This window comes from Variovorax fucosicus (assembly GCF_030316825.1).
Classification (GTDB): domain Bacteria; phylum Pseudomonadota; class Gammaproteobacteria; order Burkholderiales; family Burkholderiaceae_C; genus Variovorax; species Variovorax fucosicus.
The window spans coordinates 55,945-167,732 of record NZ_JASZYU010000001.1 but is presented as its reverse complement, the minus strand read 5'-3'; the positions used below and the strand labels follow the sequence as shown (position 1 = coordinate 167,732).

Annotated in this window: 108 protein-coding genes, 1 tRNA gene and 1 pseudogene (2 of these 110 only partly in view); 63 read left to right on the top strand and 47 right to left on the bottom strand. The window is 65.6% G+C overall.

Annotated elements, in window-relative coordinates:
• The 5 genes from QTI05_RS00855 to QTI05_RS00835 form a co-directional block, all read left to right on the top strand.
• On the top strand, positions 1–395 hold the 3' portion of the coding sequence (locus QTI05_RS00855) for a CaiB/BaiF CoA transferase family protein (protein WP_286657774.1). It extends 790 nt beyond the left edge of the window; 395 of the gene's 1,185 nt are visible here — the last part of the coding sequence; its start codon lies off the left edge, out of view; it ends in the stop codon at positions 393–395.
• A gap of 85 nt (positions 396–480) precedes the next feature.
• Positions 481–1,455 (top strand): Bug family tripartite tricarboxylate transporter substrate binding protein, encoded by a 975-nt coding sequence (locus tag QTI05_RS00850; protein WP_286542666.1) that lies wholly within the window; start codon positions 481–483, stop codon positions 1,453–1,455.
• Between the two features lie 12 nt (positions 1,456–1,467).
• A complete protein-coding gene (gene leuC, locus QTI05_RS00845) occupies positions 1,468–2,877 on the top strand; it encodes a 3-isopropylmalate dehydratase large subunit (protein ID WP_286542668.1) in 1,410 nt (469 codons plus the stop codon).
• Positions 2,877–3,518, top strand: a complete 642-nt coding sequence (leuD, locus tag QTI05_RS00840) for a 3-isopropylmalate dehydratase small subunit (RefSeq protein ID WP_286542670.1) — start codon at positions 2,877–2,879, stop codon at positions 3,516–3,518. The genes leuC and leuD overlap by 1 nt, the downstream gene beginning before the upstream one ends.
• The gene (locus QTI05_RS00835) at positions 3,515–4,441 is read left to right on the top strand and encodes a hydroxymethylglutaryl-CoA lyase (RefSeq protein WP_286622561.1); all 927 of its coding nucleotides are present in this window, start codon (positions 3,515–3,517) and stop codon (positions 4,439–4,441) included. Before leuD ends, QTI05_RS00835 begins: the two co-directional genes overlap by 4 nt.
• Here the strand turns inward: QTI05_RS00835 and QTI05_RS00830 are convergent.
• Positions 4,441–4,666, bottom strand: a pseudogene (locus QTI05_RS00830) (hypothetical protein); the annotation flags it as partial. The gene QTI05_RS00835 and the pseudogene QTI05_RS00830 sit on opposite strands and share 1 nt — an antisense overlap.
• 105 nt (positions 4,667–4,771) lie before the next feature.
• Entirely contained in the window at positions 4,772–5,452 is a 681-nt protein-coding gene (locus tag QTI05_RS00825; RefSeq protein WP_286622560.1) for a peroxiredoxin-like family protein, read from the bottom strand.
• Positions 5,453–5,733: 281 nt separating this feature from the next.
• Between QTI05_RS00825 and QTI05_RS00820 the strand changes: the two genes are divergently transcribed.
• Positions 5,734–7,020 carry an NAD(P)H-dependent flavin oxidoreductase gene (locus tag QTI05_RS00820; protein ID WP_286622559.1) on the top strand — a complete coding sequence of 429 codons (1,287 nt, stop codon included), beginning with the start codon at positions 5,734–5,736 and terminating at the stop codon, positions 7,018–7,020.
• A gap of 26 nt (positions 7,021–7,046) precedes the next feature.
• On the opposite strand, the gene QTI05_RS00815 is transcribed toward QTI05_RS00820, so the two are convergent.
• Entirely contained in the window at positions 7,047–7,448 is a 402-nt protein-coding gene (locus QTI05_RS00815; protein WP_286622558.1) for a ribonucleotide reductase subunit alpha, read from the bottom strand.
• Positions 7,449–7,587: 139 nt separating this feature from the next.
• Between QTI05_RS00815 and QTI05_RS00810 the strand changes: the two genes are divergently transcribed.
• Positions 7,588–7,953, top strand: a complete 366-nt coding sequence (locus QTI05_RS00810; protein ID WP_286622557.1) for a YbaN family protein — start codon at positions 7,588–7,590, stop codon at positions 7,951–7,953.
• A gap of 18 nt (positions 7,954–7,971) precedes the next feature.
• Here QTI05_RS00810 and QTI05_RS00805 read toward each other — a convergent pair whose 3' ends face one another.
• Positions 7,972–8,679, bottom strand: coding sequence for a Rossmann-fold NAD(P)-binding domain-containing protein (locus tag QTI05_RS00805; protein WP_286657773.1), 708 nt, complete (start codon positions 8,677–8,679; stop codon positions 7,972–7,974).
• A gap of 188 nt (positions 8,680–8,867) precedes the next feature.
• On the opposite strand from QTI05_RS00805, the gene QTI05_RS00800 reads away from it, so the two are divergent.
• Entirely contained in the window at positions 8,868–9,599 is a 732-nt protein-coding gene (locus tag QTI05_RS00800) for a Crp/Fnr family transcriptional regulator (protein ID WP_286542680.1), read from the top strand.
• Between the two features lie 3 nt (positions 9,600–9,602).
• Here the strand turns inward: QTI05_RS00800 and QTI05_RS00795 are convergent, their stop codons facing one another.
• Positions 9,603–11,651 carry a GAF domain-containing protein gene (locus QTI05_RS00795; protein ID WP_286622555.1) on the bottom strand — a complete coding sequence of 683 codons (2,049 nt, stop codon included), beginning with the start codon at positions 11,649–11,651 and terminating at the stop codon, positions 9,603–9,605.
• Positions 11,651–12,379 carry a winged helix-turn-helix domain-containing protein gene (locus tag QTI05_RS00790; RefSeq protein WP_286622554.1) on the bottom strand — a complete coding sequence of 243 codons (729 nt, stop codon included), beginning with the start codon at positions 12,377–12,379 and terminating at the stop codon, positions 11,651–11,653. The genes QTI05_RS00795 and QTI05_RS00790 overlap by 1 nt, the downstream gene beginning before the upstream one ends.
• Before the next feature lie 92 nt (positions 12,380–12,471).
• Between QTI05_RS00790 and QTI05_RS00785 the strand changes: the two genes are divergently transcribed.
• The 6 genes from QTI05_RS00785 (at position 12,472) to QTI05_RS00760 (ending at position 21,413) form a co-directional block, all read left to right on the top strand.
• Positions 12,472–13,920 (top strand): efflux transporter outer membrane subunit, encoded by a 1,449-nt coding sequence (locus QTI05_RS00785; RefSeq protein ID WP_286622553.1) that lies wholly within the window; start codon positions 12,472–12,474, stop codon positions 13,918–13,920.
• Between the two features lie 38 nt (positions 13,921–13,958).
• A complete protein-coding gene (locus tag QTI05_RS00780) occupies positions 13,959–15,116 on the top strand; it encodes an efflux RND transporter periplasmic adaptor subunit (protein ID WP_286622552.1) in 1,158 nt (385 codons plus the stop codon).
• The gene (locus QTI05_RS00775) at positions 15,113–18,277 is read left to right on the top strand and encodes an efflux RND transporter permease subunit (protein ID WP_286622551.1); all 3,165 of its coding nucleotides are present in this window, start codon (positions 15,113–15,115) and stop codon (positions 18,275–18,277) included. The genes QTI05_RS00780 and QTI05_RS00775 overlap by 4 nt, the downstream gene beginning before the upstream one ends.
• The gene (locus QTI05_RS00770) at positions 18,274–18,960 is read left to right on the top strand and encodes a heavy metal response regulator transcription factor (RefSeq protein ID WP_286622550.1); all 687 of its coding nucleotides are present in this window, start codon (positions 18,274–18,276) and stop codon (positions 18,958–18,960) included. Before QTI05_RS00775 ends, QTI05_RS00770 begins: the two co-directional genes overlap by 4 nt.
• Positions 18,957–20,342, top strand: coding sequence for a heavy metal sensor histidine kinase (locus QTI05_RS00765; protein WP_286622549.1), 1,386 nt, complete (start codon positions 18,957–18,959; stop codon positions 20,340–20,342). The genes QTI05_RS00770 and QTI05_RS00765 overlap by 4 nt, the downstream gene beginning before the upstream one ends.
• Before the next feature lie 171 nt (positions 20,343–20,513).
• Positions 20,514–21,413: a LysR family transcriptional regulator gene (locus tag QTI05_RS00760; RefSeq protein WP_286622548.1), complete on the top strand. Its 900-nt coding sequence runs from the start codon at positions 20,514–20,516 to the stop codon at positions 21,411–21,413.
• Positions 21,414–21,490: 77 nt separating this feature from the next.
• On the opposite strand, the gene rraA is transcribed toward QTI05_RS00760, so the two are convergent.
• Positions 21,491–22,051, bottom strand: a complete 561-nt coding sequence (rraA, locus tag QTI05_RS00755) for a ribonuclease E activity regulator RraA (protein ID WP_286542694.1) — start codon at positions 22,049–22,051, stop codon at positions 21,491–21,493.
• Between the two features lie 201 nt (positions 22,052–22,252).
• On the opposite strand from rraA, the gene QTI05_RS00750 reads away from it, so the two are divergent.
• From QTI05_RS00750 to QTI05_RS00690, 13 genes are all read left to right on the top strand, one after another.
• The gene (locus QTI05_RS00750; protein ID WP_286622547.1) at positions 22,253–24,220 is read left to right on the top strand and encodes an aconitase family protein; all 1,968 of its coding nucleotides are present in this window, start codon (positions 22,253–22,255) and stop codon (positions 24,218–24,220) included.
• A 164-nt stretch (positions 24,221–24,384) separates the two neighbouring features.
• A complete protein-coding gene (locus QTI05_RS00745; RefSeq protein ID WP_286542696.1) occupies positions 24,385–25,272 on the top strand; it encodes a LysR family transcriptional regulator in 888 nt (295 codons plus the stop codon).
• Positions 25,273–25,649: 377 nt separating this feature from the next.
• Positions 25,650–29,156 (top strand): indolepyruvate ferredoxin oxidoreductase family protein, encoded by a 3,507-nt coding sequence (locus tag QTI05_RS00740; protein WP_286622546.1) that lies wholly within the window; start codon positions 25,650–25,652, stop codon positions 29,154–29,156.
• 219 nt (positions 29,157–29,375) lie between these two features.
• Entirely contained in the window at positions 29,376–30,515 is a 1,140-nt protein-coding gene (locus QTI05_RS00735) for an ABC transporter substrate-binding protein (protein ID WP_286542699.1), read from the top strand.
• Positions 30,516–30,752: 237 nt separating this feature from the next.
• On the top strand, positions 30,753–31,739 hold the full coding sequence (locus QTI05_RS00730) for a Bug family tripartite tricarboxylate transporter substrate binding protein (RefSeq protein WP_286542700.1): 987 nt from the start codon (positions 30,753–30,755) through the stop codon (positions 31,737–31,739).
• A 56-nt stretch (positions 31,740–31,795) separates the two neighbouring features.
• Positions 31,796–32,563: a 3-hydroxyacyl-CoA dehydrogenase gene (locus QTI05_RS00725; RefSeq protein ID WP_286542701.1), complete on the top strand. Its 768-nt coding sequence runs from the start codon at positions 31,796–31,798 to the stop codon at positions 32,561–32,563.
• A 135-nt stretch (positions 32,564–32,698) separates the two neighbouring features.
• On the top strand, positions 32,699–34,495 hold the full coding sequence (locus QTI05_RS00720; RefSeq protein ID WP_286622545.1) for an acyl-CoA dehydrogenase: 1,797 nt from the start codon (positions 32,699–32,701) through the stop codon (positions 34,493–34,495).
• Between the two features lie 383 nt (positions 34,496–34,878).
• A complete protein-coding gene (locus tag QTI05_RS00715) occupies positions 34,879–36,066 on the top strand; it encodes an acetyl-CoA C-acyltransferase family protein (RefSeq protein WP_286622544.1) in 1,188 nt (395 codons plus the stop codon).
• 85 nt (positions 36,067–36,151) lie between these two features.
• Positions 36,152–36,553, top strand: coding sequence for an aspartate 1-decarboxylase (gene panD, locus QTI05_RS00710; protein WP_286622543.1), 402 nt, complete (start codon positions 36,152–36,154; stop codon positions 36,551–36,553).
• Positions 36,554–36,588: 35 nt separating this feature from the next.
• Complete coding sequence (gene bioA, locus QTI05_RS00705) at positions 36,589–37,971, top strand: adenosylmethionine--8-amino-7-oxononanoate transaminase (protein ID WP_286622542.1); 1,383 nt, start codon at positions 36,589–36,591, stop codon at positions 37,969–37,971.
• Entirely contained in the window at positions 37,937–39,139 is a 1,203-nt protein-coding gene (gene bioF, locus QTI05_RS00700) for an 8-amino-7-oxononanoate synthase (RefSeq protein ID WP_286622541.1), read from the top strand. Before bioA ends, bioF begins: the two co-directional genes overlap by 35 nt.
• A complete protein-coding gene (gene bioD / locus QTI05_RS00695; RefSeq protein WP_286622540.1) occupies positions 39,136–39,855 on the top strand; it encodes a dethiobiotin synthase in 720 nt (239 codons plus the stop codon). The genes bioF and bioD overlap by 4 nt, the downstream gene beginning before the upstream one ends.
• Complete coding sequence (locus QTI05_RS00690; RefSeq protein WP_286622539.1) at positions 39,852–41,051, top strand: cytochrome P450; 1,200 nt, start codon at positions 39,852–39,854, stop codon at positions 41,049–41,051. Before bioD ends, QTI05_RS00690 begins: the two co-directional genes overlap by 4 nt.
• 10 nt (positions 41,052–41,061) lie before the next feature.
• Here the strand turns inward: QTI05_RS00690 and QTI05_RS00685 are convergent, their stop codons facing one another.
• Together QTI05_RS00685 and QTI05_RS00680 are read right to left on the bottom strand one after the other, a co-directional pair.
• Positions 41,062–41,322 (bottom strand): hypothetical protein, encoded by a 261-nt coding sequence (locus QTI05_RS00685; RefSeq protein WP_286622538.1) that lies wholly within the window; start codon positions 41,320–41,322, stop codon positions 41,062–41,064.
• Between the two features lie 141 nt (positions 41,323–41,463).
• A complete protein-coding gene (locus QTI05_RS00680; RefSeq protein WP_286657772.1) occupies positions 41,464–42,735 on the bottom strand; it encodes an MFS transporter in 1,272 nt (423 codons plus the stop codon).
• Between the two features lie 35 nt (positions 42,736–42,770).
• Here QTI05_RS00680 and QTI05_RS00675 point away from each other — a divergent pair, with 35 nt between their 5' ends.
• The 5 genes from QTI05_RS00675 (at position 42,771) to QTI05_RS00655 (ending at position 45,402) form a co-directional block, all read left to right on the top strand.
• A complete protein-coding gene (locus tag QTI05_RS00675) occupies positions 42,771–43,391 on the top strand; it encodes a TetR/AcrR family transcriptional regulator (RefSeq protein WP_286622536.1) in 621 nt (206 codons plus the stop codon).
• A gap of 2 nt (positions 43,392–43,393) precedes the next feature.
• Positions 43,394–43,876, top strand: a complete 483-nt coding sequence (locus QTI05_RS00670; protein WP_286622535.1) for a DUF1801 domain-containing protein — start codon at positions 43,394–43,396, stop codon at positions 43,874–43,876.
• 63 nt (positions 43,877–43,939) lie between these two features.
• Complete coding sequence (locus QTI05_RS00665) at positions 43,940–44,554, top strand: dihydrofolate reductase family protein (RefSeq protein ID WP_286622534.1); 615 nt, start codon at positions 43,940–43,942, stop codon at positions 44,552–44,554.
• 163 nt (positions 44,555–44,717) lie between these two features.
• Entirely contained in the window at positions 44,718–45,029 is a 312-nt protein-coding gene (locus QTI05_RS00660) for a hypothetical protein (protein WP_286622533.1), read from the top strand.
• 40 nt (positions 45,030–45,069) lie between these two features.
• Positions 45,070–45,402 carry a DUF7677 family protein gene (locus QTI05_RS00655; RefSeq protein WP_286622532.1) on the top strand — a complete coding sequence of 111 codons (333 nt, stop codon included), beginning with the start codon at positions 45,070–45,072 and terminating at the stop codon, positions 45,400–45,402.
• A gap of 78 nt (positions 45,403–45,480) precedes the next feature.
• Here QTI05_RS00655 and QTI05_RS00650 read toward each other — a convergent pair whose 3' ends face one another.
• The 4 genes from QTI05_RS00650 to QTI05_RS00635 form a co-directional block, all read right to left on the bottom strand.
• On the bottom strand, positions 45,481–45,912 hold the full coding sequence (locus QTI05_RS00650; RefSeq protein WP_286622531.1) for a hypothetical protein: 432 nt from the start codon (positions 45,910–45,912) through the stop codon (positions 45,481–45,483).
• A 188-nt stretch (positions 45,913–46,100) separates the two neighbouring features.
• Positions 46,101–46,487, bottom strand: coding sequence for an MAPEG family protein (locus QTI05_RS00645; RefSeq protein WP_286622530.1), 387 nt, complete (start codon positions 46,485–46,487; stop codon positions 46,101–46,103).
• A 265-nt stretch (positions 46,488–46,752) separates the two neighbouring features.
• A complete protein-coding gene (locus QTI05_RS00640) occupies positions 46,753–47,358 on the bottom strand; it encodes a class I SAM-dependent methyltransferase (RefSeq protein WP_286622529.1) in 606 nt (201 codons plus the stop codon).
• A gap of 94 nt (positions 47,359–47,452) precedes the next feature.
• A complete protein-coding gene (locus QTI05_RS00635; RefSeq protein ID WP_286622528.1) occupies positions 47,453–47,905 on the bottom strand; it encodes a hypothetical protein in 453 nt (150 codons plus the stop codon).
• 272 nt (positions 47,906–48,177) lie between these two features.
• Here QTI05_RS00635 and QTI05_RS00630 point away from each other — a divergent pair, with 272 nt between their 5' ends.
• The 3 genes from QTI05_RS00630 (at position 48,178) to QTI05_RS00620 (ending at position 52,190) form a co-directional block, all read left to right on the top strand.
• The gene (locus tag QTI05_RS00630) at positions 48,178–49,107 is read left to right on the top strand and encodes a LysR substrate-binding domain-containing protein (RefSeq protein ID WP_286622527.1); all 930 of its coding nucleotides are present in this window, start codon (positions 48,178–48,180) and stop codon (positions 49,105–49,107) included.
• 129 nt (positions 49,108–49,236) lie between these two features.
• Positions 49,237–51,174: an aconitase family protein gene (locus QTI05_RS00625; protein WP_286622526.1), complete on the top strand. Its 1,938-nt coding sequence runs from the start codon at positions 49,237–49,239 to the stop codon at positions 51,172–51,174.
• 29 nt (positions 51,175–51,203) lie between these two features.
• Complete coding sequence (locus QTI05_RS00620) at positions 51,204–52,190, top strand: Bug family tripartite tricarboxylate transporter substrate binding protein (RefSeq protein ID WP_286622525.1); 987 nt, start codon at positions 51,204–51,206, stop codon at positions 52,188–52,190.
• Here QTI05_RS00620 and QTI05_RS00615 read toward each other — a convergent pair.
• Genes QTI05_RS00615 through QTI05_RS00595 form a run of 5 tightly spaced genes read right to left on the bottom strand, consistent with a single transcriptional unit; the run spans position 52,162 to position 55,878 of the window.
• Positions 52,162–52,713, bottom strand: coding sequence for a DUF4286 family protein (locus QTI05_RS00615; RefSeq protein WP_286622524.1), 552 nt, complete (start codon positions 52,711–52,713; stop codon positions 52,162–52,164). The two genes, QTI05_RS00620 and QTI05_RS00615, sit on opposite strands and share 29 nt — an antisense overlap.
• Before the next feature lie 14 nt (positions 52,714–52,727).
• A complete protein-coding gene (locus QTI05_RS00610) occupies positions 52,728–53,255 on the bottom strand; it encodes a carboxymuconolactone decarboxylase family protein (protein WP_286622523.1) in 528 nt (175 codons plus the stop codon).
• Positions 53,255–54,211, bottom strand: coding sequence for a Bug family tripartite tricarboxylate transporter substrate binding protein (locus QTI05_RS00605; protein ID WP_286622522.1), 957 nt, complete (start codon positions 54,209–54,211; stop codon positions 53,255–53,257). Before QTI05_RS00605 ends, QTI05_RS00610 begins: the two co-directional genes overlap by 1 nt.
• Before the next feature lie 30 nt (positions 54,212–54,241).
• A complete protein-coding gene (locus QTI05_RS00600) occupies positions 54,242–55,042 on the bottom strand; it encodes an SDR family NAD(P)-dependent oxidoreductase (RefSeq protein WP_286622521.1) in 801 nt (266 codons plus the stop codon).
• The gene (locus QTI05_RS00595; protein WP_286622520.1) at positions 55,039–55,878 is read right to left on the bottom strand and encodes an amidohydrolase family protein; all 840 of its coding nucleotides are present in this window, start codon (positions 55,876–55,878) and stop codon (positions 55,039–55,041) included. Before QTI05_RS00595 ends, QTI05_RS00600 begins: the two co-directional genes overlap by 4 nt.
• Before the next feature lie 70 nt (positions 55,879–55,948).
• Here QTI05_RS00595 and QTI05_RS00590 point away from each other — a divergent pair, with 70 nt between their 5' ends.
• A complete protein-coding gene (locus tag QTI05_RS00590; protein WP_286542753.1) occupies positions 55,949–56,830 on the top strand; it encodes a LysR substrate-binding domain-containing protein in 882 nt (293 codons plus the stop codon).
• Here the strand turns inward: QTI05_RS00590 and QTI05_RS00585 are convergent.
• Both QTI05_RS00585 and QTI05_RS00580 read right to left on the bottom strand, forming a co-directional pair.
• Positions 56,820–58,070 carry a hypothetical protein gene (locus QTI05_RS00585; RefSeq protein WP_286622519.1) on the bottom strand — a complete coding sequence of 417 codons (1,251 nt, stop codon included), beginning with the start codon at positions 58,068–58,070 and terminating at the stop codon, positions 56,820–56,822. The genes QTI05_RS00590 and QTI05_RS00585 overlap by 11 nt on opposite strands.
• Before the next feature lie 12 nt (positions 58,071–58,082).
• Complete coding sequence (locus tag QTI05_RS00580; protein WP_286542755.1) at positions 58,083–58,646, bottom strand: hypothetical protein; 564 nt, start codon at positions 58,644–58,646, stop codon at positions 58,083–58,085.
• A gap of 238 nt (positions 58,647–58,884) precedes the next feature.
• On the opposite strand from QTI05_RS00580, the gene QTI05_RS00575 reads away from it, so the two are divergent.
• The 3 genes from QTI05_RS00575 (at position 58,885) to QTI05_RS00565 (ending at position 61,252) form a co-directional block, all read left to right on the top strand.
• Positions 58,885–59,859 carry an alpha/beta hydrolase gene (locus QTI05_RS00575; RefSeq protein WP_286622518.1) on the top strand — a complete coding sequence of 325 codons (975 nt, stop codon included), beginning with the start codon at positions 58,885–58,887 and terminating at the stop codon, positions 59,857–59,859.
• Positions 59,860–59,949: 90 nt separating this feature from the next.
• Entirely contained in the window at positions 59,950–60,759 is an 810-nt protein-coding gene (locus tag QTI05_RS00570; RefSeq protein WP_286622517.1) for an SDR family NAD(P)-dependent oxidoreductase, read from the top strand.
• 121 nt (positions 60,760–60,880) lie between these two features.
• Positions 60,881–61,252 carry a hypothetical protein gene (locus QTI05_RS00565; RefSeq protein WP_286542758.1) on the top strand — a complete coding sequence of 124 codons (372 nt, stop codon included), beginning with the start codon at positions 60,881–60,883 and terminating at the stop codon, positions 61,250–61,252.
• Between the two features lie 11 nt (positions 61,253–61,263).
• Here the strand turns inward: QTI05_RS00565 and QTI05_RS00560 are convergent, their stop codons facing one another.
• Entirely contained in the window at positions 61,264–62,154 is an 891-nt protein-coding gene (locus tag QTI05_RS00560; protein ID WP_286622516.1) for a LysR family transcriptional regulator, read from the bottom strand.
• Positions 62,155–62,281: 127 nt separating this feature from the next.
• Here QTI05_RS00560 and gtdA point away from each other — a divergent pair, with 127 nt between their 5' ends.
• The 6 genes from gtdA to QTI05_RS00530 all read left to right on the top strand — a co-directional run bounded on the left by gtdA (position 62,282) and on the right by QTI05_RS00530 (position 68,718).
• Positions 62,282–63,352 carry a gentisate 1,2-dioxygenase gene (gene gtdA, locus QTI05_RS00555; protein ID WP_286622515.1) on the top strand — a complete coding sequence of 357 codons (1,071 nt, stop codon included), beginning with the start codon at positions 62,282–62,284 and terminating at the stop codon, positions 63,350–63,352.
• A 39-nt stretch (positions 63,353–63,391) separates the two neighbouring features.
• Positions 63,392–64,096 carry a fumarylacetoacetate hydrolase family protein gene (locus QTI05_RS00550; protein WP_286622514.1) on the top strand — a complete coding sequence of 235 codons (705 nt, stop codon included), beginning with the start codon at positions 63,392–63,394 and terminating at the stop codon, positions 64,094–64,096.
• Positions 64,097–64,129: 33 nt separating this feature from the next.
• A complete protein-coding gene (locus QTI05_RS00545) occupies positions 64,130–65,332 on the top strand; it encodes a 3-hydroxybenzoate 6-monooxygenase (RefSeq protein ID WP_286622513.1) in 1,203 nt (400 codons plus the stop codon).
• 151 nt (positions 65,333–65,483) lie between these two features.
• Positions 65,484–66,467 (top strand): Bug family tripartite tricarboxylate transporter substrate binding protein, encoded by a 984-nt coding sequence (locus QTI05_RS00540; protein ID WP_286622512.1) that lies wholly within the window; start codon positions 65,484–65,486, stop codon positions 66,465–66,467.
• A gap of 5 nt (positions 66,468–66,472) precedes the next feature.
• On the top strand, positions 66,473–67,816 hold the full coding sequence (locus QTI05_RS00535) for an FAD-dependent oxidoreductase (protein WP_286622511.1): 1,344 nt from the start codon (positions 66,473–66,475) through the stop codon (positions 67,814–67,816).
• A gap of 14 nt (positions 67,817–67,830) precedes the next feature.
• Entirely contained in the window at positions 67,831–68,718 is an 888-nt protein-coding gene (locus tag QTI05_RS00530) for a LysR family transcriptional regulator (RefSeq protein WP_286622509.1), read from the top strand.
• 37 nt (positions 68,719–68,755) lie between these two features.
• Here the strand turns inward: QTI05_RS00530 and QTI05_RS00525 are convergent, their stop codons facing one another.
• A complete protein-coding gene (locus QTI05_RS00525; RefSeq protein WP_286622508.1) occupies positions 68,756–69,571 on the bottom strand; it encodes an IclR family transcriptional regulator in 816 nt (271 codons plus the stop codon).
• Between the two features lie 203 nt (positions 69,572–69,774).
• Between QTI05_RS00525 and QTI05_RS00520 the strand changes: the two genes are divergently transcribed.
• The 5 genes from QTI05_RS00520 to QTI05_RS00500 all read left to right on the top strand — a co-directional run bounded on the left by QTI05_RS00520 (position 69,775) and on the right by QTI05_RS00500 (position 74,795).
• Positions 69,775–70,737, top strand: a complete 963-nt coding sequence (locus QTI05_RS00520) for an MBL fold metallo-hydrolase (protein WP_286622507.1) — start codon at positions 69,775–69,777, stop codon at positions 70,735–70,737.
• Positions 70,738–70,778: 41 nt separating this feature from the next.
• Positions 70,779–72,449, top strand: a complete 1,671-nt coding sequence (locus QTI05_RS00515) for an FAD-dependent oxidoreductase (protein WP_286622505.1) — start codon at positions 70,779–70,781, stop codon at positions 72,447–72,449.
• The gene (locus QTI05_RS00510; RefSeq protein ID WP_286622503.1) at positions 72,446–72,667 is read left to right on the top strand and encodes a DUF2783 domain-containing protein; all 222 of its coding nucleotides are present in this window, start codon (positions 72,446–72,448) and stop codon (positions 72,665–72,667) included. The genes QTI05_RS00515 and QTI05_RS00510 overlap by 4 nt, the downstream gene beginning before the upstream one ends.
• Positions 72,668–72,712: 45 nt before the next feature.
• Positions 72,713–73,669, top strand: a complete 957-nt coding sequence (locus tag QTI05_RS00505) for a Bug family tripartite tricarboxylate transporter substrate binding protein (protein WP_286622502.1) — start codon at positions 72,713–72,715, stop codon at positions 73,667–73,669.
• Between the two features lie 148 nt (positions 73,670–73,817).
• Complete coding sequence (locus QTI05_RS00500) at positions 73,818–74,795, top strand: AraC-like ligand-binding domain-containing protein (protein ID WP_286622501.1); 978 nt, start codon at positions 73,818–73,820, stop codon at positions 74,793–74,795.
• A gap of 57 nt (positions 74,796–74,852) precedes the next feature.
• On the opposite strand, the gene QTI05_RS00495 is transcribed toward QTI05_RS00500, so the two are convergent.
• The 13 genes from QTI05_RS00495 to QTI05_RS00435 all read right to left on the bottom strand — a co-directional run bounded on the left by QTI05_RS00495 (position 74,853) and on the right by QTI05_RS00435 (position 89,397).
• Positions 74,853–76,139 carry a pectate lyase family protein gene (locus QTI05_RS00495; RefSeq protein ID WP_506555338.1) on the bottom strand — a complete coding sequence of 429 codons (1,287 nt, stop codon included), beginning with the start codon at positions 76,137–76,139 and terminating at the stop codon, positions 74,853–74,855.
• A 337-nt stretch (positions 76,140–76,476) separates the two neighbouring features.
• Positions 76,477–77,457, bottom strand: coding sequence for a Bug family tripartite tricarboxylate transporter substrate binding protein (locus QTI05_RS00490; protein ID WP_286622499.1), 981 nt, complete (start codon positions 77,455–77,457; stop codon positions 76,477–76,479).
• A gap of 69 nt (positions 77,458–77,526) precedes the next feature.
• Complete coding sequence (locus tag QTI05_RS00485; RefSeq protein WP_286622497.1) at positions 77,527–78,228, bottom strand: ABC transporter ATP-binding protein; 702 nt, start codon at positions 78,226–78,228, stop codon at positions 77,527–77,529.
• 7 nt (positions 78,229–78,235) lie between these two features.
• Positions 78,236–78,940 carry an ABC transporter ATP-binding protein gene (locus QTI05_RS00480; RefSeq protein ID WP_286622496.1) on the bottom strand — a complete coding sequence of 235 codons (705 nt, stop codon included), beginning with the start codon at positions 78,938–78,940 and terminating at the stop codon, positions 78,236–78,238.
• A complete protein-coding gene (locus tag QTI05_RS00475; protein ID WP_286542780.1) occupies positions 78,937–79,944 on the bottom strand; it encodes a branched-chain amino acid ABC transporter permease in 1,008 nt (335 codons plus the stop codon). The genes QTI05_RS00480 and QTI05_RS00475 overlap by 4 nt, the downstream gene beginning before the upstream one ends.
• Entirely contained in the window at positions 79,941–80,798 is an 858-nt protein-coding gene (locus tag QTI05_RS00470) for a branched-chain amino acid ABC transporter permease (protein ID WP_286542782.1), read from the bottom strand. The genes QTI05_RS00475 and QTI05_RS00470 overlap by 4 nt, the downstream gene beginning before the upstream one ends.
• 13 nt (positions 80,799–80,811) lie before the next feature.
• The gene (locus QTI05_RS00465) at positions 80,812–82,002 is read right to left on the bottom strand and encodes an ABC transporter substrate-binding protein (protein ID WP_353505950.1); all 1,191 of its coding nucleotides are present in this window, start codon (positions 82,000–82,002) and stop codon (positions 80,812–80,814) included.
• Positions 82,003–82,131: 129 nt separating this feature from the next.
• Positions 82,132–83,634 carry an aldehyde dehydrogenase family protein gene (locus tag QTI05_RS00460; protein WP_286622493.1) on the bottom strand — a complete coding sequence of 501 codons (1,503 nt, stop codon included), beginning with the start codon at positions 83,632–83,634 and terminating at the stop codon, positions 82,132–82,134.
• 38 nt (positions 83,635–83,672) lie between these two features.
• A complete protein-coding gene (locus QTI05_RS00455; protein WP_286622492.1) occupies positions 83,673–85,262 on the bottom strand; it encodes a GMC family oxidoreductase in 1,590 nt (529 codons plus the stop codon).
• A 138-nt stretch (positions 85,263–85,400) separates the two neighbouring features.
• The gene (locus tag QTI05_RS00450; RefSeq protein ID WP_286622490.1) at positions 85,401–87,206 is read right to left on the bottom strand and encodes a carboxylesterase/lipase family protein; all 1,806 of its coding nucleotides are present in this window, start codon (positions 87,204–87,206) and stop codon (positions 85,401–85,403) included.
• 185 nt (positions 87,207–87,391) lie between these two features.
• A complete protein-coding gene (locus tag QTI05_RS00445) occupies positions 87,392–87,781 on the bottom strand; it encodes a nuclear transport factor 2 family protein (protein ID WP_286542790.1) in 390 nt (129 codons plus the stop codon).
• Between the two features lie 4 nt (positions 87,782–87,785).
• Positions 87,786–88,685, bottom strand: a complete 900-nt coding sequence (locus QTI05_RS00440; RefSeq protein WP_286622489.1) for an MBL fold metallo-hydrolase — start codon at positions 88,683–88,685, stop codon at positions 87,786–87,788.
• Between the two features lie 73 nt (positions 88,686–88,758).
• Entirely contained in the window at positions 88,759–89,397 is a 639-nt protein-coding gene (locus QTI05_RS00435; RefSeq protein ID WP_286622488.1) for a DsbA family protein, read from the bottom strand.
• 72 nt (positions 89,398–89,469) lie between these two features.
• Here QTI05_RS00435 and QTI05_RS00430 point away from each other — a divergent pair, with 72 nt between their 5' ends.
• Entirely contained in the window at positions 89,470–90,426 is a 957-nt protein-coding gene (locus tag QTI05_RS00430) for a LysR family transcriptional regulator (protein WP_286542794.1), read from the top strand.
• A 79-nt stretch (positions 90,427–90,505) separates the two neighbouring features.
• Here QTI05_RS00430 and QTI05_RS00425 read toward each other — a convergent pair whose 3' ends face one another.
• The 7 genes from QTI05_RS00425 to QTI05_RS00395 form a co-directional block, all read right to left on the bottom strand.
• Positions 90,506–90,829, bottom strand: a complete 324-nt coding sequence (locus QTI05_RS00425; RefSeq protein WP_286542795.1) for a hypothetical protein — start codon at positions 90,827–90,829, stop codon at positions 90,506–90,508.
• Positions 90,830–91,060: 231 nt separating this feature from the next.
• Positions 91,061–91,136, bottom strand: a tRNA-Thr gene (locus QTI05_RS00420).
• A gap of 23 nt (positions 91,137–91,159) precedes the next feature.
• On the bottom strand, positions 91,160–92,167 hold the full coding sequence (locus QTI05_RS00415; protein WP_286622487.1) for a class 1 fructose-bisphosphatase: 1,008 nt from the start codon (positions 92,165–92,167) through the stop codon (positions 91,160–91,162).
• Positions 92,168–92,204: 37 nt separating this feature from the next.
• The gene (gene pepN / locus QTI05_RS00410; protein WP_286622485.1) at positions 92,205–94,895 is read right to left on the bottom strand and encodes an aminopeptidase N; all 2,691 of its coding nucleotides are present in this window, start codon (positions 94,893–94,895) and stop codon (positions 92,205–92,207) included.
• The gene (locus QTI05_RS00405; RefSeq protein WP_286622484.1) at positions 94,879–95,559 is read right to left on the bottom strand and encodes an HAD family hydrolase; all 681 of its coding nucleotides are present in this window, start codon (positions 95,557–95,559) and stop codon (positions 94,879–94,881) included. Before QTI05_RS00405 ends, pepN begins: the two co-directional genes overlap by 17 nt.
• A protein-coding gene (gene prfB / locus QTI05_RS00400) for a peptide chain release factor 2 (protein ID WP_286542800.1) occupies positions 95,559–96,663 on the bottom strand; the annotation gives its coding sequence in 2 pieces (ribosomal slippage) (positions 95,559–96,581 and positions 96,583–96,663; 1,104 coding nt in all). The genes QTI05_RS00405 and prfB overlap by 1 nt, the downstream gene beginning before the upstream one ends.
• Before the next feature lie 79 nt (positions 96,664–96,742).
• The gene (locus QTI05_RS00395; protein WP_286622483.1) at positions 96,743–97,660 is read right to left on the bottom strand and encodes an alpha/beta fold hydrolase; all 918 of its coding nucleotides are present in this window, start codon (positions 97,658–97,660) and stop codon (positions 96,743–96,745) included.
• A gap of 102 nt (positions 97,661–97,762) precedes the next feature.
• On the opposite strand from QTI05_RS00395, the gene QTI05_RS00390 reads away from it, so the two are divergent.
• The 3 genes from QTI05_RS00390 (at position 97,763) to QTI05_RS00380 (ending at position 99,917) form a co-directional block, all read left to right on the top strand.
• Complete coding sequence (locus QTI05_RS00390; RefSeq protein WP_286542803.1) at positions 97,763–98,824, top strand: aldo/keto reductase; 1,062 nt, start codon at positions 97,763–97,765, stop codon at positions 98,822–98,824.
• A gap of 92 nt (positions 98,825–98,916) precedes the next feature.
• On the top strand, positions 98,917–99,567 hold the full coding sequence (gene plsY, locus QTI05_RS00385) for a glycerol-3-phosphate 1-O-acyltransferase PlsY (protein WP_286622481.1): 651 nt from the start codon (positions 98,917–98,919) through the stop codon (positions 99,565–99,567).
• The gene (locus tag QTI05_RS00380) at positions 99,564–99,917 is read left to right on the top strand and encodes a RidA family protein (RefSeq protein ID WP_286622480.1); all 354 of its coding nucleotides are present in this window, start codon (positions 99,564–99,566) and stop codon (positions 99,915–99,917) included. Before plsY ends, QTI05_RS00380 begins: the two co-directional genes overlap by 4 nt.
• On the opposite strand, the gene QTI05_RS00375 is transcribed toward QTI05_RS00380, so the two are convergent.
• The gene (locus tag QTI05_RS00375; RefSeq protein WP_286623320.1) at positions 99,914–100,489 is read right to left on the bottom strand and encodes a retropepsin-like aspartic protease family protein; all 576 of its coding nucleotides are present in this window, start codon (positions 100,487–100,489) and stop codon (positions 99,914–99,916) included. The two genes, QTI05_RS00380 and QTI05_RS00375, sit on opposite strands and share 4 nt — an antisense overlap.
• Positions 100,490–100,658: 169 nt before the next feature.
• Positions 100,659–101,144, bottom strand: coding sequence for a YajQ family cyclic di-GMP-binding protein (locus QTI05_RS00370; RefSeq protein ID WP_286542807.1), 486 nt, complete (start codon positions 101,142–101,144; stop codon positions 100,659–100,661).
• A 42-nt stretch (positions 101,145–101,186) separates the two neighbouring features.
• Here QTI05_RS00370 and murB point away from each other — a divergent pair, with 42 nt between their 5' ends.
• The 3 genes from murB to QTI05_RS00355 are packed head-to-tail and all read left to right on the top strand — an operon-like array spanning position 101,187 to position 104,495.
• Positions 101,187–102,239 (top strand): UDP-N-acetylmuramate dehydrogenase, encoded by a 1,053-nt coding sequence (gene murB, locus QTI05_RS00365; protein ID WP_286622478.1) that lies wholly within the window; start codon positions 101,187–101,189, stop codon positions 102,237–102,239.
• Positions 102,240–102,270: 31 nt separating this feature from the next.
• The gene (locus QTI05_RS00360) at positions 102,271–103,680 is read left to right on the top strand and encodes a YdgA family protein (RefSeq protein ID WP_286622477.1); all 1,410 of its coding nucleotides are present in this window, start codon (positions 102,271–102,273) and stop codon (positions 103,678–103,680) included.
• A gap of 5 nt (positions 103,681–103,685) precedes the next feature.
• A complete protein-coding gene (locus tag QTI05_RS00355; RefSeq protein WP_286542811.1) occupies positions 103,686–104,495 on the top strand; it encodes a glycine-rich domain-containing protein in 810 nt (269 codons plus the stop codon).
• Positions 104,496–104,500: 5 nt separating this feature from the next.
• Here the strand turns inward: QTI05_RS00355 and ppnP are convergent, their stop codons facing one another.
• The 3 genes from ppnP to QTI05_RS00340 all read right to left on the bottom strand — a co-directional run bounded on the left by ppnP (position 104,501) and on the right by QTI05_RS00340 (position 105,791).
• Positions 104,501–104,818, bottom strand: a complete 318-nt coding sequence (gene ppnP / locus QTI05_RS00350) for a pyrimidine/purine nucleoside phosphorylase (RefSeq protein ID WP_286542813.1) — start codon at positions 104,816–104,818, stop codon at positions 104,501–104,503.
• A 29-nt stretch (positions 104,819–104,847) separates the two neighbouring features.
• Positions 104,848–105,351: a hypothetical protein gene (locus QTI05_RS00345; RefSeq protein WP_286622476.1), complete on the bottom strand. Its 504-nt coding sequence runs from the start codon at positions 105,349–105,351 to the stop codon at positions 104,848–104,850.
• Between the two features lie 68 nt (positions 105,352–105,419).
• Positions 105,420–105,791, bottom strand: coding sequence for an ArsC family reductase (locus QTI05_RS00340; RefSeq protein WP_286622475.1), 372 nt, complete (start codon positions 105,789–105,791; stop codon positions 105,420–105,422).
• 34 nt (positions 105,792–105,825) lie between these two features.
• Here QTI05_RS00340 and folC point away from each other — a divergent pair, with 34 nt between their 5' ends.
• The 6 genes from folC to gltX all read left to right on the top strand — a co-directional run.
• Positions 105,826–107,148: a bifunctional tetrahydrofolate synthase/dihydrofolate synthase gene (folC, locus tag QTI05_RS00335; protein ID WP_286622474.1), complete on the top strand. Its 1,323-nt coding sequence runs from the start codon at positions 105,826–105,828 to the stop codon at positions 107,146–107,148.
• Positions 107,149–107,209: 61 nt separating this feature from the next.
• On the top strand, positions 107,210–108,127 hold the full coding sequence (locus QTI05_RS00330) for an SPOR domain-containing protein (protein WP_286622473.1): 918 nt from the start codon (positions 107,210–107,212) through the stop codon (positions 108,125–108,127).
• 9 nt (positions 108,128–108,136) lie between these two features.
• Positions 108,137–108,622, top strand: coding sequence for a CvpA family protein (locus QTI05_RS00325; protein ID WP_286622472.1), 486 nt, complete (start codon positions 108,137–108,139; stop codon positions 108,620–108,622).
• 12 nt (positions 108,623–108,634) lie between these two features.
• Positions 108,635–110,158, top strand: coding sequence for an amidophosphoribosyltransferase (gene purF / locus QTI05_RS00320; protein WP_286622471.1), 1,524 nt, complete (start codon positions 108,635–108,637; stop codon positions 110,156–110,158).
• Positions 110,159–110,166: 8 nt separating this feature from the next.
• A complete protein-coding gene (locus QTI05_RS00315; protein ID WP_286622470.1) occupies positions 110,167–111,384 on the top strand; it encodes an O-succinylhomoserine sulfhydrylase in 1,218 nt (405 codons plus the stop codon).
• Positions 111,381–111,788, top strand: the 5' portion of a protein-coding gene (gene gltX / locus QTI05_RS00310) for a glutamate--tRNA ligase (protein WP_286542826.1). The gene runs 981 nt beyond the window's last position; the window shows 408 of its 1,389 coding nt (coding positions 1–408); its start codon is at positions 111,381–111,383; its stop codon lies beyond the right edge, outside the window. The genes QTI05_RS00315 and gltX overlap by 4 nt, the downstream gene beginning before the upstream one ends.

Below are 111,788 nucleotides of genomic sequence, written 5' to 3'. Positions count from 1 at the left end.
GCGACGACCCGCGATTGGCGAACAACACGGCTCGCGCGGCCGCCCGGAGCTGGATGCTGCCGCGCTTCAACGAGGCGTTGTCGGTTTTCTCGATGGCGCAGGTAGAGGCGCGCTGCATTCGGGCCCAGGTTCCGTTCGGACCTGTGCGCACTCCCCTCGACCTGCTGGACGACGAGCACCTTGGCGCAAACGGCTCCTTGCTGGATGTCTGCGTCGAAGGCAAGCATGCAGCACTCCCGGCAATGCCGTTCCGCATCAACGACCAAAAGCCAGCGGTTCGCCTGCAGCCACAGAGCGTGGGCGCGCAGACGGCCAAGTACCTCGAGGCCTGGGGATTGTCGGCGGCGGATTCGCGCGATCTCTTTGCAACCGGCACCGTCGCCGGCCCGCATTGAACGCGCAAGAACGCGTCATGCCGCGACGCAGCTAGCCCCTCAAAAAGAAACAATCACGCGCGCAAATCAACCACATGGAGACAACATGCCCCACCTGAACCGAAGAATTATCGTCACCGCGTTTGCAGGCCTCGTTGCCACCTTCGCGCCGGCCTACGCAGCCGAGCCCTATCCCAGCAAGCCCATTCGGATGATCACGCCGAACTCGGCCGGTTCCGGCGCCGACAACATGACGCGTCGTCTGGCCGACCAGATGTCCAGGGCATTGAAGCAGCCGTTCGTCGTGGAGAACATACCGGGCGCCGGCGGCGTCGTGGGCACCGAGGCCTTGCTGCGAGCTCCTGCCGACGGATACGCGATCGCGCTCATCAGCTCGAACTACGTCGTCTTTCCCCACGTCTACAAGAAGCTGACGTTCGATGCCATGAAGGACATCACACCGATTGCAGGCGTCGCGACGGCGCCCATGGTTCTGGTCGCGCGTTCGGATCTGCCCGCGAACAATGTCGGTGAACTGAAAGCGCTCGCGTTGAAGCAACCGAACAAGCTGACGCTGGGTTCCTCCGGCAACGGAACCATTCTTCACCTTGCTGGCATGTTCATGCAGGACAAGGGGCACTTCTCGCTGTTGCACGTTCCGTACAAGGGCGTGGCGCCGGTTCTTCCCGATCTGGTCAGCGGCGTCGTCGACGTGGCTTTCATGTCGTATGCGGCCGTCGAAGGTCTGGTCCAGCAGGGGCGTCTGAAAGTGTTGGCGGTATCGAGTGCCAAACGGGCCCCTGCGCTGCCCAATGTGCCCACCCTGTCTGAAACCATTCCCGACTGCGTCCTCGAAGCCTGGTACGCCGTGATCGGCCCCAAGGGGATGCCGCCAGAGGTGGTCGGCAAGCTCAACGAAGTCATCAACACAACACTGCAAAGCCCCGCCTTCCAGAAACAGATCGCGGCCGAAGGCGCACTGGTAGCGCCCATGACCCCGAATCAATTCAAGGTGTTCATCGCGTCCGAGTACGTCAAGCACGGCGAACTGGTGGGACGCTCCGGTGTCGTCATCCAGTAAAGGCGGGTTGCCATGACGCCGCGCACGCTGTTCCAGAAGCTCTGGGATCAACATCACATTGCCGACCTTCCGGGTGGCGAGTCGCTGATCCACATCGACCGGCACCTGCTGTACGAGATCACGAGCGCCCAGGCATTCGAGGGCTTGCGATCCACCGGACGCACCGTGCGCAATCCGGAGCTGACCTACGGAACCACGGACCACCTCATTTCGACGGAGCGCGGCCGCGGAGACGACACGGTCGAGGGGGGAAAAATACTGATCCAGGCTTTCCGGAAGAACACGCGCGAGCACGCGATCCGGCACTTCGATGTGCACGATCCGCAGCAGGGCATCGTTCACGTCGTCGCGCCCGAACTCGGCATCGCGCTTCCCGGCGTCACGCTGGTCTGTGGGGACAGCCACACCGGAACCGTCGGCGCGCTGGGTGCGTGGGCCTGGGGCATCGGTACATCGTCTGTCGAGCAAGTTCTGGCAACACAAACCCTGGCCGTGCGCAAACCGAAAACGATGCGCATCCGTGTGGATGGCGTGCTCGGCGATGGTGTCACCGCCAAGGACCTCATCTTGTATCTGATCGGGCAAATCGGCACCGCGGGTGCAACAGGGTACGCACTGGAACTGTCAGGCCAGGCCATCTCTGCGATGCCGATGGAAGGAAGATTCACCTTGTGCAACATGGGTGTCGAAGCGGGAGCCAGGACAACGTTGATTGCACCGGACGACACCACGTTCGACTACGTCAGGGGACGCGAATTCGCGCCCGCCGGCGATGCGTTCGAGATGGCTGTTTTGCACTGGCGCGAGCTTGCGAGCGATGAGGGAGCCACTTACGACGCCGAGCTCCACTTCGACGCCAGCGTCGTCGCACCGCAAGTGACGTGGGGTACCAGTCCGGAGCAGGTCGCCGCCATCGATGCACTCGTGCCCGACCCGGCGCACATCGCGGACAAGGAAGAGCGGGACGCCGCGCAACGCGCCATCGAATACATGGACATCCGGCCCGGGGCGCCATTGCTTGGCCTGAAGATCGACAACGTCTTCATCGGTTCTTGCACCAACAGCCGCATTTCAGACCTGCAAGCCGCGGCTGCTGTCGCACGAGGCCGCAAGGTTGCCGCGCATGTGCGGGCCATCGTGGTTCCCGGGTCCATGAGCGTGAAGCGGGAGGCGGAAGCACTCGGCCTGGACCGCATCTTCCTGGATGCAGGTTTCGAGTGGCGCGAGCCGGGGTGCTCGATGTGCGCTGCCGTCAACAATGATCGGGTCGCGCCGGGCAGCCGCTGCGTGTCGACTTCCAACCGCAATTTCGAAGGACGCCAGGGGCCAGGTGCGCGCACGCATCTCGCCAGCCCAGCCGTGGCAGCCGCTGCAGCCATCGCCGGCAAGCTGGCCGATACCCGCAACCTCGGAGCAAACTGATGGAACCGTTCGTTCAATTGCAAGGCACTGCGGCGCCGTTGCCCAGGATCAACGTGGACACCGACGCGATCATCGCCGTCCAGCATGTCTACACGCTGTCGAAAGCCGGGTTGGGAAAGTATCTCTTCCATCGATGGCGATACGCTGGGGACGGCACCGAGACGCAAGAATTCGTGCTGAACCGGGAGCCTTTCCGGCGTGCCTCGATCCTCGTCGCGCGCGCAAACTTCGGATGCGGCAGCTCTCGGGAGCATGCGGTATGGGCACTTGCCGACTTCGGTTTCCGCAGCATCATTGCTCCGTCGTTCGCATCCATCTTCTACGAGAACTGCATCAAGAACGGCATCCTGCCAGTGACGCTGCCAGAAAGCGCCGTGGAAGAGCTGTTGGCAATGCTGGAGCGGAACCCCGGCGAAACAGTGACGGTGGATCTGCGCTCATGCCAAGTGGTGTTTCCGGATCGAACGATTCATGCCTTCGAGATCGACGAAGCACGGCGAGACACCCTGCTGCAGGGGCTGGATCCGATCACCCTTGCCGAAAGCCACGAGGAAGACATCGCCGCCTACCAGCGCAGGGACCGCCAGGCACGCCCGTGGGTGTGGGCGCAGCGCATTGATTTGATGAACAGGCTCTCATGAATACATCCACACCCGTGATCATTCGCGAAGTCGGCTTGCGCGACGGTCTTCAAAGCATCGCCAGGACGATTCCAACCGAGCAGAAACTCGAATGGCTGCATGACGCATACGCAGCCGGACTGCGTGAGATCGAGGTCGGCTCCTTTGTGCCGGCACGCCTGCTCCCCCAGCTGGCGGACACGGCGGACCTGGTGGCGAGCGCCAAGAGGCTTCCAGGACTGGTGACGTCCGTGCTGGTTCCCAACCTCAAGGGTGCGCAAGCCGCGCTGGAAAGCGGCGCAGACGTCATGCTGCTTCCCCTGTCCGCGAGCCATGCCCACAGCCTGGCCAACTTGCGCAAAACGCCCGACGAGGTGGTGGCGGAAATCGCCCGCATCCGCAGCCTGCGCGACAGTAGCGGATCAGCCTGCTTGCTCGAGGTCGGCCTCAGCACGGCGTTCGGTTGCACGATCCAGGGCGCCGTCGCTGAAAGTGAAGTTCTGCGGCTGTTGCACGCCGTGCTCGATGCGGGCGCAGACCGCGTTGGGTTGGCCGACACGGTGGGCTATGCACAGCCGATGCAGGTGAAGCGCTTGTTCGAGAAGGGTTTCGCCGTTGCCGGCGATCGCCTGGCATGCGGACATTTCCACGACACGCGGGGCCTGGGCCTGGCCAACGTGTTTGCGGCGTGGGAGGCCGGTGTCCGCCGGTTCGATGCCTGCACCGCCGGCATTGGCGGATGCCCACATGCACCGGGCGCAAGCGGCAATGTATCCACGGAAGACACGGCCTTCCTTTTTGCAAGCATGGGCGTGCCGACAGGGCTGGATTTTGATGCGCTCATCGCACTGCGCGCCAGGGTTGCGCAGTGGTTGGAAGGCGAGACTCTTCACGGCGCGGTGTGGCGTGCGGGGCTGCCCAAGACGATGCTGCCTGCAGCTTAGGTGCTAAGCGCCGGCTCGATGGTCGATCGACGCAGCGTCATCGCGTTGGGCCTGCGATCCAGCCGCTGCTGCATTCGTTCGATCACCGCTTCATGCTCCCAGCGACGGATGCGCCTCCGCGTTGGAGGTCATTGACTTCGGCACGAAGGCTGTGATTCCGGCCTCCTCGCAAGCCTTGATCTCTAGGTTGTTGAAGTAGCCACGGTCGGCGAACGCCTGCAGCTGCAGCACGCAGGCCTGATACAGGCAGCCTGCCGCAGCTATGCCAAGAATGATGTTGGCGCAGCAGACGCCGACGCACGGTTTGCAACCCGGGTCAGCGTTCCAGATTCACGAAGCCAGTTTGCCGGCGGCGGCGATGATCTGCGCCGGGGTCGGAAAGATGGAGATGCTGTTCGGCCCCGCCGGTGCCTCGATCTGCACCCATGAGACGATGCCCGCCGCATCAACCAGGAAGTGCCCGGTGAGTTGAGTGGGGTGGGTTGCCAAAATTGCATGATCGGCTTCAGACATCTCGAAGCCGTCCTTAGCGTTGAGTGCCGGATTGCACTCCAGCGGATTCAGCGGTTCCGGCAGCTCGCCGGTCGGGTTGACGCGTGCCGCTGCGAATTCCGCCATGCTTGCGCGATACGGCCATTCGGGCTTCTCGTTGCTGCCATCAGGGAGGAACTCGATTCGCGGCACGCCGAAGGCCCGGTGCGTGAGGCAATCCGGGTCGCTCAGAAGGGTCACGGGCGTCGGCCGGTAGCGGGAATACTTGCGGGCGTTCTCGATCGGCGTGTTGATCACAGCCACGGTCTCGACCCCAGCGGCGCGCAAGGCAGGCTGCAGGGCGCCAAGCTGCGCCACCTGACGCCGGCAGAACGGACAATGCAGCCCTCGAAAGAAGCCGATCAAGAACGGGCGACCGCGCAAGCTGGCGAGCGAGACCATGCCTTCGCGGTTGGCCGCGGGAAGCGAGAACTCGGGCGCTGTTTCCCCCGGCTGCAGGGGGCGTTTCTGGTCTCCCACGAAACTTCTTTCCTTTAATTTGTCTTCGGGTGTAAGACGGAAGTTCGACCGTATCACTTGTCGCAGGGAGGCACAACGCCTGATGTTGGATGTCTCGTTCGCTTTTGCTCCAAGGGCAAGCGGGTAGTGGCGATTTCAACACCTCGAGGAGGGCGAGGTGCACGTCTTCGAGCCGCGCAGCGAAGCGCAAGTTTGACCTTCGTCAAACCCACGTTCGCGGCGTGCCACTACCGTGAACGATTGCCACAGATGCGGCGCACATGCGCCTTGCCGCTGCCCACATGACCACTGCCCTCCACATCGACCCAGCCACCCACGCCGCAGACAGCACAGACAGCGCCGCTGCCGCCGACCAACTGAAGGCGTTGCTGCGCGAATGCGGCCTGAAGCCGCTGCGCCTGGGTGAGCGGACCCTGCTGCCGATCGTCCAGGGCGGCATGGGCGTCGGCGTGTCGGCGAACCGGCTGGCCGGCAGCGTCGCGGGGCTCGGCGCGATGGGCACGATCTCGTCGGTCGACCTGCGCCGCCATCATCCGGACCTGATGGCGCGCACGCGCGAGCTGGCACCGGGAGCGGCCGCCACGCGCCGTGCCAAGGAAGACATCAACGCGGCCAACCTGGAAGCGCTTGCGCGCGAGATACATGCCGCGCGCGAGCGTTCGGGCGGGCGCGGCCTGCTCGCAATCAACGTGATGCGCGCGGTGGGCGAATACGCTCCCTCGGTGACGCGCGCGCTCGAATGCGGGATCGATGCGGTGGTGGTCGGCGCCGGCCTGCCGCTCGACCTGCCCGATCTCGCGCAGGATCACCCCGGCGCGCTGCTCGTGCCCATACTTTCGGACGCGCGCGGCGTGCAGCTGCTGGTGCGCAAGTGGGAGCGCAGGAAGCGCCTGCCCGACGCGATAGTGATCGAACACCCGCGGCTGGCCGGCGGCCACCTCGGCGCCGCGAAGATCGCCGACCTGGCCGACCCGCGCTTCGACTTCGAGAACGTCATTCCGCAGTCGCTCGCCTTCCTGCGCGCCGCAGGCATCGAGAAGGAGATCCCGCTGATCGCGGCAGGCGGCATCCGCTGCTTCGAGGACATCGCGCGCGTGCAGGCGCTGGGCGCCGCCGCCGTGCAGCTTGGCACGCCCTTCGCCGTCACGCACGAGTGCGATGCGCACTCCGAATTCAAGCGCGTGCTGGCCGAGGCGAGCGACGAGGACCTGGTCGAGTTCACGAGCGTGGCCGGCCTGCCCGCGCGTGCCGTGGCAACCCAGTGGCTGAAAGGCTACCTGAAGGCCGAGGCAAAACTGCAGAGCGTGGCGCACGTCAAGCCGCGCTGCACGCTGGCCTTCGACTGCCTGGCCCAATGCGGGTTGCGCGACGGGCTGGCCGGTTGGGGCCAGTTCTGCATCGACACCCAGCTGGCAGCAGCCCTGCGCGGCGACGTGAAGAAGGGTTTGTTCTTCCGCGGCGTCGGCACGCTGCCGTTCGGCGAGCAGATCCGCAGCGTGCGCGAGCTGCTGGCCCGGTTGCTGACGCGGCAGGACGCCGCGCTTTCGTTGGGCGTCAACGCGGCCTGAGCAGGCAGCATCGCGCCCTCGTTGGCTCAGCCAATCTGCACGGGCTGGCCCGCGCCGTCGAAGGCGACGAAACCGGCGATGCCGCCGGACTTGATCGATTCGACCATGCGCTGGAGCGGCGCTTCGGCCTGTGCGCTGGTCGGCTCGAGGCCGGCGCTGCCCGAGATCGCGGCAGTGAACACGAGATCCCAGGTCTGGCCGAACTCCCGCGACTCCTCGCACAGCGTGTCGAAAGATTCCAGTTCGTCGGGTGTCTTGTCGACACACATCAGCGGCGTCAGCGTGCCGCCCTGGCCGGCCTGGAAGCTCTCGCGCTGCTCGGGCGTCGCGTCGTCCGGCAGGCCCGCTGTGGCAAAGACGAACAGCAGGCGCTGCGGTTGCGCCTGTTCGCGCGCAGAGCGCAGCAGATCGTTGAAGCTGGAAATCATGGGGGGCTTTCGGTGTCCGGTAGAGGAGGGGGGGGCGCTGGCGCCGGGCGGCCGGTGGCCCGTGTGCAGGAAGGAGCATCGTGACCAGCAGCGACGCGTCTGTCAACGCGTGCACCGCCGATGGGCCTACCATGGGTCGATGCGTCCCATCGCGAAGCTGCTCTGGCGGGTGCTGGCACTGGTCTTCCTGGCGCTCGGCGTGCTCGGCGTTGTCCTGCCCATTCTGCCGACGGTGCCTTTTCTGCTTGCGGCCGCCTGGGCGGGCAGCCGCGGCTGGCCCGCGCTGGAGCAGTGGCTCCTGGAACACCCCCGCTACGGCGTGTACATCCGGCAATGGCGACAGGGCGGCGCCGTGCCGCGCCGCGCGAAGTGGGCCGCGACCGTGATGATGGCTTTCAGTGCGGCCGTGCTGCTCTTCACGCCCGCGCCGACCGCCGTGAAGGTTGGCGTACCGCTCGTCATGGCGATTGTCGCAATCTGGCTGTGGAAACGGCCCGAGCCTTGAGCCCCGGAGCGCGCCTGGTCAGGCCTTGACGATCGTCTCGAGCAGCAGGGTCTGCATCATGCAGCGGTGGTTTTCCGAACGCCGAAACGCGTCCAGCGGGCCGGCCGGCCCGCTCAGCGACCAGTGCGAACCATGGGCCGCATCCACCACCAAGGTCGCGTCCTCCGATTCCGCCAGGCCGACCTCCCGCGCGGCGCGCAGAAAGGCGCGTGCCCGCGCCGTTGTCGGGTCGCCGAGGAACCGGATCGATGTGCCTGGCGCCGGCCGATGCTCGCAGAGGGTCATGAGATCCGCCAGCGCCCTTGCCGGATGGTCGTCCAGGCCCAGTCCGGCGTAGACCGGCACGCCCGCCTCCTGCTCGATCTGGCGCACGGTGGCCGGCGCCAGTGCGGCGCAGTCGATCGCGTCGTACATGCGCCCCAGCATTCGCGCCAGGCCGCGGATGCCGTCCCGCGCGAAGGCCGGCCCGCCCGGGTCGGCGAACCGGACTTCGGCGACCCGGGCGCCGAGTTCCAGCGCGGCGCGATGCAGGGCCGACTGCTCCTCGCCGGGCGGGGTTTCGAGCAGCAGCGCCAGGTTCTTGCCGCGCAGCGGCTGGCCGAGCGTGCCCGCGCTGGCATCCGCACGCAGGCGGCGGGCCACCGCAAAGATCGCCAGGATGTCTTCCGCGGCCGGTGGCTCGTCTGGCAACGAGTGGTGAGAGGGAGGGGTGAGAACGGATTCCACACCGGCGAAGGTAGTGCCTGCTGCGATCCGGGCCTTGATCGCCGTCAACAATCCGGCATCCCGCACCCGCCGATACCGACCGGACACAGAGCATTCACGCACTGTTACGGAGGAGGCGGCCGCATTGGCGCTCCAGTTACCGCGGTTTTCTAAGCTTCAAGCCATCGATCTGCAAGGAACAACAAGCGATGACTACCGAAGCAACAAGCGTTACCCAGGGCCACCGGTCAGCCGTGCGGCGCATCGCCGACATGCTGCAACTGCTGCAGGACAGCGTTCCGATCCAGCGGCGCGTCGTCCGCGCAGGCGATACGGTCTACCAGGTGGGTCAACAGTTCGGTTGCCTCTACGTCGTGAGTTCGGGTTTCTTCAAGATGGTCAACCTGTCGGGAGAAGGGCGCGAGCAGGTGGTCGGCCTTCACTTCAAGGGCGACTGGCTCGGCCTCGACGGCATCGCGACGGCGCAGTACGGCTGCGACGCGGTTGCAATGGACACCGGCGAGGTCTGGGCCATCCGCTACGACGAATTGCTCCAGGCGGCCATTCGCACGCCGGCGCTGCTCACCGCGCTGCATGAAGCCATGAGCCGCGAACTCACGCGCGACCACGACTCGATGCTGTCGCTGTGCACGCTGCCAGCCGATGCGCGCGTGGCCGGCTTCCTGCGCTACTGGGCCGATGCGCTCGCGCAGCGCGGCCTGCGCACCGACCAGTTCACGCTGCGCATGACGCGCGCCGAGATCGGCAACTACCTCGGCATGACGCTGGAGAGCGTGAGCCGTGCGCTGTCGCGGATGGCACGGGGCGACGTGATCCGCTTCACCGAGAAAGGCCGGCGCGACATCCACATCCCGCAGGTGGAGGCGCTGACGAGCTTCATGCGCAGCGCCGCGCCGATGAGCGCGGCGGCGCTTCACTGAGCTTCACGCAGCCGCGTTCAGCACCCGCGCCATGGCGCGCTCGAGCTCGATGCGCGTGTAGGGCTTGCGCAGCAGCTCCCGGCCTTGCGGCTCGTCGAGCAGCTCGCTCGAATAGCCCGACATCAGCAGCACCGGCAGGCCGGGCCGCCGCGTGCGTGCCGCGTCCGCCAGTTCGGTACCGCGCATGCCGGCGCCAAGCAGGATGTCGGTGAGCAGCAGCCCGATGTCCGACTCCGATGCGAGCACGCGCAATGCTTCTTCGGCGTCGGCGCAAGCGACGACTTCGCAGGCCATCGAGGCCAGAAACCGCTGCACCACGCTTCGCACTTCGGCGTCGTCCTCGACCAGCAACACGCGCAGTCCCGCGGGCACGCTGCCCGGTGCCGCGGCGTCGAAGGCTTCGTCGTCGACACCGTCGCCTTCGGCGCGCGGCAGGTAGAGCGTCACCGTGGTGCCTGCGCCGGGCGCACTGTCGAGACTGACGGCGCCGCGCGACTGCCTGGCAAAACCATAGACGGTCGAGAGGCCGAGACCAGTGCCGCGGCCGGTCTCCTTGGTGGTGAAGAAGGGCTCGAAGGCGCGTTCCTTCACGGCTTCGGGCATTCCGTCGCCGGTGTCCGAGATCGAGATCGCCACATAGCCGTGCGCTTCGGCCGGTTCGCGCTCGGCATCGAGGTTCACGGGCAGCGACCGCGCCAGGCGGCAGGTGAAGGCGAGCGTGCCGCCGAGCGGCATCGCGTCGCGGGCGTTGATGGCCACGTTCAGCAGTGCGGATTCGAGCTGCCCCGGATCCGCCAGGCACAGCGCGTCTTCGGCATCGAGCGTGATGACGACGCGCTGGTCCAGCGTGCGGCGCAGCATGTCGGTCAGCGAATGCAGCAGGGCGGCGGTGTCGACGATGGTGGGCTGAAGCACCTGGCGGCGCGAGAACGCGAGCAGCTTGCTGGTCAGTTCTGCGCCGCGCCGGGTGGCGCGCGCGGCGGCACCGACGAGTTGCTGGATCAACGGATCGGCGGCATAGGCGGGCGCGTCCTCCAGCACTTGCAGGTTGCCCGAGATGATGGTCAGCAGGTTGTTGAAGTCGTGCGCGACGCCGCCGGTCAGCTGGCCGACGGTTTCGAGCCGCTGCGCATGGTTGAGTGCCTCTTCGCTGGTCGCGCGCTGCAGCACGGTTCCGAGCAGGCTCGACAGCGAATCGAGAAAGCGCAGCTCGTCGTCGCCGAAGCGCTTGGGGGTGCGCGAGCGCACGGCCAGGGTGCCGATCGTGCGGCCGCGATCCGACAGCGGCACGGCAAGCTCGCTCGCCAGCCCGTGCTCGATGGCACGCGGCGAAAGCTGGAAGCGCTGCTGCTGCGCATAGTCGTTCACCAGCAGTGCCTTGCCATCGGCGATGACACTGCCGGAGGGCGAGCTGGGCGCATTGGGAATTCGATCGCCGACGGCGAGATCCTGGAGCGGGCCGGTGACGGCGGCAACCCGGAACTCGAGGCCGCTGGGTTCCAGCAGCAGGATCTCGGCGGTCTCGACCTGGAGCGCTTCGGCCGCGATCGCAGGGACGAGCTCCAGCAGTTCCTTCGGATCCCGTGCGTCGACTGCGAAGCGGCCGAACTGGGCGAGATGCTCGGCATAGCGGGCTCTCTGCATGGCCTGCTTGACGCGGGGATAGGTTCCCACGCTGCGGATCGCGGCCACGACATAGGGCAGCCCGTGGCTCTGCAGCGGGCTCAGGGCGATCTCGACCATCACCTCGCTGCCGTCGCGCCGCTTGGCGACCAGGTCCATCTGCATGCCCATCGGCCGGGCGCGCGGGTGGTCGGCGTAGGCGTTGCGGTAGGCCGCATGGCGCGGGCGGATCGCGTCGGGCACCAGCGCGTCGACCGAGAGGCCGACCAGTTCGTCGGCCGTGTAGCCCAGCAGATCGACCGCGGCCGGATTGGCCAGGGCGATCTGGCCCTGGAGGTCGACCAGCAATAGCGAGTCGGGGTAGGCGGCGAAGAGCGAGCGGAATACCGCGCCGTCGTCGAAGCCGGGAACGAGGGAGCTGCGCTCCATCAGGCGGTCTCGACCCTGGGAACCAGGATGTAGCCCGCGCCGCGAACCGACTTGATGATCTGCGGATTGTTCGGGTCGGCCTCGAGCTTGCGGCGCAGCCGGCCGATCTGGACATCGATGGTGCGGTCGAAGGGGCCGCCGTCGCGGCCCCGGGTGTGTTCGAGCAGGAAGTCCCGCGACAGCACGCGGCCCGGGTGGGCCGCCAGCGTGTTCAGCAGATCGAATTCGCCCGTGGTCAGGGCCACCTCGTTGCGGCCCGGATCGAGCAGGCGCCGTGCCGCGGTGTCGAGCTCCCACTGCGCGAAGCGCAGCAACGTCGAGGCTTCAGCGTTCGGCTTGGCCGGCCCGGCTTCGGCCGGTTCAAGACGGCGCAACACGGCCTTGATGCGCGCGACCAGTTCGCGCAGGTCGAAGGGCTTGGTCACGTAGTCGTCGGCCCCGATCTCCAGGCCGACCACCTTGTCGACCGCATCGCCCCGGCCGGTGACGATCACCAGCCCGCAGCGCCAGTGCTCGCGCAGCTGGCGCGCGATGACAAAGCCGTCCTCGCCGGGCAGGCCCAGGTCGAGCAGCACGAGCATGGGCGCATCGTGCGCCATCAGCGCCATGAGCGCCTTGCCGGAATGCAGCTGGCTGACCCGAAAGCCGTGGCCTTGCAGATAGGTTGCGAGCAGCGTGGTGATTTCGACCTCGTCGTCGAGGACGGCGAGGTGCGTGGGAGAAGTCATCGGGGCATGTTAGCCCTTGAAGCGCGCAACCTGACAGCAATGTCATCCAGCCGTCAGGCTGGCGTCCGGCCCGCCTGCCTAGAGTGGGCCGCATGCGAATCCTGTGTCTCGCCCTGCTGGTGTCGCTGACGGCTTGTGCCGTCGGCCCGGACTACCGGCGCCCGGCGTTGCCCGAAGGCGCCGCGGCGCCGGCCTTCAAGGAAGGCGACAGCTTGAAAACCAGCGGCGGCTGGAAAACCGCCACGCCGGCCAGCGCGGACACAGCCCTCCCCTGGTGGGCTGCTTTCGGCGACCCGCGGCTCGACGCACTGGTTGCTGAAGCCGTCAGCGCCAACCAGGACATCCGGATTGCCGAAGCACAGTACCGCGAGGCGCAGGCGCTGGTGCAGAACGCGCAATCTGCCTGGTACCCGACCGTGGGCGTCGATGCTTCGGTGAGCCGAGCGCGCAGCAAGACCGCCACCGGCTCGACCACGCTCGGCAACGCGCACGCCTGGTCGCTGCAGGCCGGCTGGGAGCCGGATCTCTGGGGCAGGGTGCGCCGCGCAGTCGAAGGCGCGAGCGACAGCGCAGAGGCCAGCGAAGCGGATCTGGCCGCGGCGCGCCTTGCGGTTCAGGCGGAGCTGGCCAATGACTACATCCAGCTGCGTGTCGCCGATGCGCAGCAGAAGCTCTACGACCGCACGCTCGAGGCTTACCGAAAGTCCCTGCAGATCACGCAAAGCCAGTACCGCGCCGGCGTGGTGACGCGCAGCGACGTGGAACTCGCCAACACTACGCTGCAGGCGGCGCAGGCCCAGGCGATCGACACCGTGCTCACGCGCCGCCAGCTCGAGCATGCAATCGCGGTGCTGCTGGGCAAGACGCCGTCCAGCTTCTCGCTGCCGCCGGACGACCTGGCGCTCAAGTTGCCGCAGGTGCCCGTCGGCCTGCCGTCGGAGCTGCTCGAGCGGCGGCCCGACATCGCGGGCGCCGAGCGCCGCGCCGCCGCCGCCAACGCCGGCATCGGCGTCGCGCAGGCGGCCTACTACCCGACGCTTTCGCTCACGGCCGGCGGCGGCTTCAGCGGCGCCGGCCTGGGCCGCTGGCTGGCCGCGCCTGACAAGGTGTGGGCGCTCGGCGCCGCGCTGGCCGGCACGCTGCTCGACGGCGGGCTGCGCAGCGCGCAGGTGGCGCAGGCGCGTGCCGTCTTCGACGCCTCCGCCGCCCAGTACCGCAAGACGGTGCTGGCGGGCTTCCAGGAGGTCGAGGACAACCTGGCCGCGCTCGAACTGCTGGCGCAGGAGCGCGATGCGCAGGATCAGGCGGTGACCTCGGCACGCGCGGCGGAGCGAGTGTCGCTGAGCCAGTACCGAGCCGGCACCACCACCTACCTGAGCGTCGTGACGGCCCAGGCGCTCGCGTTGACCAATGAGCGCACGGCCTTGCAGCTCGAGAGCCGCCAGTTCGCCGCCAGCGTCGCGCTGGTCAAGGCGGTGGGCGGCGGCTGGAATGCCTCGCAGCTGCAGGCGTCCGCAAACACGGCTTCGGCCGGGAAATGAAAGTCATGGTGTCCCCTGAATCCCCCGTTCGCCGGCGTATGCGCTGGCCTGTCTACCTGCTCGCGCTGCTGGTTGTGCTCCTGCTGGCCTGGGGCGGTTGGCACTGGCTCGGCCCGAAGCCGCCGCGCGCCAATACCGGAGCGGCGCCGGTGCCGGCCAGCACCGTGCGGGTCGCCCGCGAAACCGTGCCGATCGCGCGCAGTGGCGTCGGCACGGCAATGACCGTGGCGACCGTCACCGTGCGCACGCGCATCGACGGCCAGCTCGACCGCGTCGACTTTCGGGAAGGGCAGGACGTCAAGGCCGGCCAGGTGCTGGCGCGCATCGATCCGCGCACCTACCAGGCACAGCTGGAGCAGGTGCTCGCGCAGAAGGCCAAGGACGAGGCGCAACTGGCCAATGCGCGAGCCGACCTGAAGCGCTACGGCGACCTTATCAAGGAAGACGCGACCAGCCAGCAGACGCTCGACACGCAGCGCGCGCTGGTCGGCCAGCTGGAGGCCGCGCTCAAGAGCGACCAGGCACAGATCCACTTCGCGCAGGTGCAGCTGGACTTCACCACCATCAGCGCACCGATCGGCGGGCGCGTCGGCGCGCGCCTGGTCGATCCCGGCAACATCGTGCATGCCGCCGATGCCAACGGGCTGCTGGTGATCAACCAGATCGACCCGATCGCGGTGCAGTTCACCTTGCCCGAGGCCAGCTTCCAGTCGGTGAACAGTGCGCTGCGCGACAGCCGCGAGCCGCTGCAGGTGCAGGCGATCGACCGCGACACGCGCGCCGTGCTCGCCACGGGCAAGCTGGTGCTGCTCAACAACCAGATCGACACCGCCACCGGCACCATCGCGCTCAAGGCGCAGTTTCCGAATGCCGAGCACAAGCTGTGGCCCGGGCAGTCGGTCGATGCGCGCGTGGTGCTGGGCGAGCGCGCCGATGCGCTCACGGTGCCGCAGGCGGTGGTGCAGCGCAGCCAGGCCGGCTTCTTTGCCTACGTGGTCGGGCCGGACGACAAAGTGCGCGTGCAGCCGGTCGAGGTGGCTGACACCGCCGATGGCAAGGCCACCATCGGCAAGGGGCTGGCAGCCGGCGACCGCGTCGTGGTCGATGGCCAGTACCGCCTGACGCCAGGTGCGCGCATCGCCGAATCCCGGGCGAACGGCGATGCGCCGACCACCGTTGCAGGAGCGAAACCTTGAGCATCTCGGCCGGTTTCATCAAGCGGCCGATCGGCACCTCGCTGCTGGCGCTGGCGGTGCTGCTGATCGGCATCGTCGCCTGGCCGCTGCTGCCGGTGGCGCCGCTGCCGCAGGTCGACTTTCCGACGATCCAGGTCACGGGGCGATTGCCGGGTGCGAGCCCGGAGACCATGGCCGCCAACGTGGCGCAGCCGCTGGAGCGCCAGTTCTCGCTGATCGCGGGCCTGAGCCAGATGAGCTCGAGCAGCTCGCTCGGCCAGTCCCAGATCACGCTGCAGTTCGACCTGGATCGCAACATCGACGGCGCCGCGCTTGACGTGCAGACCGCCATCAACGCGGCGGGCGGGCAGTTGCCCAACAACCTGCCGAGCCCGCCGAGCTTCCGCAAGATCAACCCGGCCGATTCGGCGGTGCTGATCCTGGGCGTGCAGTCCAAGGTGCTGCCGCTGATCCAGGTCAACGACTATGCCGACAACGTGCTGGCGCAGCAGATCTCGCGCATCGCCGGGGTCGGGCTGGTCAACATCTTCGGCGTGCAGAAGCCGGCGGTGCGCATCCAGGTCGACCCGGCCAAGATCAAGGCGGTCGGCCTGAGCCTGGAAGACGTGCGCGGCGTGATCGCCCAGACCACCGTCAGCCAACCGACCGGCACGCTCGACGGCGAGCGCCAGGCGCTCAACGTCTACACCAACGACCAGCTGCTCAAGGCCGCGCCGTGGAACGACATGGTGCTGGCCTGGCGCAACGGCGCGCCGATCCGCGTGCGCGACGTCGGCGTGGCCGTCGACGGGCCGGAGAACAGCAAGGTGGCCGCCTGGGGCTACGCGGACAAGGCGGCGCACGGCGACGAGCCCGAAGCCAACCGCGCCATCATGCTGGCCATCACCAAGCAGCCCGGTGCCAACGTGATCGAGACGGTCGACCGCATCCAGGCCGCGCTGCCGCGGCTCAAGGCCGCGATTCCGCCGAGCGTGACCGTCGACACGCTGGTCGACCGCACCCAGACCATCCGTGCCTCGGTCAAGGACGTGGAGTTCACGCTGGTGCTGTCGATCGCGCTGGTGGTGGGCGTGATCTTCGTCTTCCTGCGCAACGTGACCGTCACGCTGATCCCGAGCGTCACGGTGCCGCTCGCGCTGCTGGGCACCGCGGCCGTGATGTACGTGGTGGGCTACAGCCTGGACAACCTCTCGCTGATGGCGCTGACCATCGCGGTCGGCTTCGTGGTCGACGACGCGATCGTGATGCTGGAGAACATCTACCGCCACATCGAGGACGGCATGGCGCCGCTGGAGGCCGCGCTGCAGGGGGCCGGGGAGATCGGCTTCACCATCATCTCGATCTCGGTGTCGCTGGTGGCGGTGTTCATTCCGCTGCTGCTGATGGGCGGCATCGTCGGGCGCCTTTTCCGCGAGTTCGCGGTCACGGTGACGCTGACCATCGCCGTCTCGGTGCTGATCTCGCTGACGCTCACGCCGATGCTGTGCGCGAGGTTCCTCAAGCCGCACGCCGGCGGCGAGCAGCACGGCCGCGCCTACCAGCTCTTCGAGCGCGGCTTCGACGCCATGCTGAACGGCTACAAGCGCGGCCTGCACCTGGTGCTGCGCCATCCGTTCATCACGCTGATGAGCTTCATACTCACGGTGGCGGCCACCGTGGCGTTGTTCGTCGTGATTCCGAAGGGCTTCTTCCCGCAGCAGGACACGGGCTTCATCTTCGGCTCCGCCGACGCGGCGCAGGACTCTTCTTCCGCTGCCATGCACGATCGCATGCTGCAGCTGGCGGACATCATCCGGCGGGACCCGGACGTGGCCTCCTTCGGCATGCAGGCCGGCGCCAGCACCTTCAACTCGGGCAATTTCTTCATCGGCCTCAAGCCCGTGGACGAGGGCCGCACCGCGACTGCCGACGAGGTGATCGCGCGGCTGCGGCCCAAGCTCGCGCCGGTGCAGGGCGTCACGCTCTTCATGCAGGCCGGCCAGGACATCAGCGTCGGCGGGCGGCTGTCGCGCACGCAGTACCAGTACACGCTCACCGATTCCGACCTGGCCGAGCTCAACCTCTGGGCGCCGCGGCTGCTGGACACAATGCGCCGGCTGCCGGAGCTGACCGACGTGACTTCCGACCAGCAGAACGCCGCGCCCACCGCCATGGTCACGGTGGACCGGCAGCGCGCATCGAGCTACGGCATCTCGCCGGCGATGGTCGACGCCACCATCTACGACGCGATCGGCCAGCGCCAGGTGGCGCAGTACTTCACCCAGCTCAACAGCTACAACGTGGTGCTCGAGGTCACGCCCGAACTGCAGCGCGACCCCTCGCTGTTCGACCGCCTCTACCTCACCTCGCCGATCAACGGCCAGCAGATTCCGCTCTCGACCTTCGTCAAGCTCGACACCAGCAAGACCGGCTACCTCGCGATCGCGCACCAGGGGCAGTTCCCGGCCGTGACGCTTTCGTTCAACCTGAAGCCGGGCGCCTCGCTGGGCCAGGCGGTGGATGCGATCAACGCCGCGCAGGCCCGGATGGGCGTGCCGCCGACGCTCTCGGGCACCTTCCAGGGCGCGGCGCAGGCCTTCGGCGATTCGCTGCGCACCCAGCCCTACCTGATCGCGGCGGCGCTGATCTCGGTCTACATCGTGCTGGGGCTGCTCTACGAGAGCTACATCCACCCGCTGACCATCCTGTCGACGCTGCCTTCGGCCGGCGTGGGTGCGCTGCTGATCCTGATGGCCGGCGGGTACGATCTGAGCGTGATCGCATTGATCGGCATCATTCTCCTGATCGGCATCGTGAAAAAGAACGGCATCATGATGGTCGACTTCGCCCTGCACGCGGAACGCGACAAGGGCATGTCGCCGGCCGATGCGATCTTCGAAGCCTGCGTGCTGCGCTTCCGGCCCATCATGATGACCACCATGTGCGCATTGCTGAGCGGCCTGCCGCTGATGCTCGGCCACGGCGCCGGCTCGGAACTTCGGCGCCCGCTCGGCTACGCGATGGTGGGCGGACTGATCCTGTCGCAGATGCTCACGCTCTTCACCACGCCGGTGATCTACCTCTACCTCGACCGGGCGCACCACTGGTACGTGCGCCGCAAGGCGGCACGCCGGCAGAACTGGCCGCCCGAGGCAGCCGCGGCGGGAGCTGCGATCGAATGAAAGTGCTGATCGTCGAAGACGAGCGCAAGACGGCCGACTACCTGTACCAGGGCCTGACGGAGCAGGGTTGTGCGGTCGATCTCGCCTTCGACGGCATCGACGGCCAGCACATGGCGCTGCACTTCGACTTCGACGTGATCGTGCTCGACGTGATGCTGCCGGGGCTCGACGGCTTCTCGATCCTCAAGTCGCTGCGCAGCGTAAAGAACACGCCGGTGATCATGCTGACCGCGCGCGACGGCGTGGAAGACCGCGTGCGCGGCCTGCAGGACGGTGCCGACGACTACCTGGTCAAGCCGTTTTCCTTCCTCGAACTGCTGGCCCGGCTGCAGGCGCTGACGCGCCGCGGGCGCAGCCACGAGTCGACGCTGCTGCGCGTCGGCGACCTGCGCGTCGACCTGATCAGCCGCAAGGCGGTTCGCGGCAGCCAGCGCATCGACCTCACCGCCAAGGAGTTCGCGCTGCTCGCGGTGCTCGCGCGGCGCCAGGGCGAGATCCTTTCCAAGACGGTGATTGCCGAGCTGGTGTGGGACATGAACTTCGACAGCAACACCAACGTGGTCGAGGTCGCCATCAAGCGGCTGCGCACCAAGATCGACGCACCCTTCGGCCGCAACCTCCTGCACACCATCCGCGGCATGGGCTATGTGCTGGAGAACCGCGGCGGCGAGGTGCCCGAATGAGGAACTCGATCGCCGTGCGGCTGGCGCTGATGTTCGCCGTCGCGGCGATGGCGGGCTTCGCGCTGGTCGGCGCTTCGCTGCACCGGGTGCTCTCGCACGAGCTCCTGCGCCACCAGGAGGAGCAGATCGACGCCCGCCTGGAAGACATGGCGTACATCCTGCAGCATGGCCGCGCGGCGAAGCTTGGTGAACGCATGCGCGAAAAGCTCGAGACCCTGAGTTCCGCAGACACCCGCACCCGCTTCTGGATGTGGAGCGAGGACCCGGCGTTCCGCTACGGCGCCGACATGCCGCAGCTCGCCGCCGCTATGCAGCAGAGCGTGGAGCTGTCTGTCGGAACGCCCCCGAAGCCCATGCGCGTGCGCGGCCAGTCACTGCCGGCCAACGACCTGCGCCCGGCGGTGCGCTTCATGGCCGGCGTGGACGCCGAGCCCTTCAGCAGCACCCTGCGCGCCTTCGAGACCGCGCTCGTCGCGCTGACGCTCGCCGGCACGGCGCTGGCGGCCGCGCTGGGCTACTGGATCGCGCGCATCGGCCTCGGCCCGGTCCAGCGCCTGTCGGCCGATGCCCAGCGCATCGGGCCCGACAACCGCGCGCAACGCCTGCAACTGCCGGCCCTGCCGCGCGAGCTGGCCCATCTTGGCGCCTCGTTCAATGCGGCGCTCGACCGGCTCGATGCGGCCTACCGGCAGCTCGAGACCTTCAGCGACGACGTGGCGCACGAGTTGCGCACACCACTGGCCAACCTGATCGGCCAGACGCAGGTTGCGCTGGCGCGTCCGCGCAGCGCGGCCGAACTGCAGGAGGTGCTGCAGTCCGATCTCGAAGAACTGGAGCGGCTGCGCACGATCGTCTCCGACATGCTGTTTCTCGCGCGCGCCGAGCAGGGCGTGCGGGCCCGCAGGCTGGTGGCCTCCTCGATCGCGGCGGAGGTCGACAAGACGGTGGAGTTTCTCGAGCTGCTGCTCGACGAGGCCGGCATGACGGTGCAGGTTGAGGGCGACGCCATGGCGCCGATCGAGACCTCGCTGTTCCGCCGCGCACTGACCAACCTGCTGCAGAACGCGATCCAGCATTCGCAGCCGGGCGCCAGCGTGCTGGTGCGCATCGGCCAACAGGCGCATTCGGCCGAGGTGAGCTTCTCGAACCCGAGTGCGCCGATCGCGTCCGATCAGTTGCCGCGCCTGTTCGACCGCTTCTACCGCGTCGACGTCTCGCGCCGCAACAGCGGCGAGAACCACGGGCTCGGCCTGGCCATCGTCAAGGCCGTGGCCCTGATGCACAACGGCACCGTGTTCGCGCGCTCGACCGGGGGCACAACGACGGTCGGCTTCAGCGTGGCGCTCGACCCGGTGCCGGAAATGCGCCTGAGCGTTCGTTAGAACTCGGTTGTCTTTCGGCCGCTTCCGGCATTTCGTTCAGCCCCTCGTGAGCGCTGCTGCTTGTAGGGCTTCACGCCGCGTCATGCGGCAAGCGGCAAGCGCACAACCCGTTGAATGGCTCGGGGGTTCCTTCTATCGCGGTCGACTTCAGCGTCCGGGAGAATTGGCGACATGAGTTCGACGATCGATCCGACCACCCTACGTGTCTTCATCGCTGTCTGCGAAGAAGGAACAATCCTGCGCGCGGCCGAGCGGGAGTTCATTGCGGCTTCGGCCGTCAGCAAGCGGATCGCTGACGTCGAAGCGGCCGTTGGCACGCCACTGTTGCATCGAAGTCAGCGCGGCGTGCATCCGACGGCAGCCGGTGCGACCTTGCTCGCACAGGGGCGCGTCATCTTGCGCAGTCTTGCCAAGTTGAAGGCTGAGCTGGGAGAGTATGCGCAAGGCGTTCGCGGGCATGTTCATGTGCTCGCGAACGTGTCTTCGATTGTGGAGTTCCTGCCTGAGCAGCTGATCGATTTTCTCGCCGCGCATCCGGACATTCGTCTAGACGTCGAGGAGCGCACCAGCGCGAGCATTCTTAGAGGCATCGCGGAAGGCGTGGCGGACATCGGAGTTTGCCGCAACGTTGGGGAAATGGAAGGGGTCGAGTGCACAATGATCGGAGTCGATCATTTCGCTGCGGTCGTGCCTGAAGCGCACCCGTTGGCGCAAAGCAAGCGCCTGGCGTTCACGGACACGCTGGAATACGACCATGTTGGCCTTTCGCTTAACACGACTGCCTCGTCCATCATGCAGCGCGTCGCCGCCGCGGCCGGAAGCGAGATTCGCTATCGGATTCATGTTTCGTCCATAGATGCAGCGCTTCGGCTGGTTCATAGCGGCTTGGCAATTTGCGTCATGACACAGGAAATAGTCGCTCGCTATCGCAGCATTTACCGCTTGCGCGCAGTGCCGTTGACTGATGTCTGGGCAACGCAGGAATTTTCACTCTGCATTCGCAGCGACCCCGCTCTGTCGCCGGCGGCGCGCTTGCTATTCGATCATTTGCGCGCAAAGAAAAGCGGCTGAGATCCTGAACTGGTCGATTGCGATGGGCTTTATCGCGTGTTGCTGCGTGAACTACGAAGACCTACACGAGTTCTTGGTCATCGACGTATCGGCACCATAGTGTTTGATCCAGCTGCGTACTGTGCAGTCGCGGCAATTGCATCCGCAACTGCGATGTTCGATTCCGTCAGACCCTGCGGAAGCACGACCACACCGTCCTCATCCGCAACCAGCCGCGCGCCGGGGGTGAATGTGACTCCGCCGAAGTGAACCGGGATATCCATCTCGCCCCTGCCACCGATGTCAGCTCGGCGCGGAATCGTCCCGAGCGCTTTCACCCCGATGTCCATCTTGTCGATCTCGATTCGATCGCGGATCTGGCCGTTGACGATTACGCCAGCCCATCCGTTGCGGGCCACCAGACCGGCCATGACATCTCCAAACAGCGCACGCCACTCCAAATCGGCGGCGTCGATGACGAGCACCTGTCCATTTCCGGCTTGATTGACCATGACGCGCAGCGCGCCAATCCCATCCGTATAGCGCGCGGTGCGGATGTCGCCCGCGAAAGCGCGTCTCCGGCCGAATCCCAAAAAGGGAAGTTCGCATACCTGCGCCCCTTCGCAGGCGTCGCAAAGATCGGTGGTTTTGAAGCTCATACGTGCATCGTAGGCGCGCACAGGTGCCAACGGATAGCGCATTCCGCGATAGCCCAGATGCCGTCTGAGCACTCGTGCCAGCCGCGCTGGCACTGCGGCTGGGCTTCCAAATGCTATGCCAAGCGACGATAGCCCCCGTGACGCATCAGCACTTCATGCGCAGGGTTCGATGCCCCTAGAGTGCCGTCAAAGGTTCAATCCATGACGACTATCCACCTCAATTCGCGCGTCCTTTTCCTGAGCGACGACCCCGAAGTCGTCGAGCGGCAGCTCCAGGGCGAAAACCTGGCCTTGGTGGAGGCTGGCACGCTCCGAGACAACGTTTCAACAGACGAGATCACCCCGGCGACGATGGCCACCGTCTGGGACGAGCGCCTGGGCCGCTATCCCTACCTGGGCTTTGTCTCGGGAGGTCGTTGTCCGATCGGAATCGATGCGGTTAAGAACGGCGGTTTTGCGGTCACCGTCGCCGGCAAGCGCTACGGCAAGGGCTCTTCGCGCGAGCACAGCCCGATGTCAGAGCGCACCGCCGGCATTCGTTTGGTGATCGCGGAAAGCTTCGAGCGGATCTATCGCCAGAACGCTGACAATCTTGGCCTGTTCACCTCTACCGACTTCAGTCTCATCGAGCGCGTCCAGAATGGCGAGCCGATCGACATCGAGGAATTGGTGGCTTCGCGTGATACCCAGGCGGCGGCCATCCTGCGCCATGGGGGGTTGCTGCGCTATGGGCGCGAGCGGATGAAGAAAATCAGCCTGCCGCCCGCGGGCGCCGGCAGCAGCGGCCCAAGAACGCTCGTCGAGAAAATCATCGCCAGGCACTTGATGGTGACCGGCGACAGCGGCTCCGATCTGAAGGCCGGCAGCGGGGCCTTCGTTCGACCCGATTGGCGCTTTCTTATCGAGTACTACACGCCGATGTGCGCACACATGCTGCATGCGGAGTTCGGCCGGCCACTCCAGTTGCACGATCCGCAGAGTGTGCGCCTGTTCGAGGACCATACCTCCTATATCCACCGCAGCGTCGCCCACGCACGCGGCGGATTGATGCCTGCCATTCAGATCCTCGTTCGCGAGCACCGCAAATTTGTCGAGGAGTACGGCTTGATTGCCCATGGCTTGCTGGCGGGTGGTGCTGGCAGCGAAGGCATCTCGCATCCGATGATGTCCGAGCGCTATGCATTGCCTGGCCAAATCCTCGTCGGCACCGACTCGCATACCACCCACAGCGGCGCGCTCGGTTGCCTTGCCTTCGGCGTGGGCAGCACCGAGATGGCCAACGCCCTTGTCACCGGCTTGGTTCGAATTACCGTTCCTGCGTCGCTGCGAATTGAACTCACGGGCCGGCTGGCAACAGGGGTAAGCGCCAAGGATGTCGTCCTGCACCTGCTGGCCGACCCTCGCATTCGAGCCGGCTCCGGGGTTGGCAAGGTGTTCGAATTCTGCGGCTCGGTGATCGCCCAGCTTTCCACCGACGAGCGAACCACCCTGACCAACATGAGCGCGGAACTCGGCGGCTTCACCGGCATCGTTGCCCCCGACCAGGAAACAGTGCGCTTCTTGCGTGAACGCCGGGGCATCGACGTTCAGCTGCAGGACTGGATGCGCAGCGATGCGGGAGCTTCCTATGCTGAGACCATCCAGGTCGACTGTTCCACGCTCGCGCCGATGGTGGCTCGTCCCGGCGATCCTGGCAACGGTGTGCCTGTCACTGAGTTGGTGGAGCGCCCCAAGGTCGACATCGCCTACGGCGGCTCGTGCACGGGCGGCAAGCGCGAGGACTTCGACGCATACCACGAGGTGCTTTCATGGGCTGTGGAACGGGGCATGCGAGTGCATCCGGACGTGAAGCTCTATCTCCAGTTCGGCACGATCGACGTTCGCGACTACTGCGTGGAGAAGGGCTATCTCGATGTCTTCGAACGCGCGGGCGCCGAGATGCTTCAACCTTCCTGCGGTGCGTGCGTCAACGGGGGGCCCGGGACGTCAGAGCGAGCGGACGAGGTCACCATCAGCGCCATCAATCGCAACTTTCCTGGGCGATGCGGCCCTGGAAAGGTGTGGCTCGCCAGTCCCGCCACAGTAGTGGCCAGCGCGCTTGCGGGCGAGGTCGCCGCTTTTGCGGAGGTGCAGGCTCGAGCTGACGCAGGGTCCTTGCATACGGCCTGAACAGGAATGCAATCGGCACACGGGTGCCGCCAAGTTGATCGCGCACAACCGAGAGCGAAGCCATCGCGCGCAACGACCAGGCGCTGCGGCGGCGGACCTGCGAATGCGCTTCGTGACCGGCGGGCTTGGGCGACAATTCAGTCCCCCCGCCCAGCCCCCGGAACATGCGCCGCATCGATCCCGTCAGTCTTCAATTGTTCCTCGCCGCCGCGCGCGAAGGCTCGATCAAGCGGGCGGCGGATGCCGAGCACATTGCGCAATCTGCGCTCAGCCGTCGGATTGCCGACCTGGAGCACGCGCTGGGAGTGCAACTCCTGAGCCGCTCCCCCCTCGGCGTCACCCTCACGGAGGCAGGGCAGCGAGCGTACGCCCTCGGTGAAAAACTCGACGCCGATATTCAATCATTCGCGCGAGAGGTGCAGGCATTGAGCGGGGAGGTCGCCGGCACGGTACGCCTGTTTGCCAACTTGTCCTCGGTGATTGGATTTCTGCCTGAGCGACTGCATGCATTCCGTGCCGATCACCCGAACGTGCAGATCGTGCTGCAGCAGTGCTCTACGAGTGAGTGCATCCGAGCCTGTCTGGACGACCGTGCGGATGTAGCGGTCTGTCTCGCAGGCGCGGCCCCCCTGCCTGCGCTTGAGTCCTGGCACTTCGCCGACGACCCGCTGATCGTGATCCTGCCGCCAAACCATCCGTTGGCCAAGCAGCGCGCGATTCGTTTCGCGGAGTTGCTGCGTCACCCGATCGTGCGCATCGAGACCGGTGGGGGGGGCGACATTTTCATACAGGAGCAGGCTGAAAAGCTCCGGATGCCTTACACACCGGTTGTTGCGGTCAGCGGCTACGAGGCCGCCTGCCGCATGGTAGAGGTCGGGCTGGGCGTCGCGATCATGACCGGTAGCGCATTGCGAGCGCTCGCCGGCACGAAGCGCTTCGTGCGACGCCCGCTCGACGAGCCCTGGAAAGACCGGGAACTGCGTGTGTTTGCGCTCAAGAAGTCGAGCCGGCTGCGGGCCGTCGACGCCATGATCGCTGCTCTGCGCAGCTGATCCTCGGATCAGGGCTTTCGTTCGGCCCAATTCACTTTGCGGGTCGGGCCCGCACACCGCATTCGGGCAAGGGTATCGCGTTTCGTCATATCCCTTGTGACGCAAGAGCACTTCGCCCTGCGACGACATCGCACCTACAGTCCGCTCGAGCAAGCATCGCTCTACAAGAACTGCCAGGTGGCGTGGCCGCCGAGGCAGCGGGACCTTCCGCCAATCCCCACGGAGACAAACCATGCGTCTTTCTTTACTTCTCGGTCGCGGAGCCGCTGTCGCCCTTTCACTGTCGAGTCTTGCCGGCACATTCTCGCCAGCGCAGACGCAATCGACCGATAGCAGGCCGCTGCGCCTGATGGTCCCCAATGCGAGGAACTGAAGGCATGAGCACCACCGTTTCCCTCAACGACAAGTACGAGTTGCCGAAGGGCCGCGTGTTCATGACGGGTACGCAGGCGCTTGTGCGTCTGCTGATGGTGCAGAAGGCACGCGACGAAGCGGCGGGCCTGAAGACAGGCGGCTTCGTCTCTGGCTACCGCGGATCACCGCTCGGCTCCGTTGACCAAGAACTCTGGAAGGCAAAAAAGCTCCTCGAACAGAGCAAGGTCACCTTCAACCCCGGCCTCAACGAAGAGCTTGCCGCTACCTCGGTATGGGGTTCGCAGATGACCGGCATGGATCCGAAGGCCACGGTGGATGGCGTGTTCGCCATGTGGTACGGCAAAGGTCCGGGCGTGGACCGCAGCGGCGACGTCTTCAAGCACGCGAACATCGCGGGGACGTCCAGGTTCGGCGGTGTGTTGGCGATCGCCGGCGACGACCATACGTGCAAGTCATCGACCCTGCCGCATCAGAGTGAACAGGCCTTCATCGCCGCCGCGATCCCCGTGCTCAACCCTTCGGGTGTACGCGAATTCCTGGAGTTCGGTCTGCACGGCTGGGCGATGTCGCGCTACTCGGGCTGCTGGATCGGCTTCAAGGCCGTCAGCGAAACCATCGAGACCACCTCGTCCTTCGAGATCGACCCGATGGCGATCGAAACAATAGTGCCGGACAACCAGCAGATCCAGCCGGGCTCGCTGTCGATCCGGTGGCCGGATCCTCCGATGGAGCAGGAGGCGCGGCTGCTGCGCGACAAGCTTCAGGCCGTGCTCGAGTACGTCCGGCTGAACGGATTGAACCGGCAGGAATGGAAGGTTCCGAATGCCAAGTTGGGCATCGTGACCACCGGCAAGAGCTACCTCGATACGCGTGAAGCCCTGTCTTTGCTCGGCATAGACGAAGCCGGCGCCAAGTCCCTCGGACTGCGCCTGCTGAAGATCGGTATGAGTTGGCCGCTCGAACCTGTCTGCGTGACGGAGTTTGCCCAAGGCTTGGCCGAGATCCTCGTCGTGGAGGAGAAACGAGGCGTGCTCGAGCCGCAGATCAAGGAACAGCTCTACAACGCGCCGGCTGATGCCCGCCCGCGCGTTGTCGGCAAGGGGGATGGCGAGGGGGAATGGGTCCGCTCACCGAACGGCTTTTTACTGCCTCCGAACGGCGAACTCACGCCGGCCCTGATCGCCAGAGTCATTGCGCAGCGCCTGCTGCAGGTGCTCGGCGCCGGTGCACTGCCGCAATCGGCGACGGCGGTTCTGGCCGACGCCGGCTGCGCCGCAGCCCTCGACCCGACGCTCCCGCAGCGGCTGCCGTTCTTCTGCTCGGGCTGCCCGCACAACACCTCGACCAAGCTCCCTGAGGGTTCGCGTGCTGGTGCAGGGATTGGCTGTCACGCCATGGCGACCTGGATGGATCGCAATACGGGCAACATCACGCAGATGGGCGGGGAAGGGGCTGCCTGGATCGGTCATGCACCGTTCACCTCCGAGGGCCATATCTTCCAGAACCTCGGCGATGGCACCTACAGCCACTCCGGTTCACTGGCGCTTCGCGCCGCAATCGCCGCGGGCGTGAACATCACCTACAAGATTCTGGCGAATGACGCAGTCGCGATGACCGGCGGCCAGCCAGTCGAAGGAAGTCTGAGCGCCATCCAGATCCTGCAGCAGGTTGCTGCCGAGGGTGTCAAGAACGTGCATTTGGTGTCCGATGACCCTGCGTCGTGGCAAGCCTTGGGCGGCTTGCCCGCTGGAACGGTCGTCAGCCACCGTGACCGACTCGACGAGGTGCAGCGCCAATTGCGGGATACGTCCGGAGTGTCGGTCATCGTCTACGCGCAAACCTGCGCCGCCGAGAAGCGTCGCCGGCGCAAGAAGAAGGAGATGGTCGATCCGCCGAAGCGCGTCGTGATCAACGAGGAAGTGTGCGAAGGCTGCGGCGACTGCGGTGTGCAGTCGAACTGCGTCTCCATCGTGCCGCTCGAAACGCCGCTCGGCCGCAAGCGAACGATCGATCAGAGCTCATGCAACAAGGACTACTCTTGCGTCAAGGGGTTCTGTCCAAGCTTCGTGACCGTCGAGGGCGGTGCCCTTCGCAAGGCTCCCAGATCCCAGAGCGCGTTTCCTGCAGATCTACCCGAGCCCATCATTCCGACGCTGGACCAACCGTACAACGTGCTGATCACTGGCGTGGGCGGCACCGGCGTGGTCACGATTGGTGCGCTCATTGGCATGGCTGCGCACGTCGAAGGCAAGGGCGTCATCATCCTGGACATGGCGGGTCTGGCGCAGAAAGGCGGTGCGGTGATGTCGCATGTGCGCTTGGCTGCGCAGCCTGACGCACTGCATGGCGCGCGAATCGGCCAGAAGCAGGTGGATCTGCTGCTAGCCTGCGATCTGATGGTCGCGGCGGGCAAGGAAGCACTGGCTGCATCCAGCATGGAGCGAACTGCCGCGGTCGTGAATACTCATGTCGCGCCAACCGGCGGCTTCACGAAGAACCTGGATTGGCAGGGTCGCCCCGAAGATCTGTTGGAGCAGTTGAAGTCGGGGGTGAAGCAAACCACAATGATCGATGCGTCGCGCCTCGCCACCAAGCTGCTGGGCGACGCTGTGGCGACGAACGTCTTCATGCTGGGGTTCGCGTGGCAGTCAGGCCGGATTCCCCTTACGGAGGCAGCGCTGCTGCGCGCCATTGAACTCAACGGCACCGCCGTTGCGATGAACACTGCAGCATTTGCCTGGGGACGGCAAGCTGCCTTGGAAATCGACAAGGTGCGCGCGGCGGCCGGTATGGACACGCCGCAGGTGATGCTGATGCCGCAGCGCGCACCGACTCTGGCCATCCTGATTGCAGATCGAAAGACGCGGCTTGCCTGCTATCAGAGTGAAAAGTACGCACAACTTTTCGAGGCCCGTGTTCGTGAGATTGCCGCCCTTGAGGACGCGGTATTGGGGAGCGACCGCGTGGCCCGCGAGGTCGCCGTGAGTCTCTACAAGTTGATGGCGTACAAGGATGAGTACGAGGTGGCCCGCCTCTATACGGAGAGCGGGTTCTTCGAGCGGATTGACCGCGAGTTCGAGGGCGACTTCAAGCTGCACTTCCACCTGGCTCCGCCGCTCTTGGCCAAGCGCGATGGCAATGGGCGTCTGATCAAGAAGGCCTACGGCCCCTGGTTGGTCACTGCGTTCCGGTGGCTCGCCAAGGGCAAGCTCCTGCGGGGTACCGTCTTCGACGTCTTTGCCTACACCGAGGAGCGCCGCAGCGAGCGTGCCGAGTCTGGCCGTTTCCTCGGGCAGATGCGCAAGGTGCTTGCCGAGGCGCGGTCCGAACAGATTGCAACTCTTCTGGAACTCGCGAGGCTGCCGCAAGCCATGCGTGGCTACGGGCATGTGAAGGAAGCGAACGTGGACGCTGCCCGCAGCCGAGAGGCTTATCTGCTTGAGCAACTGCGAAAGCCGGTTACAGCCGGGGCTAAGCAGGTTCAGGATCGCGAAGTCCAAAAGGTCTAAGTCGTCTTGCGTGACGCGCACCCTGATTGCGGAACGATCTTCCTCATGATCACCCTCTACCACTGTGTGAGCGCGCGTTGGAACGTTCGTACCTGGACATCAATGCGTTGGGAACCATTCCGCTGCTGGTCGACGGGCCGCACGGCGATTACCTGGCGCGCGTGGCACCCATCGTTTCCACTTGTTGGTACTTGTTAAATAACAATAGGATGAGTCTTTATGCAACGCAGAAGTTTTGTCGCCTCGACGGCGGTTATTGCCGCGGGCCTGGCCCGTTTGTCATCGGCGCAGGCCGCCGAGATGGGGGTGAGCGACAGCGAAATCGTGCTCGGTAGTTCGGCCGTCCTGAGCGGCCCGGTCGGCCCGCAGATCAAGGTGATCCACAACGGCGCCGGGCTGGCCTTCGATGCCGTCAACGAACAAGGCGGCATCGGCGGCCGCAAGATCAAGCTGGTGGCGCTGGACGACGAGTTGAAGCCCGAGAAAGCGGTGGAAAACTACGGCAAGCTGCTGACTGACCATCGAGTGTTCGCGTTCTTCGGCTGCGTGGGTTCCAGTACCACGGCCGCTGCGGCCAAGCTGCTGCAGCAGAGCGGCGCCCCCAGCGTGGGTGGCTACGGCGTGGGTGACAGCGCCCGCGAACGCGTTGCAGGCTCGGCGTATTTCGTGCGCGCCAGCAATGCACGTGAGGCGCAGGCCCTGGTCGAGCACCTGACGACCGTGAGCGTGAACAAGATCGCTATCGCATACCTGGACACTCCGGGCGGCGCCGAGGCGGTGAAGCTGATCGAGGCGGCCATGGCCACCCACAAGCTGACGCCGACCGCAGTGGTATCGGTGAAGTCAGACGGCTCGACCGTCGCCGCCGCCGGCAAGACACTCGCCGACAGCCGCCCCCAGGCCGTTCTGATGTACCTGGCCGGCACGGTGAGCGGCGAGGTGATCAAGGCCATGTATGCCGCCGGCAGCAAACCGATGTTCTATGGCATGTCGATCGTCTCGGGCGAGGTCACGGCCAAGGTGGTACCCCTACAGGCGGGCGGGCTGGCCATCTCGCAGGTCACACCCTACCCTTGGGGCGAAGTGGAAGCCGTCACGCGCGACTACCGCCGGCTGGCGGAACGCGCGCAGGTGCCGGTGGGTTACGGCAGCTTCGAGGGCTACCTGAACGGGCTGGTGATGATCGAGGCGCTCAAGCGCACCGGCCGCGACCTGACGCGCGCGCGCCTGCATGCGACGCTGCGCGCGCTCAGGCTGCGCCTGGCCGGCATGGACATCGATTTCTCGACCGGCGGCAACACCGGTTCGCGCTTCATCGAAATGGTGCGCGTCACGCCCGAAGGCCGCTTCGTGCGCTGAGTCACCATGCCCTGGCGCAGCAGGGCGACCGCGCCCAGGGCCCTGGATTCGCGCATCGCGATGAACTCCATCGCAAATCGCTGTTTGCCCGGACGCCTGTCCGTTTGCACACTTGGAACTTCGCAGTGATGAGCCAATTGGGCTATGACGAAACCGAGATCGGCGATCTTAGCGATGTGGGCACTTTCGCGACGGTCTGACGCTTGATGAGATTCAAACAATGATGGAGACAACCGGATGCTGACGCAATTTCAGAAACTCTTTTCCAGCGGCTGCGCCTCGCTCGTATTGGCGCTGACCGCTTTCGCGCCTCTCGGGGCACTCGCCGACGAGTATCCGCACAAGGCAATTCGTCTGATCACGCCCAACTCTGCGGGTTCGAGCACGGACAACGTCGCGCGCAGGCTTTCCGAACGGCTTGGAGTGGCGCTCGGTCAACCGGTGTTTGTCGACAACCTCCCGGGAGCCGGCGGCGTACTCGGCACTGAAGCACTGGTGCGTGCGCCGAAGGATGGCTACACGATCGGGCTTGTCAGTTCGAACCATGTGATCTTCCCGCACATGTACAAGAATCTCAGGTTCGATTCCCAGAAGGACACCACCCCGATCGCCACGGTGGGAACCGCGCCCATGCTGCTGGTTGCGCGCAGTGATTTCGCCGCCAACAATGCGGAGCAACTGATCGCGTTGGCCAAGCAGAAGCCAGGCGCTCTGACCATGGCGTCGTCCGGCAATGGCACGATCTTGCATCTGGTCGGAGAACTCATGCAGAGCATGGGGGGGTTCCAGTTGACGCACGTGCCGTACAAGGGCGTCGCGCCGGCTCTGCCCGACGTGGTCTCAGGCCAAGTGGACGTCGGTTTCTTTGGACAATCGAGCGTCGAGGGGCTGATCAAGCAGGGCCGACTCAAAGTCCTCGGAGTGACCAGTACGGCACGCATCCCCCAGCTACCGAACGTCGCCCCGATCGCCGCCGTGGTGCCCGGCTTTAGTTTCGAAGGCTGGTATGCGGTGATCGGCCCGGCGGGTCTGCCGCCAGCCGTGATGAAGCGACTCAATGCCGAGGTCAACACCATCGTTGCGAGCGACGGGTTCAAGGTGCTTCTGGCGCAGGACGGTACCGTTCCGCGCACGATGAGTCTTGCGCAGACGCGCGACTTCGTGGATGCCGAATACCTCAAGCACGGCAATATCGTCCGGTCGACGGGCGCCACCAACCAATAACGCACCCGACCAATGCTCGGGCCGCGACAAGCACACTGCGTTCGACGCACATCCGCATGAATATTCAGGGCAAAACATTTCTCATCAGCGGCGGAGCCAGCGGTTTGGGCGCGGCTACTGCTCGCATGATCGTCGGTCATGGCGGTGGCGTGGTGCTGCTGGATCTTGATGATGCGGCCGGCGAGGCCCATGCGATCGAACTCGGAGAGACATCGCGTTTCATCCGTACCGACGTCACCGATGAAGATTCGGTGAAGCATGCGGTTCGTCAGTCGCTCTCCGAGTTTGGTTCCCTGCATGGCTTGATCTGCTGCGCGGGCGTTGCGCCGGGCGAGAAGGTTCTCGGAAAGCAGGGTCCGCATACGTTGGCGAGTTTCCTGCGAGCGCTCCAGGTCAACTTGGGTGGAACATTCAACACGATCAGACTCGCGGCCGAGGCCATGCGGCACAACGAACCCGATGCCGGGGGAGAGCGTGGTGTGGTTGTCTGTACTGCCTCTGTCGCAGCGTTCGACGGGCAAATCGGTCAGGCGGCCTACGCCGCGTCGAAGGCCGGCGTGGTGGGCATGACCCTGCCTATCGCCCGAGAACTGGCCGCATATGGAATTCGCGTCATGACGATTGCGCCGGGCATCTTCGAGACGCCCATGCTGATGGGCCTTTCGCAGCAGGTGCGTGAATCGTTGGGAACCCAGGTGCCATTTCCCCCTCGGTTGGGCCGCCCCGGTGAATACGCACAACTCGTCCAGTCCATCATCGCGAACCCGATGCTCAATGGCGAGGTGATTCGGCTGGACGGGGCGATACGAATGGCTTCCAGGTAGAGCCTCGCGATGAGCCGGCGAGGGCGGACGGTCAGCGCGTTGATGTCTCTCGACGCCTTGAAGGCTCATTGATCGGCGGTATCCACGGCTGCTGCTTACACATCGACGAGACCCACAAATAGAGAAGACAACACCATGAATGGATACGCCGCGCCGCTGCGAGAAATGCAGTTCGTACTGAGCGATCTGGCCAATCTTGACGAAATCGCTGCCTTGCCTGACTTCGCCGAAGCCACGCCCGACCTTGTCGCCGCCGTGTTGGAAGAGGCGAGCAAATTCGCATCCGGCGTGCTGTCGCCGTTGAACCCGGTGGGTGATGCAACGGGTTCGAGGTGGCAGGACGGTGAAGTACTTACCCCGCCGGGGTGGGTCGACGCCTACAAGCAGTTCTGCGCGGCCGGCTGGACAGCGTTGGCGGCGCCGCGAGAGCACGGCGGGCAAGGGCTACCGGTGGTGGTCTCAGCACTGGTAGAAGAAATGTGGAACGGCGCGAATATTGCCTTCGCACTGAGTCCGCTGCTCACGCGCGGCGCCATTGCGGCGCTTGAGCTGAAGGGCTCCGACGCACTGAAGGAGCGCTACCTTTCCAGGATGGTAAGCGGTGAATGGACTGGTTCAATGAACCTTACCGAACCACAAGCCGGCTCTGACCTCGCAGCTGTGCGAACGCGCGCAGTTGCCCAGAGTGATGGGACCTACCGCATACGCGGGCAGAAGATCTTCATCACTTATGGCGAGCACGACATGACCGACAACATCGTGCACCTGGTGCTGGCGCGCACTCCCGACGCACCTGAAGGGGTGAAGGGCATCTCATTGTTCGTCGTGCCCAAGATGATCCTGGATGACAGCGGCTCGCCCGACGTCCGCAACGATGTGCGATGTGTTTCGATCGAACACAAGATGGGCATTCGTGGCAGCCCGACGACGGTGCTGGCTTTCGGCGACAAAAAGGGTGCCGTGGGGTACTTGGTCGGTGAAGAGAACCGCGGCTTGGAGTACATGTTCGTGATGATGAACGAAGCCCGCTTTGCTGTTGGCCTGCAAGGCATCGGATTGTCTGAGCGTGCCTACCAGCGGGCTTTGAACTACGCCAAAGATCGAACCCAAGGCAGCGAAATCGGCATCAAGGGTGGCTCCAAGGTAGCCATCATTCGTCATCCCGATGTGCGCCGGATGCTGATGTCAATGAAGTGTCGGATCGATGCAATGCGTTCGCTTGCCGGCGTTGTGGCAGCGTCCATGGACACGGCGCGCGGCCATCCAGAACCGACCCAACGCGCGCGCAGTCAGGCATTCGTCGACCTCATGATGCCCGTAGTGAAGGCTTGGTGCACGGAGACCGGCATCGAGGTCACTTCGCTCGGCATACAGATACATGGAGGAATGGGATTCATCGAAGAGACCGGCGCCGCCCAGCATCTTCGGGACGCGAGAATTACCACGATTTACGAGGGAACCACAGGTATCCAGGCGGCCGATCTGATCGGCCGAAAGATCGCGCGCGAGAAAGGGCAGACCATGCAATGGGTCGTCGAGCGCATGCGCGAAACCTCGGAACGATTGGCACAGTCCGGCGACCCGCAGCTGCTCGCGATCGGCAAGCGTTTGGGCGCCGGGATCGACGCGCTGGTCGCCTCGACCGACTACATGCTCGCGACTTACGATGCCGACGTGAAGCGGGCCTCGGTGGGCGCAGTGCCCTTTCTCGAGTTGTTCGGCATCGTGGCCGGCGGCTGGCAGCTGGGGCGCGCCGCGCTCGCAGCTCAACGATACCTCGAGCAAGGACAGGGCGAAGCTGCGTTCTACCGCACCAAGGTGTTGTCGTCGCGCTTTTTTGCCGAGCATTTTCTGACGCGAGCCCCCGGACTCGCACAGACGGTGTTGCACGGTGCGTCCCCCGCACTTGCGATCGACGACGATTGCTTTTGAGTTGAGAACAACAGCCACAGAAGAGATCAGATCCATGGCTCTACTTCGACAATGCTTGCGGGAAGTCCGAATCCGGCGGGGCGACAAAGACGCGTTTCTTCTTGACTGTCCCGCTCCGGCTCAGGGCGAGGAGGCCGGCAAATCCTTGCTCGCCGCGCCCTTCGTCGCGACTCTTGTCGAAGGGATTGACATCTCAGGCTCCATGACGCGCTCGCTGAACTGTGATGAAAAAATGTAGATGCAGTACTTGATCTTCACTTTTGCGTCCACGCCTCATTTCTACGTTCGCCCGGCGAAGGAAGGCATGGACGCCTTCCTCGCCAAGCGCCGAGCGACGTTCCAGCACAGCTGAACTGCCCCACCAAATGACGGAAAGAAATCTCATGACCCAACGCGACATCTTCGTGGTCGGCACCGCCCGCACCGCGATCGGCACTTTCGGCGGCGCGCTGAAAGACGTTCCCAACACCCAACTGGCCACCACGGCGGTGAAGGCCGCGATCGAGCGCAGCGGCGTCGCGCCCGACGCGATCGGGCACGTCGTGATGGGCAATGTGATCCCGACCGACGTGAAGGACGCCTACCTCAGCCGCGTGGCCGCCATTGACGCCGGCTGCCCGATCGAGACACCGGCCTTCAACGTCAACCGCCTGTGCGGCTCCGGCCTGCAGGCGATCGTCTCGGCGGCGCAGGCCATTGCGCTGGGCGACTGCGACATCGCCATCGGCGGTGGCTCCGAATCGATGAGCCGCGGCCCGTACTTCGACACTTCGGCGCGCTACGGCGCGCGCATGGGCGACGCGGTGCTGGTCGACTACATGCTCGGCATCCTGCACGACCCCTGGGAAAAGATGCACATGGGCATCACGGCCGAGAACGTGGCGGCGCGCTACGGCATCACGCGCGACCAGCAGGACGCGCTGGCGGTGCTGAGCCAGCAGCGCGCGGCCGCGGCCATCGCGGCCGGCTACTTCAAGGCGCAGATCGTTCCGGTCGAGGTCAAGACACGCAAGGGCGTCTCGCTGTTCGACACCGACGAACACGTGCGCGCCGACACCACGCTGGAGACGCTGGCGAAGATGAAGCCCGCGTTCAAGAAGGACGGCCTCGTCACCGCCGGCAACGCCTCGGGCATCAATGACGGTGCGGCCGCCGTGGTGCTGGCCGAGGGCGGGCGCGTCAAGGCGCTCGGCCTCAAGCCGCTGGCGCGCCTGGTCGGCTACGCGCACGCGGGCGTCGAGCCGGCCTACATGGGCATCGGGCCGGTGCCGGCCACGCGCAAGGTGCTGGAGCGCACGGGGCTGAAGGTGAGCGATCTCGACGTGATCGAATCGAACGAAGCCTTCGCGGCGCAGGCCTGCGCGGTCATCAAGGAGCTGGGCTTCGACCCCGCCAAGGTGAACCCGAACGGTTCCGGCATTTCGTTGGGCCATCCGGTGGGTGCCACGGGCGCTATCATCACGACCAAGGCGATCGCGGAGCTGCACCGCGCCGGTGGGCGCTATGCGCTGGTGACGATGTGCATTGGTGGCGGGCAGGGTATGGCCGCAATCTTTGAACGCTGGTTCTGAAGGTCGAGTTCGTCGCGAACCTTTTTCGCTGCGTCTGATTTACTCTTATTTGGATGGTTGGCTCCATCCCTCTTGCTTCATCCCGATGTTCCGCACCCTGCTCAAGTCCAAGATCCACCGCGCCACGGTCACCGATTGCGAATTGCACTACGAGGGCTCCTGCGCCATCGACGAAGACCTGCTGGACGCCGCCAACCTGGGCGAGAACGAACAGGTTCACATCTGGAACATCAACAACGGCGAACGCTTCGTGACCTATGCGATCCGGGGCCAGCGCGGCACCGGCATCATTTCGGTCAATGGTTCTGCCGCACGCCGGGCATCGGTGGGCGACCTGATCATCATTGCCGCGTTCGGCCTCGTCCCCGAGGAGCAGGTCAGCGGCTTCAGCCCGAAGCTGGTGTTCGTGGATGCCGCCAATCGCATCAAGGAAGAACGCGCCCACGTCCCGGTACAGGCCGCTTCGGCCGCCGCCGCTGCGGCCTGAGCGCTGGCGCTTCGCCGCTCCGGTTCGTTTTGGGCATGCACCCATCCGTTGGCGCCAACCATTCCTGGCAGCAGCGCAGCCTGCGCAGCGTCTGGCACCCCTGCACGCAGATGCAGCGCGCGGCTGCGGTGCCGCCCCTGCCGATCGCGCGCGGCGAAGGCCCGTGGCTCATCGACCATGAAGGGCAGCGCTACTTCGACGCCACCAGCTCGTGGTGGGTCAACCTGTTCGGCCATGCCGATGCGCGCATCAATGCGGCGCTGAAAGACCAGCTCGACCGCTTGCCGCACGTGATGCTGGCCGGCTGCACGCACGCGCCGGCAGTGGAGCTGGCCGAACGCCTGTCGGCCCTGACCGGCGGCGTGCTCGGCCATTGCTTCTTTGCGAGCGACGGCGCCTCGGCGGTCGAGATCGCGCTGAAGATGAGCTTTCACCACTGGCGTAACCGCGGGCTACCCGCCAAGCGCGAGTTCGTCTGCCTGCGCCAGGGCTACCACGGCGAGACGCTGGGCGCGCTGGCCGTGACCGACGTGGCGGTGTTCCGCGATGCCTACGATCCGCTGCTGATGCGTGCGCACCAGATGATGTCGCCCGACGCGCGCCAGGCTGCACCCGGCGAAACCGCGGTGGATGTTGCTGCGCGGGCCGCGGCCGAGCTGCAGGCGCTGTTCGAGTCGCGCCATGAACACATTGCCGCGCTGATCATCGAGCCGCTGGTGCAGGGCGCTGCCGGCATGGCGATGCACGATGCGGCCTACCTGCGCACGGTGCGCGCGCTGTGCGACCGCTACGAGGTAAACCTGATCGCCGACGAGATCGCGGTCGGCTGCGGACGCACCGGCACCTTCTTCGCCTGCGAGCAGGCCGCCATCTGGCCGGACTTCGTCTGCCTGTCCAAGGGCATCAGCGGCGGCACGCTGCCGCTGTCGCTGGTGATGACGCGCGACGCGATCTACGAGGTCTTTCTCGATGACAACGTTGCGCGCGGCTTCCTGCATTCGCACTCCTACACCGGCAACGCGCTGGCCTGCCGCGCGGCGCTGGCGGTGCTCGACCGTTTCGAGGAAGACGACGTACTGCAGCGCAACCGGCAACGCGCCGCCGCGTTGACCGCGGCGCTCGCGCCTTTGCAGGCCGACCCGCGCATCGAGCACTTCCGCCAGCGCGGGATGATCTGGGCCTTCGACGTGCGCGCGCCCTTCGTGGGCGAGCGCTTTGCCGAACGCTTCCACCTCGCGGGCCGCGAGCGCGAACTGCTGATTCGCCCGATCGGCCGCACCGTCTACCTGATGCCGCCCTACGTGCTGGACGACGGGCTTGCCGACTGGCTCGCGCAGCGCGTGATGCAGACGCTGGATGCCGTGGCCTCTTGCGAGAACGCCCATGCTGATCGAACACCTGAACCACCGACTGCGTGAGCGCGATGGCCAGGCGCTGCGCCGGCAGCGCCGCACCACCGAGTCGCCCTGTGGCCCGCACCAGCGGGTGTCCGGCCGCGACATGCTGGCCTTCTGCAGCAACGACTACCTGGGGCTCGCGAACCATCCGGCGCTGATCGAGGCGCTGGGGGAGGGCGCGCGCCTCCACGGCGCGGGCAGCGGCGCATCGCATCTGATCAGTGGTCATTCGCATGCCCATGCGCTGCTCGAAGACGAGCTCGCACGGTGGATGTCGCCCTCCATCCCGGGCGCGCGGGTGCTGAGCTTCTGCACCGGCTACATGGCCAACCTGGCGCTGCTTACCGCGCTGGGCGATGCCAGCGCGACGATCTTTGCCGACAAGCTCAACCATGCGTCGCTGGTCGACGGCGCACTGCTGGCCAAGGCGCCGCTGCAGCGCTATCCGCACGGCCGGCTCGATCTGCTGGCGCAGCAACTCGGGCGCTGCAGCACGCCGATCAAGCTGATCGTGAGCGATGCCGTCTTCAGCATGGACGGCGACCTGGCCGACCTGCCGGCCCTGCTGGCGCTGGCCGAGGCGCACGACGCCTGGCTGGTGGTCGACGATGCCCATGGCTTCGGCGTGCTCGGCGAAGGCGGCCGCGGCAGCCTGTCGCACTTCGGCCTGCGCAGCGAGCGATTGATCTGCATGGGCACGCTTGGCAAGGCCGCAGGCCTGGGCGGTGCCTTCGTGGCCGCGCACCCGAGCATCATCGAGTGGCTGGTGCAGTCGGCGCGTAGCTACATCTACACCACCGCAGCGCCGCCGGCGATCGCGCATGCGCTGTGCGCGAGCCTGCGCCTGATCGGCAGCGACGAGGGCGAACAGCGGCGCGCACGGCTGCGGCAACTGATCGAGCTGCTGCGCGACCGGCTGAACGCGCTGATGCAGCAGCACCCCGGCCTCGGCTGGCGCCTGGCCGATTCCACCACCGCGATCCAGCCGCTGATCGTTGGCGACAACGCGGCCGCGCTGGCCTTGTCTGCGGCGCTCGATGCGCAGGGCCTGTGGGTGCCGGCGATCCGACCGCCGACGGTGCCCGCAGGCACCGCGCGGCTGCGCATCACGCTGAGCGCAGCGCACACGCCAGAGGATGTGCAGACACTGGTCGACGGGCTGGCGCGGGCCGCCGCAAGCCTGCGATGAGTGCCGCACCGATGCGTGGCTGCTTCGTCACTGGCACCGACACCGAGGTCGGCAAGACGCGCGTCAGCGCCGCGTTGCTGCACTGGCTCGGCGAGCGAGGGCTGCGTTGCGCCGGCTACAAGCCGGTGGCTGCCGGCACCGAATCGATCGACGGCGAAGCGGTCAACGAGGACGTGCGTGCGCTGCGCGACGCAGGCTCAGTGGCACTGACCAACGCCGAGGTCGGCCCCTGCCAGTTCGAAGCCGCCTGTGCGCCGCACATCGCGGCGGCACTCGAGGGCCGCACCATCGAGCGTGCCGTGCTGCTGCAAGGGGCCAGGACGCTCGCGGTGCAGGTCGACCAGCTGGTCGTCGAGGGCGTCGGTGGTTTCTGCGTGCCGCTCGCGCCTGACTTCGACAGCGCCGACTTCGCCGTGGATCTGGGGTTGCCGGTCCTGCTGGTGGTCGGGCTGCGCCTGGGCTGCATCAACCATGCGCTGCTGAGTGCCGAAGCAATCCGCGCGCGCGGCCTGCGGTTGGCGGGCTGGGTCGCGAACACCGTCGATGCGGCAATGCTGCAGCGTGACGAGAACCTCGCCACGCTGCGCCATGAACTGGGCCGGCGCCACCAGGCGCCTTGCCTGGGCGTCGTACCCCGGCTGGCCAGCCCGGAGCCGGCGGCTGTTGCGGCTTGCCTTGACGATTCGGCGCTCCGCGTGCTGTTCGGCTTGGCATGATCATCGATGCGGCGTTCCGTGCCGATCCCTATCCGACCTATGCCGCGCTGCGCGAGGCCGGGCCGATCCACTGGAGCGAGGAATTCTTCGGCGGCGCGTGGCTGCTGACGCGCCATGCCGACGTGGAGGCGGTGCTGCGCGATGCCGTGCGCTTCTCGGCGCAGCGCACCGGTGGCTGGGTGATGCAGAGCCGGGCTGCCCGCAGCGAATTGATGGACTTTCAGCAGCTCTTCGCGCGCGCGATGCTGTTTCTCGATGCGCCGGACCACACGCGCATCCGCAGCGTGCTCAACGCGGGCTTTCGCAATGACGTCCTGCAGCAATTCGCGCCGGCCATCGGGCAGCGCGTCGATGCCTTGCTCGACGCGGTGGACGCCGACGCGGGCTTTGACTTCATGCAGGCGCTGGCACGGCCGCTGCCGGCCGAGGTGATGGCGATGCTGATGGACATCCCTGCGGCCGATCGCGGCGACTTCATCGCCTGGTCCGACGATCTGGCGACCTTCATCGGCGCGCCGATACCGTCGCTCGAGCAGGCACGGCGCGCACGCACCAGCCTGCTGGCGATGAGCGGCTACTTCGAGCAGCTCGTGCCGCAGCGCCGGCACGCGTCGGGCGACGACCTCGTGAGCCGGCTGCTGCGGGCCGAGGCGGCAGGCGACATCCAGCCCGGTGCCGAGCTGCTGGCCCAATGCGCGATGCTGCTTTTCGCCGGCCACGAGACCACGCGCAATCTGCTGGGCAACGGCCTGCAGGCGCTGCTCGCCGATCCGGTTTCGTGGCAGCGCCTGCAGCGCGAGCCCGCGCTCTTGCCGGGCGCGGTGCGCGAGCTGCTGCGCTTCGACAGCCCGGTGCAGTACACCGGCCGCCGCGTCACAGCCGATCTCGTGCTGCATGGTCGGCAGTTGCGTCGTGGCGACCTGGTGGTCGCGCTCATCGCCTCTGCCAACCGGGATCCGGCGCGCCATGCAGAACCCGATCGCCTGGACGTCGCGCGCCGCCCTGGCGGCCTGCTGTCTTTCGGCGCCGGCCCGCATCTGTGCATCGGCGCGGGCCTGACGCTGATGGAGGCCGAGATCGTGTTTGGCCGGCTGCTGCGCCGATTCCCCCGGCTGCAACGGGTCGATGCACAGCCGCGCTGGAGCGGCAATGCGGTCTACCGCGGCCTGGGCGCGCTGCCGGTGCGTCAGGCCTAGGCAGCGGGTTTCAGAGGGCCTCCGGGATCGTCCGAAGCTCCCTGCTGCGAGCCTGAGCGGCCTTCACGACCGACTCGATGGACCATGGCGGCGGCGTGGTTGCGCCGGCGTCAATGTCCCGGCACATCGTTTCGTTTAGTACCGGCATCGAGCCATCCCTCAGCCTTGCCTCGGCCATCCGCACGACGCTGTCGTGCAGCGCCGCGGGCAGGATCCGCCCATCGAGGTAGTCGCCGACGATGGATTCGGCGGCAAATAGAGAAAGGGCCATGGGATGCTCGATACGGACGATGGGACAGCGTCAGGCTATCGCTGAAACCCGGACTTGTCTGTTCGATACCGAACCCAGGCGCAGCGAGTCGCCCACCATGTGCCTCGACACCCGCAAAAAGAGCCAGATGTCTGTTCATGGTCATCCTGCGTACCTCGCCGGGAGCCGGTTCCCGATCGAGTGCGAAACCGTCAGGCTGCGCTGGCCCAGGAGCGCAGTGAGGCAGGCGACACCGCCGGCCGCGACTGATACCCAGAATCCCTGGCTTGGGCCGAAGGCGTCGATGACCAATCCGGTGACGAACGAGCCGATCGCCATGCCGATGCCGATCCCGGTCATCACCCAGGTGATGCCCTCTGTGAGCTTGGCGGCAGGCACCAGCCGTTCGACCAGGCTGAAGGCCGTGATGAAGGTTGGCGAGATCGCTGCGCCGCTGACGAACAGGGCGAGGGCCAGCATCGGAATATTGCTCACGAACAGCAGCGGCACGGTCGTCGCGGCCGCGATGGCGATCGCGATTGCAAACTGGCGCGAAAGCGGCATCCGGGGCTTCAAGGCGCCGAACACCAGGCCAACGAACATGGAGCCGAGGGCATAGCCGCCAAGCACCAGACTGGCCGCGGCCGCATTGCCGAATTCAACCGTGAGCGCAATGACGGTCACCTCGGCCGTACCGAAGATCGCGCCGATGGCGACCAGCGCGAAAGTCAGGATCTGGATCGGGCGCAGTTTGATGGTCGGCGTGCCGCCGCCCCTGGCCGCCGGCTGCACCCTGGGTTCAGTGCCCCTCTGCAGGATGAAGGCGGCGGAGCCGACGGCGAGGAACAGGGTCGAGGCGAGCGGGCCGGCCTCCGGGAACAGCGACACGCTGAGACCGACGGCCAGGGCCGAGCCCGATATATAGACAAGCTCGTCTGCGACCGACTCGAAGGCGAAAGCGGTGCCGACCTTGGGCGTGTCCCGGTAAAGCTCCGTCCATCGCGCGCGGATCATGGCCGGCATGCTGGGCATTGCGGCGGCGAGCAGCGCGAACGCGAACAGCATCCAGACCGGCCCGCCGAAATGCGTCGTGGCCAACAGGCCGATGAAGCCCGCCACCGAAAGCGTGGTCGCCGGCGTGAGGATGCGGCGTTGGCCGAGCCGGTCCACCAGCCGGGAGATCTGCGGCGCGACGAGCGCGTTGACAAGCGCGAACGTGGCCGCGACCGCACCCGCGAGCCCGTACGCGCCGTTCGTCTGCGACAGCATGGCGACGATGCCGATCGTGGACATGGCAACCGGCAGGCGAGCAACGAAGCCTGCCGCTGCAAAGCCTTTGGCGCCCGGCGTCCGGAATATCTCGGCGTAGGGGTTTGGCATCGGGAAGCTCCTCGATCTGGAAATGGATAAGATGACATACGGAGCGTACGTCAATACATATACGCTTCGTATGTGAAGGGGAAAGACGAATGGCGCACAGACCGCGCAAGGAAATGATTGCCGAAACGCGGGCAAAGCTCATGGACGCGGCGCGCCAGGCATTCGGCTCGGTCGGCTATGCGGACGCTTCGATGGACGACTTCACGGCCGCGGCCGGCCTCACGCGGGGCGCCCTCTATCACCATTTCGGTGACAAGAAGGGGCTGCTTCAGGCCGTCATCGCCCAGATCGACGCCGAAATGTCGGCACGTCTGCGCGTCATCGCGGCCAAGGCGACGAACCCCTGGCGCGGCTTCGTTAATGAAAGCATCGCCTATATCGAGATGGCCATGGAGCCCGAGATCCGGCGCATCGTCATGCACGATGGCCCCGCGGTGCTGGGTGATCCCTCGACCTGGCCGTCGCAGAGCGAATGCATCCGCTCGATGACCGAGAGCCTCAGAAGGCTGAAAAAAGACGGCTTCATCATCGACGTCGATCCGGAAGCTGCCGCACGGCTGCTCAGCGGAGCCTCGTTGCACGCGGCCCAATGGATAGCCAATGCGGACGATCCTGCCGCCGCATCGAAGCGCGCGGTAAAGGCATTCAAGGCTTTGCTGAACGGGCTTCTCGTCAAGGACGCGAAGCAGGTCTTGACGCGAAAGGATTGAAGATGAAACAGGTCGGAGCAGGAACAAAACCAAAGCCAAAGGCTGCGCAGGGCGCCGTCGTCCTCCTCTCGGGCGGCAATCCGCAGATCGCCAAGGCGGACGGCGACGCTCCGGTGCAGGCGTATATCGATGCGTTGCCTGGCTGGAAGCGCGACGTCGGAAAGCGCCTGGACGCACTCATTGCGCAGAACGTGCCCGACGTGCGCAAGGCCGTGAAGTGGAACTCACCGTTCTACGGCGTCGAGGGCCAGGGTTGGTTTGTGGGATTCCACGCCTTCACCCGTTACCTCAAGGTGACCTTTTTCCGCGGCTCATCACTGCGACCGATGCCGCCCGGCCCAAGCAAGGACAAGGACACGCGTTACCTCGACATCCACGAAGGCGACGAGCTCGACGAGCTGCAGATCGCGAACTGGGTGAAGCAGGCGGCTGCGATGCCCGGTTTTCTCGGCCGCCCCGCGCTCCGAAGGCAGTCGGTCCGGTAGACCGAGCAGGTATTCGTCGACAAGCGACAGTCCGGCGGACCGCCCAACTCGGAGGAGACTCGCATGGGACTTCTAACCTTCAGCCTCAACGTCACCCTGGACGGCTGCGTCGACCACCAGGAGGGAATCGCCGACGACGAGACGCACGCCTTCTTCACCCGCCTCATGGACGAGGGTGGGGCGATGCTGTGGGGCCGCGCCACCTACGAGATGATGGAGAGCTACTGGCCCGCGGTCGCCCGCGGCGATGTGGAGGCACCGCCGACGCTGCGCGAATGGGCGGTCAAGCTGGAGATCAAGCCGAAGTACGTCGTGTCGTCGACGCGGACGGAATTCCCGTGGACCAACAGCCACCACATCGCCGGCGACTTGCGCTCGGGCGTGCAAAAGCTCAAGGACGCAACCCCGGCCGGCGTGCTCCTCGGTAGCGGCAAGCTCGCGACCGAGCTGGACCGGCTGGACCTGATCGACGAGTACAAGTTCCTCGTTCACCCCAGGATCGCCGGCCACGGCCCGACCCTGTACCAGAGCGGGCTGCCCAAGACGCGACGGCTTGAGCTGGTCTCGGCGAAGCCGCTCAGCAACGGCGCGGTCGCCATGCATTACCGGCGCGCGCGGCTAACAATCGGTTGCAGCGGACGCTCCGCTGCGCGGCCCGCCGCTGAACAGGAGCGTTGAACGACTGCTTCCGGGGAGCGCCCAGCGCCCGCTATGGGCCCCTCGCGACGGCAGCGCGACCGGCTACAGTCGGCCAGAAGCTGCCGCTCGATCGCCAGGTCCAGTTCGCTCGGAAGCAGACAGTCGGTGCGCTTGCACATCATCCATTTCACTGAAATAAGACATGCCCGATCCTGACGACGCATGGCCCTTCGAGGACGCGCCGAACCTCGCTTGCTTCACCGTGAGGTCCATCATGAATGGGACTGCGCCAATCCTCTACGTCTCCCACGACGATGACGATGGCGCTTGGCAGATGCTCACGAGTGACGCTGCCGATATGTCCCAAGCGATGATCGTGGCGCTTGTGCAGTTGATAGAGCGCGACCGCACGCTGATTGAACTGGCGGACATGCCACTCGGGTGGTCTGCCTCGCGTGAGGATGGGAACTCGCCATGGATACGCCGAGCTAAGTCAGAATCAGCGGTCGACTGAAGCAGCGGCATTCGACCAGAAGCAGGCACCTGTCACAACCATGTCTACAACAACAAAGCTAAGCCACGATTTCAGCGGTGCGCTGCGGACGTTTGCGTTCTTTATGGCGAGCGGGACGCACTACATGCTTGAAGGCATCGACTATTTAAAGCTGTACGGCGAGTGCCCAAGCGAGTTCGAGATGGTGTTTGCGATTTTCGCCAACGTCATTGAAATGGATGCTGAAGGCAAAGTCCTGAACTTCACGTACGCGCAGAAGCGAGCGACCGACTACCTGAGGTCTTGGTGTGATCCCTCCTTCAAAGTAGATCCGCCGCTGGAGCTTTGGGAGACGGCGCTCTATAGTCCGCCGCCTCTCCAAGATCGAGGATGACCGCTTTCCAGTCATCGCTACTTCCGCTTCGGGCCCGCTGCAGTCCTTTGGGTTTCAAAACTAACCGCCGAAAAGCGGTCATTCAGACGATCGAAGCTTTGCTAACGAAAGCACTGCAATACGGCGCGTTCGTTCGTGCTCGTCCTGCGCAAAACGCATCAACAGAGCTTCAGCCTCTGCGCGGCGGTCGACGCATCGACCCAACTGTTCGGCAATGTCATCACTGGCAATGCCGCCCCGCGCAATCGAATGCTCGGCGATAGCTAAAGCCATCTCCTCTGTCCGCGTAGCAAGCTCAGCGACGTAGTCGGTGCTTGATTGCTCAAGGACGTACAGGAGGTCTGTGACTTCTTCTTCCGACCAGTCGTCCGGTGGCACCCGCGACAGGAAGTCGTGCACCACCCCTACGACACCCCCTTCCGTCCACCAAGCGTCGTATCCATCGACCCAACGGTTCGTGGCCAACCAGCGCCTCAATTTCTCGACTTCTAGGTGTAAGTCCGTTGCCATTGCAATTCCTTAGCGTGATCGAGCGTTCGACAGCGGGCCGAACTCCAGCCTACTCATGCGGCCCGCAAGCAGTCGTCCGCGAACGCCTGGACATGGCCGAATGGAGCATCCGCATTTGATCCGTCGGACGTGCTGACTCGCATTTGATGGCAACGCATGTTTGCGGGGCTCGTGTCCAGCGACCTTCGCTAAACCAACGTCCGCCGCAAAAGCACAAATGCCAGGGCGAACAGACACAGGTACGTACCGGTAGCGCCCCAGAAGCGCAGCGGATGTCGCTTCATAACGCTAGGGCTTCGAAGCATCCCAATCGCATGCAGAATCCGGCTCACCGTGGCGACAATCGCCACCCCGAGCTCAAACGGCGTCGGGGATGCGCTTCCCAGGTAAATAAAGAGCAGCACAAATAGTGGGATGTACTCCGACGCGTTGCCGTGGGCCCGGATTGCGTTTCTGACCTGGTCTTCCGTGGCGCCGGCGCGCCCGGCCGCAAGCATTCGCACACGCGAAACGTTCACGCTTAGGAGCGCATACAGCAGCACCATCGCCGCCGAACAGGCAAGCATGCTTGTCATGACCGCACTTCCATCCTAGTTGACGCATGATAGACACGGGCCGGCCGTGACGCCATCGACGAACGCGTCAGGTTTCGCTCGACGTCGCGGCGCGGACGACAAGACATCTCTGCGGCGAGTTTCGGGTCGTGCTCGACTGATCGGTTCTGGCCGATTGTTGACGAGGGCTGCGGTCAGCGCGCACGCGCTCACCTGTGGTTCGCTGCGAGGCGACGACGAGCGACCACTCCTGGCCCACGACGGCCAGCCGCTACCGACTGACTGGTCACTCCACTGCGCATTCCAGCGAGAAGAGTGGCACATCGGCTCGTCGGCTGAGCCACACGCCGCCGCCCAAGTTCTTGAATTTCCTCGACAGCCCTCGCCGGTACGTGTCTGCGCGGTGCCGAAAGAGGAGAGGGTCGGTGAGGTCTTCGTCCACGATGTCATTCTCGTAGTCCTCGAGCGTCACTGCTTCCACGTAGAGCGCGCCATGGCTTAGAGTCCCGAGGTTGCGTAGGGCACGCTTGAGGTCGACTGGACTCAAATAGGCCAGAACGCCCTGGCAGATGACGAAGTCAAATGGCTCCTGAGCCTGGTAGTCCACGACCGAGCCACGCTCCCAGCCGTAGCGACCGCACAGGTATTCGCTGACCTCGACGCCTTGATACCTCGCCTGCGGAAAGTGCCGGGCTACGATGTCGCGCCACAGCCCCATTCCACAACCGACGTCCAACACTCGACGCACAGGGACGCGCAGGTACTTTAAGTAGGAACTTACAAAGGCACCCAGCCGTTCGACATGCTGCCGGTCGGCTACCTTGGTCTTCTTATCGAAATAGTAGCGCGCGTAGTACGACTCATCGAAGGTGGCGGCATCAACAGACTCCATGGGTGAATCCTACTCGTACGCGCTTGACGTGCAGCGAGGAACTGGAAATTGGAGAGTTGCGACGAACGTCCGGTACTGGCCGGATTCTGACCCTCTACTTTCCAGCGTCTGGCGCGTTGTGCGGGTCTTGCCACTGCTTCACACCCCAAGATTCGGCCAGGGAATTGCGACATGCGCGCGCAAGCCGGAGCGACAATTGTTCGAGTTCTGCCCCGGCTTTTCCTGCGTTGAGCGCGTCCCTGAACTCGACCATCGCTGATTCGACGTGGCGATCTTCCACCATCACAAGTTCGCCCCAGAACAGCAGGAAAAACTTGCTCCTTGCTGCCGCAACCTCCTGCGGCGATTTTGACGTCGCCATCGTCGAAGCAGCCTGAGTGGCATCGGTGTAGAGCTTCAGTTGCCTGTCAAGAAATGGCCTGGTCGCCTCAACTCTTCGCGTTTCAGCTTGGCCTCGTTGCGTAAGGAGGAACTGATATGCGCCCCAGCCGAAGGCGATCACCGCGCCAATCGTTGTGAGAATCTTGAGCGTCGATTCGAGGGACATCTTGAAGGTCTCCTATTGGCTGTGTGTAGCCGAAGCACGGTCGGCGGCGCAGCAGCCCGAAGCGGCCATTACCCGGATATTAGATCGATGATTCCTGCGGAGTCGATCCGGCAAAGCCACTTGACGTGCGACCAGGTGCCGGTCGTGTTGGCCTCTACGACTCCTCGGGCAAAGAGCACCTCGTGCACGCCATCGTCATACAGGTTCTCTGCCAGGCAGGCAGTCGGCGTCGAGCCCTGAGGCCTGCAAGCAGGGAGTAGCTGTTCCCCGGCGTGAGGCTGCAACAATGTCGAATCCCACGAATCGAACCTGCCTTGGCCCGCCGCGTTGATCCCTACAGCATCCGATTGTTCGTCTCCGCCGCGCGGGCGGGGTCGATCGTCCGTGCCGCCGAGCAGGAGCACATCGCGCCTTCTGCGCTCAGCAGGCGGCTCGCCGATCTTGAACGTGCCTTCGGCACGCCCCTTCTCGTGCGGTCGCCGCGCGGCGTTGCCCTGACCGACGCCGGCCGTACGGTACTGGCGCGTGGAGAGCAGATCGACGAGGACTTGCAGGCGCTTGTGCGCGAAGTGCAGACCCGAGGCGGCGAAGTGCGCGGCACCGTGCGGCTGTACGCCAACATGTCGGCGGTAGTCGGCTTCCTGCCAGAGCGGCTGCGCGCCTTCATGGCGGCATATCCCGAGGTCGAAGTCTCACTGACGGAGCACGACACGCGCGACGTCGTCCGTGCCTGCCTTGACGATCGCGCCGACGTGGGCATCGGCGTCGCCATGGCGGTGCCTGGCGGACTCGAGTCCTGGCCTTTTGCCGTCGACCCGCTGCAGGTGGTGCTGCCGGCCGGCCATGCCCTGGCAAGGCGCAAGGCGCTGAGCTTTTTGCAGGTGCTGGAGCAACCGTTGATCGGTGTTCACCGGCACGGCGCGCTCGACCGCTCGCTGCACGAGCGCGCCGCGGCATTGCATCGGTCATTTGCGCCGACCGTGTCGGTCAGCAGTTTCGATGCGGTCTGCCGCATGGTCGAAGCCGGGCTCGGCATTGCGGTGATTCCCCGGAGTGCAGCCGCCGCATATGCCGGCAACCCGCGTTTCGTGCGACGACCGCTCGACGAGCCCTGGGCCGCGCGCGAACTGCGCATGTATGCACTGCGCAAGTCACCGCGGCTGCGCGCGGTCGCCGCCTTGATCGAGAACCTCCAAGGGTAAGCCCGATCTCGCATTTCGCGAGAGCCGGTCTGCCGTATCGGCGCTTTCTGGCACGCGGCGCGCTCGCGAGAATTGGGGATGCCAGCCACTTCTTCAGCCAGCACACAGGCACTCCGGTTCGCGCCGGCCATGCTCTTTCTGAGCCGGTCGGCCGACGTGGTCACCCACAGCCTTCAAGGGGAAGGGGTTTCACTCGAAGAAGCTCGTCCCTTGCGAGACGACGTCTCGACGGACGAAATCACACCGCTGCCGATCCTCACGCACTACGACGACAAGCTCGGCCGCTACCCCTACACCGGCTTCAGGGCCGGCGACGCAACGCCCATCGACACCGATGCGATCCGCATGCATGGCGTCGAGGTCGTGGTGGCCGGCAAACGCTACGGAAAAGGCTCCTCGCGCGAGCACAGTCCGGCCGCAGAAAAGCTCGCTGGCGTCCGGCTCGTGATCGCCGAGAGCTTCGAGCGCATCTACCGCCAGAACGCCGACAACATCGGCCTCTTCACCTCGACCGACTACGGCCTGGTCGAACGCATTCAGGCGGGCGAGGCGATTACGCTCGACGATCTCGTGGCCGGCCGCGATGCATTGGCAGCTGCCATCCTCAAGAGCGGCGGCTTGCTGCGTTTCGGCCAGCAGTCCATGCGGGACATCACCGTCGCGCCTGAGGCCACCGACGCGCGCCCGCGCACGCTGTTCGAGAAGATCGTGGCACGCCATGCGCTGGCCACCGAGTTGACCGACGCGCATCCCGGGCCGGGTGCCGGCGCCTTCGTGCGCGCCGACTGGCGCTTCATCCACGAGTACTACACCGGCATGGCCGCGCACATGCTGCACACCGCCTTCGGCCGCCCGCTTGCGCTGTACGATGCCGCCTCCATCATCGTGTTCGAGGACCACACCTCCTACGTTGAGGAAAGCCCTGCGCACCTGCGCGGCGGGCTGGTGCCCAACGTGCACCGCATGGTCGAGGCGCAGCGCGACTTTGCGGCGGCGTACACGCTGCGCTCGCACCGCACGCTGAGCGAGGCCGAGGCGGCGTCAGACGACGGCAGCAACGTCGCGGGCATCTCGCACGCGATGATGGCCGAGCACTACGCATTGCCGGGTCAGCTCGTTGTCGGCACCGATTCGCACACGCCGCACAGCGGCGCGCTGGGCTGCGTGGCCTTCGGTGTCGGAACCACGGACATGGCCAACGCCTTCGTGACGGGCGCCGTGCGCCTCACCGTGCCGCAGTCGCTGCGCATAGTGCTGGACGGCCGTGTGCCGCCTGGGGTGACGGCCAAGGACATCGTGCTGCACCTGCTCTCCCAGCCGTTCATTCGCACGGGGGGAGGCGTTGGCAAGGTGTTCGAATTTTGTGGCGAGGCTGTCGCATGGCTTTCCACCGACGAACGGGCTACGCTCACCAACATGACAGCCGAGCTTGGCGGCTTCACTGGCATCGTCGCGCCTGATGCCGAAACTGTGCGCTTCCTGCGAGAGCGGCGTGGCATCGACTTTGCGCTCGAGCCCTGGATGCGCAGCGACGAGGGCGCTGAATACGCCGCAACCATTCGCATCGACTGCGCCAGCGTGCCGCCGATGGTGGCCCGCCCTGGCGACCCCGGCAACGGCCTGCCGTTGTCGGAGGTACAGGCGCCGGTGCGCATCGATATCGCGTACGGCGGATCGTGCACCGCCGGCAAGCGAGAAGATTTCGACCACTACCACGCGGTGCTGCGCTGGGCTGCCGACCGCGGGCTGAAGATCGCACCGAATGTGCAGCTGTTTCTGCAGTTCGGAACCACGGCGGTGCGCGACCACTGCATCGCCAAGGGCTACATGGACGCGTTCGAGAAAGTTGGCGCACGCATGCTGCAACCATCGTGCGGCGCCTGTGGCAACTGCGGCCCCGGTGGGTCGACGACGAGTGAGCAGATCACCGTCAGTGCGATCAACCGGAACTTTCCCGGGCGCGGCGGACCGGGCCAGGTCTGGCTCGCGAGCCCGCCGACCGTGGCGGCCAGCGCGATCGCGGGCGAACTCGTGTCCTTCGAGACGCTGCAGCAGCGGCACGCCTGAATACCCACATATATAACCAGGAGACAACCATGACGTCGAAACAGAACTTCACGCGCCGCTCGGTACTGGCTGCCACGGCAGCAGCCGCCGCTGCGGGTGCTTGGCATTTCACCGCAAGCGGGCAGTCCGGCAACATCCGGTTCATCCTTCCCAACGCGACGGGATCCGGCGTCGATGCCATCACGCGCGCAGCGCAGCCTGCCTTGTCGAAGGCGCTCAACGCCGCTGTGGTGGTCGACAACCAGCCTGGCGCAGGTGGGGTGGTGGGCCTGCAGGCGCTGGCGCGGTCGGCGCCCGACGGCAGCACGTTGTCCATCGTGTCCAACAATGTGGTGATCCTTCCAAGCGTGCTGAAATCGCTGCCCTTCGACATGCCGGGCGATTTCACGCCCATCGCGGTGGTCGGAGCGACACCCATGGTGCTGGTGGTCAACCCTGCCAAGGTCTCTGCGACGAACAGCAAGGAGTTCATCGCGTTGCTCAAGAGCAAGCCGGGCACTCTCAATTTCGCGTCCGGGGGCAACGGCACGATCCTGCACCTGGCGACCGAGCTCTTCCTCGAGCAGGCCGGCGCGACCGCCAAGCACATTCCCTACAAGGGCGTCGGCCCGATGGTGACCGACCTGATCGGCGGGCAGGTCGAGTTCGCCACCGCCGCGCTGCCGAGCGTTCAGCCGCACATCAAGAGTGGTGCGCTGCGTGCGATCGGCACCCTTGCCGCCCAGCGCAGCCAGGCAGCGCCAGAGATACCGACCTTTGTCGAGCAAGGATTGGCGAATCTGGTGGTGGAAGCCTGGTTTGCCGTCATCGGCCCGAAGGGCATGAGTGCGGGCAACGTGAAGAAGATCCACGACGCGGTGGTGGTGGCCTTTGCGGATGCTGCCGTCAAAGACGCCATGGCGAAGCAGGGAAACACCATCCGCATTGGCACGCCCGAGCAGGCTCAGGCGGAGTTCAAGAGCGAGCTGACAAAGTATGCGTCCCTGGTCAAGAAGACAGGGCTTGAACCGCAGTAGATGGCGGCTCCGGCAGTGTCCTGCAGAACATGGTTCGCCGCGTGTTCCGGAATGCGGGCCGCACGCGCGAACTCCACGGGGTCGCGCGAACGGCGAGCCAGGTCGGGCTGCCCAGGATGGCCGCGTCCACGAGGTCGTAGCACGCGTAGTACCTGGGGGAAGCTCCGGCGTCGAGATACCTCGCAGCCCGTACCGTTCCCGGCACCGCTGCCAGGCCCGGCAGATGCTCCTGGGCATACCAGGCGTTGAGGTCGTCCTCGAACTCGGGCAGCACATCGGTCTCGACAACGTAGTGGTTCAGGGCAACCTGGCCAGCGGAGGCGCCGGCGAGTTCCTGCAGACAGCGGAGTCGCTGCCAGCCACCGGCACCGGCACCTGCGCCGAGGGGGAGCGTTGGTGCTGCTGTGTCTCCTGGCATGTACATGTAGCACCCGGACCGATCCAGCGCATGCCACGCCTGAACGCTGGTGCGATCGATTGTTTCGGCCAACGGGCCATGCTTGAGAAGCCAAAGGTCTTGCATCACGGGCTCCGGCTTCAGTGCGCGACGTTCAGCGCGACCAACAGCCGCGACACCATGTTGTATGCCGCCACAGTGGCCACCACTTCCACCACGCCCTTGGGATCGAAGTGCTGCTGGATGCGGGCCATGAGCTCTTCAGGAACCACGACATGGCGTGTCATCGCGTCGGTCAACTCCAGCACCAGGCGCTCGAGCGGGGCGAAGACATCCGGGAGCGCCGCCTGTCGCACGGCCTCGATCTTGTCGGCACTGACCCCCGCCTTCTGCGCGTGCGGCACGTGCGCGTCGTATTCGAAGCTGGCGCCGTTGAGCACGGCAACGCGAAGGATCATCAACTCGCGCAGATCAGCGGGTACGCCGGTCTGGTTGCGAACAGCCGTGAGCATGCGCTCCCAGCCCGAGGCAATCGGCCCGCTGTTGAGCAGCACCTGGTAGAGCAGCGACACGCGGCCGCGCTCGGCCATGATCCGCGCTTCGACTTCTGCCAGTTCGACCCGCGTGCCCGGCTGGACGAGGGGAACCCTGATGTGGCCGGCCGCCATCAGTCGGCCTTGATGTTCTTGGCGCGGATCAGCCTGGCCCACTTCTCGGTGTCGCGCTTCTGGATCGCGGCAAGTTCCGCGGGCGTGGACGGCGCGGGTTCGGTGCCGGTCTTGAGCAGCTTGTCGCGCACGGCCGGGTTGGCCAGCGTGGTGCGTACCGCCTTGTTCAGCGCCTCGATCACCTCTGGCGGTGTTTTGGCTGGCGCAAAGAGCGCGTACCAGTTGTTGGTGTCTACACCCTTGATGCCTTGCTCCTCGAGTGTCTTCACGTCCGGCAGCGATGGATGCCGCTTGCTGGAGGCCACGCCCAGCGCTTTCAGGCGCCCGCCCTGGACATGGCCGATCAAGCCGGGGACATCACCGAAGAATCCGCTGATCTGGCCACCCATCAAGTCGGTGATGGCGGGCGCAGCACCCTTGTAGGGCACATGCATGAGCCTGGCGCCGCTCGAATCCGACAACTGTTCGATCGCGAGATGCGGGATGCTGCCGGTGCCGGAGGAGCCCATCGCCGTCGGCTCGGCGCGCTTCTTGGTTGCCGCCACGAATTCGGCCGCATCTTTCGCCGGATTGCCTTGCTGGGCGACCAGCAGTTCGACGTTGTTGACGACCAGCGAGACCGGTGCGAAGTCGCGCTGCATGTCGTACGGAAGCTTCTCGTAGAGCGAGGAGTTGATCGCCGCGGCGCCGACGCTGGTGAACCAGAGCGTGCTGCCATCCGGTGCCGACTTCATGACGTCGACGGCGCCGATTGCGCCATTGGCGCCGGGCTTGTTGTCGATGATCACCGTCCGGCCCAGTTCCTTGCCGAGCTGCTCGGACAGCGTGCGGGCCACCGAGTCGACCGGCCCGCCAGAAGTGAATGAAACGACGATCCGCGTCGTCTTCGGCTGTGCGTTGGCCGCGGGTGCCAGCATCGCGGCGAGAGTTGCCGCGAGCATGATGTGCTTGATCATGAATGTCTCCTTCTTGTAGTAGTTGGGCGTTCAGTCGCAGCGCGCGGTCATGCCGCCGTCGACGACCAGCTCTGTGCCCGTGATGAAGCGGGCCTCGTCGCTGGCCAGGAACAACACCGCGCTCGCGGTGTCCCGGCCATCGCCCATGAAGCCCAGCGGGATGCGCTTCTGGCGCTGGGCCAGCAGGGCGTCGACATCGCCGCCCGCCCTTTGCCCGGCGAGGCGCGTCTCCACCATGGGCGTGTGCAGCTGTCCCGGCACGACGCTGTTGACGCGCACTCCCTGGGCCGCATGCTGGACTGCGATCACCCGCGACATCTGGATGACGCCGGCCTTGGTTGCGGCATAGGCAACCTGGGCGCTGCCGGTCCATCGCATGCCCGATGTCGACGAGATATTGACGATGGCTCCGGCACCCTTTGCAAGCATCGTGGGCAGCACATGCTTGCAGGTGAGAAACACGCTCTTGAGGTTGATGTCGATCTGCGAATCCCAGGCGTCTTCGGCCAGTTCGACCGGACCGCCTGCCGCAGAGCCTCCCACGTTGTTGACGAGGATGTCGATCGTGCCGTAGGCGTCCAGGCAGGCGGTCGCCATTGCAGCCACGCTCGCGCTGCTCGTCACGTCGCAGACCCAGGGCGTGATGGACGCACGGGCGTCGCCGGCCAGCTCGAGCGTTTCGTCAAGCCGCGCGCGATCGCGATCCACCGCCAGGACCCTGGCGCCTTCTTCGGCGAGGCGCACCGCGATGGCACGGCCGTTTCCCCACCCGGCACCGACACATCCGGCGCCGGTGACGATGGCCACCTTGTTGTTGAATCGAAGGCTCATGTTCTGTCTTCAAACCGGTAGAGTTGTTGGGGATTGCGAACCAGCAGTGCCTGGCGCGCGGCTTGCGTCGGCGCGACCTCGGCAATGAGGTCGACAAGCTGCTGCTCGTCGGGCAGGGGCCCGGCGTGATTGGGATGCGGCCAGTCGTTGCCCCAGACCACGCGATCTCCGAATTCGGCGACCAGCATGCGGGCAAAGGGCTGGGCATCAGCGTAGGGCGGCCCAAGCCGCGTGATGCGATCCATACCGCTCACCTTGACCCAGAAGCGCTCGTCGGACATCAGCCGCAGCAGCGCCTGGAAGTCCGGCTGGTCGATTCCCTGCGACGCATCGATCCGGCCGATATGGTCGATGACGACCGGCGTCGGCGAACGGCGCAACGCGGGTGCCAGGTCGGTGAGGAGGGCGGGATCGCCGTGGATCTGCAGATGCCAGCCGAGTGGCGCGAAGCGGGCCGCCAATGACAGGACATCTTCGATAGGGGTGTGCCGGCCGAGGTGGCCCATGAAGTTGAACCTCACGCCACGAAAGCCTGCGGCGTCGAGTCGCTTCAGCTCGGCGTCGTCGACATCGGTCGGCAGAAGGGCAATGGCGCGATAGGTAGAAGGCCGCGCGGCAACTGCGTCTTCGGCCGCACGGTTGTCGAAGCCGTGGCAGGCGGACTGCACGACCACGCAGCGCTCGAGGCCGAGCCGGTCATTCAATGCGTAGAGGGCTTCCTTGGGTGCATCTTCCGCGGGGACGAAAGTGGCGTCGGCTGCGTACGGAAAACGCGCGCCGGGGCCGAAGACGTGGCAGTGGGCGTTGCAGGCCCCCGAGGGAAGGGTTGTTGTCATGAAGCGAGTTTCGCGATCGGGAACACCCGGCGTAAGGACATCATCGCTATATCAGATATGCTCATCAGCTATGGAACTGCGCCAACTTCTGTACTTCGTGACCGTGGTCGACGCGGGCAGTTTCAGCCGCGGCGCGGTGGTGCTCGACCTGGCACAGCCGAGCCTCAGCAGGCAGATCGCGCTGCTGGAAAAAGATCTCGGGCAACGATTGCTGGTGAGAACGGGGCGCGGCGTGACCACCACCGAAGCGGGGGAGGCCTTGCTCGTCCATGCGCGCGCGATGCTGGATATTTCGCGCCGCGCGCAAGACGAGCTCCGGGAGATGGACGAGAGCCCTGGCGGGCGGATCGTGGTGGGACTGCCGCCGCGCGTCGCGCTGGGCCTCAGCGCGCCTCTCATCCAGCGGTTCAGGGAAAAATTTCCACGCGCGGTGATCACGGTGCTCGAGGGGCTGAGCGTTGCCCTGCGCGAATCCCTGATTGCGGGGCGGCTTGATCTGGCGCTGCTCTTTGATCCGGCTGCGACACCCCAACTTGCGTTTCAGCCACTGATGCGAGAGCGGCTTCTGCTGGTCGCGCCGCCAAAGAGCAAGCTGCCAGCCCGGGTCGGGTTGTCGGCGCTTGCGAACTACCCCATGGTGCTGCCCAGCGCGCCCAATGCGATCCGCCACCTGCTCGACTCCGTTCTGGGGCCGCGCCACATCGAGCTTCAGGTACTTGCCGAGGTCGGCGCCGTGCGCACCGCGCTCGCGCTGGTCGCGACCGGCGTCGGGTGCACGATTCTTCCGGAAAGCGCGCTTGGCGCGAGCGCGGACGATGCGTTGCCACGTTCCCCGATCGGGCCACCCGCCATCTGGAATGCATTGGTGCTTGCGACACCGGTGGCTCGGCCTGCAACCCGCCTGACCCGCGGCACGGCGCAGTTGCTGCAGGAGCTCGACTTCAGGCGTTGAAGGTGCCGCGCTCCGGGATGCCTGTGCGCGCCGAGGGTGCACGGGTGCAATAGTCCAGCGGGAAAACATGCTGGCGGGCCAGCCCGAGCCGTTTCAGGCTGCGCCGGATTTCGGAGGGCGAGTCGTTCCGTGAAAACAGGACGCGGCCTTCGGTCGTGAGGAGGGCCACCGCCGCGATATCGAAGCCGGCATGCGTGTCGCAGAACATCACACCGGGAAAGACCTGTCCGTTGGCCAGCTTGAGGGCAGCGGCCACGCTGAGCGAGGAGCCGTCAGCCGGCACCTCGGCGGCCGGCACGGGCTTCACCCAGGTTTCGTCCTGTTCGTCGACTTGCTCCTCGTCCATGGCGAACTCCCAGACGGGGAACGCCTCGAGATCCGAGGCCGAGAGCTCATCGACCGGCTTGCGTGTGGCGATGGTCGGATTCAGGAGATCCGAGTGGCCGACGATGCTTTTCTTCTTCAAGATGTCTTGCTCCAATGCTTTATGCGGCCCCTCTACGAGGTCAGGCGGGAACAAGCTGTCGATTCGAATGCGAAACGGAACGGCATAGCCCTTGGTGTAGTAGTCCGCGGCCGAGGACTTTCGCGGACGAATGACGATTTCCGGACCCTGGATCAACGCGTCCTGGGCAAGAAACTTCCCGTGAACCCACCATCGCATCGGCGTGAGCGGCATATCGGCGCGACGCCCGCTCTTTGCCTCGGTGACTTCCAGCCACAGGCGTGACACATCCCCATGCGGCCGGACTTCGCATGAGACGACCAGCCTGTGGCCGCGGACGGTCTTGTCGACAAGTCGAACACGCAAAAGTTCGCCATGCGTTTGATACTGGTCTGCAATGTTCTGTATGGCTTCAAGGTCAGCCGACAAGAATCTCAGTGCTTGAAATGTCGCGGCTCGCACCAGCGCGGCTTGCTCGTCCGGGCTCATCGCGTTGAACGACGTCTGCAAGCCGTAGGCGGCCCATGTTTGCCATTTCTCTGCGGTGTATTCGAGGCGTCGCAGCTGCCCATCAGGTATTGCGGGGGTAAAGAGCAGATAGAGCGAGCTTCCGCCCGAGATGGTCAGCTTCAGCTCGGCGCATTTGCCTCCAATCAACTGGCCGAATGCTACCGACGAGGGCGGGGCCGTGAAGAGCTTGCCCATGTAGTGGGGCATGGGCAAATCTTCAGAGGGCAAGCCCGGCGATTCGAAGTAGCGAATGTCGTTCAGGGTTCGCTTGTGCTTGACGTCCACGGTTCCTGCTCCTCAGGCATTGATCGGTTCACAAGAGGCGATCCCCTTGAACTGCGCAGCCTTGAATGCGCTAGCAAACTCCCCACCGGCGATCAGTAGCGGGATCGACTCGTTGTTCGAGCCGAACCGGCCGTCGGAAAACACCAGCTCCGTTGCCGAGATGGTCGGGTCGCCGAGCAAGACGATGCGACCATAGCCTGTGAAATCCCGAAAAATTCCGCACTCGGGGCAGAAGCGGGTGCGCGCTGTTCCCATCGCGTCGTAGTCCAGCGCTACCGGATCCGTGCACTTGAGGTGGAAGAAGCCGGGGTTCGCTTCGAGCGAAGTGAACGCCAGCCGATCGGCGCCCATTGAGGCGCACAGTTCCTTGAATCTGGTGCTGACGATGACGGCACCGTCGTAGCAGCAGGAGATGTCGTACCGCTTCTGTCGGAGCGAGAAGTTTCTGGCTGTGAAATCGCGATCGATCCGGTAGCCGCATTTCGGGCAGACGGGACAACCGGATTCGGGGTGGATGCGATCGGTCGATCCGACCATCCATGAGTGGTTGTCGTGGGCGAAGAGGTGGAACAGCATTCGAATAGAGGGTGGGCCGTGGTTCATCGTTTGGTGAAACGCGGGACCGATTTTTGATCATTTGATGAAAACGCGGATCCGGATAAGCCAGTTATCCAGGATAACCATCAAGGCCCGGGAATTCCCTGACTCCACCAATGAAAAAGCGTCACGCAGCGGCGTCGGGCCACCCCCGTCGCGGCGCCGCTGGTACGACCGTTGCACAAGGAAGGCCGAGACAAACACCTGGACAACCCCAATGACCCACGCCTCCATCCCCGCTGTGCTCGACCCGGCGCCGCTCGACCCGGCGCTCGCCGGCTTTCTGGCGCAAGCCGCTGCACAAGGCAACCCGCCGCTGGAGTCGCTGCCGCCGCCGGTGGCGCGCCAGATCTACCGCGACCTGGCGGCCGGCCTGGGCCTGCCGGCGCCAGCCATCGCTTCTGCGAACGACCGCACCATCGACGGAGTCGGCGGCCCGTTGATGCTGCGCATCTACCAGCCCGATGCCCAGGGGCCGCTGCCCTTGCTGCTCTATGTGCACGGCGGCGGCTTCGTGATCGGCGACCTCGAAACCCACGACAAGATCTGCCGCACCCTGTGCCATGACGTGGCCGCCGTGGTGGTGGCGGTGGACTACCGGCTGGCGCCCGAGCATCCCTTTCCGGCGGCGGTCGACGACGTTGCCTGCGCGCTGGGCTGGGTGGCCGCGCACGCACGCGAACTCGGCGCCGATCCGTCGCGCATCGCGCTGGCCGGCGACAGCGCGGGTGCGCAACTCGCCGCTGTGGCAGCGCTGCGTAGCGCTGGCGCCATCGCGCCGCGCGCGCTGGGCCTCATCTACCCGGTCGCCCAGCACTACAGCGAACCAAGCCCTTCGATGGCCGAGAACGGCGAGGGCAAGTTCCTCACCAACGGTGTCATGCAATGGTTCATCGACTGCTACCTCGGCGCGCGCCAGGAGCTGGCACGCCACGCCGATTTCGCCTTGCTGCACTCGCAGGCGCTGGGCACGCTGCCGTCCACCTGGCTGGCCACCATGGGCCACGACCCGCTGCGTGACGAAGGACATGCGCTGGCGCTGCGCATCGCGCAGGCCGGCGTGCCGACCGAGCACCGCCACTACCCCGGTGCCATCCACGCCTGCCTTCACTTCACCGCGGTGTCGCCGCTGGGCACCCAGGTGATGGCCGATCTGGCCGGATGGCTGCGCGCGCAGCTATGCTCGAGCTGAACCTGGGGCCTTGCGCAGCAAAAAACCCATCGATGTGCTGATCGGGCAAGGGCTGGCGACAATCCATGGCTACCCCTTACCGGATCCGTCATGTCCCATTCAAAGATCGACCCGCCTTCACAACCAGCCATGCCGGTCGCGGTGGTGACCGGCGCAGCGCGCGGTATCGGCCTCGCAATCACCCAATGGTTTCTCGACAGCGGGCACTGTGTCCTCATGCTGGACATCGACGCAGAGACCTTGTCGAAGGCGCAAGCCGCCCTGAACGATGACGCGCGTGTCCTGGCGCTGAACTGTGATGTGTCCCAGCCGGACCAGGTGCAAGTCAGCATCGACCGGGGCGTGGCCCGATTCGGCCGCATCGACTACCTGGTCAACAACGCAGGTGTTGCCGTCTTCAAGAGCATCGGGACGACGACGTTCCAGGAATGGAGAACCGTCTTCGCGACCAACCTGGATGGGGCCTTCCTTTGCTCGCAGGCCTGTGCGCCCGTCATGCTTCGCACGGGCGGCGGCGCCATTGTCAACATCGCATCCATTTCGGGCTTGAGGGCCAGCACCTTGCGCGTCGCCTACGGAACGAGCAAGGCGGCGCTCATTCACCTGACCCGCCAGCAGGCGGTCGAACTGGGCGCTGTCGGCATCCGGGTGAATGCCATTGCGCCCGGGCCCGTGGAGACGGAGATGGCCAGGCAGGTTCACACGCCCGCCATTCGCGCCGACTATCACGACACCATCCCCCTCGGGCGGTACGGCTCCATGGACGAGATCGCGTCCACCGTCGGGTTCCTGTGCAGCCCTGCGGCAAGCTACGTCAACGGGCAGGTGCTTGCGGTGGATGGCGGCTTCGAAGCGACCGGCGTGGGCCTTCCGACGCTGCGTCGAACGGCCGCCGGCTAGGTGTTTTGTCCGTTCCGTGGCGGAGGAACCGCGAGCTAAATGCTGACTGATGAAGTGGTCTATCGCCTGCGCAGGGCAGGGCGACCCCACCTGATGCTTACTCTCCAAAGGGGGTATTCGCATGTCAGTTTCATTCCGGTGCCGAGTTGCCATTCCGATCCTGCTGTGGTCGAGCTTCGCGACCGGGCAGGTAGCCCAGGCGCCGGCCAGCGGGGGAACGCTGCAGCAGGAGGCAGACTACCGCGTGGTCGCGGCGCGCTGCGGCACGCCTGCCTTCGAGAAGGGCTTTACCCGGCAATCGCGGGCCATGGTGGCCGCCGGGCTTGTCGGATCGACCAAGGATCCTGTGGCCGCAGAGAAGGCGATCACCGCGTTGCGCCGCAACCCCTACCGTCTTATCGCGACGCCGGCCGACTGCCGGGCTGAACTGGTCGCGCTTGCGGCACTGCAGAAGCAGCGCACCCGATTTGTCAAGACTCCCCGGGGGCGCTGAGGGCCCCCCATTCACGCGAGCAGTTGCGCCACCGTTCGACGCAGCCACACATTGCCCGCGTCGGCGTTGAACCGCTCGTGCCAGTGCTGCTTCACGTCATAGTGCGGCAGGGCATGCGGCGTCGGGATCAGGCGGATGTGTTCGCGCGTCTGCATGGCCTGGCCGAACCGAAGCGGCACCGTGGCGATCAGCTCTGTTTCCGCCACGATCCTGGCGACGCCAAGAAAGCTCGGCACGCTCAGCGCCACATGCCGCACCACGCCGGCCGCGGCGAGAACCTTGTCGACGATGGCATGGCCGGTGCCTGAGGCCGTGACCACGACATGGCTCTCGCGCGCATAGGCGGCCTTGGTCAGGCGCGTGCTGATGCGGGGGTGCGCCGCCGCAGCCAGGCAGACGAAGTTCTGCGCAAACAGAACGGTCTGATAGAAGCCGGCGTCGAGCTGCGGCATGAAGCCCACGGCCAGGTCGACCTCCCCATCCTCCAGGCGCCGGGCGCTTGCGGTCGAGATCTTCTCCACATAAATGCGTACCCCCGGCGCCGCGGTGCGCAGGTGGTTGAGCAGCTTCGGCAGGACAACGACTTCGCTGATGTCGGTCATGCAGATGCGGAACTCGCGGTCCGCCACCCTGGGGTCGAACACCTGCCGGCTGGCACGCGCCTGCTCGAGTTCGGCCAAGACCTTTCGCATGACGGGCTGAAGCGCCTGGGCCCGCGGCGTGGGTTGCATGCCACGCGCGGTTCTGCTGAACAGCTGGTCGTCAAAGTGAGTGCGCAGTTTGCCCAGCGCAATGCTCGCCGAAGCCTGGGCGATGCCCAGCCGCTCTGCCGCACGGGAAACGCTGGAGGTCTTGTAGACCTCGTCGAACACCGCCAGCCATTCGAGATCGAGTCCTGCCATCGTGAAGCTTCAAGACAATTATTGGAAAAGGCGATTGGAAGTATTCCATGAACATGGTTGCTCGAATAGAGGTGGGCCGGGAAAATCCGGTCCCGAGTGACAAGGACGTCGCTTCTCAGGAGACAACATGGACACCATCGCCTCGCCGGCAACGCTCGACACGCTTGCGCAGCGTCGCCGCTATTACGAGCGCATCAAGGCACTGAACCTGACCCCGCTGTGGGAAGAACTGCACGCGCTGGTGCCGCGGGAGCCGGCTTCGCCGTGCGTGCCGGCGCTTTGGCGCTATGCGGACATCAAGCCCCACCTGATGGAGTCGGCCGAACTCATCACTGCGCAAGAGGCGGTCCGGCGCGTGCTGATTCTCGAAAACCCGGGCATGCCCGGCCGGTCGTGCATCACGCAATCGCTTTATGCGGGCCTGCAACTGATCATGCCGGGCGAGGTCGCGCCGTCGCATCGGCATGTGCAGTCGGCGCTCCGGTTCATCGTCGATGGCAAGGGGGCCTACACCACGGTCGGTGGAGAACGCACGACGATGTTCCCGGGCGACTTCATCATCACGCCCTCATGGGCCTGGCACGACCACGGCAACGAGGGCTTGCACGGCGACAGCGAGCCGGTGGTCTGGCTCGATGGCCTGGACATTCCGCTGGTGCGCTTCTTCGATGCGGGCTTTGCCGAGAACGATGCTGCGGCCTCACAGAGCGTGGCGCGTCCTGAAGGCCACAGCCATGCGCGCTTCGGGCACAACATGGTGCCGGTGCGCCACACGCACACGTCGCCGACCTCGCCGATCTTCAGCTACCCCTACGCGCGCAGCCGCGAAGCGCTGGCCGCGCTGCAGAAGGCGGAAGCGCCAGACGAGTGGTTGGGCTGGAAGCTGCGCTACGTCAACCCGCTCACGGGTGGGGCGCCCATGCCGACCATGGCGACCTGCCTGCAACTGCTGCCGAAGTCGTTCAAGGGCAAGAGCCATCGCGCCACCGATGGTGCGGTGTACAGCGTGGTCGAAGGGCGCGGCACGGCAGAGATCGCGGGCCAGCGCTTCGCCTTCCAGCCGCAAGACACCTTCGTCGTGCCCTCGTGGGCCGGCCTCCGGCTCGAAGCCGACGACGAGACAGTGCTGTTCAGCTTCTCGGACCGTCCCGTCCAGGACGCGATAGGCATTCACCGCGAGCAGTTTCTGGACAACTGATCGTCAATCCATTCCTCCCTTTTTCTTCGAGAAGTACACATGTCCTTTGTCATCACGCCCATGTCCATCGTGGGCATTCCCGTCGCCGGGTCGGACGATCTCTTTCCTGTGCGGCGCGTGTACTGCGTGGGCCGCAACTACGCGGCACATGCCCGCGAGATGGGTTTCGATCCGGATCGGGAGCCGCCGTTCTTTTTCTGCAAGCCCAACGACGATGCGTCGGTGATTCCGGTCGAGGCAGGCGCGACCGCCACCTTGCCGTATCCCTCGCAAACGCAGAACTACCACTTCGAGGCCGAACTCGTCGTGGCGATCGGCAAGAGCGGGCGGGACGTGCCCGCAGAAAAGGCAGCCGAGCTGATCTATGGCTATGCGGTCGGCCTGGACATGACACGCCGCGACCTGCAGATCGCTGCCCGCGAAAAAGGCCGCCCATGGGAAGTGGGCAAGGCCTTCGATCTCTCGGCGCCGATCGCACCGATCCGTCGCATCAAGGACGGTGGCGCCATCACCTCGGGTGCCATCACGCTCGAAGTGGATGGCAAGGTCAAGCAGAAGAGCGATGTGTCCCACCTCATCTGGTCGGTCGATGAAATCATCGCCAATCTCTCGACGCTGTTCGCACTGGAGCCCGGCGACCTCATCTTCACCGGCACGCCGGAAGGCGTAGGTGCGGTGGTGGCCGGCCAGACCCTCTCGGTCCACGTCGACGGCCTCGAGCCGCTGACGGTGCGGATCGCCTGAGTCGGCACAGGTGGATGCGGAATGACTACCCATATGGACACCACAAGGCCGCCCGTGATCGTTGCCGGAGGCGGCATCGGGGGACTTGCCTGCGCACTGGCGCTGGCCAAGCTCGGGCAGCCCGTCGAGCTTCTGGAGCAGAGCGCCGAGATCGCTGAGATCGGTGCGGGCCTTCAACTGGGGCCGAACGCCTTCGCAGCGCTCGATGCCCTGGGCGTTGGCGAGCAGGTTCGGCAGAAAGCAGTTTTCAACGAGCGTCTGGTCATGATGGACGCCGTCGATTGCAGGGAGGTCGCGTCCGTTGCGGTGGGCGACGCCTTTCGGGCCCGCTTCAAGAACCCCTACGCGGTCAGCCATCGGGCCGATCTGCATGGCGCGCTGTATGCCGCGGCCCAGGCCAGCGCGCTCGTGAAGCTGCATGTCGGCGCGCGGATCGAGTCGGTGCACATCGATGACGACGGCGCATCGGCCACGGCCTCGGACGGCAGGATCTTCAAGGGCGCGGCCTTGATCGGCTGCGACGGCGTGAAGTCGGTCGTGCGCACCCGCCTCCTGGGGGACGCGCCGCGTGTTTCAGGGCATGTGGTCTACCGCGCCGTGGTTCCGGCCGAAGACATGCCGAAGGATCTTCAATGGAACGCCCCGGTGGTGTGGGCCGGCCCCGACTGCCACCTGGTGCACTACCCGTTGCGCGGCGGCGAACAGTACAACCTCGTCGTGACCTTCCACAGCCGGGAGAAGGAGGAGTGGGGCGTGAGCGATGGCAGCAAGGAAGAGGTGCTGTCGTACTTCAAGGGCGTGCATGCAAAGCCCCGGCAGCTCCTGGACCGACCGACAACCTGGCGGCGCTGGAGCACGGCCGATCGGGAACCCGTCGAACGGTGGAGCGAGGGCTGCGCCACGCTGCTCGGAGACGCGGCCCATCCGATGATGCAGTATCTGGCGCAGGGCGCATGCATGGCCATGGAAGACGCAGTCACGCTGGCTGCTGCAGTCGAAAGAACCCGCAGCTTTGCAGATGCGTTCCGGCTTTATGAGTCGGCGCGCATCGCCCGCACGGCACGGGTCGTGCTGGCGGTGCGCGAGATGGGGCGCATCTATCACGCGAAGGGCGTGGATCGACTGGTTCGCAACAGCCTGTGGACGGGTCGAAGCCAGGAGCGCTTCTACGATGCGCTCGAGTGGCTTTATGACTGGCGTGCCGAGCGATGCCTCGACGCCGGAGTCACTATTTAGGATCCTGCTGACCGATATTCGATCCATGCCATTGCCGCAATGGTGTTCCACGCCTAACCTTCATGCACCAGGGGCTCCACGCACCCTCGTGAATACACATTACGGAGACACGATGAACCACTCAGACCCGCGTACTTGCGGCAGGCACCCCATGTCCTTGAATCTGGCCGCGCACCTCGGCGCGCTGGCTGTCCTGCTCGCATGTGGAGCACCCGTTGCCTCTGCACAGCCACAGGCTGTCGGCTGGCCAACCAAGCCACTTCGGCTGCTCGTCGGATTTCCCGGCGGCTCCACGCCCGACGGCGCCGCCCGCGCCATTGCCGAGCCGCTTTCGAAAGCCCTCGGCCAACCGGTGATCGTGGACAACAAGGCCGGTGCATCCGGCAACATCGCCGCCGATCAGATCGCCAAGGCCACGGACGACCACACGCTGGGCATCGTCATCAACGGCAACCTGACCTCGGCCAAGATGCTGTATCCCAAGCTGCCTTACGAGCCGGCGACTGATTTCACGTATCTCGCGATGGTCGGGACTGCGCCACTGATCCTCGTTGCACAGGCAGCGGCACCGAGCGGCAAGGCGTTCATCGATGCAGCCCGGTCGGCCGGCGAGAAGTGGTCTTATGGCTCCGTGGGTGCCGGCTCGGTTGGGCACCTGGGCATGGAGCTGCTGAAGACGCGAGTGCCCGGCATGGGCGCGATGCATGTGCCGTACCAAGGCAATCCGCAGGTGGTGACGGCGATGCTCGGCAAGCAGGTCGAGATGGCGCTGGTGCCGCCCGGCGTGGCGCTGCCGCAAATCAATGCGGGCAAGCTCAAGGCCATCGGCCTGACGACCGGGCGCAGCACGCTCGCCCCGGACATTCCGCCACTGGCCGACGCAGGCGTGAAGGATTTCGAGCTCGAGGTCTGGACTGCACTCGTTGGCCCGGCCAAGCTCAGCGCCGCAGCCAAATCGCGTCTGGCCGCTGTGTTGCCAGGCGTGTTGCAGGATGCCGCCGTACGGCAGCAGCTCTTCAATCAGGGCTGGCAGGCGCCGGCAACTGCATCAGCGACCGCCCTGCAGGCCCGCGTTGCGGCCGAGTCGAAGACCATGCAGCGCATCATTTCCGCCAGCGGAATCAAGCTCCAATGAACACGATGGACACAGTGCAGGAACCGGCACGCGCGCTGCCGGTCTATGGTGAATACGATGTCGTGGTGGTCGGCGGCGGGCCCGCCGGGCTTGCTGCGGCGGTCAGCGCTGCCAGACATGGGGCGCGCACGTTGCTTGTGGAGCGCTATGGCTTCCTTGGGGGCATGGGCACTGCCGGCGGCGTCACGAACTTCGCGGGGCTGTACGGCCAGCGCGATGGCGAGATGCACCAGCTGGTGCATGGCGTCGTCGACGAGCTGCTGTCGCGCATCGAGTCCCTCGGTGGCCTCAACCGTCCGCAAGACGGGATGGGCGGCCGCATACGCGTGCGCAGCTATGACACCTCGGCGTACAAATGTGCCGCCGACCAGCTGTTGCTGGCTTCAGGCGTACAACTGCTCTTCCACGCACAGGCAGCGGCTGTCTTGATGGATGGCCCCCGCCTTGCCGCGCTCGTGGTCGAGACCAAGTCCGGCCGGCAGGCACTGCGCGCCAACGTGTTCATCGATTGCTCGGGCGACGCAGACGTGGCTGCCTTTGCCGGCGTGCCGTATGCGGTGGGTGATGGCCATGGCAGCGGGCTTTTCCCCACCACCATGTTCCGGGTCGGCCATGTGGACGCACCGGCCGCGCTGGCTGCCGTTGGCGAGTTCAAGGCCATCAACGACTACATGGAACGCGCCCAGGAAGAATTCCCTGGCCGCTACCACTTCCCGCGCGAAGGCGCCATCCTGCGGCCCCAGATTCATCCGGCCGAATGGCGCGCCAACGTCACGCAGCTGAAGAACGAGCTGGGCCACGCGATGAACGGTGTGGACGCGCGCGAACTGAGCGCGGGCGAAGTCGAGGGGCGGCGGCAGATCGTCGACTTCTTCCGTTTCCTGCGCGAGCAAGTGCCGGGATTCGCCGAATCGCAGATCGTCGAGATTGCGCCGCAGGTGGGCATCCGCGAGACGCGGCGCATCGGCGGCCTGTACGCGCTGACGGGGGAAGACATCCTCAACTCCGCGCGCTTTGATGACAGCATCGGCATCAACGCGTGGCCGATGGAGTTGCACCAGGCCGGCAAGATTGAATGGCGCTTTCCAACGGATCAGCGTCGCGCCTACAACGATCTGCCGTGGCGGATGCTGGTGCCGCAGGGCGTCGACAACCTGCTCGTGGCCGGCCGCTGTGCATCGATGACGCACGAGGGCCAGTCGGCTGCGCGCGCAAGCGGTGGCTGCTTCGTGATGGGGCAGGCGGCCGGCACTGCTGCGGCCCATGCCGGTCTCGCTCCTTTGCGTGAGACCGACGTCGTTCGGCTTCAGCAGCGATTGCGGGCCGACGGCGCCTACATCGAAGGCTAGCGGGAAAAGACACAGTGGACCTCAAGCTCCTCATGGTGTTCGACGAGGTCTACAAGACGCGAAGTGTCTCGCGCGCCGGGGAGAACCTGGGGCTCCCGCAAACGTCCGTGAGCCTCGCGCTTGCACGCATGCGCCGGCAGTTCAACGATCCCCTGTTCGTGCGGACCGGCGCCGGGATGATGCCCACGCCGCATGCAGCTGCTCTGGCGCGGCCATTGCGGGAGGCGCTGGAACTTCTGCGAGTCGCCATGCAGCAGCAGGTGGTCTTCGATCCTTCCATCTCGTCGCGGCTCTTCCGCATCGCGATGACGGACATCAGTCACCTCGAGTTTCTTCCGTCGCTGATCAACAAGGTGGGCAAGCTCGCGCCCGATGTTCGTGTCGATGTTCTGCGCATCACATCGGACACGCCCAAATTGCTTGAATCCGGAGAGGCCGACCTGGCCGTCGGTTTCATGCCTGAACTGGAAGCGGGCTTCTACCAGCAGAAACTGTTCGACCAGACTTTTGCCTGCGTCGTCAGTCGAGCGCATCCACGTATCGGCAAGCGGCTCACCGAAAGCCTTTTCAAGCGCGAGAAGCACGTCGTCATCACGGCACCCGGAACAGGCCACGAACTGGTGGAGCAGGCACTCGCCCGCCAGCGGATCGAAAGAAGGGTGGCGCTTTCGCTTCCGACCTTGCCCGGCGTGGGCAACCTCCTCGCGAACACCGAGCTTGTCGCGACGGTTCCGGAGCGCGTCGCCGAGACGCTCGTCAAAATTGCAAAGGTGAAATCCTTGCCGGCGCCGTTCAGGTTTCCGTCGTTCTCGATCAAGCAGCACTGGCACGAGCGCTACCAGCAGGATCCTGCCAACCAGTGGCTTCGGTCGACGGTGGCGGATTTGTTCCTCGAAGAGTGAGGTTGCGGGCGGTGATCAGCCGGTCGTGGTGCGCAGCTCAGATATGGCGCCATCCAAGCCGGCTGGAAACTTCCTTCGCCGCATTGCGGACGGCGACCGCAACGTCGGAGTTCCAGTCTCCCGAGAAGCCGTCCTGGTGGCCCAGTGCGGTGATGACGATCACGGGCTCCCCTTCGTGGTCGAAGACAGGGGCGCTGAAGGCGTTGACGCCGGGAATCGGTCTTCCCTCCGCGCGTGTGACGCCGTGGTCGCGGATTTCTGCCGCGGCTTCTTGCAATGCCTCCAACTGGGCCTCAAGCAGTGGCGCTTTCCGGTGTTCCGAGTCTCCCAGCGCGACCGCCATGGCTTTCTCGAGGCGGTCGACCGGCATGACCCCGGCGAAGGCCCGGCCGGTGGCCGTGCCGAGTATGGACATCACGGTTCCGGCCCGCATCGAGACGTGGAGCGGTTCGCGGGCCTCGATCATCCGGATGATGGTGGGCCCGAAGTTGCCCCAGACCGCCAGCGCCACCGCATGGCCGGTCGATGCGGCGAGCTGTTGCGCAACGGGCCATGCCGCCCGCACGGGATCCAGCTGATGGAGGCACGTCAGCCCCAACTGCAGCGCTGCCGGCCCCAGCGCATAGCGGCCTGAATCGGCCTCCTGCTCGATCAACCCGAGCTTGCCGAAACTCACCAGATACGGGTGCGCGCGCGATGCCGGCAGCGCGGATCGGCTGGAGAGATCCCTGAGCGTCAGTGGCGTGGGGCTGTTGGCCAGGGCGAGGAGCAGGCGGCCTCCCACCTCGATCGATTGGACCGCCCGCTGTTCCTTGTCTTCCTTCACCGCTTCTCCGGGATGGCTGTCTCGCATGGCGAGCCTTTCTAGATGTCTGCCGCAAGTCTAGTTTGTCTGGGACAAAGCGCTTTGCCATTTCCAAACACAACACCTGGACTTGCCTGCAAGGGTAAACACTTAATTCTCTGTGTACTAATTAGTTTGCCATAGGCGAACTCGTGGCGCATACTGCAAACACATTTGCTTAAGACAAACTATTGCATTCAAGGAATCCCGGTATGACCACGACCAAGACATTCGCCAGCCAAGCCGACCTCGAGGAAAAGAAGGTCACCTTCAGCCAGATCTCGGAGCACGCCTGGGCCTACACGGCCGAAGGCGACCCGAACACCGGCATCGTCATTGGCGACGACGCGGTGCTGGTGGCCGACACCCAGGCCACGCCGGCGATGGCGGCGGACGTGATTCGCCGCATCCGCGAAGTGACAGACAAACCCATCAAGTACGTGGTGCTGACGCACTACCACGCGGTGCGCGTGCTGGGCGCCAGCGCCTACGGCGCCGAGCACATCCTGGCCAGCCAGGACACGCGCGACCTGATCGTCGAACGCGGCGAGCAGGACAAGGCCAGCGAGATCGGCCGCTTCCCGCGCCTGTTCCAGAACGTCGAAACGGTGCCCGCAGGCCTGACCTGGCCCACGATGACCTTCACCGGCAAGATGACGCTGTGGCTCGGCAAGCTCGAAGTGCAACTGCTGCAGCTCGGCCGCGGCCACACCAAGGGCGACACGGTGGTCTGGCTGCCGCAGGAGCGCGCCCTGCTGTCGGGCGACTTGGTCGAGTTCGGCGCGACGCCCTACGCCGGCGACGCCTATTTCAAGGACTGGCCGCAGACGCTCGACAACCTGGCCGCGCTCCAGCCCAAGGCCCTGGTGCCCGGCCGCGGTGCCGCGCTGACCACGCCGGAAGAAGTGGCCAAGGGGCTCAGCGAAACGCGCGGCTTCATCGCCGACGTCTATGCCAACGTGCAGCAGGGCGTGGCGGCCGGCAAGGATCTGAACGCGGTCTACAAGGACACCTTTGCCGCGCTCAAGCCCAAGTACGGCCACTGGGTCATCTTCGAGCACTGCATGCCCTTCGACGTGACGCGTTGCTACGACGAAGCAACGAAGTACACCGATCCCAGGATCTGGACGGCTGAGCGCGACATTGAAATGTGGAAGACGCTCGAAGGCCAGTGATTCGTCGCGGCAAACACAAGCCGCGCAAGTGGAGACAAACCATGCAATTGAACGAACTTGCCGCGCGCAGGGGAGACGCCGTCGACTACCAGAAGCTGGTGTTCGACTACGCCCGGCATCCTGACCAGGATGCGGCGACACCGGCCCGGCGCCCTGTGGTCGTCGTGGGCGCGGGCCCCGTCGGCCTGGCGCTGGCCATCGACCTGGCCCAGCGGGACGTGCCGGTGGTTCTGCTCGACAACGACAACACGCTGTCGACCGGATCCCGCGCCATCTGCTTTGCCAAGCGCACGCTGGAGATCTTCGACCGGCTCGGCTGCGGCGATCGCATGGTCGACAAGGGCGTGTCGTGGAACGTCGGCCGCGTGTTCTTCAGGAACGAGCAGATCTACAGCTTCGACTTGTTGCCGGAGGCCGGACACGCGCGCCCGGCGTTCATCAACCTGCAGCAGTACTACGTCGAAGGCTTCCTGGCCGAGCGTGCGGCGGCGTTGCCATTGATCGATCTGCGCTGGAAGAACAAGGTCGCTGGCGTCACCTGCCATGCGGACCACGTGACCCTCACGGTCGAAACCCCCGAAGGCGCCTACCAACTCGAAGCCGACTATGTCGCGGCCTGCGATGGCGGCCGCTCCAGCATGCGCCAGTTGTTGGGGCAGGAAAGCAAGGGGCGCCAGTTCAAGGACCGCTTCCTGATTGCCGACGTGAAGATGAAGCTCGACCGGCCGGCCGAGCGCTGGTTCTGGTTCGATCCGGAGTTCCACCGCAACCAGAGCGTGCTGCTGCACATGCAGCCGGACAACGTCTGGCGCATCGACTTCCAGCTCGGCTGGGATGCCGACCCCGAAGAAGAAAAAAAGCCCGAGAAGATCATTCCCCGCGTCAAGGCGCTGCTGGGCGACGACGCGCAGTTCGAGCTCGAATGGGCGAGCGTCTACACCTTCTCGTGCCTGCGCATGGACCAGTTCCGGCAGGGCCGCGTGTTCTTTGCAGGCGATTCGGCGCACGGCGTGTCGCCGTTCGGTGCACGCGGCGCCAACTCGGGCGTGCAGGATGCAGAGAACCTGGCCTGGAAGCTGGCCGCCGTCGTGCAGGGCAGGGCGCCCGATGCGCTGCTCGACAGCTACGGCCAGGAGCGCGAATACGCCGCCGACGAGAACATCCTCAATTCCACGCGTGCCACCGACTTCATCACGCCCAAGAGCGAGGTGAGCCGGCTGTTCCGCGACGCGGTGCTCGAGCTCGCGAAGAAGCACGCCTTCGCGCGAACCCTCGTCAACAGCGGACGTCTTTCAGTCCCGGCCACGTTGCACGGCTCGCCGCTCAACACCGCCGATGCCGATGGCTTCAAGGGCCGGATGGTGCCAGGCGCCGTGGCTTCCGATGCGCCGGTGATTTCGGCCGATGGCTTGGACGGTTGGCTGCTGCGGCAAAGCCGGTGGGCCGGCTTCACCGCCCTGGTGTTCGGATCCGGCACAGCTTCGGGCGATGCAGCGCGCGCTGTCTCGGACGCAGCAGCCGCCGCCGGCGTGCCGGTCGCAACGGTGCGCGTGCCGCTGGACGCAGCCCATGCGCTGGCTGCCGAACGGTATGACGCGCAGGACGGCACGGTCTACCTGCTGCGTCCGGATCAACACATCTGCGGTCGCTGGCGCCGCGCCGATGCCAGCACCCTTTGCGCAGCCCTGAACCGCGCACTCGCCAAAGCATGAAGGACTCCGCCGTGCCGCACGCCACTGCAACCCAGCTCACCACCGCTGCGAACCTCGAAGCGCCGGATGACTTCTATCAGGCGCTGATCGAAGCGCATCAGGGCCTGTCCACGCAGGAGAGCCACGCCTTCAACGCGCGGCTGATTCTGGTGCTGGCCAACCACATCGGATCGCTCGCGGTTCTTCGCGAAGCGTTCGACGCTGCCCGGCGCGGTTGATCCCGGCAGCCCCTGCACATTCATACAACCACGGAGACACTTCGCATGATTCGCTCTTGCCTCGCCGGCCTTGCCTTGGCCGCCACAAGCCTTCTCGCTGCCGCACAGGACGGCAAGCCCATCGAATGGGTGGTCGGATATGCCGCCGGCGGCGGCTCCGATTCGGTCGCGCGCGCGACCGCCGAAACGATGTCGAAGGACCTCGGCCGGCCTATCGTCATCACCAACAAGCCGGGCGCCGCGACCAACATTGCCGCCGAATACGCGGCCCGATCCAAGGACTACGGAAACATCATGCTGACGGCGGACTTCGCGACGCTGGCGGCCAACCCCTTCCTGTTCTCTAAGCTCAGCTACAACGCCGAGAAAGACCTGGCGCCGGTCGGCATGCTGGCGCGCTTTCCGCTCGTGCTCGTGGTCGGCCAGCAGGTGCCGGCAAAGAACTTCAAGGAGTTCGTCGCCTGGGCCAAGGCGCAGCCCGGCGGCGTCAACTATGCGTCGGCCGGCGCGGGCAGCCCGCACCACCTGGCCACTGAACTGCTGCGCGAGAAAACGGGCATTGCCATGACGCACGTTGCCTACCGCGGCGCAGCGCCTGCGATGCAAGACATCCTGGGCGGTTCGGTGCCGTTCATGATGGTCGACACCGCCAGCGGCAACCAGTTCGTGCTGGCCGGCAAGGTCAAGGCAATCGGCGTGGCGAGCGCCAAGCGCATCGCCAGCTTGCCCGACGTGCCAACGCTGGCCGAGCAGGGACTTGCGGACTTCGAGGCTTATGCGTGGCAGGGCCTGTCGGTGCCCAGTGGCACGCCGCCGGAGACGGTGGCCCGGCTCAACAAGGCACTGGTGGATGCCTTGAATTCGACGCCGGTGAAGGCGCGTTTCCTGGCGCTGGGCGTCGAGGGCCTGCCAGGCAGCCCGAACGACATGGCCAGGTATGTGAAGGACGAACGCGAGCGCTGGGGCCGACTGATCAAGGCCAACAACATCCGCGTTGATTGATAGGAGTGGCCGGAACGCCACATGTGCACTGTCAGTCAATCGATAGGACCGCGTCGGGGAACAATGACCGCTCCCCGTACTCGTTTTTACCGACTGGGCGTGCAAATGGCCAAAATAGACTGCACCAACCTGTTTCCGGGGGCTCCCCATGCAAACTACCCATTGGTCAACAAACCGCGTGTTCGCCTGCGAGCGTGCCGCCGCGTGGAGCAGCATCAACACACGGTACTTTGGTCGCCTGAGGGTGTCGAGCCTGGATGACGAGCCGCTGGATGCATCTCTCGATACTTACCAGGTCGGCGCGCTACGCATGTTCAGCATCACCGCGCCGGCACACCACGTGGCGCGCGACAGCACCTGTGGTGATCTGCCGGCGGACGAGTTTTACAAGCTGGTTCTGCAGGTGTCCGGCCGCGGCGTCGTCGAACAACAGCACCGCCGCGTGGAGCTTCAACCAGGGCAATGGATCCTCTACGATCCTCGCGCGCCGTACACGATCACCAATCAAGAACGCTGCACCCTGCTGGTGACCCAGGTGCCGCGTGCGCTCCTTTCAGGGCTAAAGCTTTCCGGCCCGCTGGCCGGCCAGACAGGCCACGACAATGTGGCTGGCCTGCATGGCGTTTTCGGCACCTACCTGCGCGCGTTGAGCGAGCAACTGCCCGGGCTGCCCGACGGCGTCGGCCAATCGATCAGTGAATCTGTCATGGGGCTGCTCGGCTCGACGCTGGCCGAGTCCTTCCGTCGGAGCAGCGAGCCGGTACCTCTTCCCTCTGTTCTGAAGTTGCGTGCGCGGCAGTACATCCACGCCCACCTTTCTGAGCCAGACCTGAGCATCCAGGGCATCGCCGATGCGCTACGCTGTTCCAGGCGCTACCTGCACAGGGTGTTCGAGGCCGACACGGTCGGCCTCGAACGGCAGATCTGGAATGCGCGGCTGGAACGCTGTCATGCAGCTCTCACGCACGAAGGCAACGGGGGCCGTGCTGCGGCGCAGATCGCCTATGCCTGGGGATTCAAGAGCAACGCCCATTTCTGCCGGCTCTTCAAGCAGCAATACGGCATGACGCCAGGCGAGTGTCAGCGCCTGGCCCTTGCTTCACGCCGCACCGCGGTTTTGCAGTAAGCCTCGCTCGCACAGCGCGCCACGAATCGACCTATCGAACCACGCGGATTTCTTGTGTCAATTGCAGGTGAGAGCGGCGAGCGCCTTGCCAGCGCCGGCCACCGTGGGCAACTTCTGCTTCACGCAGGCCGGGTCTTGCGCCGTGTATGCGTAGGGGATGCCAACCGGGAAGACGCTCGTCGTAATCCAGTCGGTGGCGTCGCGCGTCGGCGAAGACGGGCTTGCCACCCAGGTGATGCCGAAGCCGCTGAAGTCGGCCGGGGTCCTGATGTTGTTGTTGCGCAGCTCCCAGTAGCCGATGGCCGAGCTGTCGCGCGAGGTCACGGGGTTCTGCGAGTTCTCGAAGTAGTTGGCTTCGATCAGCGAGAAGCCACCCATGCGGATGTTGGCGCCCGTGGTGATCACGCCGCTGTACAGGTTGTTGTAGAGGTGGGTGTAGCCGCCGCGCTGCAGCGGCAGGCGCGAGCCGACGTTCTCGTAGACGTTGTGGTGGAAGGTGATGTTGCGATCGCTCGAATCGCTGTCGCTCGAGCCGATCAGGCCGACCTTATGGTGGTCGTGGATGTAGTTGTACGAGTAGGTGAGGTGGTGCGCGCCGGCCTTGTTGTCGAGCAGGCCGTCGAACTCCAGGTCGCCTGCGCCCGAGCACTCCTTCAGGCTGCTGAACAGCGTGTTGTGGTCGATCCAGATGTAGCCTGGGAACTTGCCGCTCTGACCCTCGATGCCGATCGCATCGATCGAGCCGGGCAGCAGGCCGATCGTCATGTTGCGGATGATGATGTTCGTGGCGTCGGCCTTGATCGCCAACCCGAAGTTGGCAGATGAGCCGTCGACGCCCTCGATGGTGACGTTGCTCTTGTTCTTGACCTCGACGATAGCCCCGGCGGGCAACTGCCACTGCGTGCAGGCGTCGGTGATGGCGGCGAAGTTGAATGTTCCGTTGTAGCGGATCACAAGCCCACCGGTGCCGGTGTAGGCGTCGATGGCCGCCTGCATCTGCGCCGCGGTAGAGACCGTCACCGCCGCGACGCTGCCGCCGCCGGTGACCTGGCCGGCGAATCCACCGCTGTTCGAGGCCGGTGCGGGCGCTGGAGCTGGAGCTGGAGCCGGCGCAGCAGGGGGAGCAGATGCGGGCGCAGGCGCCGATGCGGGTGCCGATCCAGGTGCGGGCGCTGGTGCAGGTGCAGGCGCAGCTGCAACTGCAGCTGCAGCTGCAGCTGCAGCTGCCACCGATGACGAGCCGGTCTCGCCGCCGCCGCAGGCCGCCAGCAAGAGCGATGTCAACAGTGCACCCGCCGCGCGCGAACGGTGCAAGTTCTGGCTTGCTTTCTTCAATTTCTTCATGAGATTTTTTTGTGTTGAAGCCCCGGCAAGAAGGTCGAGTTGTCCGAGCCGAGAGCAGCGTCGATATGCACGCTGCGTGCCGGAATCGCGATTCGCTCTCTTCTCGTCGAAGTGGGCGCACTTTGTCGGAAGTGATCGAGATTCCCGCGGACGTGGGCAGTTGGCTCGACATCAGGACGACAAAATTTGTCTCGTTGTGACAGACAAGGCAATCGGCTGTCGGATCCTGGGGGCAGGTGCGTAACGCTTGCCGGAGATCAGGTGCAGGCAGCGTGGGCGATGCACCAGTTCGAGAGCATTCCGCCGAAGCCGATTGCGGCGCGCCGCTTCCGATGCGTCAAGACTCTGCCGTAAAGCCGACGATCTTGATCAGTCGGCGCCACTCGTCGGTATCGGCCTTGATGAGGTTTGCCAAGTCCTGTGGGGTGCCGGATTTCGCGGTCATGCCGATGTCACCCAATGCAGCGACCACTTCCCCCTGCGCCAGGATGGGGTGCAGGTAGGCGGCTGCGCGGCGCACGATATCTTGCGAGGTTCTTCCCGGCAGGAACAAGCCGAACGATTCCGTTGCGTTGATCGGATATCCCTGCTCACGGAACGTGGGCACATCACTCACGAACGCGTTTCGGCCCTGCCCGGAGACGGCGATAAGACGAAGCCTGCCGCTTTTGAGGTGCGGCAGAAAGCTCCCCACCGTCGATGAATAGGCGGACACTTGGCCACCCATCAAATCCTGCAGTCCCGGCGCATCTCCGCGGTACCCGACGTGCGTCAACTCCGTGCGGGAAAGCTTGGACAGCAGGATGCCAAGCAGATGGGGCGTGGAACCCGAGGCGGGCGAGCCAAAGTTGGCCTTGTCAGGATTTGCCTTGCACCAGGCGATGAAGTCGTTGATCCCGCGCACGCTGGGAGGCACCGCCGGACCCACGGCGAACCCGAATGCGAACGAGCAAACCGATGTGACTGGCGCCACGTCCTCTGCGACGTATGGGAGCTTGCGATAAGTGAAGGGATAGATGGAGAACGGCGCGGTGGGCGACAGCAACAAGGTGCTCCCATCCGGCGCACTGTCCTTGAGCGTCGAAATGGAGATCTGCATTGACGCGCCCGGCTTGTTCTCCACCACAACAGTATTTGCATAGCCACCTCGCATCTTTTCGGCCAGTCGCCGGGCAACCGCGTCCGTGGCTCCGCCCGGCGGAAAGCCGACCAGTATTTTTGCGAGACCAATGCTTTGCGAATGCGCAAGGTGCAAGGGGGCGGCGGTCAAGGCTGCGATCCCGGCGAGCTGGCTTGTGAATTTGCGGCGTGTCGGCATCTCTCGATCTCCTGGCGGTTGACATGTTTTTCGTTGGAGAGCCTGGTGGCTCGCAAATGGATCTTTCCGTCAAGCCAGATAGCTCGCTTGCAGAATCTCAGGCGTGTCACGCAGCGTCTGCGCCGGGCCGCACCAAGCGGCTCGCCCCCGTTGCAGGACGACGGCGCGCTGGGCGAGTCGCAGCGCCAGCGTGGTGAACTGCTCGATCAGCAATACACCGACGCCGTCCGCCGCGACGCTCTGCAGCACGTCGGCCAGCCGCTTGACCACAAGGGGTGCGAGACCGAGCGACAGTTCATCGACCACGAGAACACGGGGCCGCGCAAGCAGCGCCTGCGCCATGCAGACCATCTGCTTTTGCCCTCCGGAAAGGGAGCGCCCGAGGTGCTCGAGCCGGGGCGTCAGTTCGGGAAACGTCATCAGCACGCGCTCGATCGCAGGCCCGACCTCGTTGGCGGGCAACACCATGGCCGCCGCGCGCAGGTTGTCGAGAACCGACAGGCTGCCAAGCACTTGATGGCCCTCGGGCACGATGGCGAGCCCTGCGCGGCGCACTGCGTCGGGCGTGAGGCCATCCAGCGTCGCTCCGCCTATGCGGACATGCCCCTTCGACCGCGGGATGGCACCCGCCAGAGCCAGCACGATGCTCGACTTGCCCGCGCCGTTGGGACCGAGCATTGCAACGATCTCGCCGGGCGCGACGTCGAGATCGACACCATGGACGACGGATTTGCCGCCGCGGGAAATGTGGAGTTCACGGATTTCAAGCATGGCCGGGTCAGCTTCCGAGGTAGGCTTGTCGCACGACGGGGTCGTCGAGCACCGCGCGCGTCGCCCCCAGCGCGAGCCTTTTGCCGAAGTCGAGCACCAGCGTCTGCGTGCACAGGCTTGCGATGAGTTCCACGTCGTGGTCGATCAGCACGACCTGGGCACCGAACTCTTCGGGGATGGCGGCAATGGCGTCACGAAGCACGCGCGATTCGCGTTCGTCCAGGCCGGCGCCCGGCTCGTCGAACAGGATGAGCCGGGGCTTTCCGACGAGCGCCTTCGCCACTTCGATCATGCGGCGCCGGAACAAGTCCAACTCGCCTCCGGGCGTGGCAGCGCAGTCCAGCAACCCCGTGTGCTCAAGGGCGCGATGCACCTGCCGCGGAGCGTCCGCGAGCGCATGCGGAACATGATCCAGCATGGCCTGCACGTTGTCCCATGTGCTGAGGTCTTCGACCACCTGCTCGGTCTGGAACGATCGACGCAGGCCGAGCCGGACTCGGCGCGCAGTGTTCAAGCTCAGAAGGGGCGTGCCGTTGATGCACACCTCACCCGCCTGGGCGCGGACAAATCCGCTGATTACATTGACCAGGGTCGTCTTTCCGGCGCCGTTAGGGCCGATCAACCCGCACATCGGTGCCTCCAACACGGCGTCCAGCCCGTCGATGACTTTGACGGCGCCGAACGCGACGCGGAGGCCGCGAATGTCGATCATGGTGCCCTCTTTCGTGCGCGCAGGCGGGAAATCGCCGCAATCCATTGGCCGACAATTCCGCGCGGCGCCGTGATGAGCGCATGCAGGAGCGCTGCGCCAAAGAAGATCATCGCGAGGTAGCCGTTTACTCCCAGGTCGACCAGCATTGACGGCACGGCCCGCAGGAGCAGCCCGGCTACCAGCGCGCCGGCCCAGTGATGGGCGCCGCCGATAAGCGTGAGCGCAAAGAGCATCACCGACTCGCTGGCCGCGAACGCGCGGCCGTCCAACTGGCCTACCGCACCGGCCAGCAGGGCGCCGGCCACGCCGGTGCAGACACCTGCAAGACCGAAAGCCCACGTTTGGTAAAGCAGCACATTGACGCCTGCACCCTCGGCTACCGCCTCGCCTCGGCGGATCAGCGCCCACGATCGGCCGGCGCGCGTGCGGCGATGCAGTTCGATCACCGCGAGCATCGCTGCCAGCCACGCAGCAACGTAGGTCAGGTAGGCGCCCTCACCCTGCGCCATCGCCGGCCGGGGCATCACCAACCTTTCGCTGCCGGTGATGCGCCCGAGCCAACCCGGACCGCCGTCGGGAAATCCCGTCGCGCTGACCACCACCTGGAATCCCCCGGCGAGCATCAGCGTCACCAGGGCCAGGTAGATTCCTTTCAATCGCAGGGCTGGCAACCCGGCAAGCATTCCGAGGACGCCGGCGGACAGCCCGCCCGCGAGCACGCAAGCTTCGAATGGCCACTGCAGCCCGTGACCCACACGCAACGCGACCCAGCCTCCCGCACCGAGGAGGGCGAACTGGCACAGGCTCACCAATCCCAGCTGTCCGTAGAGCAAGGACACGCCTGCAGCGGCAATGGCCAGCGCGAGGGAGGATGTCAGCGTTTTGATCCAGTAGGCGTTCGCGATCCACGGCAGCAGCGCGCCGAGAGCCAGGAGGAAGAGCACCATGCGTGCAAGGCTGAGGCGGGCGGCTCGCCGCTCACGACGGACGGAATCAGGAATCATGCTTTGCGGGATGCTTCGCGCCACAACACGATGGCGGCGAGCGCGATGAGAAAAGGGGTGGCTGCCCTGAATGGGGAGAATCCCGGCACCAGTACGGCGACCGACTCAAGGATTCCGATGGCCAAGCCCGCGGCAGCTGTCGCGGGTAGGGAAGAGAGGCGGCCGATGATGGCGGCCGCGAACGCGGGGATCACGAGAAAGGTCAGCACCGTGGCCTGCAAACGCACGATGTTGGCAAGTAGCAGGCCGCACACGCCGGCGAAAGCGCCGGAGATCACCCAGGCTACGGAATCGACTTGAAGCACGCGGATGCCGAGGATGGCGCTCAGTCCGCGCTGGTCGGCCAACGCCCGCATCGCCAGGCCGATGCGGGTTCGTGCGAGCAGCAGAGCCACGGCGGCCATCATCGAAACGGCCACGCCCAAGCCGACCACGCGCGTATAGGTCAGGCGCACCGCCGCCAGCTCGATGGCCTGGCTGTCCGTTGGAAGCACCAGCCTGCGCGGCTGCTCTCCCCAGAACCATTCGGTGAAACCGAGCAGCACGAGCGCCAGGCCTAGCGTGCCGATCGAGCGCACCGTCGGGTCGCTTGCGGCAAGGCGGGGAGCGAGCAGGCGTCCGTAGGCGAAAGAGATCGCAACGGCGGTGGAGACCGCGGCGAGCGCGGCAAGCGCCAACGGCCACTCGCGATCCAATGCCGACCACGCCACATAGGCGGCAACCGCGCCGAGTGCGCCGAACGCGAAGTTCAGCACGCCCGACGAACGGTACAGGACGACCAGGCCCACGCCCGACATTGCGTACACCGCGCCGACGCCGAGGCCGGAGACCAGGAATGGCAACAGTTCAGACATGGCGGCTCCGGGGTCAAAGGCCCAGCTGCTTTTCCTGCGCGCGCAGGTCGGCCAGTTCAGGATCCGCGGCCATCAGGCAGCCGTTGCTCACCTGCTTGAAGCCGCTGCCGCTCACCTGCGCGATGGGGCCGCTGCTGTTGGCGTTGTGGCGGGCGCCGGCGCCGACGTAGAACGGCCGGCACAGGATGTCACTCTGGAAGCCCTTTACATCGCGCAGCGCGGCACTGGTAGTGGCGCGGTCGATCTTCTTCGGATCGAGCTTGAGCAGGGCCTCGGTTGCAATGCGGGCTGCCAGATAGCCCGCCTGCGCGAAGGAGTCACGCGGGTCGTTCCTGCCACCGAAGGCCTCCATGGTCGCCTTCCAGTTCATGTTGTCCTTGCCGGCGGATTCGACGGGCATGAACTCCAGGTGGATGTCGAAGTTGCCGTTCCACGCGGGGCCGATCGTCTTGGGCACGTCGAAGTTGTAGGCGGGCGTGCTGCTGACGAAGTGGATCTTCTTGGCGAGACCCTGCTGTTCGGCAGCGGCGAGCATCGGCACCATGATGCCCTTGGGCACGTTCAGGATGACGACGTCCGGCTTCTTTGCCGCAGCCTGCAGCATCGTGGAGGTGGCATCGGGCGATCCGGGATCGATGGTGATCACGTCAACCTCGACACCATTGGCCTTGCCCCAATCCTTCGCCCCATCGCAGGCCCAGTTGCCCAGGCTCGGGATGTTCGGGATGACGCAGACCATCCGCTTGGCCTTGTATTGCTGCGCGGCATGCATCGCGACGACGGTGGCGGACACACGAGGTCCGGCATTCACCGGAACGTAGTTCTTCGCAAAGAAACACTCGCGCGGCACGCCGACCCCGGCGATCACCATGACGTCCTCCTGGGCGTACATCTTGGCGTTGACACCGCACTCGACGAAGCTGGAGCTGCCCACCATCGCAACCACTTTGCGATCCTTCACGAGCTTGGCCGCCACCTGGGCTGCCACCTCGGGATTCCATTGATCATCGGCGATCGTGAACTCGATCGGCCGACCGTTGATGCCGCCGTTGGCATTCACGCACTTGAAGTACGCCTGGGCCGCCAGCGCCGAGGCACTGAAGTCGTCGGGTCCGGTCTTGCCGACCACGGCGCCGATCGCGATCGGTTCGCCGGTCGCCGCCTTGCCGTTGTTCAGTCCGCAAGCAGGCTTGCTTTGCGCCATTGCGCTGCCGCCGGCCACCAGGGCCGCGGCAACGAAGATTCGCCGGAAAGCTTGTTTCGTGATCTTCCGGTTTGACCAGTAAGTTTCTATCGTTTTCATGTTGTCTCCTGTTGTGGATGGATCAGTTGATCAAATCGACATGCAGACGCTCTTCTGTTCCGTATAGGACTCGACCGCAGCGCGACCGAGGTCGCGTCCGAAACCGCTTTGCTTGTAGCCACCGAACGGCAGATTCGCGTCGAGCAGGTTGTGGGTGTTGACCCAGACCGTTCCGGCCTTGATGCGGGGGACGATCCGGTGCACGGCCGAAAGGTTGTTCGACCACACGCTGGCTGTCAGTCCAAAGGGAGAGTCGTTGGCCTGGCGAATGGCGTCCTCCACGTCGTCGAACGGCATGGCGACGAGTACCGGGCCGAAAACCTCTTCACGCACAACCTGCATGCCCGGATTCACGTCCACGAACACGGTGGGTTGGATGAAGCAGCCGGCATCGCGAGCGCGTTCCCCGCCGGTCAGGGCCGTAGCGCCCTCGCGGCGTGCACCATCAATGAAACCCATGACCCGGTCGAAGTGCCGGCGCGAAACCACTGGTCCCAACTGCGCGGTGGCGTCAAAGCCGGAGCCGATACGCATCCCCTCGGCTTGGCGTGCGACCTCGTTCACGACCTGGTCGAACAGGCTGCGATGGACATACAGCCGCGAACTCGCGGCGCAGACCTGGCCCTGGTTGAAGAAGATACCCGCGGCAGCGCCGGCGGCGGCTGCGGCAGGGTCGGCATCCGGCAAGACGATCATTGGCGACTTGCCGCCCAGTTCCAGCGTGAAACGAGCCATGCGGTCGACGGCGGTGTGCCCGATGGCACGCCCGGTCGCGGTGCTGCCGGTGAAACTGATCTTGTCGACGCCGGGGTGCGCGCACAGGGCGGCGCCCGCCGTGCTTGCACCGCAGACCACGTTGAGCGCACCGGCAGGGATGCCTGCCTCCAGCGCGAGCGCGGCCAGGCGCAGCGCCGTCAGCGGCGTCTCGGGCGACGGCTTGAGCACCACCGTGCAACCGGCCGCCAGTGCCGGGGCGATTTTCCACAGCGCGATGGCCAGCGGGAAGTTCCAGGGCACCACCGCGCCGACCACACCCACCGGTTCGCGTTGCGTGTAGGTGTGGTAGCGGGCACCCGGAGGGAACGGGATCGAGGGCTGCAGCGTGCTGCCTTCGAGCTTGGTGGCCCAGCCGGCCATGTAGCGCACGAACTCGGCGGAAAAACCAACGTCGATCATGCGGGCGACGCCCTGCAGCTTGCCGCTTTGCAGGGTCTCCATGGCGCTCAGTTCGTCCGCGTGCTCTTCGATCAATTGGGAAAGCCGAAACAGTGCGCGCTCGCGGTCGGCCGGCCGCATGCGGGACCAGGCCGAGTCCTCCAGTGCCCTGCGCGCCGCGGCGACAGCGGCATCCACATCGCCCTCGTCACTATCGGGCGTGTCGGCCACGATCATTTCCGAAGCAGGATCGACGACATCGATGCGCTTGCCACTGCGGGACTCGCAGAATTCGCCGTCAATGAAATTGCCGAAGCTGCGCCGCGAGAGGAAGCTGATGCGTGCCAGCTCCTGTTGGGAAAGGTCTTTGGGATTCATGGTGCGGGAGGGTTGGGGGGAAGGGAAACTCGCACCGCTCAGCGGCCGAGCATGAACTCGGCGCCGCGCTCGGCGATCATGATCGTGGGCGCATTGGTGTTGCCGCTGCAGATGGTGGGCATCACCGACGCATCGCACACACGCAGGCGGCCGACGCCGTGCACACGCAGTTGGGAATCGACGACGGCCATCGGATCGTTTCCTATCCGGCAGGTGCCCACGGGGTGATAGACGGTCTTGGCGTACTGGCGCACGAACTGCTCCAGTTCAGCGTCGGGCATGTGCTCTTTGGGACCCGGGTAGAGCTCCTCCGCAACGACCTTGCGCAGCGAAGGCATCCGCATGATGCGGCGGGCCAGCTTGAGGCCGCGCACGAGCGTGTCCACGTCTTCCTGCTGCGACAGGAAACCGCCATCGAACTGCACCGGATCCAGGGCGTTCGCGCTGATGGCCTGTACACGCCCGCGTGACTTCGGGCGCAGGAAACACGGGTCGATCGAAATGCCGTGCAGCTCCGGCATCGGGCGATCCACGTCGCCCACCAGCACGGGCAGCACATGGAACTGCACATCGGGACGTCCTGTGCCGGCCGTGTCAACGAAGCCGCCGCTCTCCACCACGTTCGAGGTGAGAAGGCCCGTGTTGAACAACTCCCACTGCAGGCCATGCTTCAATGCCGTGAGGCCCTTGTCCTGGCCGAGCAGGCTGATCGGCTCCTTGCAGCGACCGTGCGCAATGATCTCCAGATGGTCTTGGAAGTTCTCGCCGACGCCCGGCAAATCGCTATGCACCGGGACACCAATCTTTCGGAGCAGTTCGCCGGGGCCGATACCCGACACCTGCAGCAGCTTCGGCGACGCGAGCGCACCCGCGCTCAGCACCACCTCGCGGTTGGCGTGCGCCTTCACGGTGCTGCCGTCATTGCGGCGGTACTCAACACCCGTCGCATTGCCGCCCTCAAGGGTCACGCGCAGCACATGGGCACCATTCACCACGGTCAGCTTCGGGTCGCCAATCACCGCGGCAAGGTAGGTCGCGGAGGTACTGCCGCGGGAACCATTGATTGTCGTGGTCTGGTAGAAGCCCACGCCGTCCTGTGTGCCGCTGTTGAAGTCGTCGTTGTACGGAAGGCCCGCCTCCTGCGCGGCCTTCAGGAAGGCCAGACTCAGGGGGTGTCGGTACTTTGTGTCGCTGACATGCAGTGGCCCGTCGGTGCCATGCATCTCGCCTGAGAAGCGCATGTTGTTCTCGGCGCGCTTGAACGCGGGCAGCACATCCTTCCAACCCCAGCCGTGGCAGCCCGCCTCAGCCCATGCGTCGTAGTCCTCTGCCGCGCCGCGGATGTAGATCATCGCGTTGAGCGAACTGCCGCCGCCATTCATGCGCCCCTGCGGAACGTACATCTTGCGGCCATTGGCATGCGGCTGGGGGACGGTCTCGTAGACCCATGAACGCTCGGTTCCGATGACACGAACGAATGTCGCGGGCATCTTCACGAACTTGATCCCATCGGTCGGGCCTGCCTCCAGCATCAGCACCGAATGGCCCGCCTTGACGAGGCGGTGCGCGATCACGCATCCGGCCGAGCCGGCTCCGACCACGATGTAGTCGACAACTTGAGTCTCCAACTTCTGTCTCCGTTCTTAACTGGAGAGTGATGATCAGTCGGTTATCGCGTTGTCCCAGGGGAAGCCGCGTCGAGTGCGCTCTGGATCAATTCGCAGTGCCCGCTCGGGCAGCCAGGGAAATCAGAAGCCAGCGTTCCATCAAACTTCAAGCCGTGGCCGGAACTGAGCGGCTGGAACGGAACAGCTGCATTCGCGGCACCAACGCTCGTATTCGGAGGATTCGCCGTGGCCTGCAAACAGCGGATTCCATAGGAAAAGGCGAGCGTAGATGCGGCAACGCAAGGTGGCGGGCTCGGCCGCTGAGTCGGTCCTCAGCGCGTGCTTGACCGCCGCCATGTCAGTGCCAAGCCGTGCCATGCGAATGCCGCCATCACGTGCGGTGTCGAAAACAAGGCAGTCGGGCCGGTGCTCCGCGATGTCTCGGCGCGTCCACTCATGGCCTGGCACGGTTGGAACGCCCTTGCGTGCGAAGCTGATCCAGGCATCGCCCATCGCCTGGGAGAGTACGGCCCTGCCGGAGCGATTGAACCGCGTGTTCACGCCAAAGATGTCGAGTTCGCCGGCCGTGTCACGGAAGACGAAGGCCATCTCCATGGCGTGTGCTGCGCCGAGCAGCAGGTCCGGGCGCACGAAGGGCACGGCGGGTGCCTCGTCCCAGTCGAAACGATAGGTCCACACTTCGGTGTGGCCACCGGCCAGCATCGCGTCGGCAGGGGCATCGACAAATAGCGCCTTCCAGGCCAGCGACAGGTACTTCATTTCGACCTGGTAGCCGCGGCGGTCGCGCAACAATGGCAACTTTCCCAGGAGCAGGCGCGAGTGCTCGGGCTTGTCTGCACTGAAGGTCTTGAACTCGTCGCGATTGCTTCCAAGAATGACCGGAACGCGGTTCCATTGGCCGCAGGAGAAGACTTCGGCCAACGGCTCGCGCGGCAGTACCACGCCGTCGCGCACTGGACGGGGGGACCGGTAGATACCGACGCTGCCCGGCGTGAAAGCTTTCAGAAGCCGGGCTGGACTGAGCGCGCGCAAGAATGCAGCAATGTCCGCCGCAGGCAGGGTCGCGAGTTGCTTCTTCGCCCCCTCGCGGTCAGGTGACCGACCCTCGGCGACCCACAGCCGCGCGGTGACCTCGAACGCACTATCGTGGTGGCCCGGTTGCGCGTCGTCGCTCCAGTTCACCGCCTGCTCGATGCTGAACGTCTCGGCCACGGGCGATTGCGCGATCGCACGGTGGAACAAGCCTTGCGCCAGCGGGCTCGCCAGCAGCGTCAACACGTTCTGCCCGCCGGCCGATTCGCCGAAGATCGTCACACAGCCGGGGTCGCCTCCGAAGGCGGCGATGTTGTCTTGTACCCATCGAAGCGCGGCGATCAGGTCGAGGGTGCCGAAATTGCCGGAGCGCTCCTCGGGCGTGACATCGTCGGCCTCGTGCAATGCGGGGTGCGTGAACCAGCCCAGCACACCGAGCCGGTAGTTGACGGTAACGACCACCAGGCCATCGTGGATCGCGTAGTTGCGCGCCGCATCGTAGGTTGCCGAAGTACCGACCGAATTGCCCCCGCCGTGAATCCAGACCATGACCGGGCGGCGTTGGCCCGCGCCAGGGACGGCGCCCGGCTCGAACGCAGGCGCGAAGATGTTGAGCGTCAGGCAGTCTTCGTCACCCGCGATCTGGCCGCGTTGTCGTGCCGGCAGGCCGGCCAGCAGGTCAGCATATTGAGGTGCCATCGAGCCGTGCGCGCGGGCCTCGAGAACACCGCTCCACGGTGTGGCGGGACGTGGTGCGCGCCAACGCAGGGGGCCCGAGGGCGGACTGGCGTACGGGATGCCGCGCCAGGCGTGGATGCCGCCATGCTCGCGCGTGCCGATGATGTCGCCCGCGGCAACACGGCGGCGCGACGCGGGATCAAGTTTCTGGAGAGTTCTTTTTATCGGGATCATCCGGTTTGGAAAGGAATCAGAGTCTTGACTACGGCCGCTGCTGACGGGAGGAATGGTCAGCCGTTTACCGCGTCACCCCAGCGCAAACCGCGCCGAGTGCGCTCTGAATCAATTCGTAGTGCCCGCTCGGGCAGTCAACGGTACGCTATGCGCTCGAGGACGTGGCGCAGGTAGCCTGGCCTGTATCAGCTCATTGCTTGATGCACGAGCAGCGTGTCGGTGAATTGCTCGAAGCCCACGATCTTTCCGCCCTGCAGCTTCCAGACGTGGGCCACTCGAGCCTGCATTTCCTTTCCAGTGGCGCGGAAGGTGCCGTGGTAGGTTCCCAGCCCGACGACCTGGTCGCCACCGTCGATGAGGCTTTGCAGTTCGAAGCGGTAGCCGATCCAATCCCTGCCCAGAACGGCAAAGACGTTGTCGGCAACTGCTTGCGGCCCAACCCACGTGCCCGCGCAGGGAAAGCCCGCCATCTCGGTCCAGCGCACTTGCGGCGACACATTGGCCATCATCTCGTCGATGTTCCCCTGCGCCGACGCCGCGTAGTGAGCACCGACGATGTCGATGTTGGTCGTCATCGACTCATCCCCACTTCATCTCGCCCTTGGCAACCTTTGCGCCGATCTGCAGTGCCACGCCCATGCCGGCGCTCGGATAACGCTTGGTCATGGCGGCAATGAGGGCCGCGCTGTCTGCGGCCTTCGCCAGTTCTTCCTCGAAGGCCACGAGGTAGTCGCGGGTGTAGCGGATCGCCGTTGCGTCGGTCGCAACACCGGGCGCCATGTGGCCAGGAACCACCACGGCGGGCTTGCGCGCTGCCATCGCGTCGAGCGTCTTCACCCAGGCCGCGCGAGCCTCGGCGCCCTGTGTGTCAGCGGTCCACACGTGAACGCCCGAGAACAGCAGCACGCCGCCGAAGATGGCGTTGAGCGAAGGCACCCAGATGTAGCGGCGGTTGGCAAGGCCATCGGCTTCGGCGATCTCGATGGTCTGGCCTTCCAGGGTGAGGGTCCGGCCGTCGAAGGCTTCGGGCATCACGATGTCTGCCAGGGCCTGCGGGCCGTTTTCCTTGAGCTGGGGCCCCCAGGTCGCCAGCTTCTTTTCGACGTTGCCCTTGATGGCCGCGATCGTGGCCGACGCAGCGATCACCTTGGCCCCGGGAAAGGCCGCCTTGATCGGCGCGAGGCTGAAGTAGTAGTCGGGATCGCTCTGGCTGATGTAGATGGTCGTGAGCTTCTTGCCACTGGCCTTGATGGCCTCGACGAGCGCCTTGCCGTCGGGAAGCGTGAAGCCTCCATCGATCAGGACGGCTTCGCTCGCGCCAGAAATCAGCACGGGAGCACGGAAGAATCCGTGCTCACCGGCGGGGAAATGCTTCCAGGTCAGTTGGGTCGTTGCAGCCATAGCGTCTTTCACTCCTAGGATGGCCGTCGCGACACCCGCGGCGGCTACAGTTTTGATCACGTCTCTTCGCGTTGTCATGGGTCTTACCTTCTACAAAAATCAAATGGAGGGTGGGGTGCCGGGACGGACCCGACGATGGGTTGGGCACGGCTCAGGCCGCTTCCAGCTGGCGGATCAGTGCCTGTGGGTTGGAATAGATGGCAGCGTGATCCACCACCCAGCGCTTCGCGCCGGATTCGGCAATCAGGGTCGGCACGCCGCGGGCACCGAACTCCCGCATCAACGTCTGGGCGCGACCGGTACGGGCCCGGTTGGCGCCGAGCAGATCCGCATCGGGGTGCGCTACCTTCGCGGCGGCCTCTTCGAGACCCAGCGCCCCCAGCAGATCGGCCAGGGCCGCCAATGAGGTCACGTCGTTGCCGTCCACGTAGCGCGCATGCTGGATGGCCTTGAGGGCTTCGAGCTCTCTGCCGGGGTCGGTCAAAGACACGGCGCTCAGGGCCACCGTGGCGGGACCGCTGTCGAACAGCCGCTGGCGATCGCCGAGAACCCGATTGCGGTACTGCTCGCTGAAGCGTTGCCCCGTGAGGCGTTCGATGCGCTGGTCGTTGGACCAGGCATAGGCCGCGAAGGCGTCGTCCATCGGTCTGGCGCCTTCGCCAGAAAACAGGCCCGTGGGCAACAGCTCGAGGCGGACGCCGGGAAATGCCGACAACCCCGAAACAGCGGGCGCCGCGCCGTAGCACCAGCCACACAGCGGATCGAACAGGTAATGGAGGGTTTTGGTCATGGATTCAGTTCCTGACAGCGATGGTAGGCAGCATCCATTGACTCATAAATACATACATGCTAAACACAATGTATGCTTAAAACATACAATCAAGCCGACAACAGCCTGGGAGGGCTGGGCAACCTGAGGCGTCTGACCTACTTCGTGTCGGTGGTGGAAACCGGTTCGTTCACCGCTGCAGCGGAGCGCCTGGGCATCACCAAGGCGGTGGTGAGCCAACAGGTGGCGCGGCTGGAAAGCGAGTTCCGCACCTCGCTCCTCGTTCGCACCACGCGCAAGGTGCAGCCCACCGAAACCGGGCAAGCCTTCTACCTGCGCTGCGCCATGATCCTGCGCGAAGCCGAGGACGCCTTCGACGAACTGGCCGAAGGATCGACAGACCCGGCCGGCACGCTGCGGCTGACGGCGCCCTTCGACTACGGCATCGGGATCGTCGTGCCGGTCATCGCCGCTTTTAGGCAGCGCCATCCCGCGTGCAAGGTCGACGCCATCCTGAGCGACCAGACGCTGAACATCATGAGCGGAAATATCGAACTGGCGATCCGCGTTGGCTGGTTGGCGGAGACCGGCCTGCAGGCGCGCAGGATCGGTACTTTCAGGCAATTGCTCGTTGCGTCACCGAGCATGGCGCCGCAGGTGGCACAGCTCACCCGACCGGAAGACATTGCCAGGCTGCCGTTCGTCGCAAACAGCGCCTTGCGTGACTCCCAAAGGTGGAACTTCGCGCGGAGCGAGATCGAACGCCAGGACGTGACCGTGCAGGCCTCCGTTTTTCTGGATGCAACGCTCGCCGTGCGCACGGCCGTGTGCCAGGGCCTGGGGCTCTCTGTGCTCCCGGACTATGCGGTTCAAGACGATCTTGCCGCGGGACGCCTCATCCAGGTTCTGCCGCAATGGCGCCTGCCTTCTGGCGGCATCCATGCAGTGTTTCCGGCGGCGCGCTTTCGTCCGGCGAAGGTAAGAGCCTTCGTCGATCTGTTGGTGGAGAGTGAGCAACTACGGGAGGCCAGCAACGGCTCGAATCGGTAGGCCTTGGCAATCCAAACTGGGTCCCCTGTGCGGGGACGTGCGCGACCACGAGTGAGATGCAGCGCTCGACGCGCCTGCCCTAGTCGTCGTCCAAAGAGGCTTTCTGATACTCAGCCAACGTCGTGCGGCGGAACTCGCGCACCGGTATTAGTTTGTCACCCAAGTTTGGAAAGCGGGCGCGGATGTAGGCTCCCTCCCGAACCCAACATCCCCTAGACGCTCCGCCATCCAGCGATGTGAGGTAGCTGACACGGTGGGGCGCGGTGCATCCGTCCTGGGCATCGGTCAACTGCAGAGCCTGAAACGGGTTCCCATCCGTGACGAACAGGACATGAGGCTCGACGTCGCAACCGAGAACGATTGTGCAACCGGCGACGACTGCGGCGACTGAAGATGTCTTCATGCCTAACTCTCCAGTCGTTGTCGGGAAAAGATGGATTGAGCGCTTTGGTGTTGCGGTCGTCAACTCCAAAGTTGTGAGGCCACGTTGCCGGGCATAGCGGGGAACCTCCGGTCTACCTCGGCCACGCACTGAGGAAGGCGACCTTCGTTGGAACGCCTACAGATTGCCTACAGGCAGTTAGAAAGAGAAAAGCCCGCTATCTTTTCGATAGCGGGCTTTTCTTGACTGCATTGGTGCCGGAGAGATGAATCGAACACCCGACCTTCTCATTACGAATGAGCTGCTCTACCGACTGAGCTACACCGGCTAAGCCTCCGATTATAGCAATCCTCAGGCGGGGTCGTGGTAGCGGGTGACGCGTTCGACTTCGTTCTTCGAGCCCAAAACAACAGCCACGCGTTCGTGCAGCTTGGTCGGCTGCAGGTCGAGGATGCGTTCTCGGCCGTTGGTGGCCATGCCGCCGGCCTGTTCGACCAGCCAACTCATCGGGTTGGCCTCGTACATCAGGCGCAGCTTGCCGGCCTTTTCGGGCTCGCGCTTGTCCCATGGGTACATGAAGATGCCGCCGCGCATCAGGATGCGGTGCACGTCGGTGACCATGCTCGCGATCCAGCGCATGTTGAAGTCCTTGTCGCGCGGGCCGGTGGTGCCGGCCAGGCATTCGTCGATGTAGCGCGTCACCGGGGCATCCCAGTGGCGCTTGTTGCTCATGTTGATCGCGAACTCCTTTGTGTCCGCCGGAATGCGCAGGTTCTCTTGCGTGAGGATGAACGAGCCCTGCTCGCGGTCCAGCGTGAACATCGCGACGCCGTCGCCCACCGTCAGCACCAGCGTGGTCTGCGGGCCGTAGACGCAGTAGCCGGCCGCCACCTGCTTGTTGCCGGCCTGCAGAAAGTCGGACTCCTGCACGCCGGGGTGGCCTTCAGGCTTCAGCAGCACGCTGAAGATGGTGCCGATGCTCACGTTCACGTCGATGTTGCTGGAGCCGTCGAGCGGGTCGAACAGCAACAGGTATTCGCCTTGCGGGTAGCGGTTGGGCACCACGTAGATGCTGTCCATCTCTTCGCTGGCCATCGCGGCCAGGTGGCCGCCCCATTCGTTGGCCTCGATCAGCACCTCGTTGGCGATGATGTCGAGCTTCTTCTGGATCTCGCCCTGCACGTTCTCGCTTTCGGCCGAGCCGAGCACGCCGCCGAGCGCGCCCTTGTTCACGGCCTGGCTGATGCTCTTGCAGGCGCGCGCGACCACTTCGAGCAGCAGGCGCAACTGCGCGGGGATCTTGCCGTCGACACGTTGTTGTTCGACGAGGTAGCGGGTCAGGGAAATGTTCTGTGCCATGTGGTGAATCAATCAGGAATGGTGGGGCGAGCCTCAATCACGCGGCTAATGCGCGGGTGACGACTTCGTGCGTGTCCTTGCTGAGGTCGGGCCGTGCAGCGATGCGTGCAATCGCCTCGCGCGCGGCGCTGCGGTAGGGCTCGGCCAGCTTGCTCCAGCGGTCGAGCGAGCGCGCCAGGCGCGCCGCCACCTGCGGGTTGATCGCATCGAGCTCGATCACGCGGTCGCTCCACCACACATAGCCGGCGGCATCCGGGCGGTGGAATGCGCCCGGGTTGGCGCTGCAGTAGCTAAAGATCACGCTGCGCGCGCGGTTCGGGTTCTTGAGCGAGAAGTCGGGGTGCTTCATGAGCTGCTTCACCAACGGCAGCACGTTGCCGCCGCGGTCCGGCGCGCCGGCCTGCAGCGAGAACCACTTGTCGATCACCAGCGCCTCGTCCTTGAAGATGGTGTGGAAGCGCGCCAACGCCTGCGCCGCCAGCGCGTGGCCCGACGACACCAGCGCGCTCAGCGCGTTGAAGCGGTCGGTCATGTTGCCGGCGTCCTTGAAGCGTTGCAGCGTCTTGCCCGGCCACACGGTGTCGCCGGAGGCACGCGCTGCGAGGCACAGGTTGGTCAGCGCCAGGCCGGCCAGTGCACGACGCCCCGCGGAGAGCGGATCGGGGCTGTAGCCGCCGGTGTCCTGGTTCTGCTCATAGGCCACCTGCCAGTCGTCGAACAGCGCGGTGGCGAGTTGGGCACGCATGCCCTCGCGCACGGCATGCACGCGCTGCGGGTCAACCACGTCGAGCTGCTCGGCAATGTAGGTTTCGGACGGGAGCGTGAGCACCAGTTCCTTGAACGCCGAATCGAGGGCAGGGTCGCGCAGCACGCTGCGCATGGCCACTACATAGGCATCGTTCAGGCTTGCGGCACCCGACACATCGGCACCCCCGACGATGAGCTGGATGGCGCTTCGCAGTGCCAGCCGTTGCCCCGCTTCCCAGCGGTTGAACGGATCGGGGTCGTTCGCCAGCAGCGTGAGCAGTTGCGTGTCGCTGTAGTCGAAGTCGAGCAGCACTGGCGCGCTGAAGCCGCGCAGGATCGACGGCACCGGTTCGCCGTCGAGGTCGGTGAAGGTCACGCTTTCGTTTTCCTGCGTGAGCACCAGGGTGCGCGTGCCGGCTGTGGCTTCGGCTTCGCCGTGCAGTTGCAGCGGCAGTGCGCGGCCGTCCTGTGCCAGCAGGCCGACGTTCACCGGAATCACGAACGGTTCCTTCACCGGCTGGCCCGGCGTCGGCGGGCAGCTTTGCGCGAAGTGGAGCGTGTAGCTGCGTGCGTCGGCGTCGTAGCTCCCGCGCGCCGCCAGGCGTGGCGTGCCGGCCTGTGCATACCAGCGCTTGAACTGCGGCAGCAGGCGCGCCAGGTGGGAATCGGGGTTGGCGTCGGCAATGGCCTGCGCAAAGTCGTCGCAGGTCACGGCCTGGCCGTCGTGGCGGTCGAAGTACAGCGTGATGCCGCGCTCGAAGCCCTTGCGGCCAACCAGCGTCTGCATCATGCGCACGACCTCGGCACCCTTTTCGTAGATGGTGACCGTGTAGAAGTTGCTGATCTCGATGTAGCTGTCGGGCCGCACCGGATGCGCCATCGGGCCTGCGTCTTCGGGGAACTGGGCAGTGCGCAATACGCGCACGTCCTCGATGCGCTTGACTGCCCGGGCCGAGGCGTCGGCGCACAAGTCCTGGCTGAACTCCTGGTCGCGGAACACCGTGAGGCCTTCCTTCAGCGAGAGCTGGAACCAGTCGCGGCAGGTCACGCGGTCGCCGCTCCAGTTGTGGAAGTACTCGTGGCCGACCACGCTTTCGATGTTGCTGTAGTCGGCGTCGGTGGCGGTGGCCTGGTTGGCGAGAACGTACTTCGTGTTGAAGATGTTCAGGCCCTTGTTCTCCATCGCGCCCATGTTGAAGTCGCTGGTGGCGACGATCATGAAGCGGTCGAGGTCGAGCGGCAGGCCGAAGCGCGCCTCGTCCCATGCGACCGAATGCACCAGCGAATTCATCGCGTGCTCGGTCTTGTCGAGGTCGCCGGCACGCACGAACACCTGCAGCAAGTGTTCCTTGCCGTTGCGCGCGGTGATGCGCTGCTCGCGCGCCACCAGCTTGCCGGCCACCAGCGCGAACAGGTAGGCGGGCTTGCGGAACGGGTCGACCCATCGGGCGAAGTGACGGCCTTCGGGCAGATCGCCGTGCTCGACCAGGTTGCCGTTCGACAGCAGCACCGGATAGGAGGCCTTGCTGGCGCGCAGCGTGACTTGGTAGCTGGCCATCACGTCGGGACGGTCCAGGAAATAGGTGATGCGGCGGAAGCCCTCGGCCTCGCACTGCGTGAAGAAGGTGTCTTCGCTCACGAACAGGCCCATCAGCTTGGTGTTCTTGGCCGGGCAGCAGGTGGTGAAGATCTCGAGCTCGAACGCGTCGGGCAGGGCGTCGATCACGAGCTGGTCGGCTTCCATGCGGAATGAAGCGCCCTGGCCGTCGACCAGCACGCGCGCGAGGTTGAGCTCGTCGCCGTCGAGCCGCAATGGCTGCACCGGCACGTCGGGATTGCGGCGCAGGCGCATGCGGTTCAGCACGCGGGTCTTGACGGGATCCAGGTCGAAGGTGAGTTCGACCGTGTCGATCCAGTAAGCCGGCGCGGTGTAGTCCTCGCGGCGCACCGCCACGGGTTGGGCATCACGCAGTTGCAGCATCGAGTGTCTCCAGAAAATTGGATTGGGCGAGCTCCTCGTAATCGCGCACGGCGGCGATCACGTGGGGCCCGGCAAGTTCGGCGGGGGTGTGGGTGCTGCAGACCGCAACGGCCCGCATGCCGCCGCGGCGTGCGGCTTCGATGCCGAACGGCGCGTCTTCGAACACGATGCAGCGCGCCGGGTCGACGCCGATGCGGCGTGCCGCTTCGAGAAAGATCGCCGGCGTCGGCTTGCCGCTCAGGCCTTCGTCGCCGCCGACGATGGCCAGGGGCAGCGGGTCCATCTTCAGGCGCGACATCGCGAACTCGATGTTGTGCCGGTCGCCGGCCGTGCCGACCGCGATCTTCAGTCCGCGCGCCACCGCTGCCTTGGCGAAGGCGTTGAAGCCCGCGACCTCGGTGAAGTTGTCGCTGAACATGTCGCGGTAGATGGTTTCTTTCTCGTGCACCAGCGCATCGCACTCGGCGTCGGAGAGCTCGCGCTCGAACAGCACGCGCATGCATTCGGTGCCGGTGCGGCCCGTGGTGCGCGCGAGCAGGTCGCTCACGTCGATCGCGATGCCGTGCCGGCGCGCGAACACCATCCACGACTTGGCGTGCCACGGCATCGAGTCGATCATGGTGCCGTCCATGTCGAAGATCAGGGCTTCGGTCTTTGCGCGCATCAGACGCCTTGCTTCAGCGAAGCCTCGATGAACACGTCGAGGTCGCCGTCGAGCACCTTCTGCGTGGCCGAGACTTCGACGTTGGTGCGCAGATCCTTGATGCGGCTGTTGTCCAGCACGTAGCTGCGGATCTGGTGGCCCCAGCCCACGTCGGTCTTGCTGTCTTCGAGCTTCTGCTGCTCTTCCTGGCGCTTGCGCATCTCGTGGTCGTACAGGCGCGAGCGCAGCCGCTTCCATGCCACGTCGCGGTTGCTGTGCTGGCTGCGGCCGTCCTGGCACTGCACCACGATGCCGGTCGGGATGTGCGTGAGCCGCACCGCCGAGTCGGTCTTGTTGATGTGCTGGCCGCCGGCGCCGCTTGCGCGGTAGGTGTCCACGCGCACGTCGGACGGGTTGATGTCGATCTCGATCGAGTCGTCGATCTCGGGGTACACGAAGATGCTCGCAAAGCTCGTGTGGCGGCCGCCCGACGAGTCGAACGGCGACTTGCGCACCAGGCGGTGCACGCCGGTTTCGGTGCGCAGCAGGCCGAATGCGTACTCGCCCTCGACCTTGATCGTGGCGCCCTTGATGCCGGCCGTGTCACCGGGCGACTCGTCCTCGATGGTGGTCTTGAAGCCCTTGCGCTCAGCGTACTTGAGGTACTGGCGCAGCAGCATGCTGGCCCAGTCGCAGGCCTCGGTGCCGCCGGCGCCGGCCTGGATGTCGACGAAGGCGTTGAGCGGGTCGGCCGGGTTGTTGAACATCCGGCGGAACTCGAGCTGCTTGATGAGGGCTTCGAGCTTGCCGGCGTCGTCGGCGATGGCCTGCAGGCCATCGACATCGCCGTCGGCCTTCGACATCTCGTAGAGCTCGGTGTTGTCCGACAGCTCGCTCGTGAGCTTGCCGATCGTCACGACCACGTCGTCGAGCGACTTCTTCTCGCGGCCCAGTTCCTGGGCCTTCTTCGGGTCGTTCCAGACCGTCGGATCTTCCAGCGATGCGTTGACCGTCCTCAGGCGTTCGGATTTGGCATCGTAGTCAAAGATACCTCCGTAAATCGACCGTGCGAACGCTCAGGTCTGCGAGGTTTGCGCCGATTTGGTTGATTTGTTCTGCGTCCATGATGATGTCCTGCTGTGTTCGGTGGCCCGGCTTGATCCGGGGGGCAACCCAGCATTTTCTCACGCTGGGCGCAGGCCCCTCAGCCCTGCATGAATCTCTCGATCAGAGCCGCCACGCGCTCCGGCTGGTCGTGGTGCAGCATGTGGCCCGCATCCTCGACGCGCGCCACGCGTGCGTCGGGCACCGACTGCAGGCGCTCGTGGTACTGCGCCAGCGTGTAGCGCCCCTTCCACCACCGGGCCAGGCTGTCGTCGGCCGCCTCCACGGCGAGCAGCGGCGCGCTGATGCGTCGGTACAGCGCCAGCACTTCGTCGAGCCGGTAGATCTGCGCGCTGCTGATCTTGTGGCCGGGTTCGCCGAGGATTTCCCACAGGCTGCCATTGCCGTCCTGGCCCGGTTTTTCGCGCGCCCAGTGGCTGGCCAGCCACTGGGCCTTGTCGGGCGTGAGGCGCGGGTTGGTCTTCATGAGCCGGCGCGCCACGCCGTCGAGCGCGGGGTAGGGCTTGAGGTCGAGCTCGCCGCGGTGCAGGCGCTTGAGCTCATCGATCCATTTGCCGTAGCGCGCGGGCGCTTCCTCCGGGTCGGCCACGGGCATGCCGAAGCCTTCGAGATTGACCAGCCGGCGAACGCGCTGCGGCCGCACGCCGCTGTAGAGCATCGACACGTTGCCGCCCATGCTGTGGCCGACCAGGTCGACGGCGGTGTCGCCCGCGCACTGGTCGAGCAGGTCATCCAGGTCGGCCATGTAGTCGCCCATGATGTAGTGGTCGGCACCGCATTCGGTAAGGCCGAAGCCGCGCCAGTCGGGCGCGATCACGTGGCGGTCTTCGGCAAAGGCGTCGACCACGAACTGCCACGACGCGGCCACGTCCATCCAGCCGTGCAGCAGCACCAGCGGTGGCCGGCCCGGCGTCGGCTCGCCCCACGAAAGGACGTGATAGCGCAGGCCGCGCACCGGAATGAATTCGCTTTTGAAAGGTCGGCGGGGCTGGTACATGCGGCCGATCATAAGAACAAGAGGGCGACCGCGCAGACACGCAAAGCTCAGGTTTCTGGCGGCCTGAAGCAGGAAGGAGTGCAGGGCGGTAGCATTTCGCCCATGCAAAAAATCCAACTCGGTCAAAGCGACCTGCACGTCACCCCCATCTGCCTCGGCACCATGACCTTCGGTGAACAGGTCAACGAGGCCACCGCCCACCAGATCCTGAGCCGTTCGCTCGAACGTGGCGTCGACTTCATCGACACGGCCGAGATGTACGCGGTGCCCGCGCGCAAGGAAACCTTCGGCGCCACCGAAGCCATCATCGGCAACTGGTTTGCGAAGAACCCGGGCTTGCGCCAGAAGGTCACGCTCGCCACCAAGGTGGCGGGCCCCTCGCGCGGCATGCCGTGGGTGCGCGAAGGCGGCGGCATGACGCCGGCCGACATCGTGGCCTCATGCGACGCGAGCCTGAAGCGCCTGCAAACCGACGTGATCGACCTCTACCAGATCCACTGGCCCGAGCGCCATGTGCCGGCCTTCGGCAACATCTACTACGACCCGGCCAGGGAAACATCGAAGACCTCGATCCACGCGCAGCTCGATGCATTGGCCGGGCTCGTGAAGGCCGGCAAGGTGCGTGCGATCGGCCTCTCGAACGAAACCCCGTACGGCGTGCACGAGTTCGTGCGCCTTGCCGAGCAGCACAGCCTGCCGCGCGTCGCGACGGTGCAGAACGTGTACTGCCTGGTGAGCCGCGCGCTCGAGAACGGGCTGGACGAGACCATGCATCGCCTCGGCGTGTCGCTGCTCGCGTATTCGCCGCTGGCCTTCGGCCTGCTGACCGGCAAGTACGACCAGGGCGGCACCGAAGGCCCCGATGCGCCCAAGGGCGCCCGCATCTCGAGCTACGAGTCGGTGCGCAAGCAGCGCTGGGGCCGGCCCGACGCGCTGAACGCAGCCCGCCGCTACAACCAGCTGGCGCGCGACAACGGCATGACGCCCACCAGGCTTGCACTGGCGTTCTGCTACACCAAGTGGCAGGTCGCCAGCACGATCATCGGCGTGACTTCGCTGGCGCAGCTGGACGAAGACCTCGATGCGTACGGCACCAAGCTGTCGGCGGAGCTGCTGGCAGAGATCGACAAGATCCGCTGGGACATCCGCGATCCTGCGATGTGAGCAAGAAGCAGCACGCGTGACGCTGCCCGGCACAAAGCCGGTGCAGTGCGCGCTGGCAGAATGAGCGACCTTTTTTCCGGACGGAGCCCACGTTGACTTTTCATTGGCCGTCTCTCGTCGCCATCCTCGCTTCGTACCTGCTCGGCTCACTCTCCTTCGCGGTGATCGTGAGCAAGGCGTTCGGCATGGCAGACCCGCGCAGCTACGGCAGCAAGAACCCCGGGGCGACCAACGTACTGCGCTCGGGCAACAAGGCGGCCGCGCTGGCCACGCTGGTGCTCGACGCGGTCAAGGGCTGGCTGCCGGTGTTCCTGATCCAGCAGTTCGGCGCGGCTTGGGGGCTCGATACCGGCGTTGCCGCGCTGGCAGGGCTGGCCGCGTTCCTCGGGCACCTGTATCCGGTGTTCTTCGGCTTTCAGGGCGGCAAGGGCGTGGCAACGGCGGCTGGCGTACTGCTCGGCCTGAGCTGGCTGCTGGGCCTGGCGACGGGCGGCACCTGGCTGATCATTGCGCTGTTCTTCCGCTACTCGTCGCTCGCCTCGCTGGTGGCGGCGTTCTTTGCGCCGGCCTACTACCTGATCGGCGGCGGCATCGCTTGGCCGTTCAGCCGCACGGCCCTCATGGCCATGATCGTGATGAGCCTGCTGCTCGCATGGCGGCACCGCGAAAACATCCGCCGGCTGATCGCCGGCACCGAGTCGAAGCTTGGCTCGAAGAAAACCACTGAAAGAACAACACCATGACAGAACTCCAACGTTTTCACGTCGGCCCTCGCCTGAGCGAGATGGCGATCCACAACGGCACCGTCTACCTGGCCGGCCAGGTGCCCGACGATACGACGCTGGACATGCGCGGCCAGACCGCGCAGGTGCTGGCCATGATCGATCGCCTGCTGGCCGAGGCCGGCAGCGACAAGACGCGCATGCTGATGGTGCAGATCTTCCTGCCCGACATCGGCGACATCGTGGCGATGAACGAGGTGTGGGACGCCTGGGTAGCACCGGGCCACACGCCCCCGCGCGCCACGGTGCAGGCCAAGCTGGCCAACCCGGCCTACAAGATCGAAGTGGTTGTGACGGCCGCGAAGGCCTAGTACCGCTTTTCCAGGACCATCTGGTCGGAGTCGCGCCGCATCGAGAAGCGGCCGATGAAGCTGTTGCCCAGCAGCACGAAGGGCATCGGCTGTGGCGACACGATCGCGTCGACGTCGTAGACCTCGACATCGCCGACCCGCACCGACGACAGCCGAACCCGGAACCCCTGCGCCACGCCGTTGGCCGTGTTCATGCGCACCGGCTGGCCCTTCTCGAAGTCGAGCCCGATGCGTTGCGCGTCCGCCGCCGAAAGGGCGACCGTGGTGGCGCCGGTGTCCAGCATGAAACTCACCGGCCGGCCATTGATGGAGCCCGCCGCCATGAAATGCCCGCGGCCATCGACCGGCAACACGATGCGCGTACCGGTCGCACGGCTGCCGCCACCACCGCCCACGCTCACGGGCGAATCCATGCGCAGGCCGAGGCGCTGGCCGCCCATTTCGACCTGTGCCTGGTCAGGCTGAACGGATACCACGCGCACGCCCTGGTACGTTTCGCCGATGGCCACAGTCTTGGGCGCGCCGCCATTCACGATGAGGATGGCACGGCTGCCGATCGTCCCCGTGAGCATCACCGAGCCGGACTGCGCCGCGGCCAATCCGCCAAGCAACGCGAAGGCGGTGCAGAGCCCAGTTCGCAGAACACCGCGGAACCGGCTCCGCCGGTCCGCCGGTGTTGCCCCCGGCAGGGGGTTGGCGAAAGCGACACGAAGTGCGCGAAGCCTGGGGGCGAGCAACATACTAGTCGCGAAAGTTGTTGAAGGTGAGCGGCATCTCGGGCAGATCCTTCTTGATCAGCGCCATCGCCGCCTGCAGGTCGTCGCGCTTGGCGCCGGTCACGCGCACCGCGTCGCCCTGGATCGCCGCCTGCACCTTCATCTTGCTGTCCTTGATGAGGCGCGTGATCTTCTTGGCCTGTTCGGTCTCGATGCCGCTCTTGACCTTGATCACCAGCTTGACCTTGTCGCCGCCGATCTTCTGCACGTCGCCCTTGTCGAGATAGCGCACGTCCACGCTGCGCTTGGTGAGCTTGTTGCGCAGGATGTCTTCGACCTGCACCAGCTGGAAATCGGCGTCGCCGATCAGCGTGATGTCCTTGTCCTTGAGCTCGATCGCAGCGGCCGTGCCCTTGAAATCGAAGCGTGTGCCGATTTCCTTGGCCGTGTTCTCCACGGCGTTCTTGACCTCGGGCAGGTTGGGTTCGCAAACGGTGTCGAAAGACGGCATGAAGACTCCTGGATGGCACAAGCTGAATGCGACAATTCTCCCATGATCGTGGAGTCCAACGTCCCGCTGCAGCCCTACAACAGCTTCGGCATCGTCGCGCGTGCGCAGCATCTGGCGCGCATCGCCAGCGAGGCCGACGTGGCGGCGCTGCTGGCCGACCCGCAGTGGCGCACGGCGCCCAAGTTCGTGCTCGGTGGCGGCAGCAACATCGTGCTGACCGGCGACGTCAAGCCGCTGGTGCTCAAGGTCGAGATCAAGGGGCGGCGCCTGGTTGAAGAAACACCGCGGGCCTGGATCGTCGAGGTCGGCGCCGGCGAGAACTGGCACGAAACGGTCGAGTGGACGGTCGACAACGGCTTTCCGGGGCTCGAAAACCTGGCGCTGATTCCGGGCACGGTCGGCGGCTCGCCAGTGCAGAACATCGGCGCCTATGGCGTCGAGCTGCAAGACCGCTTCGAGTCGCTCGACGCCATCGCGCTCGACACCGGCCGCGCTTTCACGCTCGACGCCGCGCAGTGCGCGTTCGGCTACCGCGACTCGGTATTCAAGCACGTGGCCAGCGGCAGCAACAGCTTCGGCCTCGCGGGCCGGGCCCTCATCACGCGCGTGCGCTTTCGCCTGCCGAAGCCGTGGAAGGCGGTCATGGGCTATGTCGACCTCGAGCGCAAGATGGCCGAAACCGGCAACTTCACGCCCGATGCGCGCGAGATATTCGACTGGGTTTGCGCGATCCGCCGGGCCAAGCTGCCCGACTGGCGCGTGCTCGGCAACGCCGGCAGCTTCTTCAAGAACCCGACCGTCACGCCCGAGCAGTGCGCCGACATCATCGCGCGCGACCCAAAGATCGTGCACTACCCGATGGCCGACGGCAGCATCAAGCTGGCGGCCGGCTGGCTCATCGACGCCTGCGGCTGGAAGGGCAAGTCGGTCGGCAACGCAGGTGTCTACGAGCGCCAGGCGCTGGTGCTGGTGAACCGCGGCGGCCAGGCCCATCCGGTCACGGGTGGCGAAGTGATGACGCTGGCCAAGGCGATCCAGACCAGCGTCTACGAGCGCTTCGGCATCCGGCTCGAGCCGGAGCCGGTGGTCGTCTGAAAAAGATCAACAACAAGAGGGGTTCGGATTCATGAAGAAAGCAGCAGTGGCGGCCGCGCTGGTCGTCCTGGTTGGTGGCGCGTACCTGGGCGCGACCGCCTACACCGGCCACCGGATCGCAGCCGCCTATGACGCCCGCGTGGCGAAGCTGGAACAGCAGCTCCCGTTCCTGAGGGTGGTCGATCGCCAGACCGACAAGGGCCTGTTCTCGTCCACCTATTCGGGCAGCGTGCGCATCGGTTGCGTGCCGGACGCCGCCGGTGGCAAGGCCGGCAAGCCGCTGCTGATCGGCTTCCGGGACCAAGTGCGGCACGGCCCGCTGCCAGGCTTTGCTGGCTTCGGCGCGGCGGTGATCGAGTCGCAGATCGTGTTGCCCGACGAGGTGCCGGAGCCTTTGCGCAAGTACCTGGCCGGCATGAAGCCGCAGGACATCCGCACCGCTGTCGGATATGGCGGCGACTACAAGACGGCGCTGCGCCTGCCGGCTGGCGACTACGCCTTGCCCGCCGGCCAGTTGAGCTGGCCCGAGGTACATGCCACCGGCAGCGGCCGGCTCGACGCCAGCGCCTCTGCGTTCGAGGGTCATCTGCCCGAGATCGCATTCCGCGGCACCGACAACGCCGATGCCAAAGGCCTCAACTTCAAGCTGGTCAACCTGCGCTGGCAGGGCGCGAACAAGGGCGAGGGCAACTTCTGGCTGCGCCCCGGCACCAGCAGCATGGAGATCGAGCGCCTGGAACTGCTGGGCGACAGCGGTGGCAAGGCGATCTCGGCGCAGGTGGGCAAGATCAAGTACCTGACCGAGCTCGGTGCCGACAAGGACTTGCTGAACGCCAAAGCCACGATCACGGCCGACGCCACGTTGCAGATCGGCGCCGATGCCAAGCCGATCCAGCTCGACAACATCGAGTTCCAGGAATCGATCAAGCGCTTGCACGGGCCGACCTTGCAGAAGGTGCTGGACGCCTCGATGGCCGAGCTGTCGACTTGCGGCGCTGGAGGCGAACCCGCTGTCGATTCGGCGGCGCGCGGCCAGGAAATGCTGCGAATGCTGGCCCAACTGCTGCCCTACGCACCCGAAATCTCGGTCGACAAGCTGGCGCTGAGCTACGAGGGCCAACGCGGCGAGCTGTCTTACGCGGTGAGCGCGCCCGGCCTCACTGCCAAGGACATCGAAGCGCCCGGCGCCCTGCAGGGCAAGCTGCAACAAAACCTGGTGCTGCGGGCCGATGCCAAGCTGCCCGTCGCCTGGGTCGAGCAACTCGGCACGCGCGGCGGCGACGCAGCCGGTGCCGCACAGCGGGTGGCGCAGGCCAACACCATGCTCGACCTGGCGATCGGCAAGGGCTTCGTGGTGCGGGACGGCGACCATGTGACCAGCAAGGTGCTAGTCGAGCGCGGCGCCATCCTCATCAACGACAAGCCCTTCGGCGGGCGCTGACGGCCATGCACGTGCTGCCCGAGCTCAACTTTCGTCGGCGCATCGCGCTGCTGGTGTGGTCGCGCAGGGCGTTGTGGTTGCCCTGCATAGGCGCACTGCTGGTGTGGCGAACCGGTTTCGCCTTCTGGCTCACGGTCGTCTTCGCGGTGCTGCTGTCGGGCGCATTGAAGGCCTGGGAAACCAGCCTGCGCCGCCAGTTCATTCGAGAGGCCGAGTTTCCGCGCTTCATCGCGGGCAAGCTGGTCGCGGCCTATCCACAGCTCACGCTGCGCGACACCGACCTGGTGCTGCGCGGGCTGCGCCAGTTTTTCATGGCGCATCTGCGTTCGGGCCGCAAGTTCGTGGCGATGCCGTCGAAGCTGGCCGACGAGGCCTGGCACGAGTACATCCTCCACACGCAGGGCTACCAGCGCTGGTGTTTGGCGGCTTTCGGTGGGCTGCTGCACCACACGCCGGCCGAGGTGCTGGGCCGCGATGCGCGGCGCAACGACGGCTTGCGCCGCACCTGGTACTGGGCCTGCAAGGAGGAAAGCATCGACCCGCGCAAGCCGACCCGGCTGCCGTTGCTGTTTGCGCTCGATGCCAAGTTCGACGTGGCGGGTGGCTTCAAATACACGCCCGACTGCAAGGCGATCGACCAGGCCAGTGGCTCCGACGCCCACTGCGGAAGCAGCTTCAGTGATTCGTCTTCGGGTTCGGGCGACGCGGGCGGCTTCGGCGGCAGCGAATCGTCGTCGTCAGACGGCGGGGGAGGCGGTGACGGCGACGGGGGTTCGGGCTGCGGCGGGGGCTGCGGAGGCGGCGGCGGGGACTGAGGGCCTCAACCGAAGTGGCAGATGTAGCTGTAAGGCTCGCCGGTCACACGGATCTGGAACGACGAATCGCCCGGCACGCTGAACTTCTGGCCGACACCGGACTTCTGCCATTCGGTGCTGCCACTCAACAGGTATTCGCAGGCGCCACCGGTGCCTTCCATGATCTCCGGGGCGCCGGTATTGAAGGTCAGCGTCGACGGCAGGATCACGCCGACCGATTTGCGGGTGCCGTCGGCAAGCGTGAGGCTGTGGCTCACGCACTTGCCGTCGAAATAAACATTGGCCTTGGTGGCCACGGCCACGCTGTTCAGGGTTTCGGTCATGCCCCCGATTTTAAGCAGCGCGTGCGGGCTCAGCGCCAGCCGCGGTGCCAGCCGCGCGAGTAGCCGAAGTTGAGCGAGAGTCCGACCGGCGGCCCGACGTAGTAGGGCGCGGCGTAGCCGTAGGCCGGTTGCACGTACACCGGCGGCGCATAGACCGGAGCGCCGTACACCGGGGCCGGCGCGCCACCGGCACCGACCACCATGCCGGGCTCGGGCACCACGCTGTCCCAGGGCGAGCCGCCGCCGCTGCCGTTGTCGACGATCTGCGGCTGGTCGGGTACCGGCGAGGTGGTCACGCCGAGCGGGCTCACCTGCAGCGGGATGGTGCGGCCGGGCGGGCTGTCCATGCGAGTGGTGTACTGGTGGCCCGCGTATTCGTAGGTCACGCTGTAGCTGGTCTGGCCGTTGCCGTCGCGGATCGGCGTGCTCGAAATGACGCGGCCTGCTGCTTCTTGCGCCTGGGCCAGGCCGGCAGCGCCGCCAAGTGCGGCAACAAGGGCGAGGCCGATGGCGGCACGGGATCGGATGCTCATGAAATAACTCCTTAAAACGCGGAAGTTCCGCATGTCAGGCCGGTTGGACGCAATCCGGTGCGCCGGGTTCACTGCTTCACATTGCCTTCGGAATACGCCGCCCATTGCGCGGCGTCGAAGCCGACCGTGGCCTGCATGCCGGGCCGCCATTCGACCACCGGACGCTTGATCAGGGTCGGGTGTGCGACCAGCACCGCCCGGGCCGAGGCCGCGTCGACCACCGATTCCCGCGTGGCCGCGTCGAGTTGCCGCCAGGTGGTGCCGCGCCGGTTGACCAGCGTCTCCCAGCCCGGGGCCTGCAGCCAGCGGTCGAGTGCGTCGTCGGGCAGGCCGTTCTTGCGGAAATCGTGGAACTGGTAGGCCACGCCCTGCGCGTCGAGCCAGGCGCGAGCCCGTTTCACCGTGTCGCAGTTGGGGATGCCAAATAAGGTTGTTGTCATACCGGAATGATGCCGTGATGCCCGGTCGGCGACAATGCCGCCCTCCATGGAAACCCTCGCCGACTGGCTTGCGCACTGCGAGCAACTGCATTCCAAGAACATCGAACTCGGTCTGGATCGCGTGCGCGCCGTCGCGGAACGGCTCGGCCTGGCCTTCGGCTGCCCCGTGATCACGGTGGCCGGCACCAACGGCAAGGGCTCGACCTGCGCCATGCTCGAGTCGATCCTGCGCCACGCGGGCTACCGCACCGGGGTCTACAGCTCGCCGCACCTGGTGCACTTCGAGGAGCGCCTGCGGCTCGCGGGCGAGTCGGTGGCGGCCACGGCACTGCTGCCCCATTTCGAGGCGGTGGAGCGCGCGCGCGAGAGCACCTCGCTGACCTATTTCGAGTTCACCACGCTGGCGCTGCTGCGCTGCATGGCGGCGAGCGGCGTGGAAGTGGCGATCCTCGAGGTCGGCCTGGGCGGCCGGCTGGACGCGGTGAACATCATCGACCCCGACTGCGCCATCATCACCAGCATCGACCTCGACCACATGGACTTTCTGGGGCCCGATCGCGAAAGCATCGGCTTCGAGAAGGCCGGCATCCTGCGTGCCGGGCGCCCCGCGATCGTGAGCGACCCGATGCCGCCAGCCAGCGTGATCGACCATGCGCGCGCCATCGGCGCCGACCTGTGGCGCTTCGGCCACGACTTCAATGTCTCGGGCGACAAGCAGCAATGGGGCTGGAGCGGCCGCGGCGCGGGCGGCGGCAACCGGCGCTACAGCGGGCTGGCCTATCCGGCGCTGCGCGGCGCCAACCAGTTGATCAATGCGGCTGGCGTGCTGGCGGCGCTCGAGGCGCTGCGGCCGAAGCTGCCGATCACGGCGCAGGCGGTGCGCACCGGGCTCGCGATGGTCGAGCTGCCGGGCCGCTTCCAGCTGGTGCCCGGCCAGCCGGCGCTGGTGCTTGATGTGGCGCACAACGCGCATGCGGTCGCCGCGCTGGCCGAAAACCTCGACGCGATGGGTTTCTTTCCGACCACCCACGCGGTGTTCGGTGTGATGGCCGACAAGGATCTCGATCCGATCTTCGCGCGCATCGGGCCGCTGATCGACCGCTGGTACTTCACCGACCTGCCCACCCCCCGGGCTGCACCGGCCGACGAATTGCTCGCACGCTGGCAGGCGCAGAACACGCGCGGCGATGCGTCCGGCATGGTGTGCGCCAGCCCGATGGAGGCGCTGCAGGCGGCCATCGATCGCGCAGACCCCGCTGATAGAATCGTGGTCTTCGGATCGTTCTTCACGGTCGGCGGCGTGCTCGCAAACGGCACGCCCCGTCTGCAAGCCAAACACCTGCTGCCAGATGCCTGAAACGGCCTGATTTCCGGCGCTTTTTCACACCACGCTGCAATCCATCAGGGATCCAAACTTCATGGCGTTTTTCAAGTTCCGCGCACGCGGCCCGCAGGCCAACGAAGGGCGCAGTCCGCCCGCGGCGGTTCCGGCGGAAAGCGTCGAGGCGATGCGCCGGCGGGCGCGCCACCGGCTGCTCGGCGCAGCGGTACTGGTGCTGGTCGGCGTGGTCGGGTTCCCGCTGCTGTTCGACACGCAGCCGCGGCCGATTTCGGTCGACATCCCGATCGAGGTGCCCGACCGCAACAAGGTCAAGCCGCTGACACTGCCGGCCGCACCGGCGCCCACGACATCCGCAGCGCCCGCCAACGACGCGGCGAGCCGTGTGGCGGCCGCGCCCGCTGCGGGCGGAATGATCACGGAGTCGTCCGACGGCAACGAGATCGTGCCGTCGAGGCCGATGCCTGACGCACCGCCCCCTGTGGCGGCGAAGCCCGAGCCGAAACCCGAAGCCAAACCCGAACCGAAGCCGGCGCCCAAGCCGGAGCGCAAGCCCGAGGTCAAGGTCGAAGCAAAGCCCGAACCGAAACCGGAGCGCAAGCCCGAAGTGAAGGCCGAAGCCAAACCCGAGCCAAAGCCTGCCGAGCCAAAGCCGGCCAAGCCCGCCAAGCCGGCTACTGCCGACGACGGCGTGCGGGCCCGTGCGCTGCTGGACGGCCGCGGCGCCGATACCACGGCTGCCAAGCCGGCCGCGGCCTCCGACGACTCCGGCCGTTTCGTGGTGCAGGTCGGCGCCTTCTCCGATGCGGACAAGGCGCGCGAAGTGCGCCAGAAGCTCGAAAAAGCCGGATTGAAGACCTACACCAGCGTCGCGAAAACAGCCGACGGCGAGCGCACGCGTGTGCGGGTCGGCCCGTTCGGTAGCCGCGCCGATGCCGACAAGGCGGCGGCCAAGGTCAAGGGCCTGGCGTTGTCGGCGGCTGTGCTCACGCTGTAGGCGTGCTGGATGGCATTGCTCGACTGGGCTGTCATTGCGGCGCTCGTGCTGTCGGTGCTGGTCGGCATGGTGCGCGGCCTGGTGTTCGAGTTGATGTCGCTGGCGGGCTGGGTTCTGGCTTTTTTCGTTGCGCAATGGCTGGCCGAGAGCGTGGCCGCGTGGCTGCCGATCGGTGCGCCCGATGCCACATGGCGCTATGCGCTGGCCTTCGTGCTGGTGTTCGTGGCGGTGGCCTTCGTGGCCGGGCTGGTGACTGCACTGGTTCGCAAGCTGATCGTGGCGGCGGGCCTGCGGCCGGTGGATCGCACGCTCGGCGCCGCCTTCGGTTTCGCGCGCGGCGCCGTCGCGCTGCTGGCGGTGGCTGTCGCGGTGCATCTTTTTTCGCTGAGCGACAGCGCCTGGTGGCGCGAATCGCGCAGTGCCACTGTTCTGGATGCGGCATTGCAGGGCCTGAAGCCTGCACTGCCTGAAAAATTGGCAAGCTACCTGCCCTGAGAGGATCGCTTCATGTGTGGAATCGTCGGCGTTGTCAGCAACGCGCCCGTCAACCAGTTGCTCTACGACGCGCTGCTGCTGCTGCAGCACCGCGGCCAGGATGCGGCCGGCATCGTCACGCTGCTGGAGCGCAAGTTCTTCATGCACAAGGCCAAGGGCATGGTGAAGGACGTTTTTCGCACGCGCAACATGCGCGCGCTGCCGGGCAACGTCGGGCTGGGCCAGGTGCGCTATCCGACTGCCGGCAACGCCTACAGCGAAGAAGAAGCCCAGCCGTTCTACGTGAACGCGCCGTTCGGCATCGTGCTGGTGCACAACGGCAACCTCACCAACGCGCATGCGCTGCGCGCCGAGCTGTTCTCGACCGACCACCGCCACACCAACACCGAGAGCGATTCCGAGGTGCTGCTCAACGTGCTCGCGCACGAGCTCGAGCGCTCGACGCGCGGCGTGCCGCTGCACGCCGAAGAAGTGTTCGCCGCCGTCAAGAGCATGCACAAGCGGCTGCGCGGCTCGTACGCCGTGGTGTCGATGATCTCCGGCCACGGCCTGCTGGCATTCCGCGATCCGTATGGCATCCGGCCGCTCTGCCTGGGCCGCAATGCCGAAGGCACCGTGATGGTCGCGAGTGAATCGGTCGCGCTGGAAGGCCTGGGCTTCAAGTTCGAGCGCGACATCGCACCGGGCGAAGCGCTGTTCATCGACCTGCAGGGCCAGGTGCATGCGCACCAGTGCGCCGAAGCGCCAACGCTCAACCCCTGCATCTTCGAGTTCGTCTACCTGGCCCGGCCCGACTCGACGATGGACGGCATCTCGGTCTACCAGGCCCGCCTGAACCTGGGCGAGACGCTGGCCAAGCGCGTGGTGTCGACGGTGCCGCCGAGCGACATCGACGTGATCATCCCGATTCCCGAATCGAGCCGGCCCAGCGCCACGCAGCTCGCGCACCTGCTGGGCATTCCGTACCGCGAAGGCTTCGTCAAGAACCGCTACGTGGGCCGCACCTTCATCATGCCGGGGCAGGGCGAGCGCAAGAAATCGGTGCGCCAGAAGCTCAACGCGATCCCCAGCGAATTCAAGGGCCGCAACGTGCTGCTGGTGGACGACTCGATCGTGCGCGGCACCACCAGCCGCGAAATCGTGCAAATGGCGCGCGACGCCGGTGCGCGCAAGGTCTACCTGGCCAGCGCGGCGCCACCGGTGCGCTACCCCAACGTCTACGGCATCGACATGCCGACCAAGGGCGAACTCGTGGCGCACGACCGCACGATCGAAGAGATCCGGGCGCTGATCGGCTGCGACGCGCTGATCTACCAGGACGTGGACGCGATGAAGCGCGCCGTGATGAAGGCCGCCCCCGTCCCCGCAGGCGGTGTGCCCTCCAAGTTCGCCGGCTTCGAGGCCTCGTGCTTCGATGGCGTGTACGTGACCGGCGACATCGACACAGAGGCGATCAACCGCATGAACGGCAACCGCCCGCGCGTCGAAGAAACCGAAGAAGACGCCTCGCGCCTCGCACTGCCCAACATCCGCTGAAAGCCGCCGTGACCGATCGATCCCTGCCCGCGGGCCTGCACCGCGACACGCTGGCCGTGCGCACCGGGCTGGAACGCAGCCAGCACGGCGAGCATTCCGAGGCGCTCTACCTCACCAGCGGCTTCGTCCAGCCCGACGCCGAAACCTCGATGCGGCGCTTTGCTGGCACCGAGGAAGGCTTTACCTACTCACGCACGTCGAACCCCACGGTGACCAGCTTCGAGCAGCGGCTGGCCGCAATGGAAGGCACCGAAGCCGCCATCGGCGCTTCCACCGGCATGGGCGCGATCCTGATGATGTGCATGGGCCTGCTGAAGGCCGGCGACCACGTCATCTGCTCGCGCTCGGTGTTCGGCTCGACGCTGAACCTGTTCGCGAAAGAGTTCGCCAAGTTCGGTGTCGAAACCACCTTCGTCTCGCAGACCGACGTGGCCGAATGGCGCGCCGCGCTCAAGTCCAACACCCGGCTCCTGTTCGCCGAAACGCCGACCAACCCGTTGACCGAGGTGTGCGACATCCAGGCCCTGGCCGACCTGGCCCATGGCGCCGGCGCGCTGCTGGCGGTCGACAACTGCTTCTGCTCGCCGGCGCTGCAGCGGCCGGTGGAGTGGGGCGCCGACCTCGTGATCCATTCGGGCACCAAGTACCTGGATGGCCAGGGCCGCGTGATGGCCGGCGCGATCTGCGGGCCGTCGAAACTCATCGTCGACGTGTTCGGGCCCGTGGTGCGCACCGCCGGCATGGCGTTGTCGCCTTTCAACGCGTGGGTGGTGCTCAAGGGGCTGGAGACGCTGGGCATCCGCATGCAGGCGCAGTGCGCCAACGCGCTGGCCGTGGCGCAATGGCTCGAAGCGCAGGCCGGGATTGCACGGGTCTACTACCCGGGCCTGGCTTCACATCCGCAGCACGAACTGGCGATGCGCCAGCAGTCGGGCCTGGGCGGCGCCGTGGTGTCGTTCGACGTGGTCGGCGATACGCCCGAAGAAGCGCGTGCCAACGCGTTCCATGTGATCAACAGCACGCGCGTGGTCAGCATCGCGACCAACCTGGGCGACACCAAGACCATCATCACCCACCCGGGCACCACCTCGCACGGGCGCCTGAGCGAAGCCCAGCGCCAGGCCGCCGGCATCGGCCAGGGGCTGATCCGCCTCGCGGTCGGGCTCGACCACGTTCAAGACATCCAGGCCGACCTGCTGCGCGGCCTGAGCACCCTTACTTCATGACCTCCAAAGTACGCACGCGCATCGCGCCATCGCCCACCGGTTTTCTGCACCTCGGCACGGCCCGCACCGCGCTCTATTCGTGGGCCTACGCACGCCATCACGGCGGCGAGTTCGTGCTGCGCATCGAAGACACCGACGTGGCCCGTTCCACGCAGGAATCGACCGACCAGATCCTCGCCTCGATGCACTGGCTCGGTCTCGATTACGACGAAGGCCCGGTCTACCAGATGCAGCGCCTTGCGCGCTACCAGGAAGTGATCGCGCAGATGCTCGCGGCAGGCACGGCCTACCACTGCTATTGCACGCCGGCCGAACTCGAAGCCATGCGCGAAGCGCAGCGCGAGCGCGGCGAGAAAACGCTGTACGACCGGCGCTGGCGGCCCGAGCCCGGCAAGGTGCTGCCG

What these genes read in the sequence shown, in the direction of transcription:
- QTI05_RS00395 (WP_286622483.1), bottom strand. Translation starts at nt 97,660, where the DNA reads ATGTACCAGCCCCGCCGACCTTTCAAAAGCGAATTCATTCCGGTGCGC.
- QTI05_RS00535 (WP_286622511.1), top strand. Translation starts at nt 66,473, where the DNA reads ATGGACACAGTGCAGGAACCGGCACGCGCGCTGCCGGTCTATGGTGAA.
- QTI05_RS00765 (WP_286622549.1), top strand. Translation starts at nt 18,957, where the DNA reads ATGAGGAACTCGATCGCCGTGCGGCTGGCGCTGATGTTCGCCGTCGCG.
- QTI05_RS00370 (WP_286542807.1), bottom strand. Translation starts at nt 101,144, where the DNA reads ATGCCGTCTTTCGACACCGTTTGCGAACCCAACCTGCCCGAGGTCAAG.
- QTI05_RS00490 (WP_286622499.1), bottom strand. Translation starts at nt 77,457, where the DNA reads ATGCCGACACGCCGCAAATTCACAAGCCAGCTCGCCGGGATCGCAGCC.
- QTI05_RS00485 (WP_286622497.1), bottom strand. Translation starts at nt 78,228, where the DNA reads ATGCTTGAAATCCGTGAACTCCACATTTCCCGCGGCGGCAAATCCGTC.
- QTI05_RS00615 (WP_286622524.1), bottom strand. Translation starts at nt 52,713, where the DNA reads ATGCAAGACCTTTGGCTTCTCAAGCATGGCCCGTTGGCCGAAACAATC.
- leuD (WP_286542670.1), top strand. Translation starts at nt 2,877, where the DNA reads ATGGAACCGTTCGTTCAATTGCAAGGCACTGCGGCGCCGTTGCCCAGG.
- QTI05_RS00415 (WP_286622487.1), bottom strand. Translation starts at nt 92,167, where the DNA reads ATGGCACAGAACATTTCCCTGACCCGCTACCTCGTCGAACAACAACGT.
- QTI05_RS00425 (WP_286542795.1), bottom strand. Translation starts at nt 90,829, where the DNA reads ATGAAGACATCTTCAGTCGCCGCAGTCGTCGCCGGTTGCACAATCGTT.
- QTI05_RS00510 (WP_286622503.1), top strand. Translation starts at nt 72,446, where the DNA reads ATGAAGGACTCCGCCGTGCCGCACGCCACTGCAACCCAGCTCACCACC.
- QTI05_RS00505 (WP_286622502.1), top strand. Translation starts at nt 72,713, where the DNA reads ATGATTCGCTCTTGCCTCGCCGGCCTTGCCTTGGCCGCCACAAGCCTT.
- ppnP (WP_286542813.1), bottom strand. Translation starts at nt 104,818, where the DNA reads ATGACCGAAACCCTGAACAGCGTGGCCGTGGCCACCAAGGCCAATGTT.
- QTI05_RS00715 (WP_286622544.1), top strand. Translation starts at nt 34,879, where the DNA reads ATGACCCAACGCGACATCTTCGTGGTCGGCACCGCCCGCACCGCGATC.
- QTI05_RS00665 (WP_286622534.1), top strand. Translation starts at nt 43,940, where the DNA reads ATGGGACTTCTAACCTTCAGCCTCAACGTCACCCTGGACGGCTGCGTC.
- QTI05_RS00670 (WP_286622535.1), top strand. Translation starts at nt 43,394, where the DNA reads ATGAAACAGGTCGGAGCAGGAACAAAACCAAAGCCAAAGGCTGCGCAG.
- QTI05_RS00605 (WP_286622522.1), bottom strand. Translation starts at nt 54,211, where the DNA reads ATGATCAAGCACATCATGCTCGCGGCAACTCTCGCCGCGATGCTGGCA.
- QTI05_RS00475 (WP_286542780.1), bottom strand. Translation starts at nt 79,944, where the DNA reads ATGATTCCTGATTCCGTCCGTCGTGAGCGGCGAGCCGCCCGCCTCAGC.
- QTI05_RS00550 (WP_286622514.1), top strand. Translation starts at nt 63,392, where the DNA reads ATGTCCTTTGTCATCACGCCCATGTCCATCGTGGGCATTCCCGTCGCC.
- QTI05_RS00740 (WP_286622546.1), top strand. Translation starts at nt 25,650, where the DNA reads ATGAGCACCACCGTTTCCCTCAACGACAAGTACGAGTTGCCGAAGGGC.
- QTI05_RS00340 (WP_286622475.1), bottom strand. Translation starts at nt 105,791, where the DNA reads ATGACAACAACCTTATTTGGCATCCCCAACTGCGACACGGTGAAACGG.
- QTI05_RS00430 (WP_286542794.1), top strand. Translation starts at nt 89,470, where the DNA reads ATGCTTAAAACATACAATCAAGCCGACAACAGCCTGGGAGGGCTGGGC.
- QTI05_RS00685 (WP_286622538.1), bottom strand. Translation starts at nt 41,322, where the DNA reads ATGGCCCTTTCTCTATTTGCCGCCGAATCCATCGTCGGCGACTACCTC.
- QTI05_RS00620 (WP_286622525.1), top strand. Translation starts at nt 51,204, where the DNA reads ATGACGTCGAAACAGAACTTCACGCGCCGCTCGGTACTGGCTGCCACG.
- bioA (WP_286622542.1), top strand. Translation starts at nt 36,589, where the DNA reads ATGCACCCATCCGTTGGCGCCAACCATTCCTGGCAGCAGCGCAGCCTG.
- QTI05_RS00570 (WP_286622517.1), top strand. Translation starts at nt 59,950, where the DNA reads ATGTCCCATTCAAAGATCGACCCGCCTTCACAACCAGCCATGCCGGTC.
- QTI05_RS00325 (WP_286622472.1), top strand. Translation starts at nt 108,137, where the DNA reads ATGGCATTGCTCGACTGGGCTGTCATTGCGGCGCTCGTGCTGTCGGTG.
- bioD (WP_286622540.1), top strand. Translation starts at nt 39,136, where the DNA reads ATGAGTGCCGCACCGATGCGTGGCTGCTTCGTCACTGGCACCGACACC.
- QTI05_RS00520 (WP_286622507.1), top strand. Translation starts at nt 69,775, where the DNA reads ATGACCACGACCAAGACATTCGCCAGCCAAGCCGACCTCGAGGAAAAG.
- QTI05_RS00435 (WP_286622488.1), bottom strand. Translation starts at nt 89,397, where the DNA reads ATGACCAAAACCCTCCATTACCTGTTCGATCCGCTGTGTGGCTGGTGC.
- bioF (WP_286622541.1), top strand. Translation starts at nt 37,937, where the DNA reads ATGCTGATCGAACACCTGAACCACCGACTGCGTGAGCGCGATGGCCAG.
- QTI05_RS00460 (WP_286622493.1), bottom strand. Translation starts at nt 83,634, where the DNA reads ATGAATCCCAAAGACCTTTCCCAACAGGAGCTGGCACGCATCAGCTTC.
- QTI05_RS00850 (WP_286542666.1), top strand. Translation starts at nt 481, where the DNA reads ATGCCCCACCTGAACCGAAGAATTATCGTCACCGCGTTTGCAGGCCTC.
- QTI05_RS00795 (WP_286622555.1), bottom strand. Translation starts at nt 11,651, where the DNA reads ATGGAGCGCAGCTCCCTCGTTCCCGGCTTCGACGACGGCGCGGTATTC.
- QTI05_RS00375 (WP_286623320.1), bottom strand. Translation starts at nt 100,489, where the DNA reads ATGCTCACGGGGACGATCGGCAGCCGTGCCATCCTCATCGTGAATGGC.
- QTI05_RS00590 (WP_286542753.1), top strand. Translation starts at nt 55,949, where the DNA reads ATGGAACTGCGCCAACTTCTGTACTTCGTGACCGTGGTCGACGCGGGC.
- QTI05_RS00780 (WP_286622552.1), top strand. Translation starts at nt 13,959, where the DNA reads ATGCGCTGGCCTGTCTACCTGCTCGCGCTGCTGGTTGTGCTCCTGCTG.
- QTI05_RS00440 (WP_286622489.1), bottom strand. Translation starts at nt 88,685, where the DNA reads ATGACAACGCGAAGAGACGTGATCAAAACTGTAGCCGCCGCGGGTGTC.
- gtdA (WP_286622515.1), top strand. Translation starts at nt 62,282, where the DNA reads ATGGACACCATCGCCTCGCCGGCAACGCTCGACACGCTTGCGCAGCGT.
- QTI05_RS00625 (WP_286622526.1), top strand. Translation starts at nt 49,237, where the DNA reads ATGCTCTTTCTGAGCCGGTCGGCCGACGTGGTCACCCACAGCCTTCAA.
- QTI05_RS00405 (WP_286622484.1), bottom strand. Translation starts at nt 95,559, where the DNA reads ATGCGCGCAAAGACCGAAGCCCTGATCTTCGACATGGACGGCACCATG.
- QTI05_RS00540 (WP_286622512.1), top strand. Translation starts at nt 65,484, where the DNA reads ATGTCCTTGAATCTGGCCGCGCACCTCGGCGCGCTGGCTGTCCTGCTC.
- QTI05_RS00560 (WP_286622516.1), bottom strand. Translation starts at nt 62,154, where the DNA reads ATGGCAGGACTCGATCTCGAATGGCTGGCGGTGTTCGACGAGGTCTAC.
- QTI05_RS00720 (WP_286622545.1), top strand. Translation starts at nt 32,699, where the DNA reads ATGAATGGATACGCCGCGCCGCTGCGAGAAATGCAGTTCGTACTGAGC.
- QTI05_RS00380 (WP_286622480.1), top strand. Translation starts at nt 99,564, where the DNA reads ATGACAGAACTCCAACGTTTTCACGTCGGCCCTCGCCTGAGCGAGATG.
- QTI05_RS00515 (WP_286622505.1), top strand. Translation starts at nt 70,779, where the DNA reads ATGCAATTGAACGAACTTGCCGCGCGCAGGGGAGACGCCGTCGACTAC.
- QTI05_RS00655 (WP_286622532.1), top strand. Translation starts at nt 45,070, where the DNA reads ATGTCTACAACAACAAAGCTAAGCCACGATTTCAGCGGTGCGCTGCGG.
- QTI05_RS00445 (WP_286542790.1), bottom strand. Translation starts at nt 87,781, where the DNA reads ATGACGACCAACATCGACATCGTCGGTGCTCACTACGCGGCGTCGGCG.
- QTI05_RS00390 (WP_286542803.1), top strand. Translation starts at nt 97,763, where the DNA reads ATGCAAAAAATCCAACTCGGTCAAAGCGACCTGCACGTCACCCCCATC.
- pepN (WP_286622485.1), bottom strand. Translation starts at nt 94,895, where the DNA reads ATGCTGCAACTGCGTGATGCCCAACCCGTGGCGGTGCGCCGCGAGGAC.
- QTI05_RS00580 (WP_286542755.1), bottom strand. Translation starts at nt 58,646, where the DNA reads ATGCTGTTCCACCTCTTCGCCCACGACAACCACTCATGGATGGTCGGA.
- QTI05_RS00810 (WP_286622557.1), top strand. Translation starts at nt 7,588, where the DNA reads ATGCGTCCCATCGCGAAGCTGCTCTGGCGGGTGCTGGCACTGGTCTTC.
- QTI05_RS00660 (WP_286622533.1), top strand. Translation starts at nt 44,718, where the DNA reads ATGCCCGATCCTGACGACGCATGGCCCTTCGAGGACGCGCCGAACCTC.
- QTI05_RS00730 (WP_286542700.1), top strand. Translation starts at nt 30,753, where the DNA reads ATGCTGACGCAATTTCAGAAACTCTTTTCCAGCGGCTGCGCCTCGCTC.
- QTI05_RS00465 (WP_353505950.1), bottom strand. Translation starts at nt 82,002, where the DNA reads ATGGCGCAAAGCAAGCCTGCTTGCGGACTGAACAACGGCAAGGCGGCG.
- QTI05_RS00525 (WP_286622508.1), bottom strand. Translation starts at nt 69,571, where the DNA reads ATGCGAGACAGCCATCCCGGAGAAGCGGTGAAGGAAGACAAGGAACAG.
- QTI05_RS00645 (WP_286622530.1), bottom strand. Translation starts at nt 46,487, where the DNA reads ATGACAAGCATGCTTGCCTGTTCGGCGGCGATGGTGCTGCTGTATGCG.
- QTI05_RS00575 (WP_286622518.1), top strand. Translation starts at nt 58,885, where the DNA reads ATGACCCACGCCTCCATCCCCGCTGTGCTCGACCCGGCGCCGCTCGAC.
- QTI05_RS00725 (WP_286542701.1), top strand. Translation starts at nt 31,796, where the DNA reads ATGAATATTCAGGGCAAAACATTTCTCATCAGCGGCGGAGCCAGCGGT.
- QTI05_RS00800 (WP_286542680.1), top strand. Translation starts at nt 8,868, where the DNA reads ATGACTACCGAAGCAACAAGCGTTACCCAGGGCCACCGGTCAGCCGTG.
- QTI05_RS00820 (WP_286622559.1), top strand. Translation starts at nt 5,734, where the DNA reads ATGACCACTGCCCTCCACATCGACCCAGCCACCCACGCCGCAGACAGC.
- QTI05_RS00450 (WP_286622490.1), bottom strand. Translation starts at nt 87,206, where the DNA reads ATGATCCCGATAAAAAGAACTCTCCAGAAACTTGATCCCGCGTCGCGC.
- QTI05_RS00790 (WP_286622554.1), bottom strand. Translation starts at nt 12,379, where the DNA reads ATGACTTCTCCCACGCACCTCGCCGTCCTCGACGACGAGGTCGAAATC.
- QTI05_RS00770 (WP_286622550.1), top strand. Translation starts at nt 18,274, where the DNA reads ATGAAAGTGCTGATCGTCGAAGACGAGCGCAAGACGGCCGACTACCTG.
- QTI05_RS00650 (WP_286622531.1), bottom strand. Translation starts at nt 45,912, where the DNA reads ATGGCAACGGACTTACACCTAGAAGTCGAGAAATTGAGGCGCTGGTTG.
- QTI05_RS00330 (WP_286622473.1), top strand. Translation starts at nt 107,210, where the DNA reads ATGGCGTTTTTCAAGTTCCGCGCACGCGGCCCGCAGGCCAACGAAGGG.
- QTI05_RS00480 (WP_286622496.1), bottom strand. Translation starts at nt 78,940, where the DNA reads ATGATCGACATTCGCGGCCTCCGCGTCGCGTTCGGCGCCGTCAAAGTC.
- QTI05_RS00750 (WP_286622547.1), top strand. Translation starts at nt 22,253, where the DNA reads ATGACGACTATCCACCTCAATTCGCGCGTCCTTTTCCTGAGCGACGAC.
- QTI05_RS00600 (WP_286622521.1), bottom strand. Translation starts at nt 55,042, where the DNA reads ATGAGCCTTCGATTCAACAACAAGGTGGCCATCGTCACCGGCGCCGGA.
- QTI05_RS00835 (WP_286622561.1), top strand. Translation starts at nt 3,515, where the DNA reads ATGAATACATCCACACCCGTGATCATTCGCGAAGTCGGCTTGCGCGAC.
- QTI05_RS00690 (WP_286622539.1), top strand. Translation starts at nt 39,852, where the DNA reads ATGATCATCGATGCGGCGTTCCGTGCCGATCCCTATCCGACCTATGCC.
- QTI05_RS00355 (WP_286542811.1), top strand. Translation starts at nt 103,686, where the DNA reads ATGCACGTGCTGCCCGAGCTCAACTTTCGTCGGCGCATCGCGCTGCTG.
- murB (WP_286622478.1), top strand. Translation starts at nt 101,187, where the DNA reads ATGATCGTGGAGTCCAACGTCCCGCTGCAGCCCTACAACAGCTTCGGC.
- QTI05_RS00565 (WP_286542758.1), top strand. Translation starts at nt 60,881, where the DNA reads ATGTCAGTTTCATTCCGGTGCCGAGTTGCCATTCCGATCCTGCTGTGG.
- QTI05_RS00675 (WP_286622536.1), top strand. Translation starts at nt 42,771, where the DNA reads ATGGCGCACAGACCGCGCAAGGAAATGATTGCCGAAACGCGGGCAAAG.
- QTI05_RS00470 (WP_286542782.1), bottom strand. Translation starts at nt 80,798, where the DNA reads ATGTCTGAACTGTTGCCATTCCTGGTCTCCGGCCTCGGCGTCGGCGCG.
- QTI05_RS00640 (WP_286622529.1), bottom strand. Translation starts at nt 47,358, where the DNA reads ATGGAGTCTGTTGATGCCGCCACCTTCGATGAGTCGTACTACGCGCGC.
- QTI05_RS00495 (WP_506555338.1), bottom strand. Translation starts at nt 76,139, where the DNA reads ATGAAGAAATTGAAGAAAGCAAGCCAGAACTTGCACCGTTCGCGCGCG.
- folC (WP_286622474.1), top strand. Translation starts at nt 105,826, where the DNA reads ATGCCGCCCTCCATGGAAACCCTCGCCGACTGGCTTGCGCACTGCGAG.
- QTI05_RS00595 (WP_286622520.1), bottom strand. Translation starts at nt 55,878, where the DNA reads ATGACAACAACCCTTCCCTCGGGGGCCTGCAACGCCCACTGCCACGTC.
- QTI05_RS00345 (WP_286622476.1), bottom strand. Translation starts at nt 105,351, where the DNA reads ATGAGCATCCGATCCCGTGCCGCCATCGGCCTCGCCCTTGTTGCCGCA.
- leuC (WP_286542668.1), top strand. Translation starts at nt 1,468, where the DNA reads ATGACGCCGCGCACGCTGTTCCAGAAGCTCTGGGATCAACATCACATT.
- QTI05_RS00545 (WP_286622513.1), top strand. Translation starts at nt 64,130, where the DNA reads ATGGACACCACAAGGCCGCCCGTGATCGTTGCCGGAGGCGGCATCGGG.
- QTI05_RS00760 (WP_286622548.1), top strand. Translation starts at nt 20,514, where the DNA reads ATGAGTTCGACGATCGATCCGACCACCCTACGTGTCTTCATCGCTGTC.
- QTI05_RS00635 (WP_286622528.1), bottom strand. Translation starts at nt 47,905, where the DNA reads ATGTCCCTCGAATCGACGCTCAAGATTCTCACAACGATTGGCGCGGTG.
- rraA (WP_286542694.1), bottom strand. Translation starts at nt 22,051, where the DNA reads ATGAGCTTCAAAACCACCGATCTTTGCGACGCCTGCGAAGGGGCGCAG.
- QTI05_RS00500 (WP_286622501.1), top strand. Translation starts at nt 73,818, where the DNA reads ATGCAAACTACCCATTGGTCAACAAACCGCGTGTTCGCCTGCGAGCGT.
- QTI05_RS00815 (WP_286622558.1), bottom strand. Translation starts at nt 7,448, where the DNA reads ATGATTTCCAGCTTCAACGATCTGCTGCGCTCTGCGCGCGAACAGGCG.
- purF (WP_286622471.1), top strand. Translation starts at nt 108,635, where the DNA reads ATGTGTGGAATCGTCGGCGTTGTCAGCAACGCGCCCGTCAACCAGTTG.
- QTI05_RS00735 (WP_286542699.1), top strand. Translation starts at nt 29,376, where the DNA reads ATGCAACGCAGAAGTTTTGTCGCCTCGACGGCGGTTATTGCCGCGGGC.
- QTI05_RS00360 (WP_286622477.1), top strand. Translation starts at nt 102,271, where the DNA reads ATGAAGAAAGCAGCAGTGGCGGCCGCGCTGGTCGTCCTGGTTGGTGGC.
- QTI05_RS00610 (WP_286622523.1), bottom strand. Translation starts at nt 53,255, where the DNA reads ATGGCGGCCGGCCACATCAGGGTTCCCCTCGTCCAGCCGGGCACGCGG.
- QTI05_RS00785 (WP_286622553.1), top strand. Translation starts at nt 12,472, where the DNA reads ATGCGAATCCTGTGTCTCGCCCTGCTGGTGTCGCTGACGGCTTGTGCC.
- QTI05_RS00745 (WP_286542696.1), top strand. Translation starts at nt 24,385, where the DNA reads ATGCGCCGCATCGATCCCGTCAGTCTTCAATTGTTCCTCGCCGCCGCG.
- panD (WP_286622543.1), top strand. Translation starts at nt 36,152, where the DNA reads ATGTTCCGCACCCTGCTCAAGTCCAAGATCCACCGCGCCACGGTCACC.